This is a genomic window from Pseudomonas fildesensis (assembly GCF_001050345.1).
In the GTDB taxonomy this organism is placed as follows: Bacteria; Pseudomonadota; Gammaproteobacteria; order Pseudomonadales; family Pseudomonadaceae; genus Aquipseudomonas; species Aquipseudomonas fildesensis.
This window is the reverse complement of record NZ_LFMW01000002.1, coordinates 345,121-455,585: the sequence shown is the minus strand read 5'-3', so window position 1 is coordinate 455,585 and position 110,465 is coordinate 345,121. Positions and strand designations below refer to the sequence as shown.

115 protein-coding genes, 1 tRNA gene, 4 pseudogenes and 1 riboswitch (2 of these 121 only partly in view) are annotated in these 110,465 nt (G+C 59.2%); of the genes and pseudogenes, 51 read left to right on the top strand and 69 right to left on the bottom strand.

Going from position 1 to position 110,465, the window contains the following annotated elements; genetic code table 11:
• Both ACR52_RS05390 and ACR52_RS05385 read right to left on the bottom strand, forming a co-directional pair.
• Nucleotides 1-77, bottom strand: the beginning of a protein-coding gene (locus ACR52_RS05390; RefSeq protein ID WP_048721295.1) for a protealysin inhibitor emfourin. It extends 229 nt beyond the left edge of the window; only the first 77 of its 306 coding nucleotides appear in the window; it begins with the start codon at nt 75-77; its stop codon lies off the left edge, out of view.
• Between the two features lie 28 nt (nt 78-105).
• Entirely contained in the window at nt 106-1,167 is a 1,062-nt protein-coding gene (locus ACR52_RS05385; protein ID WP_048721292.1) for a M4 family metallopeptidase, read from the bottom strand.
• 133 nt (nt 1,168-1,300) lie between these two features.
• On the opposite strand from ACR52_RS05385, the gene ACR52_RS05380 reads away from it, so the two are divergent.
• From ACR52_RS05380 to ACR52_RS05365, 4 genes are all read left to right on the top strand, one after another.
• Complete coding sequence (locus ACR52_RS05380) at nt 1,301-2,230, top strand: DNA/RNA non-specific endonuclease (protein WP_048721289.1); 930 nt, start codon at nt 1,301-1,303, stop codon at nt 2,228-2,230.
• A gap of 146 nt (nt 2,231-2,376) precedes the next feature.
• Nucleotides 2,377-2,570: riboswitch (cobalamin riboswitch) on the top strand.
• 115 nt (nt 2,571-2,685) lie between these two features.
• Nucleotides 2,686-3,696: an ABC transporter substrate-binding protein gene (locus ACR52_RS05375; protein ID WP_048721286.1), complete on the top strand. Its 1,011-nt coding sequence runs from the start codon at nt 2,686-2,688 to the stop codon at nt 3,694-3,696.
• A gap of 8 nt (nt 3,697-3,704) precedes the next feature.
• A complete protein-coding gene (locus ACR52_RS05370) occupies nt 3,705-4,709 on the top strand; it encodes a FecCD family ABC transporter permease (protein WP_173439187.1) in 1,005 nt (334 codons plus the stop codon).
• Nucleotides 4,706-5,470: an ABC transporter ATP-binding protein gene (locus ACR52_RS05365; RefSeq protein WP_048721281.1), complete on the top strand. Its 765-nt coding sequence runs from the start codon at nt 4,706-4,708 to the stop codon at nt 5,468-5,470. The genes ACR52_RS05370 and ACR52_RS05365 overlap by 4 nt, the downstream gene beginning before the upstream one ends.
• Before the next feature lie 192 nt (nt 5,471-5,662).
• On the opposite strand, the gene ACR52_RS05360 is transcribed toward ACR52_RS05365, so the two are convergent.
• Nucleotides 5,663-5,992, bottom strand: a complete 330-nt coding sequence (locus ACR52_RS05360; protein WP_048721277.1) for a GNAT family N-acetyltransferase — start codon at nt 5,990-5,992, stop codon at nt 5,663-5,665.
• On the bottom strand, nt 5,989-6,213 hold the full coding sequence (locus ACR52_RS05355; protein WP_048721275.1) for a hypothetical protein: 225 nt from the start codon (nt 6,211-6,213) through the stop codon (nt 5,989-5,991). Before ACR52_RS05355 ends, ACR52_RS05360 begins: the two co-directional genes overlap by 4 nt.
• A 35-nt stretch (nt 6,214-6,248) precedes the next feature.
• On the opposite strand from ACR52_RS05355, the gene ACR52_RS05350 reads away from it, so the two are divergent.
• A complete protein-coding gene (locus ACR52_RS05350) occupies nt 6,249-6,683 on the top strand; it encodes a DUF6678 family protein (RefSeq protein WP_048721379.1) in 435 nt (144 codons plus the stop codon).
• Between the two features lie 9 nt (nt 6,684-6,692).
• On the opposite strand, the gene ACR52_RS05345 is transcribed toward ACR52_RS05350, so the two are convergent.
• The 3 genes from ACR52_RS05345 to ACR52_RS05335 all read right to left on the bottom strand — a co-directional run bounded on the left by ACR52_RS05345 (nt 6,693) and on the right by ACR52_RS05335 (nt 8,781).
• Complete coding sequence (locus ACR52_RS05345) at nt 6,693-7,616, bottom strand: alpha/beta hydrolase fold domain-containing protein (protein ID WP_048721273.1); 924 nt, start codon at nt 7,614-7,616, stop codon at nt 6,693-6,695.
• Nucleotides 7,616-8,056, bottom strand: a complete 441-nt coding sequence (tspO, locus tag ACR52_RS05340; RefSeq protein WP_048721270.1) for a tryptophan-rich sensory protein TspO — start codon at nt 8,054-8,056, stop codon at nt 7,616-7,618. Before tspO ends, ACR52_RS05345 begins: the two co-directional genes overlap by 1 nt.
• A gap of 170 nt (nt 8,057-8,226) precedes the next feature.
• Entirely contained in the window at nt 8,227-8,781 is a 555-nt protein-coding gene (locus tag ACR52_RS05335; protein WP_048721268.1) for a nucleotidyltransferase family protein, read from the bottom strand.
• Between the two features lie 456 nt (nt 8,782-9,237).
• Between ACR52_RS05335 and ACR52_RS05330 the strand changes: the two genes are divergently transcribed.
• Nucleotides 9,238-9,468, top strand: coding sequence for a DUF6124 family protein (locus tag ACR52_RS05330; RefSeq protein WP_048721265.1), 231 nt, complete (start codon nt 9,238-9,240; stop codon nt 9,466-9,468).
• Between the two features lie 3 nt (nt 9,469-9,471).
• On the opposite strand, the gene ACR52_RS05325 is transcribed toward ACR52_RS05330, so the two are convergent.
• From ACR52_RS05325 to ACR52_RS05315, 3 genes are all read right to left on the bottom strand, one after another.
• Complete coding sequence (locus ACR52_RS05325) at nt 9,472-9,705, bottom strand: hypothetical protein (protein WP_048721261.1); 234 nt, start codon at nt 9,703-9,705, stop codon at nt 9,472-9,474.
• Between the two features lie 180 nt (nt 9,706-9,885).
• Entirely contained in the window at nt 9,886-10,254 is a 369-nt protein-coding gene (locus tag ACR52_RS05320; protein ID WP_048721258.1) for a hypothetical protein, read from the bottom strand.
• Nucleotides 10,245-11,219, bottom strand: a complete 975-nt coding sequence (locus tag ACR52_RS05315) for a hypothetical protein (protein WP_048721256.1) — start codon at nt 11,217-11,219, stop codon at nt 10,245-10,247. Before ACR52_RS05315 ends, ACR52_RS05320 begins: the two co-directional genes overlap by 10 nt.
• A 317-nt stretch (nt 11,220-11,536) precedes the next feature.
• Here ACR52_RS05315 and ACR52_RS05310 point away from each other — a divergent pair, with 317 nt between their 5' ends.
• The 3 genes from ACR52_RS05310 (at nt 11,537) to ACR52_RS05300 (ending at nt 13,121) form a co-directional block, all read left to right on the top strand.
• The gene (locus ACR52_RS05310; RefSeq protein WP_048721254.1) at nt 11,537-11,893 is read left to right on the top strand and encodes a hypothetical protein; all 357 of its coding nucleotides are present in this window, start codon (nt 11,537-11,539) and stop codon (nt 11,891-11,893) included.
• 68 nt (nt 11,894-11,961) lie between these two features.
• The gene (locus tag ACR52_RS05305; RefSeq protein WP_048721251.1) at nt 11,962-12,417 is read left to right on the top strand and encodes a VOC family protein; all 456 of its coding nucleotides are present in this window, start codon (nt 11,962-11,964) and stop codon (nt 12,415-12,417) included.
• Between the two features lie 77 nt (nt 12,418-12,494).
• On the top strand, nt 12,495-13,121 hold the full coding sequence (locus ACR52_RS05300; protein ID WP_048721250.1) for a glutathione S-transferase family protein: 627 nt from the start codon (nt 12,495-12,497) through the stop codon (nt 13,119-13,121).
• Nucleotides 13,122-13,415: 294 nt separating this feature from the next.
• On the opposite strand, the gene ACR52_RS05295 is transcribed toward ACR52_RS05300, so the two are convergent.
• The 7 genes from ACR52_RS05295 to ACR52_RS05265 form a co-directional block, all read right to left on the bottom strand.
• Complete coding sequence (locus tag ACR52_RS05295; RefSeq protein ID WP_048721248.1) at nt 13,416-15,158, bottom strand: OPT family oligopeptide transporter; 1,743 nt, start codon at nt 15,156-15,158, stop codon at nt 13,416-13,418.
• A gap of 213 nt (nt 15,159-15,371) precedes the next feature.
• Nucleotides 15,372-16,064, bottom strand: a complete 693-nt coding sequence (locus ACR52_RS31670; RefSeq protein WP_408003332.1) for a methyl-accepting chemotaxis protein — start codon at nt 16,062-16,064, stop codon at nt 15,372-15,374.
• 1,601 nt (nt 16,065-17,665) lie between these two features.
• Complete coding sequence (locus tag ACR52_RS05285) at nt 17,666-17,974, bottom strand: DUF3144 domain-containing protein (protein WP_048721237.1); 309 nt, start codon at nt 17,972-17,974, stop codon at nt 17,666-17,668.
• Between the two features lie 44 nt (nt 17,975-18,018).
• Nucleotides 18,019-18,714 (bottom strand): tRNA (adenine(22)-N(1))-methyltransferase, encoded by a 696-nt coding sequence (locus tag ACR52_RS05280; RefSeq protein WP_048721234.1) that lies wholly within the window; start codon nt 18,712-18,714, stop codon nt 18,019-18,021.
• A gap of 37 nt (nt 18,715-18,751) precedes the next feature.
• Nucleotides 18,752-19,126, bottom strand: coding sequence for an addiction module antidote protein (locus ACR52_RS05275; RefSeq protein WP_048721231.1), 375 nt, complete (start codon nt 19,124-19,126; stop codon nt 18,752-18,754).
• A 1-nt stretch (nt 19,127) separates the two neighbouring features.
• On the bottom strand, nt 19,128-19,430 hold the full coding sequence (locus tag ACR52_RS05270) for a type II toxin-antitoxin system RelE/ParE family toxin (RefSeq protein ID WP_048721229.1): 303 nt from the start codon (nt 19,428-19,430) through the stop codon (nt 19,128-19,130).
• A gap of 138 nt (nt 19,431-19,568) precedes the next feature.
• On the bottom strand, nt 19,569-20,492 hold the full coding sequence (locus ACR52_RS05265; protein ID WP_048721227.1) for an ABC transporter substrate-binding protein: 924 nt from the start codon (nt 20,490-20,492) through the stop codon (nt 19,569-19,571).
• Between the two features lie 273 nt (nt 20,493-20,765).
• On the opposite strand from ACR52_RS05265, the gene ACR52_RS05260 reads away from it, so the two are divergent.
• Nucleotides 20,766-22,007, top strand: a complete 1,242-nt coding sequence (locus tag ACR52_RS05260; RefSeq protein WP_048721223.1) for an acyl-CoA dehydrogenase family protein — start codon at nt 20,766-20,768, stop codon at nt 22,005-22,007.
• 240 nt (nt 22,008-22,247) lie between these two features.
• Here ACR52_RS05260 and argE read toward each other — a convergent pair whose 3' ends face one another.
• The 7 genes from argE to ACR52_RS05225 all read right to left on the bottom strand — a co-directional run bounded on the left by argE (nt 22,248) and on the right by ACR52_RS05225 (nt 29,487).
• Nucleotides 22,248-23,396, bottom strand: coding sequence for an acetylornithine deacetylase (gene argE / locus ACR52_RS05255; RefSeq protein WP_048721219.1), 1,149 nt, complete (start codon nt 23,394-23,396; stop codon nt 22,248-22,250).
• Nucleotides 23,393-24,070, bottom strand: a complete 678-nt coding sequence (locus ACR52_RS05250) for a DUF1028 domain-containing protein (RefSeq protein WP_048721217.1) — start codon at nt 24,068-24,070, stop codon at nt 23,393-23,395. The genes argE and ACR52_RS05250 overlap by 4 nt, the downstream gene beginning before the upstream one ends.
• A gap of 13 nt (nt 24,071-24,083) precedes the next feature.
• Nucleotides 24,084-24,815 (bottom strand): class II aldolase and adducin N-terminal domain-containing protein, encoded by a 732-nt coding sequence (locus ACR52_RS05245; protein ID WP_048721214.1) that lies wholly within the window; start codon nt 24,813-24,815, stop codon nt 24,084-24,086.
• 54 nt (nt 24,816-24,869) lie between these two features.
• Nucleotides 24,870-25,700, bottom strand: a complete 831-nt coding sequence (locus tag ACR52_RS05240; protein ID WP_048721211.1) for an ABC transporter substrate-binding protein — start codon at nt 25,698-25,700, stop codon at nt 24,870-24,872.
• A gap of 29 nt (nt 25,701-25,729) precedes the next feature.
• On the bottom strand, nt 25,730-26,602 hold the full coding sequence (locus ACR52_RS05235) for a phytanoyl-CoA dioxygenase family protein (protein ID WP_048721209.1): 873 nt from the start codon (nt 26,600-26,602) through the stop codon (nt 25,730-25,732).
• Between the two features lie 27 nt (nt 26,603-26,629).
• Entirely contained in the window at nt 26,630-28,147 is a 1,518-nt protein-coding gene (locus ACR52_RS05230) for an amino acid ABC transporter permease/ATP-binding protein (protein WP_048721376.1), read from the bottom strand.
• Between the two features lie 365 nt (nt 28,148-28,512).
• Nucleotides 28,513-29,487, bottom strand: coding sequence for a LysR family transcriptional regulator (locus ACR52_RS05225; protein ID WP_048721206.1), 975 nt, complete (start codon nt 29,485-29,487; stop codon nt 28,513-28,515).
• A gap of 196 nt (nt 29,488-29,683) precedes the next feature.
• Here ACR52_RS05225 and ACR52_RS05220 point away from each other — a divergent pair, with 196 nt between their 5' ends.
• The 4 genes from ACR52_RS05220 (at nt 29,684) to ACR52_RS05205 (ending at nt 33,115) form a co-directional block, all read left to right on the top strand.
• Nucleotides 29,684-30,106 carry a RidA family protein gene (locus ACR52_RS05220; RefSeq protein WP_048721203.1) on the top strand — a complete coding sequence of 141 codons (423 nt, stop codon included), beginning with the start codon at nt 29,684-29,686 and terminating at the stop codon, nt 30,104-30,106.
• Entirely contained in the window at nt 30,103-31,083 is a 981-nt protein-coding gene (locus tag ACR52_RS05215) for an NAD(P)H-quinone oxidoreductase (RefSeq protein WP_048721200.1), read from the top strand. Before ACR52_RS05220 ends, ACR52_RS05215 begins: the two co-directional genes overlap by 4 nt.
• A 14-nt stretch (nt 31,084-31,097) precedes the next feature.
• Nucleotides 31,098-31,538, top strand: a complete 441-nt coding sequence (locus ACR52_RS05210; RefSeq protein ID WP_048721196.1) for a type II 3-dehydroquinate dehydratase — start codon at nt 31,098-31,100, stop codon at nt 31,536-31,538.
• A 326-nt stretch (nt 31,539-31,864) separates the two neighbouring features.
• Nucleotides 31,865-33,115 carry a flavin-containing monooxygenase gene (locus tag ACR52_RS05205; RefSeq protein WP_048721192.1) on the top strand — a complete coding sequence of 417 codons (1,251 nt, stop codon included), beginning with the start codon at nt 31,865-31,867 and terminating at the stop codon, nt 33,113-33,115.
• A 347-nt stretch (nt 33,116-33,462) separates the two neighbouring features.
• Here the strand turns inward: ACR52_RS05205 and ACR52_RS05200 are convergent, their stop codons facing one another.
• Nucleotides 33,463-34,728, bottom strand: coding sequence for a histidine-type phosphatase (locus tag ACR52_RS05200; RefSeq protein ID WP_048721190.1), 1,266 nt, complete (start codon nt 34,726-34,728; stop codon nt 33,463-33,465).
• 7 nt (nt 34,729-34,735) lie between these two features.
• A complete protein-coding gene (locus ACR52_RS29155) occupies nt 34,736-34,990 on the bottom strand; it encodes a TonB-dependent receptor (RefSeq protein WP_048721188.1) in 255 nt (84 codons plus the stop codon).
• A 185-nt stretch (nt 34,991-35,175) separates the two neighbouring features.
• On the opposite strand from ACR52_RS29155, the gene ACR52_RS05190 reads away from it, so the two are divergent.
• Nucleotides 35,176-35,598, top strand: coding sequence for a DUF7832 domain-containing protein (locus tag ACR52_RS05190; protein WP_048721186.1), 423 nt, complete (start codon nt 35,176-35,178; stop codon nt 35,596-35,598).
• A 290-nt stretch (nt 35,599-35,888) separates the two neighbouring features.
• Here ACR52_RS05190 and ACR52_RS05185 read toward each other — a convergent pair whose 3' ends face one another.
• Genes ACR52_RS05185 through ACR52_RS05175 form a run of 3 tightly spaced genes read right to left on the bottom strand, consistent with a single transcriptional unit; the run spans nt 35,889 to nt 38,026 of the window.
• Nucleotides 35,889-36,866 (bottom strand): saccharopine dehydrogenase family protein, encoded by a 978-nt coding sequence (locus ACR52_RS05185; RefSeq protein ID WP_048721183.1) that lies wholly within the window; start codon nt 36,864-36,866, stop codon nt 35,889-35,891.
• The gene (locus ACR52_RS05180; protein WP_048721180.1) at nt 36,863-37,264 is read right to left on the bottom strand and encodes a VOC family protein; all 402 of its coding nucleotides are present in this window, start codon (nt 37,262-37,264) and stop codon (nt 36,863-36,865) included. The genes ACR52_RS05185 and ACR52_RS05180 overlap by 4 nt, the downstream gene beginning before the upstream one ends.
• Nucleotides 37,265-37,282: 18 nt before the next feature.
• The gene (locus ACR52_RS05175) at nt 37,283-38,026 is read right to left on the bottom strand and encodes an SDR family NAD(P)-dependent oxidoreductase (RefSeq protein WP_043205680.1); all 744 of its coding nucleotides are present in this window, start codon (nt 38,024-38,026) and stop codon (nt 37,283-37,285) included.
• 136 nt (nt 38,027-38,162) lie between these two features.
• Here ACR52_RS05175 and ACR52_RS05170 point away from each other — a divergent pair, with 136 nt between their 5' ends.
• On the top strand, nt 38,163-39,059 hold the full coding sequence (locus tag ACR52_RS05170; RefSeq protein ID WP_048721374.1) for an AraC family transcriptional regulator: 897 nt from the start codon (nt 38,163-38,165) through the stop codon (nt 39,057-39,059).
• 236 nt (nt 39,060-39,295) lie between these two features.
• Here the strand turns inward: ACR52_RS05170 and ACR52_RS05165 are convergent, their stop codons facing one another.
• Genes ACR52_RS05165 through ACR52_RS05155 form a run of 3 tightly spaced genes read right to left on the bottom strand, consistent with a single transcriptional unit; the run spans nt 39,296 to nt 42,071 of the window.
• A complete protein-coding gene (locus tag ACR52_RS05165) occupies nt 39,296-39,979 on the bottom strand; it encodes an HAD hydrolase-like protein (RefSeq protein WP_048721175.1) in 684 nt (227 codons plus the stop codon).
• Nucleotides 39,980-40,010: 31 nt separating this feature from the next.
• Nucleotides 40,011-41,525, bottom strand: a complete 1,515-nt coding sequence (locus tag ACR52_RS05160; RefSeq protein ID WP_048721173.1) for an MFS transporter — start codon at nt 41,523-41,525, stop codon at nt 40,011-40,013.
• A gap of 57 nt (nt 41,526-41,582) precedes the next feature.
• On the bottom strand, nt 41,583-42,071 hold the full coding sequence (locus tag ACR52_RS05155) for a GlcG/HbpS family heme-binding protein (protein WP_053221236.1): 489 nt from the start codon (nt 42,069-42,071) through the stop codon (nt 41,583-41,585).
• 111 nt (nt 42,072-42,182) lie between these two features.
• On the opposite strand from ACR52_RS05155, the gene ACR52_RS05150 reads away from it, so the two are divergent.
• From ACR52_RS05150 to ACR52_RS05135, 4 genes are all read left to right on the top strand, one after another.
• Nucleotides 42,183-43,106, top strand: coding sequence for a LysR family transcriptional regulator (locus tag ACR52_RS05150; protein WP_048721171.1), 924 nt, complete (start codon nt 42,183-42,185; stop codon nt 43,104-43,106).
• 476 nt (nt 43,107-43,582) lie between these two features.
• Nucleotides 43,583-43,942, top strand: a complete 360-nt coding sequence (locus tag ACR52_RS05145; RefSeq protein ID WP_048721169.1) for a response regulator — start codon at nt 43,583-43,585, stop codon at nt 43,940-43,942.
• Nucleotides 43,942-44,553: a chemotaxis protein CheC gene (locus ACR52_RS05140; RefSeq protein WP_048721167.1), complete on the top strand. Its 612-nt coding sequence runs from the start codon at nt 43,942-43,944 to the stop codon at nt 44,551-44,553. Before ACR52_RS05145 ends, ACR52_RS05140 begins: the two co-directional genes overlap by 1 nt.
• 11 nt (nt 44,554-44,564) lie before the next feature.
• Nucleotides 44,565-45,893 (top strand): ATP-binding protein, encoded by a 1,329-nt coding sequence (locus ACR52_RS05135; protein ID WP_048721164.1) that lies wholly within the window; start codon nt 44,565-44,567, stop codon nt 45,891-45,893.
• A gap of 461 nt (nt 45,894-46,354) precedes the next feature.
• On the opposite strand, the gene ACR52_RS05130 is transcribed toward ACR52_RS05135, so the two are convergent.
• Nucleotides 46,355-47,296: an alpha/beta fold hydrolase gene (locus ACR52_RS05130; RefSeq protein ID WP_152687587.1), complete on the bottom strand. Its 942-nt coding sequence runs from the start codon at nt 47,294-47,296 to the stop codon at nt 46,355-46,357.
• A 93-nt stretch (nt 47,297-47,389) separates the two neighbouring features.
• On the opposite strand from ACR52_RS05130, the gene ACR52_RS05125 reads away from it, so the two are divergent.
• Nucleotides 47,390-47,974 carry a CGNR zinc finger domain-containing protein gene (locus tag ACR52_RS05125; protein WP_048721162.1) on the top strand — a complete coding sequence of 195 codons (585 nt, stop codon included), beginning with the start codon at nt 47,390-47,392 and terminating at the stop codon, nt 47,972-47,974.
• A 103-nt stretch (nt 47,975-48,077) separates the two neighbouring features.
• Here the strand turns inward: ACR52_RS05125 and ACR52_RS05120 are convergent, their stop codons facing one another.
• The 3 genes and pseudogenes from ACR52_RS05120 to ACR52_RS05110 form a co-directional block, all read right to left on the bottom strand.
• Complete coding sequence (locus ACR52_RS05120) at nt 48,078-48,320, bottom strand: hypothetical protein (protein ID WP_048721160.1); 243 nt, start codon at nt 48,318-48,320, stop codon at nt 48,078-48,080.
• Between the two features lie 12 nt (nt 48,321-48,332).
• Nucleotides 48,333-48,812 (bottom strand): hypothetical protein, encoded by a 480-nt coding sequence (locus tag ACR52_RS05115; protein ID WP_048721158.1) that lies wholly within the window; start codon nt 48,810-48,812, stop codon nt 48,333-48,335.
• Between the two features lie 124 nt (nt 48,813-48,936).
• A pseudogene (locus ACR52_RS05110) lies at nt 48,937-49,077 on the bottom strand (peptide-methionine (S)-S-oxide reductase); the annotation flags it as partial.
• Between the two features lie 209 nt (nt 49,078-49,286).
• Between ACR52_RS05110 and ACR52_RS05105 the strand changes: the two are divergent.
• The 7 genes from ACR52_RS05105 (at nt 49,287) to ACR52_RS05075 (ending at nt 55,204) form a co-directional block, all read left to right on the top strand.
• Nucleotides 49,287-49,643 carry a VOC family protein gene (locus ACR52_RS05105; RefSeq protein WP_048721154.1) on the top strand — a complete coding sequence of 119 codons (357 nt, stop codon included), beginning with the start codon at nt 49,287-49,289 and terminating at the stop codon, nt 49,641-49,643.
• Between the two features lie 53 nt (nt 49,644-49,696).
• Nucleotides 49,697-50,158 carry a hypothetical protein gene (locus ACR52_RS05100; protein ID WP_048721153.1) on the top strand — a complete coding sequence of 154 codons (462 nt, stop codon included), beginning with the start codon at nt 49,697-49,699 and terminating at the stop codon, nt 50,156-50,158.
• Between the two features lie 270 nt (nt 50,159-50,428).
• Nucleotides 50,429-50,947: a cysteine hydrolase family protein gene (locus ACR52_RS05095; protein WP_048721151.1), complete on the top strand. Its 519-nt coding sequence runs from the start codon at nt 50,429-50,431 to the stop codon at nt 50,945-50,947.
• Nucleotides 50,948-51,142: 195 nt separating this feature from the next.
• Nucleotides 51,143-52,189, top strand: a complete 1,047-nt coding sequence (locus ACR52_RS05090; protein WP_048721149.1) for an alpha/beta hydrolase family protein — start codon at nt 51,143-51,145, stop codon at nt 52,187-52,189.
• Between the two features lie 109 nt (nt 52,190-52,298).
• Nucleotides 52,299-52,886, top strand: a complete 588-nt coding sequence (locus ACR52_RS05085) for a hypothetical protein (protein ID WP_048721148.1) — start codon at nt 52,299-52,301, stop codon at nt 52,884-52,886.
• Nucleotides 52,887-53,036: 150 nt separating this feature from the next.
• Nucleotides 53,037-53,678, top strand: coding sequence for a hypothetical protein (locus tag ACR52_RS05080; protein WP_048721146.1), 642 nt, complete (start codon nt 53,037-53,039; stop codon nt 53,676-53,678).
• Between the two features lie 299 nt (nt 53,679-53,977).
• Nucleotides 53,978-55,204, top strand: a complete 1,227-nt coding sequence (locus ACR52_RS05075) for an MFS transporter (protein ID WP_048721144.1) — start codon at nt 53,978-53,980, stop codon at nt 55,202-55,204.
• Between the two features lie 210 nt (nt 55,205-55,414).
• Here the strand turns inward: ACR52_RS05075 and ACR52_RS05070 are convergent, their stop codons facing one another.
• The 4 genes and pseudogenes from ACR52_RS05070 to ACR52_RS05055 form a co-directional block, all read right to left on the bottom strand.
• On the bottom strand, nt 55,415-55,870 hold the full coding sequence (locus tag ACR52_RS05070; protein ID WP_048721142.1) for a methyltransferase family protein: 456 nt from the start codon (nt 55,868-55,870) through the stop codon (nt 55,415-55,417).
• Between the two features lie 304 nt (nt 55,871-56,174).
• Entirely contained in the window at nt 56,175-56,693 is a 519-nt protein-coding gene (locus tag ACR52_RS05065; RefSeq protein ID WP_048721140.1) for a hypothetical protein, read from the bottom strand.
• 224 nt (nt 56,694-56,917) lie between these two features.
• A complete protein-coding gene (gene msrA / locus ACR52_RS05060) occupies nt 56,918-57,424 on the bottom strand; it encodes a peptide-methionine (S)-S-oxide reductase MsrA (protein WP_048721138.1) in 507 nt (168 codons plus the stop codon).
• Between the two features lie 89 nt (nt 57,425-57,513).
• Nucleotides 57,514-58,404 (bottom strand): annotated as a pseudogene (locus tag ACR52_RS05055) (AraC family transcriptional regulator N-terminal domain-containing protein); the annotation flags it as partial.
• Between the two features lie 158 nt (nt 58,405-58,562).
• Here ACR52_RS05055 and ACR52_RS05050 point away from each other — a divergent pair.
• The 3 genes and pseudogenes from ACR52_RS05050 to ACR52_RS31155 form a co-directional block, all read left to right on the top strand.
• Nucleotides 58,563-59,321, top strand: a complete 759-nt coding sequence (locus tag ACR52_RS05050; RefSeq protein ID WP_048721136.1) for an SDR family NAD(P)-dependent oxidoreductase — start codon at nt 58,563-58,565, stop codon at nt 59,319-59,321.
• A 35-nt stretch (nt 59,322-59,356) separates the two neighbouring features.
• A complete protein-coding gene (locus tag ACR52_RS05045) occupies nt 59,357-59,743 on the top strand; it encodes a limonene-1,2-epoxide hydrolase family protein (RefSeq protein WP_048721135.1) in 387 nt (128 codons plus the stop codon).
• 87 nt (nt 59,744-59,830) lie between these two features.
• A pseudogene (locus ACR52_RS31155) lies at nt 59,831-60,026 on the top strand (DUF6124 family protein); the annotation flags it as partial.
• A 249-nt stretch (nt 60,027-60,275) separates the two neighbouring features.
• Here ACR52_RS31155 and ACR52_RS05040 read toward each other — a convergent pair.
• A complete protein-coding gene (locus tag ACR52_RS05040) occupies nt 60,276-60,836 on the bottom strand; it encodes a hypothetical protein (protein ID WP_082143101.1) in 561 nt (186 codons plus the stop codon).
• Between the two features lie 382 nt (nt 60,837-61,218).
• On the opposite strand from ACR52_RS05040, the gene ACR52_RS05035 reads away from it, so the two are divergent.
• Nucleotides 61,219-62,265 carry a hypothetical protein gene (locus tag ACR52_RS05035; protein WP_048721133.1) on the top strand — a complete coding sequence of 349 codons (1,047 nt, stop codon included), beginning with the start codon at nt 61,219-61,221 and terminating at the stop codon, nt 62,263-62,265.
• Nucleotides 62,266-62,606: 341 nt separating this feature from the next.
• On the opposite strand, the gene ACR52_RS30760 is transcribed toward ACR52_RS05035, so the two are convergent.
• Nucleotides 62,607-63,323 carry a hypothetical protein gene (locus ACR52_RS30760; RefSeq protein ID WP_048721131.1) on the bottom strand — a complete coding sequence of 239 codons (717 nt, stop codon included), beginning with the start codon at nt 63,321-63,323 and terminating at the stop codon, nt 62,607-62,609.
• Between the two features lie 249 nt (nt 63,324-63,572).
• On the opposite strand from ACR52_RS30760, the gene ACR52_RS05025 reads away from it, so the two are divergent.
• A complete protein-coding gene (locus tag ACR52_RS05025; protein ID WP_048721130.1) occupies nt 63,573-64,133 on the top strand; it encodes a hypothetical protein in 561 nt (186 codons plus the stop codon).
• A 348-nt stretch (nt 64,134-64,481) separates the two neighbouring features.
• A complete protein-coding gene (locus tag ACR52_RS05020; RefSeq protein WP_048721128.1) occupies nt 64,482-65,138 on the top strand; it encodes a hypothetical protein in 657 nt (218 codons plus the stop codon).
• Between the two features lie 135 nt (nt 65,139-65,273).
• On the opposite strand, the gene ACR52_RS31150 is transcribed toward ACR52_RS05020, so the two are convergent.
• The gene (locus tag ACR52_RS31150) at nt 65,274-65,717 is read right to left on the bottom strand and encodes a hypothetical protein (RefSeq protein ID WP_236692116.1); all 444 of its coding nucleotides are present in this window, start codon (nt 65,715-65,717) and stop codon (nt 65,274-65,276) included.
• A 559-nt stretch (nt 65,718-66,276) separates the two neighbouring features.
• On the opposite strand from ACR52_RS31150, the gene ACR52_RS29130 reads away from it, so the two are divergent.
• Both ACR52_RS29130 and ACR52_RS05015 read left to right on the top strand, forming a co-directional pair.
• A complete protein-coding gene (locus ACR52_RS29130; RefSeq protein ID WP_082143100.1) occupies nt 66,277-66,726 on the top strand; it encodes a hypothetical protein in 450 nt (149 codons plus the stop codon).
• A 69-nt stretch (nt 66,727-66,795) separates the two neighbouring features.
• The gene (locus tag ACR52_RS05015) at nt 66,796-67,611 is read left to right on the top strand and encodes a hypothetical protein (protein ID WP_048721126.1); all 816 of its coding nucleotides are present in this window, start codon (nt 66,796-66,798) and stop codon (nt 67,609-67,611) included.
• 543 nt (nt 67,612-68,154) lie between these two features.
• On the opposite strand, the gene ACR52_RS05005 is transcribed toward ACR52_RS05015, so the two are convergent.
• The gene (locus tag ACR52_RS05005; RefSeq protein ID WP_152687586.1) at nt 68,155-68,544 is read right to left on the bottom strand and encodes a hypothetical protein; all 390 of its coding nucleotides are present in this window, start codon (nt 68,542-68,544) and stop codon (nt 68,155-68,157) included.
• A gap of 408 nt (nt 68,545-68,952) precedes the next feature.
• Here ACR52_RS05005 and ACR52_RS05000 point away from each other — a divergent pair, with 408 nt between their 5' ends.
• Nucleotides 68,953-70,974: a methyl-accepting chemotaxis protein gene (locus tag ACR52_RS05000; protein WP_048721123.1), complete on the top strand. Its 2,022-nt coding sequence runs from the start codon at nt 68,953-68,955 to the stop codon at nt 70,972-70,974.
• A 110-nt stretch (nt 70,975-71,084) separates the two neighbouring features.
• On the opposite strand, the pseudogene ACR52_RS31665 reads toward ACR52_RS05000, so the two are convergent.
• Nucleotides 71,085-71,198: pseudogene (locus ACR52_RS31665) on the bottom strand (3-methyl-2-oxobutanoate hydroxymethyltransferase); the annotation flags it as partial.
• 184 nt (nt 71,199-71,382) lie between these two features.
• Between ACR52_RS31665 and ACR52_RS29120 the strand changes: the two are divergent.
• Nucleotides 71,383-71,544 carry a DUF2986 domain-containing protein gene (locus ACR52_RS29120; protein ID WP_082143099.1) on the top strand — a complete coding sequence of 54 codons (162 nt, stop codon included), beginning with the start codon at nt 71,383-71,385 and terminating at the stop codon, nt 71,542-71,544.
• Between the two features lie 13 nt (nt 71,545-71,557).
• On the opposite strand, the gene ACR52_RS04990 is transcribed toward ACR52_RS29120, so the two are convergent.
• Nucleotides 71,558-72,769: a YeeE/YedE family protein gene (locus tag ACR52_RS04990; RefSeq protein WP_048721119.1), complete on the bottom strand. Its 1,212-nt coding sequence runs from the start codon at nt 72,767-72,769 to the stop codon at nt 71,558-71,560.
• 167 nt (nt 72,770-72,936) lie between these two features.
• On the opposite strand from ACR52_RS04990, the gene ACR52_RS04985 reads away from it, so the two are divergent.
• The 3 genes from ACR52_RS04985 to ACR52_RS29115 are packed head-to-tail and all read left to right on the top strand — an operon-like array spanning nt 72,937 to nt 74,354.
• A complete protein-coding gene (locus ACR52_RS04985) occupies nt 72,937-73,212 on the top strand; it encodes a metal/formaldehyde-sensitive transcriptional repressor (RefSeq protein WP_048721117.1) in 276 nt (91 codons plus the stop codon).
• On the top strand, nt 73,209-74,141 hold the full coding sequence (gene dmeF, locus ACR52_RS04980; protein ID WP_048721115.1) for a CDF family Co(II)/Ni(II) efflux transporter DmeF: 933 nt from the start codon (nt 73,209-73,211) through the stop codon (nt 74,139-74,141). The genes ACR52_RS04985 and dmeF overlap by 4 nt, the downstream gene beginning before the upstream one ends.
• A gap of 33 nt (nt 74,142-74,174) precedes the next feature.
• On the top strand, nt 74,175-74,354 hold the full coding sequence (locus ACR52_RS29115) for a DUF1289 domain-containing protein (protein ID WP_082143098.1): 180 nt from the start codon (nt 74,175-74,177) through the stop codon (nt 74,352-74,354).
• Nucleotides 74,355-74,372: 18 nt separating this feature from the next.
• On the opposite strand, the gene ACR52_RS04975 is transcribed toward ACR52_RS29115, so the two are convergent.
• The 5 genes from ACR52_RS04975 to ACR52_RS04955 form a co-directional block, all read right to left on the bottom strand.
• Nucleotides 74,373-75,170 carry a DNA/RNA non-specific endonuclease gene (locus tag ACR52_RS04975; protein WP_048721113.1) on the bottom strand — a complete coding sequence of 266 codons (798 nt, stop codon included), beginning with the start codon at nt 75,168-75,170 and terminating at the stop codon, nt 74,373-74,375.
• A gap of 126 nt (nt 75,171-75,296) precedes the next feature.
• Nucleotides 75,297-76,316 (bottom strand): sensor histidine kinase, encoded by a 1,020-nt coding sequence (locus ACR52_RS04970; RefSeq protein WP_048721112.1) that lies wholly within the window; start codon nt 76,314-76,316, stop codon nt 75,297-75,299.
• Nucleotides 76,317-76,324: 8 nt separating this feature from the next.
• Nucleotides 76,325-77,785, bottom strand: a complete 1,461-nt coding sequence (locus ACR52_RS04965; protein ID WP_048721110.1) for an ATPase domain-containing protein — start codon at nt 77,783-77,785, stop codon at nt 76,325-76,327.
• Complete coding sequence (locus tag ACR52_RS04960; RefSeq protein WP_048721108.1) at nt 77,782-78,216, bottom strand: hypothetical protein; 435 nt, start codon at nt 78,214-78,216, stop codon at nt 77,782-77,784. The genes ACR52_RS04965 and ACR52_RS04960 overlap by 4 nt, the downstream gene beginning before the upstream one ends.
• Nucleotides 78,217-78,279: 63 nt before the next feature.
• Nucleotides 78,280-79,479, bottom strand: a complete 1,200-nt coding sequence (locus ACR52_RS04955; protein ID WP_048721106.1) for an MFS transporter — start codon at nt 79,477-79,479, stop codon at nt 78,280-78,282.
• Nucleotides 79,480-79,597: 118 nt separating this feature from the next.
• Between ACR52_RS04955 and ACR52_RS04950 the strand changes: the two genes are divergently transcribed.
• The gene (locus tag ACR52_RS04950) at nt 79,598-80,266 is read left to right on the top strand and encodes a TetR/AcrR family transcriptional regulator (protein WP_048721105.1); all 669 of its coding nucleotides are present in this window, start codon (nt 79,598-79,600) and stop codon (nt 80,264-80,266) included.
• A gap of 223 nt (nt 80,267-80,489) precedes the next feature.
• On the opposite strand, the gene ACR52_RS04945 is transcribed toward ACR52_RS04950, so the two are convergent.
• Both ACR52_RS04945 and ACR52_RS04940 read right to left on the bottom strand, forming a co-directional pair.
• Nucleotides 80,490-80,565, bottom strand: a tRNA-Asn gene (locus ACR52_RS04945).
• Nucleotides 80,566-80,606: 41 nt separating this feature from the next.
• Complete coding sequence (locus ACR52_RS04940; RefSeq protein ID WP_048721103.1) at nt 80,607-81,491, bottom strand: LysR family transcriptional regulator; 885 nt, start codon at nt 81,489-81,491, stop codon at nt 80,607-80,609.
• A 101-nt stretch (nt 81,492-81,592) separates the two neighbouring features.
• On the opposite strand from ACR52_RS04940, the gene lldD reads away from it, so the two are divergent.
• Both lldD and ACR52_RS04930 read left to right on the top strand, forming a co-directional pair.
• A complete protein-coding gene (gene lldD / locus ACR52_RS04935) occupies nt 81,593-82,735 on the top strand; it encodes an FMN-dependent L-lactate dehydrogenase LldD (protein WP_048721356.1) in 1,143 nt (380 codons plus the stop codon).
• A gap of 281 nt (nt 82,736-83,016) precedes the next feature.
• Nucleotides 83,017-83,943, top strand: a complete 927-nt coding sequence (locus tag ACR52_RS04930; RefSeq protein WP_048721101.1) for a GGDEF domain-containing protein — start codon at nt 83,017-83,019, stop codon at nt 83,941-83,943.
• Nucleotides 83,944-83,964: 21 nt separating this feature from the next.
• On the opposite strand, the gene ACR52_RS04925 is transcribed toward ACR52_RS04930, so the two are convergent.
• The 7 genes from ACR52_RS04925 to ACR52_RS04895 all read right to left on the bottom strand — a co-directional run bounded on the left by ACR52_RS04925 (nt 83,965) and on the right by ACR52_RS04895 (nt 91,678).
• Nucleotides 83,965-84,765: a TenA family transcriptional regulator gene (locus ACR52_RS04925; protein WP_048721099.1), complete on the bottom strand. Its 801-nt coding sequence runs from the start codon at nt 84,763-84,765 to the stop codon at nt 83,965-83,967.
• A gap of 45 nt (nt 84,766-84,810) precedes the next feature.
• Nucleotides 84,811-87,273, bottom strand: a complete 2,463-nt coding sequence (locus tag ACR52_RS04920; protein WP_048721098.1) for an EAL domain-containing protein — start codon at nt 87,271-87,273, stop codon at nt 84,811-84,813.
• A 71-nt stretch (nt 87,274-87,344) separates the two neighbouring features.
• Nucleotides 87,345-89,165 carry an ABC transporter ATP-binding protein gene (locus ACR52_RS04915; RefSeq protein ID WP_048721096.1) on the bottom strand — a complete coding sequence of 607 codons (1,821 nt, stop codon included), beginning with the start codon at nt 89,163-89,165 and terminating at the stop codon, nt 87,345-87,347.
• Nucleotides 89,158-89,793, bottom strand: a complete 636-nt coding sequence (locus tag ACR52_RS04910; protein ID WP_048721094.1) for a DsbA family protein — start codon at nt 89,791-89,793, stop codon at nt 89,158-89,160. The genes ACR52_RS04915 and ACR52_RS04910 overlap by 8 nt, the downstream gene beginning before the upstream one ends.
• A 3-nt stretch (nt 89,794-89,796) precedes the next feature.
• Nucleotides 89,797-90,738: an oxygen-dependent tRNA uridine(34) hydroxylase TrhO gene (gene trhO / locus ACR52_RS04905; protein ID WP_048721092.1), complete on the bottom strand. Its 942-nt coding sequence runs from the start codon at nt 90,736-90,738 to the stop codon at nt 89,797-89,799.
• Nucleotides 90,739-90,856: 118 nt separating this feature from the next.
• A complete protein-coding gene (locus ACR52_RS04900; RefSeq protein WP_048721090.1) occupies nt 90,857-91,153 on the bottom strand; it encodes a BolA family protein in 297 nt (98 codons plus the stop codon).
• Between the two features lie 6 nt (nt 91,154-91,159).
• Nucleotides 91,160-91,678: a DUF2059 domain-containing protein gene (locus tag ACR52_RS04895; RefSeq protein WP_003236690.1), complete on the bottom strand. Its 519-nt coding sequence runs from the start codon at nt 91,676-91,678 to the stop codon at nt 91,160-91,162.
• A 193-nt stretch (nt 91,679-91,871) separates the two neighbouring features.
• Here ACR52_RS04895 and ACR52_RS04890 point away from each other — a divergent pair, with 193 nt between their 5' ends.
• Entirely contained in the window at nt 91,872-93,248 is a 1,377-nt protein-coding gene (locus ACR52_RS04890; RefSeq protein WP_048721088.1) for a class II fumarate hydratase, read from the top strand.
• 89 nt (nt 93,249-93,337) lie between these two features.
• Here ACR52_RS04890 and ACR52_RS04885 read toward each other — a convergent pair whose 3' ends face one another.
• From ACR52_RS04885 to pap, 3 genes are all read right to left on the bottom strand, one after another.
• Nucleotides 93,338-94,294, bottom strand: a complete 957-nt coding sequence (locus tag ACR52_RS04885) for a DMT family transporter (RefSeq protein WP_048721086.1) — start codon at nt 94,292-94,294, stop codon at nt 93,338-93,340.
• Nucleotides 94,295-94,466: 172 nt separating this feature from the next.
• Nucleotides 94,467-95,651, bottom strand: a complete 1,185-nt coding sequence (locus ACR52_RS04880) for a thiolase family protein (protein ID WP_048721084.1) — start codon at nt 95,649-95,651, stop codon at nt 94,467-94,469.
• Nucleotides 95,652-95,969: 318 nt separating this feature from the next.
• A complete protein-coding gene (gene pap, locus ACR52_RS04875) occupies nt 95,970-97,481 on the bottom strand; it encodes a polyphosphate:AMP phosphotransferase (protein WP_048721082.1) in 1,512 nt (503 codons plus the stop codon).
• A 141-nt stretch (nt 97,482-97,622) separates the two neighbouring features.
• On the opposite strand from pap, the gene mnmC reads away from it, so the two are divergent.
• The 5 genes from mnmC (at nt 97,623) to ACR52_RS04850 (ending at nt 105,052) form a co-directional block, all read left to right on the top strand.
• A complete protein-coding gene (gene mnmC, locus ACR52_RS04870; protein WP_048721080.1) occupies nt 97,623-99,611 on the top strand; it encodes a bifunctional tRNA (5-methylaminomethyl-2-thiouridine)(34)-methyltransferase MnmD/FAD-dependent 5-carboxymethylaminomethyl-2-thiouridine(34) oxidoreductase MnmC in 1,989 nt (662 codons plus the stop codon).
• A gap of 324 nt (nt 99,612-99,935) precedes the next feature.
• Nucleotides 99,936-101,708, top strand: coding sequence for an N-acetylglutaminylglutamine amidotransferase (locus ACR52_RS04865; RefSeq protein ID WP_048721078.1), 1,773 nt, complete (start codon nt 99,936-99,938; stop codon nt 101,706-101,708).
• A gap of 3 nt (nt 101,709-101,711) precedes the next feature.
• A complete protein-coding gene (ngg, locus tag ACR52_RS04860) occupies nt 101,712-103,448 on the top strand; it encodes an N-acetylglutaminylglutamine synthetase (protein WP_048721077.1) in 1,737 nt (578 codons plus the stop codon).
• A gap of 123 nt (nt 103,449-103,571) precedes the next feature.
• On the top strand, nt 103,572-104,750 hold the full coding sequence (locus ACR52_RS04855) for an osmoprotectant NAGGN system M42 family peptidase (protein WP_048721075.1): 1,179 nt from the start codon (nt 103,572-103,574) through the stop codon (nt 104,748-104,750).
• 74 nt (nt 104,751-104,824) lie between these two features.
• Nucleotides 104,825-105,052, top strand: a complete 228-nt coding sequence (locus tag ACR52_RS04850; RefSeq protein ID WP_003236706.1) for a YheU family protein — start codon at nt 104,825-104,827, stop codon at nt 105,050-105,052.
• Between the two features lie 9 nt (nt 105,053-105,061).
• On the opposite strand, the gene csrA is transcribed toward ACR52_RS04850, so the two are convergent.
• Both csrA and ACR52_RS04840 read right to left on the bottom strand, forming a co-directional pair.
• Complete coding sequence (gene csrA / locus ACR52_RS04845) at nt 105,062-105,265, bottom strand: carbon storage regulator CsrA (protein WP_048721070.1); 204 nt, start codon at nt 105,263-105,265, stop codon at nt 105,062-105,064.
• Between the two features lie 145 nt (nt 105,266-105,410).
• On the bottom strand, nt 105,411-106,226 hold the full coding sequence (locus tag ACR52_RS04840) for an SDR family oxidoreductase (RefSeq protein WP_048721068.1): 816 nt from the start codon (nt 106,224-106,226) through the stop codon (nt 105,411-105,413).
• A 331-nt stretch (nt 106,227-106,557) separates the two neighbouring features.
• Between ACR52_RS04840 and ACR52_RS29110 the strand changes: the two genes are divergently transcribed.
• Nucleotides 106,558-106,710 carry a DUF3309 family protein gene (locus ACR52_RS29110; protein ID WP_010208879.1) on the top strand — a complete coding sequence of 51 codons (153 nt, stop codon included), beginning with the start codon at nt 106,558-106,560 and terminating at the stop codon, nt 106,708-106,710.
• Nucleotides 106,711-106,880: 170 nt separating this feature from the next.
• On the opposite strand, the gene ACR52_RS04830 is transcribed toward ACR52_RS29110, so the two are convergent.
• The 4 genes from ACR52_RS04830 to ACR52_RS04815 all read right to left on the bottom strand — a co-directional run.
• Nucleotides 106,881-108,968, bottom strand: a complete 2,088-nt coding sequence (locus ACR52_RS04830; RefSeq protein ID WP_048721065.1) for an LTA synthase family protein — start codon at nt 108,966-108,968, stop codon at nt 106,881-106,883.
• 347 nt (nt 108,969-109,315) lie between these two features.
• Complete coding sequence (locus ACR52_RS04825; RefSeq protein ID WP_003172956.1) at nt 109,316-109,507, bottom strand: PLDc N-terminal domain-containing protein; 192 nt, start codon at nt 109,505-109,507, stop codon at nt 109,316-109,318.
• Nucleotides 109,508-109,574: 67 nt separating this feature from the next.
• On the bottom strand, nt 109,575-110,105 hold the full coding sequence (locus ACR52_RS04820; RefSeq protein ID WP_048721062.1) for a hypothetical protein: 531 nt from the start codon (nt 110,103-110,105) through the stop codon (nt 109,575-109,577).
• Between the two features lie 41 nt (nt 110,106-110,146).
• Nucleotides 110,147-110,465, bottom strand: partial view of an ankyrin repeat domain-containing protein gene (locus tag ACR52_RS04815; RefSeq protein ID WP_048721061.1) — the 3' portion only. 197 nt of this gene lie beyond the right edge of the window; 319 of the gene's 516 nt are visible here — the last part of the coding sequence; its start codon lies beyond the right edge, outside the window; the stop codon is at nt 110,147-110,149.

Below are 110,465 nucleotides of genomic sequence, written 5' to 3'. Positions count from 1 at the left end.
TCCAGCTGCACTGTGCGAGGTTTGGCCAACCCCGGAAAAAACGCAGGTCCGCCGTTTTCCTTGATCGAAATTTGCATGGCTGTTCCTCACCGCCCAAGTGTGTTGTCACACATCAATGCCCACCGCTTGCCAGCCGTCCTTGACCGCCTTCTGCTCATCCTTGCCAGCGCCGTACAGGCGACCGGCGATATCGTAGGTGATGCGCGCGAACCGCAAAAACCCCGAGTTCGGTCGCAGCCGCGCATCGCGCAGCGCGTCATACCAGATGCGCCCCGCGCGCTCCCAGGCAAACCCGCCAATCTTCGTCGCCACCTGATAGAACGCATGGTTGGGAATGCCGGAATTGATATGCACCCCGCCATTGTCCTCATAGGTCTGTAGGAAGTCATCCATATGACCCGGCTGAGGGTCTTTGCCCAACAGCTTGTCATCAAACGCGGTGCCCGGCGCCTTCATCGAGCGCAGGGCCGTGCCTTTGATTTTTGGGGTGAACAACCCTGCGCCGATCAACCAATCCGCCTCTTGCGCCGTTTGTTGTAACGCGTATTGCTTGATCAGTGAACCGAACACGTCAGACAGCGATTCGTTCAGCGCGCCGGATTGATTGAAATACATCAGCTTGGCCTCGTCCTCAGTAACGCCGTGGGCCAGCTCATGGCCAATCACGTCGAGGGCTACGGTGAACCGGTTGAATAACTGCTGATCGCCATCACCAAACACCATCTGGGTCGAATTCCAGAACGCATTGTTGTAGTTCTGGCCGAAGTGAACGGTGGCATCCAGTGCCATGCCAGCATCATCGATGGAATTGCGGTCGAAGACCTGATCAAAAAAGTCGAACGTGGCGCCCAATCCGTCATAGGCCTCATCCACCGCAGCGTCACCACTGGCGGGCTGCCCTTCGCCACGGATCAGTTTGCCAGGCAGGCTATCGGTGCCTTCGGCGCTGTAGATCGAGCGCCGTTTTTCGGCGCCGATGGCCAGGGCCATGTGGGCGGGGCCTTTGGCAGGCACCGCAACCATGCGCAATGAGCGGAACGTGCTGTCTTTGGCGCGAGTGCGTAATGCGACGTCCCGTTGCGCTTTATCACCGTTGCGCGCGATCTGGTCGAGCATGTACGGCGGGATCAGGCAGAAAATCGGATTGCGATGCTGGCGAACACACATTGGCTGGCTCCATTTGGCATGAGGTCTACGTCCGGGTAACCGTTTCAGGATAGCCCTACCGGTACGGCCTGGCCCAAATTGTCATGAAGCTATGTTGCAGTAGTGTTTATTCAAAGACTGCGAGGAACCCCCCATGCCCGCACGCAAAGCCAGAATCGACCTTACGCACCGCCCACGGCTTGCTGATCTACGCCCATTGATCGCCGCCGCCCCCAGCCTCATGGAGGCCAGAGCGGCAACTGCGCGTATCACCGAGGCCAGGGATCTGCAGGACCGGCATGGCTATGCTGAAGATTTTCTCAACAGCTTCGTGGTGCCCTGGCCCACCGTGGATGCGGCGCTGGCGGGTGACGTACAGCCGCTCCGCCTGGACTACACGCATTTTTCGGTGACGATGTCGCACTCGAGGCGACTGGCGCTCTACGTCGGGGCCAATATCGACGGTGGGCTGCATGTGGATATTGTCCGCAGCAACGACGCTTGGGCGTATGACGGCCGCTTGCCCGTCAGCGCACAGGTGGGCGATGACCTCTATGCCAACAATGGTTTAGATCGCGGCCATCTGGTGCGCCGGCAAGACCCCAACTGGGGCGATGAAGCAAAAACCGCCAACGCCGATACCTTCCACTTCACCAACTGCGCACCGCAGATGAGCGGGTTCAACCAGAAGACCTGGCTGGAACTCGAGGACTACATTCTCGACAACACGCAACGCTGGAAGGCCCGGGCAACCGTGTTTACCGGCCCGGTACTCGCCGACGACGACCGTGTTTACCGGGGTGTTAAAATCCCCAAGGCGTTCTGGAAAGTGATCGCCTACCTCGGCGACGATGGCAAGCCCTCCGCCAGCGCCTACATGATTGACCAAAGCCGCGAGCTGGGTCAGCTCGACCTCATGTTCGGCCAGCTCAGAACCTACCAACGCAGTGTGATTCAGATCGAACAATTGACCGGCATTCGTTTCGCCAACCTCGCTGACTACGACGGGTTCAGTAACGAAGAGCGTGCCACGGGGACGCGGATTGAAGCGCTGATCCGAGGCCCCGAAGATATTCGTCTCTGACCCGAATGCCTTGCAGGAGCGCGCTGGCTCGCGAAAAAACCGGAAGACGTTGCGTCAAACCCGACAGCCGGCATTATCCTTGACGTTTTCGCGAGCAAGCACGCGCCTGTCTGGAGTGACGTCCAGCTCCCCCTCTCCAGCCCAATCGACTACCATACCGCGCCGGTTCCCAAACGGGACTAATAGGGAATTCGAAACGCCGCACGCGACGTCAATCGAAACTGCCCCCGCAACTGTAGGTGCTGAGCCTGCTCCACATTGCCACTGGACCACGTCCGGGAAGGCCGGAGCGTGGCGATGACGCATCAGTCAGGAGACCTGCCGGCCGAGTAACTCACTAACCGGCGGGGTGTCCGGGAAGGACAGCCTTGCCCTGCCGCGCTGGCAGCGTTCGAGGGTGTGTTTCCGAGCCGTACCTCCCCGGCTGTACATACGGTTCAAACGGAGACTGCCCCATGCTGGCACGCGTTACCGCCTTGATCACTGGCCTGGGCTTCTGTGCCCTGGCCCAGGCGACCCCCACTCAGTACCCGCTGACCGTCGAAAACTGCGGCAGCACCCTCACCTTCCTGCAAGCGCCTGCGCGCAGCGTGACCATCGGCCAGGCCGCCACCGAAATGCTGTATGCCTTGGGCGTGGGCGATAAGGTGGTCGGCACCTCTCTGTGGTTCAACAACGTGTTGCCGCAGTTCAAGGCGCAGAACGACACCATCGAGCGCCTGGCCAACAACGAGCCGAGTTTCGAAGCGGTCATCGCCAAGCGCCCGCAATTGGTCGCGGCGGAACTGGAGTGGGTGGTGGGTGCGCAAGGCGTGGTCGGCACCCGCGAGCAGTTTCACGATCTGAAAATCCCCACCTACCTGCTGCCCTCCGACTGCGAAGGCAAGGACAACCTGGTGGGCGCCGACGGCACGCGGCTGGAGCTGTTCCGCATCGACACGATCTATAAAAGCATCAGCCAACTGGCCGAGATTTTCGACGTGCAAGCGCGCGGCCAGCAACTGAACGACGAACTCAAGTCACGCCTGGCCAAGTCCGTCGCCACCGTGCAAAGCAAAGGCCTCAAGCAAGCCAGCGCGCTGGTGTGGTTCTCCAGCGCCGAGATCGCCAGCGATCCCTACGTCGCCGGCCACAAAGGCATTCCCGAATTCATGCTCGAAACCCTCGGCCTGCACAACGTGGTGCAGTCCGATGAAGAGTGGCCGGCCGTCGGCTGGGAAACCATCGCCAAGGCCAACCCGACCTTCCTGGTGATCGCGCGCATGGACCGCCGCCGCTACCCGGCCGACGACCATGAAAAGAAACTGGCCTTCCTGCGCAGCGACCCGGTGACCCGTAACATGGACGCGGTGAAAAACAACCGCATCATCATTCTCGATGCCCTGGCGCTGCAGGCCAGCATTCGCATGTTCGATGGCCTTGAACAACTGGCCACGGCCATCGACGGCTACGACCTGCGCCAATGACTAACAGCGTGATACGAACCCTACTCGCCCTGGCGCTGCTACTGGTCGCCGTGCTCGCCGGCGTGGCCATCGGCGAAACCGCCATCGAGCCACACGTGGTGTTGCAGGTGCTCGCCAATAAACTCTGGGCGGCCGGTTACGTGCTGGACCCGATCGATGAAGGCGTGGTGTGGAATTACCGCCTGACCCGCGCCCTGGTCGCCGCCGCCTGCGGTGCGGGGCTGGCAACTTGCGGGGTAATTTTGCAGTCGCTGCTGCGTAACCCCTTGGCCGACCCTTACCTGCTCGGCATCAGCGCCGGCGCCTCGACCGGCGCAGTCCTGGTGGTGTTGATGGGTGTCGGCGGCGGGCTGATTTCACTGTCGGCCGGCGCGTTTGTCGGGGCGATGGCGGCGTTTGCGCTGGTGATCTTGCTCGCGCGGGCCAGCGGTTCGTCCAGCGGCACCGGCCAGATCATCCTCGCCGGCATTGCCGGTTCGCAGCTGTTTAACGCCCTCACTGCGTTTCTGATCACCAAGTCGGCCAGCTCCGAGCAGGCGCGCGGCATCATGTTCTGGCTGCTCGGCAACCTCAGCGGCGTGCGCTGGCCTGCGGTATGGCTGGCCGTGCCGGTGGCGGTCGCGGGGTTGGCAGTGTGCCTGTGGCACCGGCGCGCACTGGATGCGTTTACCTTCGGCAGCGACTCGGCGGCGTCACTTGGCATCCCGGTGCGCCGTGTGCAATTTGTGTTGGTGGGCTGCGCGGCGCTGGTGACAGCGGTGATGGTGTCGATTGTCGGCTCCATCGGTTTTGTCGGCCTGGTGATCCCTCACGCCGTGCGCCTGTTGCTCGGCACTGGGCACTCGCGATTGCTGCCAGCCAGTGCATTGGGCGGCGCGCTGTTTTTGATCGCCGCCGATGTGCTGTCGCGCACGTTGATCAAAGGCCAGGTGATCCCGGTCGGCGTGGTGACCGCACTGGTCGGTGCGCCGGTGTTTGCGCTGATTTTGATCGGCCGGAGGAATGCGCGATGACAGTACTGAGTTGCACCGGCCTGGGCTTCAAGGTGCGTGAGGCCGAGTTGCTGCGCGATATCCACCTTGAGATTCAGTTGGGTGAAACCTTGGGGATTGTCGGGCCGAACGGCTCCGGCAAATCCACCTTGCTCAAACTGCTCGCCGGTTTGCGCACACCGGCCAGCGGCGAAGTACTGCTCGGCGGCAAGCGCTTGGGCCACCTGTCCCGCCGCGCCATCGCGCAGCAACTGGCGGTGGTGGAGCAGCAGGCCGACACGGACGACGCCATCCGCGTATTCGACGCAGTGGCCCTGGGCCGAACCCCGTGGCTGTCGGCGCTGAGCCCGTGGTCCAGCGACGACGACGCCATCGTGCGCCAGGCCCTGCAGGACGTCGATGCCACGCACCTGAGCACGCGCGCCTGGCGCAGCCTTTCCGGCGGCGAACGCCAACGCGTGCACATCGCCCGCGCCCTCGCGCAACGGCCGCAGATTCTGTTGCTGGATGAGCCGACCAATCACCTGGATATCCAGCATCAACTGGCGATTTTGAAAGGAGTGCAGGCGCTGCCGGTGACCACGTTGATCGCCCTGCATGACCTGAATCAAGCGCTGACCTGCGACCGCTTGGCCGTGCTGGATCGCGGACGATTGGTGGCGCTGGGCAAACCGCTGGAAGTGCTGACACCGCAGCGATTGCAGGAAACGTTCGGCGTGCAGGCGCATTACCTCACGGACCCGTTTGATGGGGCACAGATACTGCGGTTGCGCTCGGTGTAAGTGTGCCGGGTGGTTTTATTGTGGCGAGCGGGCTTCCTGTGGCGAGCGGGCTTGCCCCGCGTTGGGCTGCGGAGCAGCCCCAATAAGAACACCGCATTCCTCTGGGTAGAACTGGGTCGTATGGTTTCAGGGCTGCTTCGCAGCCCAACGCGGGGCAAGCCCGCTCGCCACAAAAGCCCGCAGGCCAGAGCGCTATAAATACCGCTTCATATGCGTCGTCTGCCACACCGGGTCCGCCTCAACATCCACCACCTCCACCGTCTTGCGGTCGTGGTAGTTCAACTGCGCAAAACGCGCGTCATAGGGCAGATAGCCGATGACGGCGACAATCTGGCCCTCGACACGAGCGATCAGAAACCGACCGTCACCGTGAAGGTAAATCGCCTCAAACTGTGCCAAATCCGCCGGCATGCCGGTTGCGCCGAGCTTGGGAAAAAGCTCGGCGCGCGCCTGCAGCACGAAGCTCAATACATCAGGGATGTCGGCGTCAGTGGCTGTCTGAATGATAGGCCGTTGATTCATACGAGCTTGATCTGGCTTATCCCCATCAACTCCGCCTGCTCCAGAATCTCCTCCGGCGCCGCATCCGCTGCGGGCATGATCAAACCATTCTCCGCATCTCCGAAATGCAGCGCCAGCAGGTGCATCGCTGCTTCATGCACAGGCAATTCAGGCTGGTTGAGTTCGAACGCGTGAGTGCGAGACTCGCCGTTAAAAAGATAGGTGACGGTATATTCGCGCATAGCGGAATCCTTGTGATGTGAGAGAAACGATGAATATGAGTGAACTACCAGGGCCCGGCGCTCGGCAGAGTGATAAAAACAGGAAGATTATCCAAGCCACCCTGGCGGCAAGAAATCTGGCAGGCGCGGCAAACAATACCAAGTGGAACGAACTGACCACCCACTTCCGCCAGCTCCCAGGTTGGAAGCCGTCCTATCGATCGAAATCCATCACAGGCCATATCTCGGAATGGGATGTAGAGTGGTTTTACCACTTGCCGTTTCCATTCGCTTACGTCGAATGGTTCGACATTGGAGTATGGGAAGCTGCGCCATCTTTGGGAGTGCTGCTCCCACACACATACATTGACCATAGCGAAGAAGTATCGAGGGTCATCGCGCAGATTGGGTTTGAGTTTGAATTGCAGGCTGACGTGCTGAGAATTTGGGGCTACCTACCAAAATCCTACGAAGACTTCCCGCCTGCATAGAGGGAATACTTACTGCCCTCCCTCTATGCGCTCAGTGATCCAGTGCCGACAATAAGCAAGCACACCTTCCGCCATCGCCACAGGGAAATGAATAAACCCATGGGCCGATTCGGGCAATAGGTGTGCCTGCGCCGCAGGCCATCGCTCGGCCATCTCCAGGGTGTCATCCTTCAGCGGGTCCAACTCGCCGACAAACATCAATGCCGGCGGCAACCCGGTTAAGTCGCCATACAGCGGTGACAATGGCGGTTGGCGACGCGCTTCGTCGTTCAGTCCAGGCGTCAACATAGCCAGCGCGTCGACCATTCCCGGGCCATCCAGCAGCAATGTCTCGGGGCCGGCGGATTGGACGCTTGGCGTCCCGGCCAGATCGTAAACGCCGTAATACAGCACCACACCGCTCACACGCTGGAGCAGCGCCGGCCATTGCTTCAGCGCCAGCAATGTCGCCGCCGCCAGATGCCCGCCCGCCGACTCGCCCACCACAATCACCGGCAGGTCGGCAAACTCTTCAGCGCTGAGCAGCCAACGCGCGGCGTTCAAGCAGTCTTCCATCAAGCCTTCAATCGGCGTGTCGATCGCCAGCCGATAGTCCACCGACACCACCACCACGTCGCACGCGTTGACCATGCCCAGGTTCAGTTCGTCATCCATTTGCGCGTTGCCAATCACCCAACCGCCACCGTGGATATCCAGCACCACACCCTTGGGCTCGCCGCTCGGCCGCAGGACGCGCAACGGCACGTTGTCCACAACCCTGCGTTCAGCCGGTGTGGCGCGCTTGATCGTTTGACTGACGCGCAACAACGCCTGAATCAAACGCGGCGTGATGCGGTTACGGATTTTAAAGCGTGGCAGCCACGCAAGCTTCTGATTGAAGCGGCGCATCTCGGCCAACTCCGGCTCGCTGACCAGCCAAGTTGTGTAGGCCATCAGCGATTATTCCGCAGGATCGAGAAATTCAACGCCGCCGCTACACACAGCCATGCCAGGTAAGGGAACAGGATCAACCCGGTGATCAGGTCCAGGCGCACGGCCAATACCACCATCGCCGCCACAGTGATCCACAGCAGCACAATAATTACCATCCCGGCCAGGAGACGGTGCGCGCCGAAAAACACCGGCGTCCACAGCGTATTCAACGCGATCTGCGCAGCCCACAATGCAAGTACCATCTGGCTACCTGGGATCAGGCTCAAGCGGTAACCGGCCCAGGCGAGCAGCAGGTAGATGATTGTCCAGGCCACCGGAAACAGCCAATTGGGTGGGGTGAAGCTGGGTTTTACGAGGGATTCGTACCAGGCACCGGGCTTGAAGATAATGCCGGTGCTGGCAGCGGCGGCGCAGGCGAGCAGGAAGATAAAGAAGATCATGTTCGGTCCTTGGCTAGTCATTTCATGCTTGGACGTGCAGCAAGCGGGTAAAAGTTCACCACCGATCAAATGTGCGAGCTGTCGAGCTTTAGCGAAGCTGCGATGGGATCACCGCGCAATACCCGCCAGCCCAAGGAGCCAGCATCGCAGCATGACTAAAGCTCGACAGCTCAAACAATCCTCAGCCAAGGCCAGCGCGCCTGATAACTCCTGGCCTTCTGCTCAAACAACTCCGGCTGCGCATGCAGTGGATTAATGCGCAGCACGCCCTGCTCCACATCATCCAACCCATACGGCGCATATATCTCGCCGGTCGCAATATCCAGCGCAATACACGTACCCGCCACCAGGTAACGATCCACCCCCTGACTGGCCGTGCGCAACTGCGGATAGGGACGGCCGAACCGCTGGCCGTACCAGAGGTGAACCCGCGCCTGGTTCTTGACCTCCACATTGACGCCCAAATCCTGGAACAGCTCATGCGCCGACCGAATCACCGCGTCCTCCGCCTCGTAGGACAAGTCGGTGTCGAAGTAAAAAACGTCGTAGTCCTTCACGCCATGAGCGGCAGGCAGATTCGCTTGATGATTCCACACCGCCTGGAACAGGCAACCCGCCGTGAGCATGCATTGGTCCACACCCAGGTCAGGCAGGCGTGCGGTGATTTCGGCGTTGATGGGGTTGGCCATGGCCAGCTTGAGCAGGGTTTCGACGGTCAATGTCATGTTTACTCCTTAATAGTCGTTCCGGCGTCAGGCGCAACTGTATCGCACCAACGATGACACTACCTCTCTGGAGCGAGGGGGACGCCTAGTCCTTGCTCGCGGAAAACGCGAACGATAACGCAGCGCCCCTAGGCAAAATCCGAATACCTCGCAGCACCTTGCTCCATTGCCTACGCTTGCGTCAGAATCCGCCGGCTTGTGCGCTGGGGTGGCCGTCTCTAAGGTGGCTCGGTCGCTGAATCTCTCGGTGATCGGGTTTAGTAGCCCACGGTTTAACCTAACAAGTGCACAAGCTTCATCTGTCAGACGTTCCTGTCTGTGCTTGATGGTGGCTGTGCGTAGGGCGCCCTCGGGCGCGCCGGTTTTGTTAGGTTCCACCGGTCTACTAACCTGCGTACAGCTACCGCCTTATCGTTTAGTAGCGATGAGGTTGTGGCACAAGCAAGGAACTTAACAATGGTTAAAGTCACACCTGCCCTTTTCAATGTCGTCACCGACGCCAGCAACGAAACCCTCATCACCAACAGCTACGAAACCTTCACCTCAGTCAGCACCCTGCTGCTCGACCTGTCCGAAGACCTCAACGGCAAACACCGCGACATCGCGCTGGCGATTCATCAACTGAGCGAACTGGGCGTCCTGCTAACGACCAAACTTCTCGACCGCGAAGCGCCCTGCTCCGGTTAAAGCCTAGCCCTTCAACTCACTAGCGCGATGACTCGCCGCGTCGTCGTAAGCCACATACAACGACTCGGCGATTTGGCTTTTGATGGCTTTGGCGGACTCAAGCCCCAACACAAAGCCTTCGGCCTTGCCGCCGGCGCGGTTGAGATCTTCATGGGTGGAAGCGCCAGTGATGGCGTCGAGGAGCTTGATGGCGTGAGGGCCTACGCCTTTGGGGAGGGAGATTTGGTCGATGGACATGACGATACCTTGAAAGAAAATGAACGGTAGCGCGTGGACCACTGCCGGGGGATGCCATGGTAGACCGGTTAGCACAGAAAGGGGCTGATTTCGGCCTTCATCAGCCACTGGCACTTGAACCGGTGCGGGCAGTGAAGCTGCGTACCCATTAGCTTCCAGCGGCTCATTAACCGCCGAAAACTAGCGCCCATATAGAACATAACTAACCCCCACCCACACAAACATTTGAATGACGAAGTAATCCGGCCAGGTCGCCCAACGTTTAAGGGAAACCGGAACGGAGGCAAGCTCTTCTGAGCTCACATCGCCTAAACGGATGTAACTTTTAGGAAATATCAGGAACAAACCAATCTGTCCCATACGCATAGCCTTATCCATTGGCCGTTTACCCGGCCAACGTCGCTTATTGAGCTGAACGATTTCATTTTTTTCAAAATACTTTTCGAGTTTTTCAAGCTTGAAATAGTGCGAATACAGCAGCAATGCCAAGCTAATGAAAAACTCAACGCGCACCAGTACTGTGATGAACTTGTAGCCTGCTATATCCATAGATCATCGCCCATATACAGTTCTTCACCCCACTGCGCGCCGCGGTCGCCAAAAAAAGCCCCCCCTGTGCCCCCGACCACAGCACCGCCAATTATTCCGCAGGAAAGCCTCCCTACTCCTTTGGTGGCAATCCCCAAAAACAGACGGCACATAGCAGGCCCAACCTTCCCCCCAATCGTCCCACCCAAATATGCCGCTCCAACCCCTCCCACCAATCGCCCGCCCTCCACAAACTGCGCCTTACGACACTCCTCCTCCCGGCCCACCGTACACGCCTCCTTCACCTGCAACCCGGCCGCCCCCACATCCAGCACCAGCCCGAAATAAGTCCCCTTGCGTAAATGCCGGCTGACACCCGCAATACCTTTAATACGCTCCGCATACCCCTTGATATCGCCCTTGTGCAAAAAGCTTTTGGTTGAAACCCCCAGAATCCACCTCAACGAGTGACTATTGCGCAACCCCGTGCCAAACCGGGCCGCGCCCTGAAGCTGGCTGTTCAATTGCGTCAACAACGCTTGTCGTTGCCGAAAAAACGCCTCTCGATCCACCGCGCCACTTTTGAGCCGAACATAGGCCTGCTCGATTTCTTCAAGTGTGTGTCGAACCTCATTCAGATGGGTACTCCAGGCAGACGTTGCGCTGCCGACACCCAACGAGCTGTAACCCAGTACGCTCTGGAGCAAATTATAGTCACTGACTATCAGGTCTCCGGCGTGTGGGTTGTCATCCAGTACGCGGCTGACCTGCTCGGCCTGGCTCATCAGCCAGGCTTCATCGGCGGTGCTTTCTTGAAGCGTGTTGCTCGGCACGATAACCATGTACCCCGGCGTTACAAAATGGCGGGGTAAGTGAGCGTTAAGCGCATCGAATTTCTGAGTCGCCAGGGGCGACGCACCGTTAAGCACCCATGCCCTTAGGCTGACGTAGTCAATGAGTCGTTGATTGATATAAGCCGTCGCCATGCCTGAATTCCAACATCAACAAAGAAGAAGTCGAAATATAAAGTCGGTTTTTTGTTAACGGGCAGGAAATGAAGGGGTCGAAATTCAATTTCAGAAAGAGGCCACAGCCAACCGGATCAAAGCCTACAGCAGTAACCCAAATCCCACGCCTAGAGGCCAAATCTCGAATCAAGCGCCCACTCTACTGTACTTTTTTCGGAGCATTCCCACTGTTGGATATGCAAAAGGCACTGGATTTGTCGATGAGGAAAAAACGGACAGATATATTTCCCCGCGCTTTAATACGCAGCCTCCTTTTCCCGTCTTCGAGAGCCCCCATGCCTCCAACCAAACGCGACAGCGCCCGCCTCGAACGTCGCCTGATCGCCACCCTGACCGAAGCCTGTGAAACCGCCAAAGCTGAAATCCCGGGCTTCGACTGGCTCACCCACACCGTCGACTACGCCGCCTTCCCCCACAGCCTTAGGGTGGTCTGGGTATTCGACACCCGCGCCAGCAAGGAGCTGGCCCTTGCAAACGGAAAAGACCAACGCATGCGTGAGCTGACCGCCGCTGCGTTGAGCGACGCCGAGGTGGACACGGTGCGATTGGACCGCTGCGTACGCTTCGACTCGGAAGAGGAATGCCACCTGCAGCACGGCGGTGATTGGGCGCTGCGCCTGCGCAAAGCGTAGGGAAAAACCCCATCGAATTCCGAGAATGCCGTGGTTAACATAGACGCCCTATCGGCAGGAGCCACCCCATGGAACTGAAATTCAGCCACGTCGACATTCTGGTCGAGAATCTTGAGGAGGCCTGCGATTACTACGCTCGGATACTCAAGGCCCGCATCTCCACAACCTTCGTTTGGGAACGCGGTGGACTGCATGTGCGCTACGCCGTCGCGCTGATGGGCCAGGAGCGTTTCATGCTGGTACAGCCGTTGGCGGGGAATCTCAGGGAACTCCTGGACACGTGTGGCGAGGGGATGATTTACCGGCATTGCTACTCGACACCGGACATCGAGGCGGCCTACGACGAATTGATCGCCAGCGGGGTTCAGCCGGAAGACGAAAACGGCAAACCGTTGGCGCGGGAGAACCTGCAAACACCGTCCGGGGGCCGCATTATTTGGCTGCCCAAGCGCTTTGGGCACTTTTCTATCGAGATACTGGAGGAGAAAGGGCTGGAGGCGTTTATCGAGGCGGCGTTTTCCTGAAAAATAATCAAGGGCACTCCCTGGCGGCGGCGTAGTCTCTACCAGAACATACCCCCTCTCGCCCAGCGGAGCCCCACATGATCATTGTCCACCACCTCAACAACTCGCGCTCGCAGCGCATTCTCTGGCTGCTCGAAGAGCTCGGCCTGCCTTACGAGATCAAACGCTACCAGCGCGACCCGAAAACCAACCTCGCACCGCCCGAGCTCAAGGCGATCAACGCACTGGGCAAATCTCCGGTGATCGAAGACGGCTCCCGCGTGGTGATCGAGTCCGCCGCGATTATCGACTACCTGATCCGCCGCCATGGTGAAGGCCGCCTTCAACCGGACCCGGCCACGGCCACCTTTGATGAGTACGTGCAATGGCTGCACTTCGCCGAAGGGTCGGCGATGTTGCCGCTGATGCTCAACCTGTACGTCGGGCGGCTGGGTGATGCCGGCGCGCCGCTGCATCCGCGGATTGAATCGGAGGTGGCCAATTACTTGGGTTATCTGAACGATGCGCTGGGGCGGACGCCGTATCTGGTGGGTGATGAATTAACGGGCGCGGATATCCAGATGAGCTTTATCGGTGAGATTGCCAAGGCGCAGGGCAAGTTGCAGGCATACCCGAACCTGGCGGCGTGGGTGCAGCGGTTCCAGGCTCGACCGGCGTATCGAAAGGCGCTGGAACAGGGCGGGGAGTATGCGTTTGCGAAGTGAGAAGGGATTGCCTCTGCCGGGTGAATGACTAGGCCGAAAACCAGCGGGGCCCTGTGGCGAGCAGGGTTGTTGTGGCGAGCGGGCTTGCCCCGCGTTGGGCTGCGCAGCAGCCCCAAAACCTGCCACCTCGGACTGCCTGAAAGAACTCGGCTGCAGCCACTGGGGCTGCTACGCAGCCCAACGCGGGGCAAGCCCGCTCGCCACAACAGGCTCGCCCGCCACAGAGAATGGTGCCGGCCATTAGCGAGAGGCGGCCTTTGGAAAGCGGTAGCCCAAGCGTGCGTGCGCCCGCCCTCACCCATTCCCCACCATCTGCCACAACGACGCCCCCACTCCGGTAATGCTCTCCCCCGCAATCAACCCCGCCGCTGCAGTAATCGCAAAGCGCTCAGTGAGACTGGGCCAGCGACAGCTCACCCACCACGTCAACACTGCGCCGAGCGCCATCATCAGCGACACCGAGGCTGGCAGCACGAAGGCCAGCCCCAACGCTGCTGCGCTGGGCAGGTACCGGGCGCGATGCGCAGGCAGCACGCTGTCGAGTATCCCCAGCAACACCCCGACCACGCCCGCGATACCAATCGCCCAGCGAATGCTCACCGACAATGAATCCAGCCCATGGGTCAAGGTTTGCGCCACGGCTTTCCAGGTAGCTACCGCCGGCGCCGGCCATTCTTCGGTGAGCAGCATGCTCTGTGGATCGGGGATCAGCGCCAAGTAGGCGAACACACCGACGATGCTGCCGACGAAAATCCCCAAAATCTGCGCGATCACCTGCTTGTGCGGCGTGGCGCCAATCGCCTTGCCCACCTTGAAGTCGTTCATCAAATCCGTGCATTGCCCGGCCGAGCCGCCGGCGGTATTGGCGCTCATCAGGTTGATCGGCACTTGCCCCGGCGCAACGATGCCAAAGCTCAGCTGGGACAGTTGCCCGATGGCGCCAATCGGCGGAATGCCGGTAGCGCCGACCACCCGCGCGGCCACGGCAGCCAGGCAGATCGCCACGGGAATGGTCAACAAGGCCATCCACAGGTTGATGCCAAATAGCAGCGCCTGCAGGCTGACCACCAGAATGATCGACAGCGCAAACCCGGCCGCCGGCCCCGGCTTTGGGATCGCCCAGGGTGTGTCGCCATCGGCCTTGGTCGACGCGTGCAAGGCCCACAAGCGAATCGCCAGCGAGGCCAGGGTCGAACACACCATCAGGCTCACGCCCGGCCACAGCAGCCATTCCACCAGCGCCGCGAATTGCGGGCCGCTGCTGTCAGCCGGCAATGTCACCAGCCCTTGCGCCAACAGCCACGGCCCCAGGCCGCCCCACGCGAGCAAGGCGCCGAGCAACAGGGTCAGGCCCACGCGAATGCCGATGATGCCGCCGAAGCCCAGCAACAACAGCGAAGGGTCGGCAGTGAAGGTCAGTCGCTCCAGTTGGGCGGTGGGCGACCAGCGCGGGAAGGCCCACATAAACGTATCCACCCACTTGACCAGCCCGGACAACAACGCAGCGCTAAGCAGTACCTTGAGGCGCGTCGCGGCTTCGCGGCCGTGGTTGTAGATGTGCAGCAGGGTTTCCAGGGTGGCCATGCCTTCGGGGAACTTCAGCGCCTTGTCATTGAGCAACGAGGGGCGCAGGTACCAGGCGATCCAGATCCCCAGGAAGCTCACCGAGAACACCCAGGCGATCATCGGCAGCGCGTCGAGCTGGTTGCCGGTCAGCAAGGTGTAGGCCGGGATCGGCGCGACCAGCCCACCAGAAATGATCGACGCGGCAGCGGAGGCGACGGTCTGGTTGATGTTGCTCTCGTGCAGCGTCCACGGCAGTTGCTCAGATGAACGCTTGGCCAGGCCTTGCCAGATGGCATAACCGACCAGCAGCGCGATGATCGACATGTTGAACGACCAGCCGATCTTCAACCCGGCGTACACGTTGGAAGGCGTCAGCAGGATACCGAGCACGATCCCGGTGATGACCGCGCGCAGGCTCAGTTCGCGCTCGACGGGAGCGCTCAGTGGGAGGGTTGACGAGGTGGAAGGCATGCAGATTCCTTTCGGCCAAGAAACGGTGCTACCTGACAAGTGAGCCCGGTATGGCTTGAAGGTTCAACACGACTGATGGCGTGGCCCACCCCACTGTAGGAGCGAGCTTGCTCGCGAAAAACGTCAACGGTGACGCGGGCATCCTGGATACATGCAGCGCTCTCGGGTTCTTCGCGAGCAAGCTCGCTCCTACCGTGGCGGTGGTCGTGGTGCTTAGCTCAGGCGGAATCGCGCGGTATTTTCACTCAACGCACGGCTGCCTCTGCTCAGGGTATCCGCCGCCTGATTCACCGCCCGCGCGCCATCGAGCAAGCGTCCGGCCGCCTGGTCCACCTGCTGGATATTGCCGCTGACTTCATCCGCCGTGGTCGCTTGCTCTTCCACCGCTGCCGCAATCTGCGCCAGGGTATCCGTCACGTTTTGTACGGCGCCGGCAATCTCGCCCAGCCGCGTGCCCAGCCCTGTGACGGACTCGGCATCGGTCAACGCCTGGTCGCACGCGGCGCCCATCAGCGCGACCGCCTGGCTGACTGTGGCGCGCAGGCTGTCGACGGTGCTGGCGATTTGCGCGGTGGAGGCCTGGGTGCGTTGCGACAGGCTGCGGACTTCATCGGCTACCACGGCAAAGCCCCTGCCCTGCTCACCTGCGCGCGCGGCTTCGATGGCGGCGTTGAGCGCCAGCAGGTTGGTTTGCTCGGCGATGCCGCGAATGGTGTCGACCACCGATTGAATCTGCTGGCCCTGCTGGCTCACTTGCTCCAGGGCATTGGCGGTGTCGGTCAAACGCTGATTAAGCTGCTGGATACTGGCCGTGGTGCGCTGGCTGTCGCGGCTGCTGTCTTCGGCGATGCGCCGGGTGTGCTGGGCGCTGCCGGAAGCTTGTTCGCAGCTTTTGGCGACGCCCATCGAGGTGGCGGCCAGTTGGGTGGCGGCGGCGGCGATCTGGCTGATCTGGTGCTGCTGGTCTTCGACTTCGCTGAGGGTGCTGCCCGATTGCGTATTGAGGGTGAGCACGGCTGAACCGAGCTGCTGGGTTTCGTGATTGACGCCGAGCAGGCTGGTGCGCAATTGCACCACCGCAACGTTGAGCGCCGTGCTGATCACCGCCAGTTCGTCGCGGCCTTCGACGGCCACTTCGACGCACAGGTTGCCGTCGCGCAGGGACTCGGCCAGCGTGGTGATGCCGCTGGCACTGCGGCGGATGGACTCTTGCAGGCACATGAACAAATAAAGCGCCGCCAACGCCAGCAGGCTGAACGTGGCCGCCACGGGGATAAATTGCTGCAGCGAACGATCGTGAAAATGGCTCAAGCGCGCATCCAGCGAGCCGAGCGACTGGTTGCGCAGTGCACCCAGGCTGCCGAGCATGGCGTCGACACTGCGTTCGAAACTGGCGGGGTCGAGCTTGATAGTGCCGCCGAACACGCCTTCATCGAGCACCTTGAGTTCGGTATCCAGCGTTTGCAGGCTGTTGTCGTACTGCGCGATCCAGGGTTCCAGGCCGGGGTATTGCTTGGCCTTGAGCGAAGCTGCGGCCTTGACCAGTTGGTCCCGCGCATCGCCAATACGGCCGCGCAGGTCACGCATCTGCAAGCGGCTTTGCAGGGTGAACTGCCCCGAGGCGATGGACGACTGGCCGACACTCGCCATACGGCCGATGCGTTCGATCAGGTCCGGCGTGTGCTGGCTGGAAATCTGCATCAGCAGGTAGGTTTCCAGCCAGGGGTCGAGGATCAGGCCGGTGTCCAGGGTGATCTGTTCACGCAGGGTTTGCATCGCGCTCAGCGCCTGGGTGAAGCGGTCGTAGCCGTCCGGCCACCAGCCGATGCCACGCAGGGATTGGACGTCCATACCCTTGACCGTCGCCTGCAACGCTTCGAAGCGCGTGAGGGTGCCGGCGCTGGCTTTCTGGGTTTTGAGCGCGTCGCCCAGGGCTTGCAGGCTTTGCAGGACGAGGGGGTTATTCGCATCCACCTTGTCCATCATCGCTTTGGCCGCAGGCGAGGGTTCACGTAGCAGGTCCACCGCTTTCCAGCGGGAGGCCAGGTTACGCTGGGCGGTCAATTGGCCATCCAGCGCGTCCAGGGCCAGCAGTTGGTTAACGCCGGACTTTTCGCTGGAAATCACCGCGAGTTTGTCGCGATAGTCCAGCCCGATCATCCACAGGCTCCCGGCCAGGGGCAGGATGAACAGAATGAACAGGATCTGGAATTTACGTGCGAAACCGAAACGTCCGAGCAGGCGGATACCGGGTGACAAGAGACTGCGCATGGCCGACTACTCTCCAAAACAACCCACGTGATGTGACGGTGGGCGAACGCTTGAAATGACTAACGGCAAAAAGCCATGTCATTGATTGAGAAGGCACTAGCAAGATACGGGCCGTTGGGATGAGGCCCGGAGGCAGGCGCTTCGGCGCTCAACAAATGGATTACCGTGCACGAAAATGGGGCGAAAGCACTCAGTGGTGCTGGAAACGTTGTAACCGCTCTTACCGCCCCTTTCGATCATTCGGCCGTTGGGGCAGCTTTTACCTGCATGTACTGGCTGAAATTGTTGATGTGATCGTCCAGATTATCCTCAAGCATCAGCCGGTACTGATCGGTGAAATACTTCAACAGCGCTTCACGGGCATCGGCCATTTCTGCGCCGGACTTGAAGCTGCGCGCGCTGGCCCAGGCATTGAAGCGCGTGGTACCGAACGTCATCGAGGCGCTGACCTGGCCGAGGTTTTCGAAGGTCTTGAGTTGCTCGTTCGACAGCTCGATATGGGCGTCTGCACGGTCGTAGAAAGCGTGGTCGGTGGCGTCTGCCATGGAGGGGTTCCTTGCTGAATCGTTGAATAAATGAACCATCAGGTTCAAGCCAATAACGCGTTGATCCACTGCGCCTGCTGAGCAATCTCTTGCACCTTGGCCTCGGGCAATGCCTGCCGCGCCTGCTCGAAACTGGCCAGGGTCTTGTGCTTCTGGTGCAGCATGCGCTGCCACTTGGCCAGAAATACTTGGCTGCGAGCCTGCATCTGCAGCGGGCCGAAGTACAGTTCCTCGCAGGTATACGTCACCGGCTCGCCGCGCTCGGCGACGATAATTTCGTAGTAGAAGCGGTTTTCCTGCAACAGCTCCTCGACCAGGATGCGGTAGCCGTTCTCCATCAGCCATTGGCGCAGCGGTTGCTCGCCGCCGTTGGGTTGCAGGATCAGGCGCTCGCAGCCGGTGAGGTGCACCTTGCCGCTGTCGAGGATGTCGCGGATCGTCTCACCGCCCATGCCGCACAGGCTGATCGCGGTAATTGCGTCTCCCGGCTCGATGGCTGCCAGGCCATCGGCCAGGCGCACGGTAATGTAAGCATCCAACTCGTTTTCGTGCACGGTGCGTTCGGCAGCATGAAAGGGCGTCAACGCCACCTCGCCCGCCACCGCCGCCGCAATCACGCCACGACGCATCAACGCCACCGGCAGGTAACCGTGATCAGAGCCAATATCCGCCAACCGCGCCCCGGCCGGCACATGCGCAGCCACGCGCTCCAGGCGCATGGACAATGTGTGTTCGTTCAACAGGGCTCCTTATCACTACGACATCTGGGTTTGCTGGCTACCGAGCGTTTTGCTCTCGGCGTTTTTTGAATGCAGTCGCTGCAATTGGCTGCACAGTCAGCTCTACTCCCAGCGCCAACATCAGCTTCTGGACAGTCTCATAGCGCGTTTTTGAACCACCTTTCAGCGTTTTATAAAGGCTCTCCCGATTAACCCCGGCCGCCTCGGCAACCTTGTTCACGCCCTGGGCCTTGGCGACTTCGGCAAGCGCTTTCATGAGTATCTGCGGGTCATGAGACTCCATACTCTGCGCCAGGTAAGCGCTGATGGTTTCCGGGCTATCCAGGAAGCGCGAAGCTTCATAGTCGCGGGTGCCGCTGGTATCAAGATCGAGGATTGGCATGTCCTCTGGTTTGAATTTCGATTCGCTCATTTCATTGACCTCTCAGGGCATCGAGGATCTCTTTTGCCCGCTTGATTCCTCTGTTCTGGTCAGTTTTATCACTCCCCCAAAGCATCAGGTAAGCAGTGATACCCGTACGTACGAAGTAAATTCTGTAGCCGGGCCCAACAAAAACACGCATTTCACTCAGGCCGTTCCCTACAGGCTCACAATCGCCAACGTTGTTTTCTTCAGCTCGGTAGAGTCGCGTCAGAACAGCTGTCTTACCCCAAATATCCCTCATACCGTCGAGCCATGTATCGAACTCGGGCGTCCTGTCGATCAAGTGGGTCACAGCATCACTTGTAGCCTATCGGCTACTTCCTGCCGATGCCAGTGAATTTTAGATTCAGGTAAGTACCGGATAAAAAACCCTAGCCCAGCACCCGCAGGATCAGCCGGTCAATTCTATTAGCGCTTATTTCTCCCGTGATCAAAGCGCACGATCAAACAACGGCGCCACGTCATACCGCTGCTTCAACATCTGCGCATCAAACAAAAAATCCGCCGTGGCCTGCGCTTCGCTGACAATTTTCGGCGAGATCGGCAGCACTTTGATCGCATCCCGCTTGAACCACACCTTGGCGATTTCCGGCGCCGACTGGTTGGCCTTCGACCACGCCTCGGCGTACTCATCGACGTGGCTGTTGCTCCAGGTGCGGGCGCGGGTGAGGCGTGCGATGAAGTCCTTGATGATCGCGCCTTTCTGCGCCAGGGCCGGTTCATACGCGACCAGGTAGGTCGGTGCGCTCATCAGGCCCTTGGCGTTGCGGATCAGCGTGCTGCCCTCTTTCTCCTGCAACGACACATAGGGTTCCCAGGTGCCGAAGGCGTCGATGTCACCCTGGGTCAGTGCCAGGCTGGCTTCGGCTGGCAGCAGGTACTTGAAGGTCACGCTGTTGCGCGGCACACCGGCTTCGTCCAGAGCCTTGTACGCCAGTTGCTGGCTCCACGAACCGTTCCAGATCGCCACCGTCTTGCCTTTGAGGTCGGCCACCGAATGGATGCCCTTGCGCGCCACAATACCGACGCCGTCGAGGCTGGTCTGGGTACTGGCGACCACCTTCACCGGCGCACCGTTGGCGGCGAGGCTGATCACGGGTGTATCGCCGACGATGCCCACGTCCAACGCGCCGCTGGCCACGGCCGAGGCCACCGGTGAGCCGGTGTTGAAACGCTTGAAATCGATTGTATACGGCAAGTCTTTCAACTCACCCGACAGCTCCAAAACGATGCGATTGGAGAAGAACTGGTCGCCCACCGTGAGGGTCAGCGGCTCCGCTGCCCACGCAGGTGCGCCGTGCAGCGTGAGCGAGGCCAGGCCCAGCAGGGAGAGCAGTGTTCGACGATTGATCATGAAAGGTACCCACAGAATAAATGGCTGACTCAACCATCTGGGGGCATGCAGTCTGGTCGTTCGAGAAGAGGTTTGTCGGTCACCGGGCACGGCGCACGTAGAAGCTAACGCAATAAGAAGCCGGCCATTAATACTGTTGAGCAATATGGATAGAACCGTCGTGCAGTTCGATAGCTATTTTTCGTATTAAAAACTTTGCCACCCCTGGGTTAGGGTGGCGTCACCAGACCACTGGGCCCCCGCACCTGAACCACTTTCTGCAAGGTCCATTGCATGTCGACTCCCGCTTTGAATATTTGGGGCGCCCCGCCCACTGCCCGCTACGAACAACTGGCCGCGCCGTTTCGTCCGCTCTTCGCGCAAATCCTCGCCCAAGCCGCCGAGGCGGACCAGTCGCGCGGCAGCCTGGCCAGCGTCATCCAGCAACTCAACGAACTGGGCCTGCCACGCTGGCGCCTGCCGAACGGGTATGGCGGCCACGACGCCACCTTGGTTGAACTGCTCACCCTGCTCACGGAATTATCGGCGGCCGACTCCAACATCACCCAGGCCCTGCGCGGGCATTTTGGATTTTGCGAGGACGTACTCAGCGCCAAGGACCTCGACTGGCGGGCCAAATGGCTCGACCGCCTCGGCCAGGGCGCCCTGCTCTCCCCCGGCAGCACCGAAGTCGGCACCCAGGCCCGTGGCGATTTCGAGACCCGTCTGCATCGCGACGAGGCCGGCGCCCTGCGCATCAGCGGTAAAAAGTTCTACACCACCGGCGCGCTCTACAGCGACCTGATCAACACCATCGCCACGGGCGAAGACGGCACGGTGTACAGCGTCGTCGTCGACCTCAAGGCCCCCGGCGTGCAAATCATCGATGACTGGAACGGCTTCGGCCAACGCCTCACCGCCAGCGGCACCTGCCTCTTCGACAACGCGCCCGTGCTGGACAACGACCTGCGCCCCACTCAACAGCGTTTTGGCCACGGGCAATCATTCTTCCAGCTCTACCACCTCAGTACCCTCGCCGGCATCGCCCGCCGCGCGGCATTAAGCGGCGCCGAAGAACTCAGCGCCCGCGCCAGAACCTTCACCACTGGCAACGCCGACACCGCTGCCCAGGACGTGCAACTGCTGCAAGTGATCGGCGAAGTGGCAAGCCAGGCCTATGCCGCCCAAGCCATTGCCCAACAAGCGGCGCAGCGCCTGGAATACACCGCGCACTACGTGATCACCCACGACCAGTCGCTGCATGACGACGACCCGCACGTTGCACTGGCAGAGCTGGAAGTGTGCCTGGCCGTCAACCCGGTGGTGGACGCAACGCTCGCCGCGACCACAGCACTGTTCGATGCCCTGGGCGCTAGCGCCACTGCCAGCAACAAGGCACTGGATCGGCTGTGGCGCAACGCGCGGACCCTGGCGAACCACAACCCGCGCGTGTACAAGTCGCGGATTGTCGGCAATTACCTGGTCAACGGAATTCTGCCGCCCGCGCAATGGCGCGTGGGGGTGGCAAAGGCCTGACGGCTGTCGCCCCCTGTGGCGAGCCTGTTTTTTGTGGCGAGCGGGCCTGCCCTAATGCCGATCAGTTAAGGGCGGGCACTGTACCTGTGGCGAGGGAGCTTGCTCCCGTTGGATTGCGTAGCAGTCCCATCTTTGGGGCCGCTTCGCGGCCCAACGGGAGCAAGCTCCCTCGCCACAGAAAGCCCGCTCACAACAACAACAACAACAACAACAACAACAACAACCTCCCTCACCACAGGTTCAGCATACAAATTCCAGCACCCGCTGCAGCATGCGGTCACAGGCGTCGAGCTGCTCCACGCTGATAAACTCATCCGGCCTGTGCCCCTGCTCCATGCTCCCCGGCCCGCACACCACCGTGGGAATCCCCGCTTGATCAAACAGCCCACCCTCAGTACCAAAGGCAACGGTGCCGTATTCCCGAGAGCCGCAAAACTGCGCAACCCACTCGGCAGCCTGGGTTTCCAGCGAAGTCGCCAAGCCCGGGTAGCTCGACAATTCGTTGAAGCTGATCGCGCACTGCGCACTCACCGCCTGCATCGCCGGCAGCAGCATCTGCTCTGCATAACCGCGCAACTGGTGCGCAACCTGCCACGGGTCCTGAGCCGGCAACGAACGCACTTCAAAATCAAACGTACAATTCTGCGGGACAATATTCAGCGCCTTACCCCCGTTGATCACCCCGGTCTGCACCGTGGAAAACGGCGGATCAAACCCTGCATTTAAATGCTGCGGCGCCTTGAGCTGTTCGCCAATCCGCACCAGTTCCCCTATCAACCGCGCTGCATATTCAATGGCATTCACCCCCGAAGGCGCATACGCCGAATGGCACGCCGCACCCTGCACTTCGCAGCGCATCGCCAATTTGCCTTTGTGCCCCAACACCGGCTTCAGCTCGGTGGGCTCGCCGATCACGCACAACAGCGGCTTGACCGGCTGCGCATGAAACCGCTCGATCAACGAGCGCACACCCAGGCACCCCACCTCTTCGTCATAGGACAGCGCAATATGCACCGGCATACGCAAAGGCGCCTCCACCAACGCCGGCACGCAGGCCAGCACACAGGCGATATAGCCCTTCATGTCCGCAGTGCCACGGCCGTACAACTTGCCGTCCTTTTCCGTCAGTTCGAACGGCGCCACGCTCCAGCGCTGGCCGTCCACCGGCACCACATCGGTGTGGCCCGAGAGCACAATGCCGGGCACGTCCGCCGGGCCGATGGTCGCCAGCAGGTTGGCCTTGCTCTTGTGTTCGTTGAACACCCATTCACAGGCAACACCGTGGCCCTGCAAATAAGTGCGCACGAAGTCGATCAACGCCAGGTTGGATTCGCGGCTGGTGGTGTCGAAGCGCACCAGTTGCGCGAGCAGGTCACGGCTGCTGCTCATCGGTCATCTCCCGACACCGCGTAGCCCGGTGCGATGTGCGGGTTGAGCGCACGGTCGATGTAATCCTGCAGTTGCCCGCGATAGGCCTGCCAGAGTTGGTCGAGTGCGCCAATCGGGTCTTCATCGGCCCAGTCCACGCGCAGATTGACGATGGGCCACAGCAGGTCATCGACCACCACAAGCGCCGCCGAATGCACCGGCCCCGCTTCGCCACCGTGGGCCTGGCCGGCGTGCATCGCCGCGAGCAGCCTGTCAGCCAGATGCCCGGAGGCCTGCTCGAACGCGCGCACCATCGCCTTGATCACACCCGCATTGGCCAACATATTCCCCGCCGCCACGCACTGCTCACCGCTCACCGCATCGTGAATACCGAGGGTCTGCGCGCCACTGAAATACGCGGTGCGGCCTTCATTATCAATCACCGTGACCTGTCGATACGCACTGTGCGGCTGACCGGCCACCACCTCGGCCAGCGCTTCGCTCGCCGCCATACCCTGCGCCAACAAGTCCAATACCTGCGGCCCCAGGCTCGGCAAGGTGATGTTCTGCGACGCCACCGCGCCCACGCCGGGACGTAGCCACGGGCAACGTGCGCCCACGGCAATACTCGACGAGCTGATAGCGATACCCAACTGGCCGGTTTCGGCACAGCGGGCGACAACGGAAAAGGTCATAGGGCTTCCTTCCTCAATCGAGCACCGACGCATCGGCCTCGATCATCAGTTGCTTCATCTCTTCAAAATGCTGCCGCGAAAAATCCGCAATACCTTCCCAGCCCCGCGCGGTTTTCTCCGCCACGTCGTCCGAGAGCACCCGCAGCGGCTGCCCGGTGGACCACGCCGTCACGAGGATCTGGCAGGAGCGCTCCAGGGTCCAGATATCGTCAAACGCCTCACCCATCGAGGGCGCCGTCACCATCACGCCATGGTTGCCCATCAGCAGGCGGCTCTTGCCGTCGAGCAGCCCCGCCAGGCGTGCGCCTTCGGCCTCGGTATCGGCCATGCCACCGTAGAGTTCGTCCACCGCCACGCGGTTGAAATAACGCGCGGTGTTCTGGTCAATCGGCGGGATGTGCGGCGTGGCCAGGCACGCCACCGCCGTGGTGTACACCGGGTGCAAGTGCAGCACCGCGCGGGTTTGCGGCAATAGGCGGTGGATCTGCCCGTGGATGGACCAGGCGGTGGCGTCCACATTCGGGTTGTCGGCACAGGCTGGGTCGTCGGCGTTCAGCAGCAACAGGTCACTGGCACGGATGCGCGAGAAGTGCTTCCACTTCGGGTTGAGCAAAAACTGTTTGCCATCGGCCGACACGGCCGCGCTGAAGTGATTGGCCACCGCTTCGTGCATGCCCAGGTGGGCGATGATGCGAAAGGTCGCCGCCAGGTCGATGCGCGTCTGTTCTTCGTGGGATAACGCCATGAATCGGTCTCCGCAAGGCGTGTGCCGCAGCCGTCTGCGGCAAACGCGACTGGCTTACTTCGGCATCAAGGCCGCGATGTCAGCGTCGGTTGGCGCCTGGAAGTTGTACTTCTTCAGCAGCGCTGCGTATTCCGGGGTGGCGCGGTATTTTTCCAGGCCTTCGAGCAAGGCGGTCTTCACGGCGTCATTGCCTTTCTTCACGCCGAAGCCGTTCAACACCGGGTAGATCAACGTGTCGGACGAAATCACCACGCGGTTGCCCAGCTTGTCGACCACGCCACGGGCCACGGCGGCGTCGGTGATTTGCGCCTCGACGGCGTGAGCCAACAGGGCCTGGGTGGTTTGCGGGTCGGTGCTGTACTCGCTGATCAGGATCGGCTTCAAGCCCTTGGCCACGCAGTATTCCGTGGACAGCTTGTTCATCTGCGCCAGCCACGAGGTGGCGCCCATGGAGCCGATCTTGTGGCCGCAGAATTCTTCCGGCGTCTTGGGCTGGAAGGTGCTGTCCTTGAGGGTCAGGATCGACTCGCCGCTTTTCAGGTAGGGGATCATGTCGATGACTTTGACCCGCTCCGCCGTGATGTACATCGACGAATTGGTCAGGTCAAAACGCCCGGCTTGCAGGCCGGTGATCAGGTTGGGAAAGCGTGTGTCGAGGGTCTCGACCTTGCGCCCCATGACCTTGCCCAGGCCGTCCATGAACTCGATATCAAAACCTGCGGGCTTGTTGTTATCCATGTATTCATATGGGAAGAACGTCAAATCGGAACCGGCGATGATCTTGCCTTCCTGCTGGAAAGCCGAAGCCGCCAACGAAGTCATCGCAACCGCTGCGCCCAGCAGGCACACGGCAAGAGGGCGAACACTTTTACGAAACGCTGTCATGGTCATTACCTGCAAGGTTTTTAAGGGGGTTAGGCAGTGGCGCAATCTTGTCCGGCCTGTTGCACGAAGAAGGACGCGCCACGGGGTTTCTGCGGCAAGCGCATGTGGTTGTCCGTGGAACGCACCAAGCCGCTTTCTTCACCGGCCACCAGCAGGCCGGCATGTGCGCTGGGCAACGGGTTTTCGCCGAATGGCAGCGCGTCTTCAGCGGCGTACACGCTGATGAAGAGGGTGCGCGGGAGTTCGGTCTCGTTAGGGCTGGAAGCATGCAAAAGACGCGTGTGCATAAAGCACACGGAGCCGGCCGGGCCGTAACAGGCGACCGGTTGCTGACAGTGTTCTTCGACGACGCTGTCGTCCACCGAACCGGTGAAACGCTGGTTCTGCCAGTGCGACCACAGCGGGCCTTTGTGGCTGCCGGGGATCACATTCAGCGGGCCGTTTTGCGGGGTCACTTCACTGACCATCAGCAAGGCGGTGACGATGTCATCGTTGCTGTGGGGCGTGAACAAAAAGTCCTGGTGCCACTTCACCTGGGTCGCGGTGTGCGGCAGTTTCGAGTTGATCTTGCTGTGATGAAAACGCGCACCACCGGCACCCACCAACTGCGCGGAAATCGCCGCCATGCGCGACTGCAACGCCACACGTTCATACGCCGGGGAAATCTCGGTGGGCGAACTCACGCGGCGCAGCGACGGGTGATCGGGGCGGTGATCGCCCTCCAGATCGAAGCGTTCGCGGCCATCCACGGTGGCGCCCCAGCCCTGGTCATGGCTGCGGCTCTCTTCTACCCACTGGTCGAAGTCGTGCTGCAGCGCGGCCACTTCGTCCATCGACAGCACGCCTTCCACCACCAGGTAGCCGTCGCGCTGGAACTGTTCGATTTGAGATTGCTCGATCATTTTATTGTTTCCTGAACGTTGAAGAGATCACGCCAGCGAGACGTCCTTGAGGAACGCCTCCACGCGTGGGTTCTGGCCGCTACGCAATACCTCGGGCGTGTCGTCGCAGACCACGCGCCCCTTCTCCATAAACACAATTCGATCGGAGACCTTGAAGGCGAAATTCATCTCGTGGGTGACGATCACCATGGTGATGCCCTCCCCGGCCAGGGCTTCGATGACTTGCAGCACTTCGTTGACTTTTTCCGGGTCGAGCGCCGAGGTGGGCTCATCGAACAGCATGATTTGCGGGCGCATCATCAGGGCGCGGGCGATGGCCACGCGTTGCTGTTGGCCGCCGGACAACTGGTGCGGATACTTCCAGGCGTGGTCGAGCATGCCCACCTTGTGCAGCAGCGCGTAGGCCTGTTGCTTGAGCTCATCGGTACGCCCCAGGCGATGGTATTTCGGCGCCATCAGCAGGTTGTCGAGCACGCTCAAATGCGGGAACAAGTTGAAGCTCTGGAACACCATGCCGATATTCAGGCGGTGCTCGGCGTGCTCCACGTATTGAGGTTTCTGCGCACCGACCTTGTTCAAGTGAATGAACGGCTGGCCGTTGATCGTGATCTCGCCGTTGTCCAGTTGCTCCAGGCCGTTGAGCAGGCGGATCAAGGTGGTCTTGCCCGAGCCGGACGGCCCGATCACCGACACCACTTCACCCGGCTGGATCTGCAGGTTGACCGAGCCCAACACCTCGATATCGTTGTAGGCCTTGTGCAGCCGCGTGGCGTGCAGCGCCGACGCCCCGGTGGTTGCCGGACGTTGCAGCGCAACCCGCTGTTGCGTGGCCAGGGCCAGCACCGCCGCATCCGGCACGCGGGACACATTGCGCTGGTTGACGTCGAGAAAGCGCTCCAGGCGTTTGAGCAGGAAGTCGAACACGGTGACGATAAACACGTAGAAGAACGCCACCGCCGCCATGGTTTCGATCACCAGGAAGTTCTGCGAATACAGGCGCTGGCCGACCATCAGGATTTCAGTCAGCGAGATCACCGACACCAGGGACGTGAGCTTGACGATGGAGATGTATTCGTTGGCCAGCGACGGCAGCGCCACCCGCAGCGCCTGGGGAATCACCACGCGCCACTGAGTACCAAAAAACTTCAAGCCCAACGCCCGTGCCGCCTCGCCCTGCCCTTTGGGAATCGACAGCAAACCGCCGCGATGGATCTCGGCGACATACGCCGTTTCGCAGATCACCAGCGCCAACAGGCCGGACCAGAACGGGTCCGCCAGCACCGCCGAAGTACCCGGCAGCGCTTGAGGCAGGTTGTAGATAAAGATCAGCAGCACCAGCAGCGGCAGACTGCGGAACAACCAGATATAGCCACGGGCGGGCACGCTGAGCAGACCATGCCTGGACTGTTTGGCCAGCGCCAGCAGAAAGCCCAGGCCAATGCTCAAGACCCACGTCAGGGTGCTGAGCTTGATCACCGTCCACGTCGCCCGCCAGAACTCGGCGTCGCCCAGCAAACCAAACATGTAATTCCAGTCGAATGTCATCGTCGCTGTGCCTTGCAAAAAAAAGAGGTTGATCTGCATCGATGGGATGAGAGTCGTGGGGAGAGGTGCTTGGGGTCAATTCGTAAAAGCCGGCCCAGTGGGTAGGTAGAACCTATGCAGCAGACGAACGTCCTGTGGAGCGCTGCATTTTCTGTGGCCAGCGGGCTCGTTGTGGCGAGCGGGCTTGCACCCGCGTTGGGCTGCGAAGCAGCCCCAGTAAGATAAATGCGGTGTGTCAGGTATACCGAGTCGTTAGGTTTTGGGGCCGCTTCGCAGCCCAACGCGGGCAAGCCCGCTCGCCACAAGAACCAGTACAGTGCACACCTCAACCCACAGCATCACGCACGCCAACTTTTGGTGCGATTTCAGCCAACCTCACTCAACACCCGCACCGCATGCGGATCAAAAAAGCTCGGCGGCGCCATCCCGGGGATGTACTGGTCAGACACAAACATCCGGCACCGCTCGGCAAACGCCGACACCACCCGCGACAACTGCGTATTGCTCGCCGTGGCATACCCCAGCTTCATCGGCCGATGCGCACCGGCCAACCGCAGGCGAATCACCCGCTTGCCATCCTGGGAGATGTTCGATTTGGGCCGCGCGTTCGCGAAGGAGTAGCCAATGCCATTGCCCACCATCGCGCGCACTGTTTCGAGGTTGGTCGAGCGCATGATGATGTTCGGCGTGGTGCCCGCCTGCATGAACAGGCTGAGGAAATAGTCGCGGCTCCAGGGCGTGTCGAGCAGCACCACCGGGTACGCCTCAAGGTCTTGCATGCTGACCGCCGACAGGCTGGCCAACGGGTGATACTCGCCGACCATCACATACGGCGGCAGGTGGGCCAGCGGTTGGAAGTCGATATCCGGGCTGGTCACCAGGTCATAGGTCAGGGCGATGTCCAGCTCGCCGCTGCGTAGTTTTTCCAACAATTCCTCGTGGTTGCCTTCGGCCTGAGTCAGCCGCACGCCGGGAAACGCACGGCCAAACCCAAACACCAGTTCGGGGGTGATCATTGGCGCCAGCGACTCCAGGCACCCCACCCGCAACGGCCCGCGCACGGTGTTCAACGACTCCGACGCGATGGTGTAGAGGTTGGTCATCTGCTCCAGAATCAGCTTGGCCTCTTGCATCACCTGGCGCCCGACGGCCGTCAGCGAAATACCCTGGGCGTGATGCCGGATAAACAGCTGTATCCCCAGCTCGGCCTCCATATGGGTGATGGCCGCCGAGATCGACGGCGACGACACATGAATGCGTTCAGCGGCCGCGCTGATACTGCCCGCCTCGCCCGACGCGACAAAATATTCCAGTTGGCGCTGAGTAATACGACTGAGCATCAGGCCTGTACCTCGGTAATGACTGTATGGGCACCGCGTTGCAGGGTTCATGCCGGGATGCGCGCGGGACCTGTGCCAGGCGATGACCTGCACGGGCTTCGGTTTTTCCTAAGCACTACCCCGCGCAAATGCTGGTTTCGTGATGGGAGGCGCGATGTGAAGCTGGCTGCATCCCGCTTCTGACGAGTCGTTCGCCATGCCCACCCACACCCGTATCCGCATGTTCAACACCAAACAGACCTACCCCAACCAGGCGCTGGACAACGACCTGTGCCAGGCCGTGCGCGCCGGCAACACCGTGTACGTACGCGGCCAGATCGGCACCGATTTCGACGGCAACCTGGTCGGCCTCGGCGACCCGCGCGCCCAGGCCGAACAAGCGATGAAAAACGTCAAGCAACTGCTTGAAGAGGCGGGGTCCGACCTGTCGCACATCGTCAAGACCACCACCTACCTGATCGACCCGCGCTACCGCGAGCCGGTGTACCAGGAGGTCGGCAAATGGCTCAAGGGCGTATTCCCGATCTCCACCGGGCTGGTGATTTCGGGCCTGGGCCAGCCGGAATGGCTGATGGAGATCGATGTGATCGCCGTCGTGCCGGACGATTGGACCGTATGAAGGCCGTGATTGCCCGTGAGCCCGGCGGGCCTGAGGTGCTGCAGTTAGTCGAGCGCCCGGTGCCGGGTTTGCAAGCCGGTGAAGTGCTGATCCGTGTCGCAGCTGCCGGGGTTAATCGCCCGGACTTGATGCAACGCAGCGGCGCGCCCACGCCCCCCGGTGTCACCGATGTACTGGGGCTGGAAGCAGCGGGCATTGTGGTCGAAGTGGGCCGCGAGGTGGACGAGTTTGCGGTAGGCGACCGCGTGATGGCCTTGCTCAATGGCGGAGGCTACGCCGAATACTGCGTGGCCCAGGCGGCGCATTGCCTGCCGGTGCCGGTGGGGTTGTCGCTGCAGAGTGCTGCCGGTATTCCCGAAGCGGCCTTCACGGTATGGCACAACCTGTTTGAACTGGGGCGCCTGCGCAGCGGCGACACGGTGCTGATCCACAGCGCCGCGAGTGGCGTCGGCAGCTTCGCCGTGCAGTGCGCGCATGCCGCCGGCGCGCGCGTGATCGCCACCGCCGGTGGCCCGCAGAAAGTCGCGATGCTGCAAGCGCTGGGCGTGTGGCGCGCGGTCGACCGGCACATCGAGGACTTCGTCGAGGTAGTGAATGACTGCACCGAAGGACGCGGCGTCGACGTGGTGCTGGATAACGTCGGCGGACCGTACGTGGCGCGCAACCTGGCGGCCATGGCGATGGGCGGGCGGCATGTGAGTTTGTCGTTCCTGCAAGGCGCGAACATCGAACTGGATTTACAGGTGTTGATGCGCAAAAACCTCAGCCTCACGTCCTCGACTCTGCGCCCCAAAAGTCACGCCGAAAAAGCCCGCTTGGCGGTATGCATCCGTTCACGTTTTTTGCCCTGGCTGGCCTCCGGCCTGGTCAGCCCGCAGATCCATGCGCAGTTGCCGCTTTCTCAAGCAGCCGATGCTCACCGGCTGCTGGAAGCCAATGCCAACGTCGGCAAAGTCCTGCTGACCGTCGCTGAATAACCTGGAGTGCCCCCATGCCCCACCGCGTGTTTTTCCTCAACGGGCCCAACGCCAACCTCTACGGGCTGGACAAGAGCGGCACCTACGGCAGCGAAAGCTTCGCCAGCATCGAAGCACGCTGCCAGCGCCACGCCGTTGAACTGGGCCTGAGCCTGGACTTTCGCCAGAGCAACCACGAAGGCGTGCTGGTGGACTGGATACAAGAAGCGCGGCTGAACGCCGACGCCATCGTGATCAACGCCGCCGGCCTGAGCTACAGCTCGGTGCCGATCCTCGACGCGCTGCTGGCCTTCGACGGCCCGATCATCGAAGCGCACATGAGCAACCTCTGGAAGCGCGAGAACTTCCGGCATCACTCCTACGTATCCAAGGCCGCCACCGGCGTGATCGCAGGCCTGGGGGCGCTGGGTTACCAACTGGCACTCACGGCCGTGGCCGATCTTCTCAAAACATAAATGTGTGGCGAGCGGGCTTGTTGTGGCGAGCGGGCTTCATGTGGCGAGCGGGCTTGCCCCGCGTTGGGGCGCGAAGCGGCCCTAATCCAGTCACCGCATTCTTTCAGCCAGAACTCATTGGCAGGTTTTGGGGCCGCTCCGCAGCCCAACGCGGGGCAAGCCCGCTCGCCACAACAGCCCCGCTCGCCACAGGAAACCGGTTCACCACAACAAGCTCATTCACCACAACAAGCCCGGCAACCACAGCAAACCCGCTCACCCCAAGAGATTTGCTTTCACCTCATTACTGCGTTCAAAAACGCCTAACTACTTTCCAGGAAACGCCCATGTCAGTAGAAACCATCAACACCCTGGTCGTCGGCGCAGGCCAGGCCGGCGTCGCCATGAGCGAGCACCTTTCCCTCATGGGCGTGCCGCACATCGTCCTGGAACGCCACCGCATCGCCGAACGCTGGCGCTCCGAACGCTGGGACTCCCTCGTCGCCAACGGCCCGGCCTGGCACGACCGCTTCCCCGGCCTCACATTCGAAGGCATCTCCCCCGAAGCCTTCCCCCCCAAGGAACGCATGGCCGACTACTTCGAAGCCTACGTCGACAAGTTGCAGGCCCCGGTACGCACCGGCGTCGAAGTGCACCAAGTGGAACGCCACGTGGGCCGCCCCGGCTTCAAAGTCACCACCTCGGCCGGCGTGTTTGAAGCCGCCAACGTGGTCGCCGCCACCGGCCCGTTCCAACACCCCTCCACCCCCAACATCGTCCCCACCACCGCACCCATTCACCAACTGCATTCCTGCGCCTACAAAAACCCCGGCCAACTGCCCGAAGGCGCCGTACTGGTTGTCGGCGCAGGTGCCTCCGGATCGCAAATCGCCGAAGAACTGCAAAAGGCCGGCAAAACCGTCTACCTCTCCGTCGGCGAACACTACCGCCCGCCCCGCGCCTACCGCGGCCGCGACTACTGCTGGTGGCTCGGCGCCCTGGGCCTGTGGGACGAAGTCAAAATCCAGCCGAAGAAAAAGCATGTGGCCTTTGCGGTCAGTGGCTACGAAGGCGGTAAGACTGTGGACTTCCGCCGCCTGGCGCACCAAGGCATCCACCTGGTGGGCGTCACCCAGGACTGGAACGACGGCGTCATGACCTTCCAACCGGGCCTGGCCGACAACGTGGCCGAAGGCGACCGCGCGTACTTCGACGTGCTGCGCGATGCAGACGCCTACATTGAGGCCAACGGCTTACCGTTCCCCCTGGAACCCACGGCCTGGGAACTGCTGCCCGACCCGGAATGCCTGGTCAACCCTATCCTGAGCCTGGATTTGGCTAAAGCTGGCGTGACCACCATCCTCTGGGCGACCGGTTTCAAGTTTGATTTCAGCTGGCTGCAAGTGGATGCGTTTGACGAAAAAGGCGAGCCGTTCCACAAGCGTGGGATATCGGCGCAGAGCGGCATTTACTTCCTGGGGTTGCCGAACCTGGTGAACCGCGCGTCATCGTTTATCTATGGGGTTTGGCACGATGCGAAGTACGTGGCGGACCATATTGTTTTGCAGAATGAGTACATGTCCTACAACAAGCCGTGAAACGAGGAAGTGCACGGCGACAGCGCCTTACTCCGTTGCCTACAGTTGCGTCAGAATCCGCCGGCTCGTGCGCTGGAGTGAGCGTCTCTAAGGTTGCCCGGTCGCTGAAAACTCAGTGATCGGGTTTAGTAGCCCGAGTGACAACATAAAGTGCATAAGCCTAATTTCTCAGATGTTCTTGTCTGTGCTTGATGGTGGCTGTGCGCAGGGCGCCCTCGGCGCGCCGGCTTTGTGTGTTTCCCCGGTCTACTAACCTGCGTACAGCCGCCACCCTCAGGGCAAACTTCTATGCAGTCATCAACCGGGGGGTTAGTTTCAGGGCACCACTAAAATTTCTACCGCCATGATCACGGGTTGTCGTAGTGCTGTACCTCAGTCGCAGACCGATCAATGCGCTTTTCCATCTCGGCAACAAACCCGTTCAATGGCATCAACCCTTCTCCCGCATACCCTGGGTACTGCACCTGATACGGCGGTGCATCGGACAAACTGCGTAATTGGTCCAGGCTCTGCGCCACATAGGCAACGCTGACAAACTGTGCGCCTGTGCGCTCGTTCGCCCAGCGTTCAAACACAATAGTGCCGCCCGGCGCTGCGTCATTCTCGGGGTATTCGGCGATTTTCCAGTCAAAGCCCAGCAGCGTGCGCAACTGCGCGATGTTGCTGTCGTGGCCCACGTACGCCAACCATTTGGTACCCGGCGGGCTGCCCACGGATGTCGGTTGCAGGGCAAGGAGGATTTGTCCGAGCAATTGCGAAGCACCCCGCTGGGCGATGTAAGGTACGTGATTGCTCAGCGCGTATTTGCCCGAACGCAAGGCCATCAAGCGCGATACGTCTGCGGCGGTGCGCCCTTCGCCAAACGCCACCTGGTCCAGTGGCAAGCCTTCGGCGTATTGCATGCGGAAGGTTTCGCTCATGGCCGCGCCCACACTCAACGGACCGCTGAGCTTGGTGACGCCTTCCTTCTCTTTCAGCGTCCAGGGTTGCTCGCTCAGGGTACAGGTCTTTTTCCCGCAGGGCGTCGGCACGCCTACCAATTGCTGCATGGCCAGCACCGGCGCGGCAAAGCGCTCGCGAGCTGCGTCGACGCTGCCACCCATGGCTGCCAGCATCGCCGCCTGGGTGCGCGCCGGGTCCAGTGGTGCCAGGCCGTTTTCGCCGCCGTGGAACAGCTGGTCTTCACTCTCACGCCCATGGTGTATTGCTACGTTGCAGCCCGGGAACATCCCCTTTACCAACGCCGCACTGGTGGCCTGGGTACGCGCTACCGGGCTGGACCACACGTAGGCATCCCCCGCCTGCGGGCACTGCCCCGCCTTGAACAGGCCGAGCGAATCCAGCGTGTGGCGTTGCCATTGGCCCAGCAGCACGGTGGCAGCGCGGCCATGGGCGGTCAACTGACCGTCGCGGGCACCAAACGCAGGCCAGGTCTTGGCCGACCAGCCTTGCAACTCGGCGGTATTGGTAGCCGGGCGGATACCGTGGCGCATCACCAGTACCACCTTGTCCAGGCGCAGGCCGGTGGTGTCCAGAGGCGCGGCCACCGATGGAAGCGCCAGGCACGCGCCCAGCGCCAAACCCGCATACTTCAACAAAGTCGATTTCATCATCACGGGCCTAGAAGTCATAGCGGGTATTGAGGCTTAAAGTACGTGGCGAACCCGGCTGCAGGTAGTTTTCCTGGTAGTAGGTCCAGTACTTTTTGTTGGCCAGGTTGGTGACGTTGGCACCCAAGGTCAGCGCACGACCATCGCCCAGACGCAGACGATAGCCGCCCCCGGCATCGAACAGGCTGTAGGCCGGCAGGGTATGCACGTTGCCCGAATCCACCGCCATTTCGCCGATGCGCTGGGCGCCGGTGTGCACGAACATCCCCCGCATCGTGGTAGGCCGAGTCCAGTGACATGACGCTACCTTCCACTGTCAGGTTCGGTGTGGCATCAACGCTGGCTATCAGCTCCAGGCCCTGATAGCGAAGTGAAAACAGACCTACCCTATCCCTGCGAGAACGTGATAAATCAAGCCCCTTTTCAACGCAAAACATCTCAAGGACGCCCATGAAGTACGATGATGCAAGCTGGCACCATGGCGGAGACTTTCCAGCAGGCCAACCACAGGAGCATGGCGGCACACACATAGCGCTTTTCATGAGATGGTGTTTTGTTAGAGGCTGGGCTGGCGACTTTCATGTCGAGGAAGAGCCTGAAGCCGTCGCCCACGTGATCAGCGGCGAACTCTCCGCCACCGAATTTCTCTTCAGGTATTGCGATGGCAAATTTACTGAGGAGGACTTGAACGACGCTGGGAATGCGATCGCACAGCACTATTACGGGAGCCGTGGCCTTTACCTTCACGACTACGCAGACCACTTTGGCAACTTGATGTACGTTGCCCCGGAGTCCGCGCACGATTTTGAGGAATTTTCCGCGATGCTGGATGCTCGGGTTAAGAGTGGCGTGCTGATTAAAGCAGAGGCCTAACCGCGCTTCTGGCCGAAAACATTCGTTTATCGGCTCGGCGCCGCACATCTCGCACTACCTGCCTGGCATCAGTGGAGTGTCCGCTTGGGGTCGATTGCAGCCCTTCATGAGATGCAGCGATCGGCCAGAAGCGGCAGGTCACCAATACGGAGGGGTATAAAAGCGCCTCGTAATTCAACCGAGCGTACTCACGGTTTTTTGGCCTGCCGTCTGCGTGCGATGCTGCGAGATTTAGTCCGCCCGCCTCCGCTACAGAGCGTACAGCGGCCATTTGAATCGCTAGCACCACGTTAGAAGTCGGTAATTATCGTCCCGGCAATGCTCTCGGCAAATCCATCTCCGAAGACCGTGGCCGGTGTCGCAAATCCCGGGCGCCGTTCACCGTTCAATACCCGGCGCGCAGCTTCCACCGCTGCCAATGGCGTATAGGAATAGCCGTTCACGGTTTCGATCACAGACGTTGCGGTTACTCCATCAGCGCCTATGACCTCAACCACTGCGCGGGCGCGATGCGCATCCCGTTGTTCTGCCGTGGGTCCGTCAGGCAGTTGCGACAGATCACCTTCTGGAAACGCATCGCCCGCGATATTCACATACATCGCGATATTAGGAATGCCCGTCGAATGCCAGCCTGTGACCAGGTCACCGAAAGAAAGCGGCACGCAAAGGACCGGCCCCTGACCAAAGTCAAAGTCCCGTGGCGTCGCATCGGGCGCCATAACCAATTCGCCGTCCACCCTTGCGAGTAGGCCTGCACCGATGATCTCACTAACGCTCATGGCCGACCCACGGGACATTGATCCTGGGACCTGAAGTGCGATGCTCATTGCAAGCGGCTTTTCAACGCGCCTAGCAACCTGCACCGCCAGCGAATCAGTGGGGACGACGTCCCAACCAACGCCTGGCAAAAGCATGACCTTATTGGCAGCGGCTTGAACGCCCAGCCTCTCAGCCAGCCGGTAAACGTTGATCTCGGCGGTGATGTCCAGATAGTCGACCCCAGACTTGATGCACGCGTTCATCAATGGCTCTGCTGTTTGCGCGAATGGCCCCGCGAAGTTTAGTAATACCGAGATGCCAGACAGATCAGTTTCGAGAACTGCGCCAGCATCGAACACTCGATATGGCACGTCCAACTGCGCTGCAAGGGTCGCAAGCTGCTGCTTGCTGCGCCCTGCGATTTCAAAATTCAGATCAAGCGCTTTTGCCCGCTTGGCCGCCATACGACCGGTGTAGCCCGTGGCTCCGTAGATCAGAAGTGTGCTCATTGGACGTGTTGCCATTTTTTATAGACGAATTCCAGGCTGTACCCATCCGGGTCCAGTACATTGGCTGCGTAGTAATCGGGGTCGTAGTGTAAGCGGGCGCCCGGCGCGCCATTATCGATGGCGCCGTGCGCTATGGCCGCGGCGTAGGCAGCATCAACTTCTACCTTGTTGTTCGCGACGAAACCAACGTGCACAGCCCGCCCTCCAGATACACCTTCACGCAACCAGAAAAACATTCGGCCATTGCTGCCAAAACCTTTCAGGTCTGGATGCCCCGGTGGGCCGTCCTTGCCGTCGTAGTCCAAACGCGCGGTGATGCCCAGCGGCTTCAGTACAGTCTCATAGAAACTGATAGAGCGTGCGATGTCGCTTACCGACAAAAAAATATGATCAAGCATGGTGTACCCCCCGTATGTTCAGATGTTGTAGCCGCCGGCGACTTCAATAGTCTGGGCATTGATCCAAGTGCCCTCTTCGGACAGCAGCATGGCAATAACCCGCGCAACATCTTCGGGCTCACCCACCCTTCCAAGCGCTGTTTGCGCCGCCAGCATCGCTTCGAACTCGTCGTTCAGCCCGCCACCCAGCTCAGTACGGATAGCACCCGGTGATACAGCATTGGCCCGTATGTACCGCTCACCAAACTCTTTGGCCATATAGCGGGTGAGCACTTCGAGCCCGCCCTTGAACGCGGCGTACGGTGCAACTCCGGCGGTGGCTACACGAGTAGTGGCGCTGGTCAGGTTGACGATACTGGCGCCTTCCGCCAGCAGCGGCAGCAATACCTGAGTGAGAAAAAACGGGCCTTTGAGATGCACTTTGAACAAGTCATCGAACTGCGCCTCGCTGACGGAGGCCAAAGGGTTGAACAAGCCATAGCCGGCGTTGTTGACCAGGCCACTCAGCGTTGTGGCATTCCACGTCTCCCGCAGAGCTACCACTACTGATTCGCGAAATGCCTCGAAACTGCCAACATCCGAGACATCGAGCTTGAGCGCTATGGCTTTCCCACCTGCGTCCTTAATGTGCTCCACAACCGAAGCCGCCGCCTGGGGGTTGGCGTTATAGGTCAGGATGACGCCCATACCTTTTTTGGCAATATGCTCGGCGGCACTGGCACCGATTCCGCGGCTGCCGCCTGTGATCACGATGACGCCCATATCTGTTTCCTCTGTGTGGAATGTGCGTCCAGAGTAATAATCAGCGCCTAGGGGGTCATATCCGTTCCTACTCTAAACATGCCTGTTTCTGCTTTTTGCTTGCACGAGGAGTCGTTATACCTTCAGCATGCTAATCATGGACAACCAACTCAAAGAACTTAGATCACTGGCGGCCGGCGCTGAAAACCGCCGAACCGAAACAGGCATCCCGCGCGTAGCCATGGTTCAGGGCAAGATCCCAGAACACCTGCTGGCGGCGGTCTATGACCCCATGATCAATCTGATTCTGCAAGGCAGCAAAAGCATGACGGTGGGTAACCGCACGCTTAGATATGATCCTGCGACCTACTTTGTCATGTCCATCGACCTACCAGCCGTGGGTTCAGTACATCCCGCCGCATCAGGCGAGCCGTATCTGGCAGTCAGTCTGACGCTTGATCCGGCAGTCCTGTCGACATTATTCGGTGACTTGCCCAAACCTGCCGTCCGCATGGAAAATAATCCCGGCTTTTCGGTGGCCTCGGTTACGACCGAGCTGATGGACGCTTGGATACGAATGCTCCGACTGATGGGCGATCCAGATGCCATCGCAGCTTTGGCCCCGGTTTACGAGCGGGAGATCATCTTCCGCGTCCTACAGGGGCCGCATGGGTGGATGCTCAGAGAGATCGCAGCGCCTGATACCGCAATGGCCCGCGTTAACATGGCTATTCAATGGATTCGCCGCGACTTTGCCAAGCCCATCGGCGTAGAACGTTTGGCAGAACGAGCATCGATGAGCGTCTCGGCATTTCATCGCCATTTCAAGGCTGTTACCAATTTGAGCCCTTTGCAGTATCAGAAGCGCGTGCGCTTGCTCCAGGCGCGAACACTGATGGTGGCAAATGCCAAGAGCGTCATGGCTGCGGCCTTCGAGGTTGGCTACGAAAGTGCCACGCAATTCAGTCGCGATTATGCTCGGGTGTTCGGGCTACCCCCTGCAAAAGATGCGGGGCGGATCCTCGGGGATACGAGAGACGCCAGGGTGACGTGAGCACTCAACTGAACCCTTCCGCGCAGTGCCGCACGGAGTCAATTGAAGCCAAATCAGTGAGCGGCAATTCTGGGACGAATATCGATGACGGAGTACTGTACCTGATCCACCCTTGTCCTCTCCTGAGGAGGAGGAATCCACCATGAACACCATTGGAAAACCTCTGACCTTGCTACCTGCTAAGAATCCGGAATTTAGTCGTCCGACGAGGACGGGAGTCGATCCTTAGCTGCCGCTCAGTGCCCGGGCAAGCCAACGATGTCGAGAATATCTCTGAATTTTTTGAGATTAACGGCTTTGCAATCGTCAGGCAGAGATTCATAGCCCCAACTGGCAAAAGCAAACGGTATTCCGTATCCGCGTGCGGCTTCAAAATCGTTCCTATTGTCTCCGATCATTATCTTGGGGAGCTTTCCGTAATCGGCACGCGCTACCAATGCACCCAGGTGTCTGGGGTCAGGCTTCTTAAAGGACACGGTATCCCCGCCACAGACCACATCCATAAATTTCAACAGGTTGGTTTGCTTGAGAATATCGATGGCAATCGATTCGTCCTTATTCGTACAGACAGATATTTGCCACCCCGCTTCTCGCAACGCGCTAAGGGTTTCAATTACCCCGTCATAAGGTTTTGTCATCGGATGGTCAGTGTGTTCGTAACGCGAGATGAAGGTATCAATCGCTTCTTCCATGTCATTTATTCCACGCAAGTAGAACGCTCGCCTGGCAAATGATCGCATTCCGTCACCGAGGAATAATGAAGTTTTTGCGACCAAAATTGGCTCAAGATTCCGCTCGATCAGAATTGCGTTCAGTTGCGCTGTCATGTCGTCCGCAGAGTCAACGAGAGTACCGTCAAGGTCAAAAATAATTGCGTCGGCCTGAACCGGGTGTGCAATTTTCAGTTCATTTATCGACATATATCTTTACTCAGGTTTTGCAGGGCTGTGGCTAGATGGCAGGGCTCTGGCTATGGCTTTTTTTGCTACGCATCAGCACATACACCGCACCGGATGCGAGTAGCGAGAACATAGCGGCAATCACAAATGCGCCCGCGAATCCCTGGCTGTAACTCTGCTGAGCGAGCCCATTCAGCGTTTTGGTTAAGTCGTGGGGATACATTGCGATAGCACGTTCGAAGTCGCCTGCCATCACGTATTCGGAAAATCCGGGTTTAGCAGACACTCCCGCGTCTATCAGCCTGCTTTCGACCGCCGATTTCACTCCGCTGGCGAGTACCGCTCCCAGCCCGGCGAAACCCAGCAATATGCCGGTGAATCTGGATGTGGTGCTGATGCCGGATGCCATTCCGGCGCGACTCCGAGGAACTGTGCCCATGATCGCCTTCTGGGTTTCGCCATTCAGCAATCCTCCACCAGTTCCCAAAATAGCCATGCCGGAAATCAGCAATAGTTCTCCCTGCTGAATGGCGGCGAACATCAGAATAAGGTTACCCAGTGCAACGATTAAGAGGCCCAGTGCCAGGATGCCCGCGCTCTCAAGGTAAGGCGAAAGTCGCCTACCTACTTGGGGGAAAATCAGCATCGCAATGGCAAATGGAAGCATGGCGATACCCGCTTGGAGTACTCCGTTGCCACGGCCATTTTGTAGAAAGAGCGGTAACAGCGATGCCATGACTTGAGCAGATGAGGCATAGGCTAGCATCGCGAGTACTGCGCCAACGAAGGGCCTGGCTGTGAACAATTCGAGATCAAGCATTGGGTGGGTACGACGTTTTTCGACCCAGACAAAGACTGCGAAAAACAGCAGGCCCCCGATCATGCTCACGAGGACAGGGATACTGGACCATCCATGACTGGGACCGGCTATGAGTGCCCATGTGGCACTGAACATCCCTAGCGCGAAAAGCGCAATTCCCGGGATGTCCAGAGTTCTCGGAATGGGGTCACGAGATTCATCCACCAGCGTCACGACCGCTGCCGCCAGCAATAAGCAGACCGGGATGTTGATATAGAAAGCCCAGCGCCACCCAAGTGAACTGCTGATCACTCCACCAATGAGCGGCGAGACAACCATTGTGAGTCCCATGATGCCGCCCCATATCGCCCATGCGTGGCTGCGCTCGTTTTCATCGTGAAAAGTGTGTCCGATGATTGCTAGGGCAGGAGCAAGCAGGAAAGCGGCTCCGACTCCCTGTACCGCTCGCGCCAGATAAAGGCCTGACGCTGAAGGCGCCAAACCACATGCCAGAGAAGAGACTGCAAAGAGCGCTATTCCGAACAGAAAGACGCGTCGTCGGCCATACCGGTCAGCGATGGAACCAGCCGGAAGCAGGAGGGCAGCGAAGCAGAGCACGTAGGTGCTTATGACCCACTCGACCTCTGCAAACGATGCCTGAAGATCCCTGGCAATGGTTGGCAAAACGATGCCTACGACGTTCGTATCTAGAACTGTCATGGCACAGCCCGCCGACGCGACAACCAGTATGGCCGCTTCTTTTCTCATGGAATGACAGTCTCTTCTGATAACGGGAGCGGTAACTGCACTTTTTGAAATGGGCGTTTATTTAAATGCAGCTAGCCCGGCTTGAGCGATCTCTTCATCGTGCTGTGGTGTGTCCGCAGATACCCCTACAGCCCCAACGGTGTGTCCGTTGATGATGATCGGAAAACCACCACGCATCAGCACAAAGCCTTGGGCGGTGATTGCGGCAGGTCGGGTGCCGTTGATGGCATCTTCTAGCGCGCCGCTGGGACGTCGGAACAGAGCGGCTGTACGAGCTTTTCCGGGAGCCAGTTCTACACCCGCAGGGACAGCGGCGTTGTCCATTCGAGCGAGGAGAATAGGCAAACCAGCACTATCGACAACTGCGATCACGCACGGCCAACCAGCCTTTTGCGCTTTTGTTTGCGCTGCTGTGAGGATCTGTTGAGCGGCGGCAAGCGTCAGAACTGGCTGGCTAGGCAAATCCGATGCTGCTGCTGGCAGAGAGAGCAGAGCAAGCGTTCCAGAAAGAGCCAAGGCAGTCGCGATGTGAGGAAGACGGAACATGGTGAACTCCTAATGCAGTGAGTCCAATGATTGGAACAGGGGGGATAATTCAGTACAACAAAGCTTTACGGCTTTATAATTCAGAAAAACTGAATACTAGGTCCCGCAGCCATGGACATTCGACATCTCCGCTCTTTCGTAACAGTGGCGGAAAATCTACATTTTTCACGCTCGGCCGAGCAACTGGGCGTTTCTGCCCCAACTCTCACTGCGCAGATTCAGGAAGTGGAGAGCTTGTTAGAAGCTCGGCTTTTTAATAGAACAAAGCGATCTGTCGCGCTCACGCCAGCTGGGGAAGCGTTTCTGACAGAAGCCCGCGCTACTCTCGAACAATTCGAGAGAGCTGTTAACGTGGGCCAACGTGCAGGCCGAGGCCAGGTTGGCCGAGTGGAAATCGGATACGTGGGGTCAGCCGCCTTTTTCGGGGTACTCCAGGACCAGGTCCAGCGCTTTCGCAATCAGTGGCCAGACGTCATGGTGAACACCAAGGAACTCCCTACCGAGCAGCTCACGGCACTTCTCGAGGACGGTCGGATTGACGTGGCCTTTGTACGGATGCCGGTGCATCTGCCCGACGCAATCTCCAGCCGTATTTTGGCCCGAGACCGATTCTGCGTTGCTTTGCCAGCGGACCATATCCTGGCAAAGACAGTTGATGACATTCGCCCGAGTGCGCTTGCTGGCGAGTTGTTTGTGCTACCTGAACAAGGGTTAGGGTTGCGTGAAGTAGCCAAGCGCGGGAGATTCGATCCATACATTGGTTCGGCTCCCGGAAGTCTGGTCGCAGTGCTGACACAGGTGGCACTGGGTGTGGGTATAGCAGTCATTCCCAGCGTTCTGATTCAAACTGTTCAACTGCCAAATGTGGTCTTTAGGGAGATAGCTGGGCCTCCCATTTTTTCAGAGGTGGGCGCTTTGTTTCGCCGCCATGAGAGGCTACCGATTGTGTGCAACCTGATTAGCCAGATCCTTGAGACCGATGAACGCGTGTGGAACGGCGATCCTCTGCGGAGTGCACAGAAAGAAATGCTCTGAAGGTTAAACTGAATCGCCCTAGATTCGTAGACACATTCGAGCGTCCGCTTGTCGCCGATTGCTGCCAGTCACGAAAAGCCGCTTCACGAAAGTCTTCCATTTTATCAGGCAGGTCATAGAGGCTCTGGCTTTGACAATTTTAAGCGCTTACTCCCACGCAGAGATGTGTTTCCGGTCTGCCTCTTTTTTGCGCCTGCGCGACGGGTATGAACTGCAATTCTTCTCGAGTAGGTCCCTCGGCATAATTACCGAAGATAATAGCTATTTCCATTTACATCTCAGGCCTGCCTGAAAACATGTACCGACCAACTTGTAGGGAAATCCCTACAAGGTTCGCAAATCACTAGAGCAATATCAGGATTTCCTGATGGCTCTTTGCTATGTGTCGCGCTAGAGTGATTAGAAGATTTAATAAAATCTTGGTTTCTCCGGCCTCGGCCTAGGCCGCAGGACACTTCATACCTGTGGAGTGCACCATGAAAGTTCTAATCGCCGATGACTCATCCATGTCCCGCAAGATGGTCTTGCGCTCCCTGCCTGAATCACTGACCGAAGATGTTCGCCAAGCCTGTAATGGTTCCGAGGTGATGGAGGCCTACCACGCCGGGCAGGTCGATCTGCTTTTTCTCGATCTCACCATGCCCGTCATGGACGGTTTCCAGACCCTGGAGGCGCTCAAGCGTGAAGACGCCAATGTGGTCGTCGTGGTGATCAGCGCAGACATCCAGCCCCTCGCCAGGCAACGCGTATTCGACCTGGGCGCTGCTGCATTCGTCGCCAAGCCGGTTACGGCAGAAGCCGTACTCAATGCTTTGCACGTCATAGGAGTGCTTTGATGGAAACCTTGGCCGAGCTCACCGAAGACCAACGTGACGCCCTGCAGGAACTGATGAATATCGCCATGGGACAGGCGGCCGAGCGACTGGCCCTGCTGACCAATACCATGGTGACGCTTTCGGTTCCTTTTATTCACCCGCTGATTCGGGAACAGAATAACCTGGCGATTCCGGAGCATCTGCGCCGAAGCTTCATGATCGTCACCCGCCAGTCTTTCCTGGGGGAGTTACGCGGAGAAGTGTTTGTGTGCTTTGGCTCCATGGGGGCAGATGAACTGGCCGAACTGCTGGGCTACAAGGGCGGCGGCCTGGCCCAGCAGGACGAGCTGATGCTTGATGTCACCAACATCCTGACCGGCGCCTGCATCAGCGGCCTGGCAAGACAGGTGGCGACTCAAGTGAGCTATGACGCGCCATCCATTCTCGTCCACAGGGAACAGGAAGCGAATGCACTTGATGAATTGAACCTGAATGAACACCTTGCGATGGTGTTGGAAATCCGTTTCGAAGTTCAGGCTCATCAATTCTCCTGTGACTTGTTGATCTGCATCACTGAACGTACAGCAGGCGTTGTCGTTCGGGCCATTGATCGTTTGCTGGACGAGCTTTGAAGGGACCTCTCATGACAGACAGCAAGGCAATCTCCCGAGAAACCCTTGAGTCGATGCTCAAGGCCATCAACATGGGCGTGCTGCTGGTCGACCAGGACTGCAAAGTGCTGTTCTCCAATCACTTTATGTCCATCAACAGTGGCCGCAGCGCTGAAGAACTTGTCGGCCGTACGCTGTTCGAAGCATTTCCGGAGCTGCCGGAGGTCTGGACCAGGCAGAAGATCAACAGCGTCATCACTCTGCAAAACTTTGCTTTCACTTCATGGCAGCAGCGGCCGCACCTGTTCAATTTCGAAAGCACCCGGCCCATCAGTGGCCAGGTCCGGCACATGTATCAAAACTGCACCTTCTTCCCCGTGCAAGATGCCGATGGCAGCAATCTTGGCGTGGGCCTGGCCATCAGCGATACGACCGATACCGCTGCCCGTCAACTCGAGCTGACGCACCTTAACCAGTTGCTGGAAGAAGAAAAGGCCGCCCAGGCGCTGCTTATCGCGCGGCTCGAAGATGCACAAGCGCAGTTGCTGCAGTCCGAAAAGATGGCGGCGATAGGTCAACTTGCTGCAGGCGTGGCCCACGAGATCAATAACCCGATCGGCTTTGTTTGCTCCAACGTCAACAGCCTGCGTCGTTACCTCGTGGACATCTTCGCGTTGCTCGAAGCTCATGAGCAGGCAACCGACGACAGACATGCCAATGCTCATCCCGAGCTTGCGGTCATGCGGGACAAGATGGATTACACCTTCATGCGTCAGGACATCGACGACCTGCTTGCCGAGTCGGCCGACGGTCTTGACCGGGTCACACGTATAGTCAAGGACCTGCGCGAGTTCTCCCACGTCGACAGTTATGAATGGCAGTTGGCCGATCTGCACAAGGGGCTCGATAGCACCCTCAACGTTATCTGGAACGAGATCAAGTTCAAGGCTCAGGTGATCAAGTGCTACGGCGATGTCGAGCCCATCGAATGCATGGGCTCACAGATCAATCAGGTTTTCCTGAACTTGCTCATCAATGCAAGCCATGCCGTGGGCGCCGACGGCGAAATCACTATCAGCAGTGGGAGGGAAGACGGCGGAGTGTTCGTTGAGATCGCCGACAACGGTCATGGCATCCCCCTTGAAATCCAGAACCGAATATTCGAACCGTTCTTCACAACCAAGCCGGTGGGCATGGGGTCAGGCCTTGGCCTGTCGTTATCGTATAGCATCATCGTCAAGCACCATGGAAGGCTCACCGTCGAAAGTGAGCCGGGTAGGGGAAGTTGCTTCCGGGCTTGGTTACCATTACGTCAGCCCCTGCATCAGGCCCTTTCTACTTCCGCCGCAGAAGGATGCTGATCATGGACGGTCCGACTCTGCTTCCGCTACATCAGCAAACCCTGGAATGATGACGAGTTGCAGCTCACCATTGATCAGGCTCTAGAAGTGCAGAGAGTACTTTGTGATCGTGAAAATCCCCAGGAACTCATTAGTGGATAGAACGAAATCCTGTGTAGTGGTCAACTTATTCCGGAAACTGCGTTAGGTTTTTTCTCAGCTAAAGCAGGCGGCAACCGGTGTTGGGCTGGTGTTGCAACCGAGCAGGACGTCGCGGGACGTTAGCTGATGCTGGCTCGCTTGCTGCCCTTCAACTGGCAGCAATTGGCCGAAGGTCGGCGGTCGCAAACGACTGCCTTCAGCCAAGAGCCGACATTACTATGACGAAAAGCTGACTTTCCAGCAGACCCACTGGCCAAGAACGCTATTGATAAATATGTTGGGTTGAGCGGTCAACTTGACCCACTTCTAAAGCCTCCCCGTTACCGAATGTTCTTGTCCAGGAATTCACGAATGACAGGAATGATTTCCTTGCCGTGGGTTTCGAGCGCGAAGTGGCCGGTGTCATAGAAGCGAATATCCGCCTTAGGCAGATCACGCTTCCAGGCCTCGGCCCCGGCCGGAAGGAAGAACGGGTCGTTCTTTCCCCAAACCGCCAGCAGCGGTGGCTGGTACTTGCGAAAGTACGCCTGGAAGGTCGGGTACATCGCTACGTTCGAGGCGTAATCCAAAACCAGGTCTAGCTGAATGTCCGCATTACCAGGCCGCGATATCTGAAGCCCTTCCAACGTGTAGCCATCTGGCGAAACCGAACGCTTGTCGGTAACCCCTTCAAGGTACTGCCACTTGATCGAGGCCGGTGTTGGGAAGTCTTTCAGGGCGTTCCGGTTTTGCTGCGTAGGTTCGTGCCAGTACTTTTGGATAGGCGCCCAACTATCGCCCAACCCTTCCTCATAGGCGTTGCCGTTCTGAGAAATAATGGCGGTCACCCGGTCAGGATGTGCGACAGCGAGTCGCCATCCCACGGGGGCGCCGTAGTCGTGAACCATAAGCGCGTACTTATCGAGCTTGAGCTGTTCGGTGAACTGGCCGATGGTCTTCGCCAATTGGGTGAAGGTGTAGGCGTACTCGCCCCTCGCTGGGGCTTCGGTGAAGCCAAACGCCGGCAGATCCGGCGCGATCACGTGATAGCGATCGGCTAGTTCGGGAATAAGTTCGCGGAACATAAACGATGAGGCTGCGAAGCCGTGAAGCAGCAGTACCGTGGGTGCGCTGGGGTTGCCTGCCTCACGATAGAAAACCTTCACATCACCCACCTGCTCGTAGCGGTAATGAACCACGCTGGTCGCATTGGCGGACTGCGCACCGCCAACCAGCAGAGAGACCGCGAGGCCAGCAGCTGCGATTGATTTGGAAGAGGTCATGACGATTTCCTTTGTAACCGTTAAATTTGATATTTGAAGGTTACGTAGCTTTTTGGTAACCTGTCAAACTTATTTTATTAGTTACAGAGCTATATGAATCCGACCAGCACTTCTTCCGGCGCACTCTTTCTGGCTGACAACCTTGCCCTCGATTTCATCAATAGTGAGTACGGTGTGGGTGACCTACGTCACGACTGCCTTACCGATGATCAAAGCGTCGCGAGCTGGCTCAAGATGGCAGGGCTGCTGCCTGAGAGCGCTGCCCCAAAGGTCCCGCGTGGACTGCTGGATGAAGCTCGCAAGCTTCGCGACTGTTCAAGGGCCTTGGTAAACGCCGCAATGAAAGGCGTTTCAGTCGATCTCACCTTGATCAATCAGATGCTTGAAGCGGGTCGCCCGGTGAGTAGGCTGGAATGGGATGGCGAAGCGCAGGAGTTCCGAGTCGGCGTTCATCAAAGGGACCGCAGCCCGGCAAGCCTGCTTTGGCCTGTGGCCGATTCCTTGGTGAGTCTGGTCACGAGCGAGAAGTTCGAATTTGTTCGCCAGTGTGAGGCGCATGATTGCATTCTGCTGTTTCATGACCTGAGTAAATCGCACCGCCGCCGCTGGTGCAGCATGTCGACCTGCGGCAACCGTATGAAAGTGGCGGCGTTTCGTTCCAGGCAGAAACCTGAATAGGGCAAGTACAACCTCCTGAGATCGTCTGCCCCCTATTTTTCTCATGGCCCTGGTTTTCAGGTCAGGGCTTAGGGGCGCTGAATGAGCGCAAACGCCTCCCCCTTCAGCCAACCCGCTCAAACCGCCGCCGCTTCAGGAACAACCCCACCCCCAGCGCAACGGCAAAGATCGACAGCAGCCCCAGATCAACCCCTAACAAGCGGGTTTGGCTTGCCGCAACGCAGCCGACCGCGCCACCCACCACCAGCAGCACCCCTAGCCACTTGCGAAGCAGATACGACTTGAGAAACCGATCGAGCAGAAAGAACAGCACCAGGGCAATGACCATTTGGATAATTTCGGACATGTGCTTCTCCAGTCAGGTCTTGATGATCAGTGTCGAGCCGGAGCGTTGCGGGCCGATACCGCCGTTGACCTGCGCCTCGATGCTGACCAGTACGTCGCCTGCATGATAGGTGGGCAAGATTTCATTGGCGTACATGCGTACACCGGCGCCTACAGGAACACCCACGTAGGGGGAGGCCACAGCAGAGGTGGCGCCAGCGAAGGCACTAGCGGCAAGGTTGGCGATCTTGGTGCGTTGGGCATTGAGGGCATCACCCTGCTGCCGGGTCAGCGGATTGGAGATGCCGATCATCATCACGCACGGCAGGCTCTTGGCCAACATCTTGTCGTACACCTCGACGACCTTGTTGTTGACCTCATAGTGGGCGCTTCTTGCCTCGCCAAAATGCAGCTCGCGCAGGCGCCCGCGTTCGCTGTCGGTGAGGGTGATCTGCGATACGTTGAAAACGATCCCGTGATTGCCCATGTATTGGAAAGTCTCTTCGAACTTCATCGCACGCATCCTTTCGAGCCAAAGACGGGGATTCTCTACAAGGAATGCATCGGATTCAAATCATTTCACCCTTGCCGGCAAAGTGTGTTGGCTGGACGCTTACGCTTTCTTGCCAAAGCAGCAAGTTGCGGTAGGTAGCACTCGGCAGATCGCCGCCGGTGTAGCCGACTCGCGTGTGCAGCACGCCAGGGTAGCGTCGCAACAGATCCTGCATGCCCCAGAAGCAACCGCCGGCGAGGATGGCGGTCTCGGCTTGGTTGGTCATGGTCTGCCCTTTTTCTCAATGGATACTGGAGTAGTTATCGGGCGGTGCTGGCCAATACCAAGGTTAAACAGCGGCCAGCTATCCGAAAGACGACGTAGCGTCGGGGGACTGACGAAGCGGTGTAGGCCCAAAATGCCATTTGCTCCAGCGCTATTCGCCCATCCGATCCGTTACAATCGCCGCCCTGAACATCAGCCAAGGAGGCCCCCATGAGCGTTCGCGGTAAAAACCTACAGATCGACAATATCGAATTCAACGTCAGCGACATCGCCCGCAGCAAAGCATTTTACGGCGGCGTATTCGGTTGGACATTCGTCGACTACGGCCCCACCTATACCGAATTCAGCGATGGCCGCCTCACCGGCGGTTTCACCACAGGCGAACCCGTTCGGCCGGGTGGCCCTCTCGTCATTTTGTATTGCGATGATCTCAACGAAGCGCAACAGCGGCTCAAGGCTGCGGGCGCGATTATCACGCGCGACACCTTTTCGTTCCCCGGTGGAAGCCGATTCCACTTCAAGGACCCGGATGGTTATGAACTGGCCGTCTGGACCGCTCAAGCCTAGTAGTTTGCTGGCCGATAACTAACGTTACGTTATTGCGAAGACCGAGTTAATAAATGAAAACAATCGCCCTACCCGCTTTTATCGCACTCCTGTGCCTGCACGGTTGTGCGGAGATGCCTGCCTATTCGAATGTCGCGGCCAGCGAAGTGACGGATGAGTCGCGCTACACGGTGGTGGAAACCGACACCTATGCGGGCAGGCCCCAGCGCCACTATGCGGACCTGCTGCCGGACCTGAACATCATCAAGGTCAACGACAAAAAGGTCGGGAACATCCCGTTGTCCACCTACTACTACAAGAATGATTCGCCCCAACGCGCCGTGCTGACGCCGGGCAAGTACACGATGCAATTGGAGTACCGGCTGCCTCGGCACTTCATGTTTGCGGATCTTGAGTTCGAGGGTAAGGCCGGCCAGAAGATCATCGCCCGCTCCAAGTACATTGGCCTCAACCGACTGGAAATATGGCTGGAAGATTCGGCGACCGGCGAAGTCGTCAGTAAGCGGGTGCGCTGACAGGAACAGAAAGGGATGAGGAAAACCTCACCCCCTTCACTGTTTCTATTGCGCCTGCCAAATCCTGTGTTGTCAGCTTGTAGCGATATTGCTAGTGTCGATCCATGACTAACTATTTCCTCACCTCGACCACGACCACCACGACCGCAGAATGCGGAGCGTGCGAGGTGTCGTAAGCGAATAGCAGACAAACCTCAAAGGCCCGCCAGCGATGGACAGGGCCTTTTTTATGCCCTTGTGTCGCTGGCTCAAACGCAAGGAGATGCACCCATGTACGCCCTGTTGATACTCGATGTCCAAGTCGGGCTTGTTCACGGACCGGAAAAACCATGGCGCTGTGAAGCGTTGTTGGAAACGGTGAATATCTTGCTGGACAAGGCACGCAGCGCAGGAGCGCCGATTTTTATAGCCCGCCACATCGGGCCCGCCGGGTCGCCTATCGAACCCGGCAGCCCACTGACGATGGTTGCGCAGGAATTGAAGCTGCTCGGTGGCGAAGTGGTGTTCGAAAAACGCCGGCCCAACGCCTTCGAAATGACCGACCTTGCGGGCAATTTGCGCGCTTGCGGCGCTACCGGTGTGGTGATCGCAGGGATGAAAACCCAATACTGCGTCGACAGTACCTGCCGTGCAGCACGTGACCTTGGCTTCGATGCGGTACTGGTCGCCGATGGCCACACCTGCACAGACACGCCCGTGATGAAAGCTGAAGACATTGTCGCTCACCACAATGCAACGCTTGACGGGCCGTTCTGCCAACTCGTTCTGACACAGGACTGGCGCTTCTAACAGCACCCGAAAACGCGGGAATACGCATGGCTTGCCATAGGCACTGGCTACCTGCGACATTCCCGCACGCGTGTGCAGTAACTGCAGTTACTGGGACGGATTTATTTAACCGCGACCGCCGAAGTCAGTTAACGCGGGCGCTAACCTCGCACGAAGCGGAATGATGGATCAATCAATTCAAGGACTATAAAAACAATGAAAACCGTATTCTCCACCCTGCTTCTACTCTGCCTGGCCGCACCCGTGCTGGCTGACAACAGCCCTATCGGCTTCCAGACCGCGACCCTGCCCGACGCGCAAAACGACCGCCCGCTGCAACTGGTCGTCTGGTACCCCGCCACAACCAACGCGAAACCTGAGTTGATCGCCGACGACATCGTGTTCGTCGGTGCCCTCGCCGTGCCCGACGCACCACCGGCGGCCGGCGAGCATCCCTTGGTCGTGCTCTCCCACGGTGACGGCGGTAACTGGGGCAAACAGGTGTGGCTGGCCAGCGCGCTGGCGCATCGGGGCTACATCGTGGCGGCGGTCAACCACCCCGGCACCACCAGCCGGGACCGCACCCCTAAAAACGCGGCGCAGTTATGGCAACGCCCCAAAGACTTGAGCCGGGCCATCGATGCGGTCATCGCCCAGCCGAAGTTGTTTGGCGCGGTCGCCACACAACGGATCGCAGTGATAGGCCACTCCCTCGGCGGCTGGACCGTCATGGAAACCGCCGGCGCGCGTTTCGACCCAGACTTGTTCACCCGCGACTGCAGCACCCACGCGGTGTTGGCCGGTTGCAAAGCCTACCTGCGGATGAACCCCACCGGCGTTCCAGACGGGAAGGCGAAACTGGCCGCCGACTTGAGCGACAAACGCGTGCGCGCCGTGGTGTCCCTGGACCTGGGCCTGTCACGCGGGATGACCGACGCCAGCCTGGCAGCGCTGCCGGTGCCGGCACTGGTGATTGCAGCAGGTGTGTCGGAGGAGGCGCTGCCAGCTGAGTTGGAGTCTGCCGATATGGCCCGGCGTTTGCCAAAAGCGTCGACGCAGTACTTGGAGATCGGCGACGCCAGCCACTTCAGCTTTATGTCGATCTGCAAACCGGGCGCGGTGAAATTGCTCGAAGCAGACGTGCCGGGCGACGGGATTATTTGTGGGGATGGGGAAGGCGAAGGGGCTCGGTCGCGTGAGGTGATTCATGGGCAGGTTGTGGGGTTGATCAGCGAGTTTCTGGCGAAGTCGTTTCGCAACTGAAGCAGGCACGAGACTCAACCCAACGTTGGATGCGCCTGGAAAACCTCGCGTATCATTCAAGGCCGCGCAAACGCTGAAACCACTTTTAATAAAGGAATAGACCCACGTGATGTCATGGAAACCCAAGGCCATTTTTGCGGCTGTCGCCCTCTCTACACTGCTTGTGGGATGCACCACGGGACGCTATGACGGCACCCGCCCGCCAGACCCGACCAAAGCCATCATCGTTGGCTCCATTACTGAAGGTTTCCTGACGCAACCCCATGGACTGATGGTGCATATCCGTAAAGTCGGCGAGCGGTACACCACCGTCCCGTTGGACACGATGAGTGCCGAAGACGATGAACCGTCGCCAAACCGGCTGGGGAATCTCTTCATGTACGAAGTGCCTGCGGGCAACTATGAAATCTACCAGTGGAACTACCGATATTACCGTGGCGAAACGCAGCCCCGGGCAAACCCGGTGATCTTCAGCGTGAAAGCGGGCGAGACCGCCTACATTGGCGACTTCGCCGCCAATGCCCTGACCTTCTGCCTGTCTAACGTCAACAACGCCGACACGACGGTGCCCGCCTTGAAGCGCAAGTACCCGGTGCTTGATGGCCGTACGGTGCAGAACCTGACAGACCGGACGAAGTTTGAACCGTGGCCGGATTCCGATGCGCGCGATCTCGGTAGGGGGCTTTGCAAGTTTTGAGGTAGGGCAGCGATGCTTAAGCGAAGAACGGGGGCAGACCACGATTCGGCGACTCGGATAAACGTGTTCTGACCCCGTTTTTTTTGCGCTATTTGAGTTCGAGTCGACTGAAATTGTCGAGTGAGTTTACTTTTGAACAGGGGGCCGGCGATGCAGGGAAAAGCGTTCGAAATAGTGCGATTAGATCAAGTCCACGAAATAGTTTCGCCCACTGTAGAGTCACTTTTACAGCCGCTAGGATTCGAGGTACAGGGCCCGCTGTCCTGGCTTCGTAGCGACGATGCTCCCATTCGCCAAATCTTTCGCCTTGAGCAGTGGAAAGGCGGCGCACTAGCGCCGTCATGGGCTCTGTCACTGGACTTCGTCCCTCATCTCTCCGGAAATGAAATCAAATGGCACAGGACGTCAAAATCAGCACGACCTGATCTGACTTTCGATGTGCGAGATCAGTCGTTTGATATCTCATATAGCTATGGACCTGATGCTATAGCGAGCAGCGCACCCAATATCCTCAGGGCTGCCATTCCCAAAGCTGAATCGTTCTGGAGCGAGGCTCGTTCGATAGCCGACCTGCCTGGTGCTTTCGAGAGGGTCAAGCAGCATCTGTCGACTGGTGGCCTGGGTTTCTACAACTACACACAACATCCTCTTGCATATGCCTTTGTATTGGCCGTGAACGGCAAGCCCGACGCAGCAGAGAAAGAGTTTCAACGTTATTCACTGCGCCTTTCAGAGGCGGCTCGAAAAAAGCTCCGCAAGCTATTCATCGATGCGGGTGGTCACGCGGGTTAGCCATGGGAAAATCTGTGTCCAACTCTTGCCGAGTCGGTTGAAAAACTCGCTATGGATTTAAATCTCAGCCGCGAGCTTTTCTGCCACAGGAGTGCGGTTCATGCCGGCCTCTTCAATATTTTCCAACTTAATGCTCGGACACGCGCCATGGGCCCAAGCGCGTCGCATCGATTGCACTGATGATTACTATCGAACGGCTCGCCTATTGGGTTGCCAACCCCCATTCCTATAATCGCCTCCCATTTCTCCCCCTCTCCCCCGCCTGGCTTCAGGCGACATTCCCCTTGGAACCCAACACCATGCCAAGCGCCAGCCACGCCCCTCGCGGCCTACCCGAACATAGTCAACAGAGTGTCAAACAGCAGTGGCTGGCGATTCTCTCGGTCGCCGTGGGTGCCTTCGCCCTGGTGACCAGTGAGTTTCTGCCGGTGGGTGTACTCAACGACGTCGCCAGCGACCTGGGCATCAGTGCCGGCCACGCCGGGCTGATGGTGACCCTGCCCGGCATCATGGCCGCCCTCGCCGCCCCCTTCCTGTCTGTCAGCATTGGCACCATGGACCGCCGTTACCTGCTGATCGGCCTGACGTTCATCATGATCATCGCCAACTCGGTCGTGGCCTTCGCCAGCGACTTCAGCCTGCTGCTGTTCGGCCGCGTACTACTGGGCATCAGTATCGGCGGTTTCTGGGCGACGGCCATCGCCCTCAGCAGCCGCTTGGCCCCCAAGGGCGTGGGCGTTGCCCAGGCCACGTCGATCATCATGGTGGGCGTGACCTTGGCCACCGTGCTGGGCGTACCCGTCGGCACCTGGCTCAGTGGCCTGATGGGCTGGCGCATGACCTTCCTGGTTACCGCGCTGCTGGGCATACCGGTGTTACTGGCGCAGGTGTTCCTGCTACCCCGGCTCAACCCGGAAAAGGCCATTCGCATCAGCGACCTGCCGGCCCTCTTTATCAACCCACAAGCGCGGGTCGGTTTGATCGCTGTGTTGCTGATCGGCCTGGCGCACTTTGCTGCCTACACGTATGTCGCGCCCTTCTTCAAATACAGTTCCGGCTTCGACGGGCCGACGATTGGCTCACTGCTGCTGCTCTTTGGCGTGGCTGGGGTAATGGGCAATATTTTTGCCGGTTTCGCCGCCAACCGCAGTGTTCGTCACACCCTGCTGCTGGTCGCGCTGATGATCGGCACCAGTACCGCCCTGTTCCCCTACTTCGCCACCGGCATGACCGGCGCCGCGATGCTGATCGCACTCTGGGGCTTCGCCTTCGGCGCCTTCCCGGCCTGCGCCAGTATCTGGATGTTTGTCGTCGCGCCCAAGGATGTCGAACGCGGCATGCCGCTGTTCGTCGCGTTGTTCCAGGTGATTATTGCCCTGGGCTCGTTCTTCGGCGGGCGGATCGTCGACCAGATGGGCAGCTCGGTGTTGTTAAGCCTGGCGACGGTGCTGGTGGGCTTCGGTTTTGTGACCGTGCTCGTGCTGGGGCGAAATGTCAGCAACAGCTTGGCGGCTCAGCCTTGCTAGCGCTGCGCTTCAACCTGGGAGCTTGGCAATACTGGGATTCGTAACGTTGTCACGATCCTTGAGGGCTTGGGGTACAAATTGACTGCTACGCCTGCGCGTCGGCGCATGACGCTTGATGAGTTGAAAACGACGAACGTTCATGAGTAAGCAGGGCCAAAAAGGCGCCATTGGGGAAGGGGCGCTAACAGCCAAAAACGGACGTTCCCCTCGCTATAGCCAACGTCTGACCTGGCTGCAGTATTGCGTGAACTCTCTCCCGAAAAGGCTGGCAAGGGCCCGCTCCTCCGGCCCGATCTGGAAGATATTCATGTACATAACGAAGCCCAGCACGCCTAGGAGTGCCGGGGGCCAGGCGAGGAAGATTGACCAGGCTATCAGGACTATGGCGAAGCCTAAGTACATGGGGTTGCGGGTATATCTGTAGACGCCCGAGCTAACCAGAGCCGAAGCCGTTTCAGGCTTCAGCGGGTTGACCGTGGTGCGGGCCTTGCGGAAGGACAGCACGCCGGCTAGACAAATAGCTACTCCTGCTAGCAACGCCACCAGCGCCAGGCTAGTGCGCCACTCGATAGTCAGCTCCAGGGCGCCGGGTAAGTGTCGAGCAGCGACCCACATCAACAGGCCGAACAGGGCAGCAACCAGCGGCGGAGGGATGCGGGTATCCATGATGAATTCCTATTAGATACGAACTTGCTACTAGAATGAGGGTTATAGCCACTATAGGGTCAAGCACCATGAGCACGATGGAGACTGCGGGGCAGGTCGCCCTGAGTTGCCTCAGACTTTGTCGACAGTTAGTGACTGCTCTTGGCCGACAGCTGACCTTTCAGCACAGTGCTCGGTCATCGGTGTCGTTGTCGTTGTCGTTGTCGTTGTCGTTGTCGTTGTCGTTGTCGTTGTCGTTGTCCGGGGAAGGCGTTATCCGCTCGAAATGGTTCAACCAACTCGCAGCGGATGCCGTGCGGTGTCTCTATTTAACGAACTTCAGGCATGCGAACCCAGTCTTGATTTGCAGCTGTTGAATGGGTTCGATGCTCTCCTGGTCGCCGACTTTCTTGATGACGCCTACGCCGCAGAAATGTTCGTCGTGGTTGAAGATCGGAAGAATGCCTGCCTTGGGCTTGCTCCAGGAGCCTTGGATTAAGGTATAGGTGGCGCCGTTCTGTGGCGTGAAGGAGAACGGTATCTGACAAACGCTGCTTCCTGAGAACTGCCCATAGGTCAGGATCAGCTCCTTATTCACGGCGACCCGAGATTCGATGTAGTCGCCGTTAGAGGGCAGGATGGTGTAACCCGCATAGCATCCATTGTCGCTGAACGTCATGGCATCCAGTCTCGCACCATTTCCAGCCTTGAGGCGAACCGTTGCGGAGGGTTCATCGGGGCCAGGAACGACATACTGCTTGCCCTGCAAAAACGAAGTGCAACCGCTAATTACCAACACGCCGGCCAGCAAGATACAGCGGCTGGACTTTTTATTGAGGTACATCCATCTCTCCCTGATTCCATTGGGTGCCCTGTCCATTCCGGGGCTTGGGACTGCCGAATAGCGGGCTGATGATAATGTATTCGGTGATGTATCAACGAGTATTCAGGGCATAGGTCTGGACAAGGATGCTCTTCGTTCCAGATCACATTTCCAGTGAACGAGTAAAGGGGGATTTATTCCCCCCGAATCGGATCTACTCCATTTTCCTCCGGCGCCCCCCACTCTCACGCACGCTTGGGCAGCTTCCAATTCGGCCGAACAAAGTGGCACGTATACCCATTAGGTATCCGCTCCAGATAATCCTGATGCTCCGGCTCCGCCTCCCAAAACGGCCCCGCCGGCTCAATCTCTGTCACCACACGCCCCGGCCACAACGTCGAAGCATCAACGTCCGCAGCCGTATCCTCGGCAACATCTCGCTGCTGCTCACTAAGATAATAAATCGCCGAACGATAACCAGGCCCAAGATCATTCCCCTGCCGATTAGGCGTACTCGGGTCATGGATCTGGAAAAAGAACTCAAGAATCTGCCGGTAAGTGATCACCGCCGGGTCAAACACGATCTCAATCGCTTCAGCATGGTTGCCATGGTTGCGGTAGGTGGCATTCGGCACATCGCCGCCGGTGTAGCCGACTCGCGTGTGCAGCACGCCGGGGTAGCGTCGCAACAGGTCTTGCATGCCCCAGAAGCAGCCGCCGGCCAGGATGGCGGTTTCGGTTTGGTTGGTCATGGTCTGTCCTTGCATTTAATGGAGACAGGGGTAGTTATGGGGTGATGTTGGCCAATACCAAGTTGAATCGAGGAAGAACGGGGGGTGGCCGTTGGACTAACAATCGCCTGCCGTATCTCAAGCACATCACGCGCCGGCGATGCACCAAATTGCCGTAGATACTCGCGGCTAAACTGTGACGCACTTTCATAACCAACAGCAAACGCCACATCAGACGCACGATGCTCGCCGGCCAGCAAAAGCTGGCGAGCTTCCTGCAATCTAAGCTGTTTCTGATAGCGGATGGGGCTGAGGCCTGTCATCGAAAGAAAGTGGCGATGCAGGCTTGCCCGGCTCATGCCGCTGGCCTTGCACAATGCATCGATACGCAGTTGGTCGGTGTAATTGTCCCGGATCCAGGCAACGGCCCGGCGGATGCTGGCCAGGGCGCCATCGGGTTGAGCAATCTGACGCAGCAATCGGCCCTGGGGGCCCAGCAGAAGACGATAGAGCAATTCCCGTTCGACCAAGGGGCCGAGAACCGGGATATCGGCAGGCGTGTCGAGCAATGACAATAAGCGCAGCAACGTATCGCGCAGCGAAGCGCTCATCGGGTTGATCGTGATGCCAATCCCTTTTTGTTCGCTCTCGCGAATCACAGGCATGGTCGCCGCCAGGTCCGCCAGTATGGCCGGGGCCAGCACCAGCGATACCGCCACGTAGGGCTCACCCCCTTCAGCATCAAGGATTTGTCCGCTCAAAGGCAGGTCCAGGGCGCTGATGAGATAGTGCTCACTGTCGTAGCTCAGGAGATTGTCGTTAATCGCGACGCGCTTGGAGCCTTGCAGGATGAAGCAGATCATCGAGCGATACAGGCATGGCGCCTTGTCCGTGGTGCCTTGCCCGACGCAGAGGTCTACACGCGGGATGCGTGTAGTCGTCAAACCCGGTGGCGCATGGCGCAGGGCTATTTCAAGATGCGGTGCAAGGTCGTTGTTCATGAGCCGATTATGCCGACGCCCCGTCATCACGCAAGACGATTGAGACAATCGGGCAATGAATTGAGCTTATTGGGCGTGGGTTATAAACCGATCACTGCCTATCTTGAGCGGGTCAAGAAAGCGCCGAAAGGCACGCCTAAACCTAGCTGAGATAACCCATGACCCACCCGATCGCACTCATCACAGGCGCCAGCCGTGGCCTTGGCCGCAACATGGCCGTTCACCTCGCCAAGCGCGGTGTCCACATCATCGGCACCTATCGCAGCGGCGCGGCAGAAGCCGAATCGCTGAAGCAGCAAATCGAGGCGCAGGGCGGCAAGATCGCGATGCTGCCGCTCGACATTACTGATACCGCCAGCTATGAGGCTTTTTCAAGCGCAGTGACTAAAACGTTGAAGACCAACTTCGGTCGCGAGCGCTTCGACTTTCTCGTCAACAATGCTGGCAATGGCCTCTTTGCGAACTTCGTTGACGCCACCGAAGAACAATTTGCCTCACTGGTCGCTACGCACCTGCGTGGTCCGATTTTCCTGACACAGAAGCTGCTGCCGCTGGTGGAAGACGGCGGCCGAATCCTTAACGTTTCCTCCGGTTTTGTGCGCTTTACTCTGCCGGGATACAGCGTTTACGCGGCAGTGAAAGCCGCCGTCGAGGTGCTGACCCGTTTCATGGCGGTTGAGCTGGGCTCGCGCCACATTCGGGTCAATGCGATTGCCCCCGGTGCTATCGCTACCGATTTCGGCGGCGGTGCGGTACGCGACAATAAAGATGTGAACGCCTATGTGGCACATGGCATCGCGCTGGGCCGTGTCGGTCTGCCGGATGATATAGGCGCTGCGGTTGCCGCCATCCTGTCCGATGACATGGCCTGGGCTAACGGGACGACATTTGACATTTCGGGCGGGCAGCTGCTTTAAGCGCAATTGCGCTGACTCCTTGAAAGGACACCGTCATGCCAACACCGATCGAGACTGTCAGCGCTTTTTTTGCCGCTTTTCCCGAAGACCATGGGAGAGTCGCCATACAGCGTTGGTTCACACCCAGCACCGTTTGGGTCAATGAAGGCGTCGCCATCACGACCGGTATCGACGAAGCGATTGCGCTCATTGATGCCCTTGAGAAAGCATCAGGCATCGCTACGGTACGTTTTGAAATGCTCGCCATCGCCGCAGACGGTAACAGCGTGCTCACCGAACGACTTGATAGGTTCGAACGCGCTGACGGCAGCGAGATCGGAGCAGCGAAGGTCATGGGCATACTTGAGCTTGAGGGCGATCACATCGTCGCGTGGAGAGACTACTTCAATGTCAACTTCGCTCAAAAGCTCTCCGATAGTTAATCTCAATATCGCAGCGGCTGCGCCTCGCGCTAAGCACGGCTTGCCATCAAGGCAGTAAAGGGGACAAGTAACGGGGCGGATTCATTTAGCTATGAAACCTTTTCCTCGGTTAACGCGTTGTTGCTTGACCTGTCGGATGAGCTGACGGGGAAGCAGCGGGATGTGGCGTAGGCGATTCACCCGTTGAGTGAGCTGGGGGGGGGGGTTGTTGGTGGATAAGTTGATGGCGCGGGAGGGTGCTGTAGCGGGCAGCGAACCTTCCACCCACTCAATAGATCGCTGAGTCTTTGTGACTCACTTTACGAAGACTCGGCGATTTTCCTTCGGAATAAATAAATAGATCAGTCCCCTTAATCCTGCAGCCTCAGCAGTGGCTGGGCAAACACGCTCCTCAAGTTGGCGGATAAATACGACGAAGTCGAAGCGCTACTGTGGGTGAGAACTCATTCGGCCGTCCACCACGTTGCTCGGAATTGCCGATGAAGCCAGCAGCGAAATGCTGATCGGCAACAGTTCCGAAGTCTTTTAGGCTTTATGTGTTTTCATCAGCGTCGATGAATTTCTTGCGATTTACCATCCAGGGTAGCGCCGGCTGGCTGCGTATTTTCTTGCAGCGGTTTTTTGTAAATTGGTAGGTCACAAGCTCAACGAAATGGCGGTTGCCTTTAACCACGTCGTAGGTGATAAGAAAATAAATCAAGGGGCTTTTAGCATCGATCCAGGTGTTCAACGTTTGGTCTAGAGCCTTTTGAATGTCCTCTACACGACTGTAGCCAATGAACGTCTGAAAGGCTGCCTGACCGGCCTTGCTATGCAGCTTTTTGATTTCATTGATGTCCGTATGGGCACGCTTCCACTCCCATTCCACGAAGGTCAAAATATCCTTTTCGGAGTACTGCACCACCGCATCGGTACGCCCGCCCGATTCGAAAAGCGCCCGTGCGCCCAGCAGGCTGGCACATTGCCGAATTACGAGGCCCATATGAATCGTCCAGTTGGCCCGGTTCGCCAGGCAGGCTGTTTCAGTAACGGGAAAATCCTTGTACCAGAGGTAGTTGAACAGCGTAACGAAGTCCCGTTCAATCCGTTTCATTATGGCTTCCATATGTCTAATGATTAGCTGTAATTAACGTTCCAGCCATGACCCCAAACGTCCTCAAGGTTTTCGTTAGAGATCCCTGAGCGCCTAGCGATAGTCGTCAATGTATCGGCACTACGCCGCTGACCTTTATCTTCACGCACTGCTGCCACTCCCTGTCGGCTGAGCGCTGTCAGTAAATAACCACTAGGCATCTGGGCCTTATTGGCCGGATTACTGATTTATTAAATGGGGGAGAACGTGAGGCGCTTGGGCTTAAGCGCAGCCCTGCTTGAAGTCTTAGCCGTACGTTTACCACACTGGATCGCGCGCCCGACGCCGAGTAGCCTATCGCTATAACGGAAAACCTCTTTACCCCCTGCATTTGGAATGCCTAATGGCCCTGCACGACGCAATTGCCCTTGAAATCCACGCCGGCGCGCTACCGCTACACTTCCGCGCTGCAGACCTTAAAACCATTGGCCGTAGGGTCTACTTAAGCCCCACCGACGCCAACGAACGCTATCGCGTGGGCCTAGACTTTTTCGCCGCCAACACAATCAATACGCAGCTGGCAAACCTTTGTGAGCACACCGGTTACTGGGCGCGCAACGGCCAAGTGGCGCGTTACCGGCGTGTGGCCGAGGGGTTGTATGAGTTGCTCGGCCTGGACGAAACGCAGGAGCTGACCGCTGAAGTCGAGCCGGCTACCGAGGCGCCCCTGGGTTGCCATAGCTTAAGCCCCTGGGAAGCGCGCTTTGCCTTCTACCTTGAATATGAACCCTTTCAAATCTACGATCGCCGCCGCCGGAAGGTATACCCAGCCCAGGCAGCTCAGGGACTGGATGCACGATTGAGCAGCTACTTCTGGCCCTCCCCGGGAGTGAATTTTGTAGCTACTGAGCAAGTTCTGCAGGGGTTTATTACTCAGGCTCGAGTGCTAAGTATTGACCTTGCCGGTAATGCCGACGCGGTGTTGGCGTTATTCGCGTCTATCTGTCAGTGGGGCGGGGTGCGCCTGCCCACACAGGATGCCGATGCGGTGGTCGCCAACCTGCAACGTGCAGCTAATCGCAACGCTCAGAACCCTGCTGCGATGAACAGTGCATGGACGAAGCTGTACGCCATGTTTTACCCAGACGACTTTGTGATCTATGACTCGCGTGTAGCCACCGCATTGGTGGCTATTGCTGAGGCCGTGTTCGATGACGTCGAGCTCGATTCCTTCAAGGCGCAGTATCCCAACCTAGGCCTGATTGCCGGGCGTGGCGGTAGTCGGCCACGAGCGACTCGTGCTGTATGGCGCAATGCATATATGTCATGGCCAGCGCAGCTCGATGCAAATCATCTTGTCGCGTCCATTGTGCAGGCGCTTAATACACGATCTGGCTTGGCCTACAGCGCCCGCCAATTGGAGGCTGTGCTGTTTATGGAAGGATATTGAGCGGCCGTTACACTCCAGGCGACGCCTATTTTGAAGAGCATTGCCACTCCTAAGCGTGACGACCGGCAGCGTTTGGCCGATTGCTGCCGTGCGCCAACGGCAGCTATCGGCCAGGAGCAGACATTCGAGACAGTCTACCTATGGGCCATTTTCGGAGCTTGTTGATGGGGCTGGGGGGCTCCCTTGTCTCATTCTCCAAGGTCCCTCTCTAGGAGCCCTCATACGCCAGTCGTCGCTTCGGCGTAGCTAGGCTGGCTGATAACGCCCTTTTTTCAGCGCAAAAAGGCCAGCGTGAAAGTGGCTGCACAAACAGCAGCCATCCTATACCAGGCCCGGTCGGCTTATTGCCCGGCCTGGCTGACAGGGGTAACGCTGCGGGTGTAATAATCGCCCGACGAGTCCTGGATGCAGTAATTCGGGGACATCGGTTTTTCCTCGCCGGCTTTCAACTCAACCACCTCATTGCGGCACGTTGTCTGGAGTGTTTGCGACTGGAATGCCTGCCGGACTTCATAGTCGGCGCCTGCGCGTGGCACGAAACTGACGGGCGCTGAAGAGCAACTGGACCCGGACGTGACGAACGCCACAAACACGATCAGCGGCTGCCCGGCCGGGACCACACGTTCATCGAAGTACCTGCGCGTCTCATCGATCTTCGCGCTGACCGGGGAGGCCGGCATGCCGATGACATTGTTCTGGTAGTCGGAAGGCCACATGCCGAAGATATCCGCGCTCTGACCGCTGGGCACGATACGCGAAGGATTCCATCCTTGCGGCCGCTCGCGGGCGGCCAGCGCTTTTCTGTAAGTGTCGTTGAAATACTGCTCGCAACTTTGGCCGGATACGAAACCTGCGTATGCCCCTTGCCCGCTGATCAGGCGGATGCGCGCCGTACTGGCGGGGTCGTACTTGGCCATCTCGGCCGGGTTCTGGACATCGGTTTTCTTGAAGGTGCAGCCCCCGATAGCCAACGGCACGATGAGCAACAACCCCAGGCGTGCGATGACAATGCCCAAGCCGGTATGAATTGATGAGCGCTTGCTGGCGTCCTGCTTCATTATTTTCTCCCTGTTAGTAGCGCAACCTTGGTGATGGCGGGGTTTGGGCAGGCGTTTGCCTTCAAAGTTCGCGGGTTCGCACTGGATTGGGGGCAAAGAAAGCATGACGGCGGCCTTTTCTCTCTCCCGAAGTGTCGCGCGTACAGTCTGCCCTGTTATGCTGATTCAGCTATCCGGCGTGTAGATAAGATGCTATACGGCATTAAGTGACAGGAATGTCGGCCAATTGATAGTTAGGGAAAACTGAGTATGCGTCGCTTAATAGCCAACGGATTTGTGTTTGTCAGCATTGCGATACTCTGTTCCGGCTGCACATCTTATTCGTCCCAGCCGACAATCAACAAACCCGTTGAACCCGAAACACAAGAAATCATCTCCAGCTTCAGTTACGCAATAAACTCCCCATGGAAAGACAGTCGCTTCGGCAAGGACGCATACGCAGCGACACTCAAAGTTATTCCCGATGCACAGGATACGGGCTCCAGCCTTGCCGCCCCGACCCTACCGGCATTAGAGATAAAGATCTCGGAGTTCTCATCTGGCGGCGCTTGCGGACAAGATTACTTGACGGGCCTGAGTCTGGGTTTGATCCCCAGTTGGTGTACGCGGACAAACCTTTTCAAGTTTGAATTTATATTGAATAAGGATCAGCGCTTTTGCAGGCAGAAAACCTACTCGATAAACGCCACGTCGTTTTCACATCTCACGATGATTCCGTTTGCACTATTCAATACGGACAATCAGCCATTGACGCTCTATCAGGCGGCGCTTAAAAATTTTCTTCGGATAGGTCAATGTGCGACGCGTTGAGAGGCATGTTAACAGGCTGTGTTTTGCGGCTACGAGGGGCTCATTCCAGGCGTTGGGACGTTCGAAATTTATCTCAGGTGAGCGGCAGCTTTTGGCCGAAAGCACCCTGTCATGGATGGCTGCTTTGGGTCGATTGCTGCTCATCGTGACAGGCAACTATTGGCCGATTGCTGCATCTCACGACAGGCGACAATCGGCCTACTGAGTTGAAAACAGTCGACTTTCGGTAACGTCCAGAGAGGGTTACAGATACCATTCTGATTACATTCAGTGGCGTGCTTCATGCCGTAAGCAAAGATTCTCAAGAATCTAGGCAGTTGGGGAGCCTGACGTACATAAAGGACTAACATGTTGCGCAAAGCTCACATCATTACCTTTCCTGCCCTAATCGCGACGGTGCTTTTACTGACCGGTTGCCCGCCTTCAGCTGAATTCACGCGGTGGAAACGCGCTTCGACCTCTGTTGAGGGTGTTAAGGCGGCTATGACGGAATGTGGCGACCCCGTTGGCAGTTCGATGACGCATTTGCCGATAAACGAGCAAGTGCTGCAATTCCAGTGTATGCAGCGTCATGGCTTTGTTCGCAAAGACGGTTTTGAATACTGTGAATTAATGAAAGACATGCCCGCCTGCGTTGAAGAGAGGCAGGGTCATCCTCTCACCTTGTCCCAGCTCGAAGCTTTACCGTTTGTCGAGGATGACGCATTTCACCCAATCAAGCCGAATTCAGGCCGGGATGAACGCATGCAAGTAACCTGGCGCAAGGCGGGAGCATCACCGCATTTCTCAGTCCAGGTAGCGAATGATAGTGAAGCCCTGCCGGTGATGTACGCATGTGGCTATGCCAAACCGCTAGGGTCAAATCTGGACGTTGCAAGCATCGGAGACACAGCCGAAGCGCAACGCTGCATGATTGATCACGGCTTTGAGCCAAAACACAAATCGACGCTGGTTTGCCTGATCTATCCACAAGTGACGGGCTGTTCGTCAACGACGCTGCGTTAACCTCTTGAATAAGTCACGAGGGAAGCTTGCCGACCGCTTTGATCATCCCAGATTGTGGTATGAGCTGATAATTGAACTTTGTACACGAACGCTCACTGATCGTCCCTAAAGGTTAATCGTCTCACGGTGATTTTTTCAGGATTGCCCAAGACCTGAAGAAGAACATTGTTTTTTTGAATTGATAATTGCTTCGCCGAAAATCCTTTCAAATTTCGTATGACTGAACTCCATGTTTGGCAGATTTATGTCGGCGCATAGCCCTGCTAAATAATCTGGGAGTCTAACGTGCTCGGCATAATCTTTTGTTCCATCCATATAAGGATAGGCAAACAAAAATTTCGGTCTGTTAGGGTCTTTCACTGCACCTGAATTCATACGAAATATGAGGAATGAAAAAGGAGCCAACGAGCTGATGGAGACTGCCCGCTCCTTCCAGGAAGTTGACGATAAACTGGAGACGCATTCGTGAGTAAAGTGGAGCACTACTCGGATAAAGTCATATGACGGCATGGCGAAATCAGAGCGTGCTTGGTTTCTTTTAGCCAGTGCCTGTGCTTCTTCTTCTTTTGAATACTTCATATTAGATTTGTTAGTTATATGAAAAATTATATCATTTATTTTTAAAATCATTCTCACACATTGGAAAGTGTTATTAGGCACGTCAGCGCTGGTGGGAGACCGAAGACATAGAAATCATTGGCTGAATCGTGCCAACGACCTCTGCGCATCGACAGGTGGTCATCTTTCTACCGAAACGAGCAGAGCATAGTGGTGCCGCCACAGGCAGTGGCGAAAATTAGTAACTCAACCTATGTACTATGACTATGGTGATAGCCGGTATCGGCAACCAGGACCACTGCGCAAGCTATTGAAATTGAAGGGTTGCAGGCTGGATATGTGTTAGTTCCTGCAGGTTGTGAAATCTTTATCCATCCGATGTGTCAAAAATAGCAACCCTTGGCTTAAAGAATTCTGGTTACCTGCCGCTATAGAGGTTGAGTCTTGCTGTCTTTTCTATACAAGACGAGGGAAAATGCTTTCGCGTCATGGATGTATGACCTAAAGCTACTATCCTTCTGCATCAATAAGGCACTTGTAGTTAAGGTGCTTACCGAAACGCGGAAGGACAAGAGTTATAGTGATTATCAAAATTAAAGGGATATTTATGAGATTCGCTAAACTGTTCGGGACAGTAACTCTATTCGCCTCTATGATTGCATCTGCCCAAGCAGGCACAATCGTCACCGTGAAGGTGAAGAACTCTACGACCGGTCCAGCCGCGTACACTTTCGAGTACTTTTCAGGGAGTGTAGCCCCCACCCCAAATACGATTCTGCCGTCTGCAACGACAACATTTGCCCTGACCAGTGTCGCGGATACGGTTTCAGGAATGCGGTTCGTCTATACTTCAGGTAATAAGAAATGTCGTTTTGCAGCAAGCCACCAAGTCAATCCAACGACTAAAGCCCCTAGCTGGACTAAAATGGGCACTGGCACTGGTTCCGATAACGCTACTTGCAATGCGAATATCACAGCAATTCAATCGGCGCCTCCCTATAACTACACTGTCGAATTTGAAATAAAATAATCCGACATTTGTATAGGAACCCTAGCTGAAGATAGCTCTCGAGCTATCTTCAGCGTATGGAGTATCACCATGGATATTTCGATTAAATCGTATCAAGCAAGTACACAGGCAAAGGTTTCTACACAAGAGAAGGTTCCTTCGTCCAACCCTGTAAATTTACCTTCAGGGGATGCCGCCATCAAGACGACGGAGACCGTCACAATCTCCGATTCTGCACGGGCACTGTACGCATTAAGTAACGCTGATGATAAACAAGCATCTATGTCCAATAGGGATTTAAAAGGACAATATGCAAAAGGTCAGAGCGATATGTACAATTTCGGGCAGCGGATTGCTGGCGGGAATCTTAATAGTGAGGATCTACTTCCCAAAACAGACGACCCTGCCCGTTTGGCGTTAGGTCAGCAGTCACTAGATTACGCAATTGGGCTTTCTAAACTCCCCCCCGAAAAACTTCCAAACCCATTTGAAGGTATGGCCCGAAACGGGCTAAGCAATATTGTTTATGATGATTCAGGAACCTATACGGATGCAGAACGATATGCCGCTTATGGGGAGCTTAGTAAGCAGGATGAAACATATTTTTCCAAGTTGTACGCCAATATAACGAACGGCGGTGACAACAGTGAAATCTTCAAAGGCATCATGGACTATTTCGATGATCTTCCAGGGGTCGAGAAAGCGGCATACCCTGATGGCTTTAGGGACAGTATAAAAAGTCTTTACCAAGAGCAGTTAGGACAATCGGGGCCGCTCGCCCTTCTCAGGCAATCGACTGAAAACGACTCTGATAAATTGTCACCGAGCTTCTTCAACAAGGAACAATCACCGGAGCAGATGTTACAGGCCGTCTTAGAAAAAGCGATTGCTCTTTCGACGGTCTGACCAGTCCAAAGCAACTAATGTGTCAGTGCACGGATTAATTAGGAACGTCAGCATGGTTCGAGAACGGTTGGACGATTGAACGGATCGAGGCAGAAGCGCAAAAATACCAATCCGAACTGGGTGGTTCCAAGACAGAAGAGGTGGGCTGATGTCCAAAAGTAATGGGTCAGTTTTCAATCAGCTCCAACTGGGAAATTGCACTCCACTTGACCACCCATTTGCATTCGACTTGATCAGTCGTTTGCATCGGACGTGACCAGGCATTTACATTGGACTTGACCACTCGCCTAGCGAATGATGGGAAGGCTACAACAGCGCTACGGGGGGCACTACCTGGGGTGTGCCATCAGCGATGCACATCCAACCCCATGTTCTGAGTGCCGACGTCTTTTTAAACTCCTCGACCAGATCGGCCGCAATTTCTATGTCCGTCCGCAACTCGTCACGCGGTCGATCTCGGCCATTGCGCCGCCCTGCCAGCTTCTGCATTAAGAATGCAGGTCGCCGCATCAATGTCATTCAAATCTGGGCCTCTGAAGCTTATCAGCCCTCAATCACAAGCACTGGTTTTTCATTGCAAATAATGTCTATCCACTCATCTGCGACAATGGCCAAATGAAAAATCGGATCATCTTTATAGATATCAAATGAATCATTATGTAGCCATGCTAAAAAATCTGAATTCTCGACTAAAAAGAATGAGGTTTCGATTTCCCAAGGAATCAGTTGCAACGAAACAAGCCTCATGCTTTCGTTTGCTATGCGTATCACGGTGGGAAGTTCAATGAAGTCTAAATAAAGTTTTCTGCCTGCACTTCCTGATTCTTTAAGATGAATGCGCATGCCGCTGTCATAGGTAATTCGTTCGAAGGTTACTCTACCTAAAGCAGGTAAGCCTAATGCACTCCATGGACGGAATATTTGTGTATTCACGTCAGCATCCTTTAGTCGTAACGTATCTTATCACTGGCTCATTTTCCGTCGGGTCGTTGTATTTCGATGGTTGGCCGACCGTCGCTGCTATTGGGATGAACAATAACTCGCCTACCGTCTTCTAAATTCCCTACACGTATACCGTTACCCTTGTCTCCCACATTTGAGGGATTTATGCAGTCAAAAATCTTTGTTGGCTTCATCGAAGCCGTCAGGTCTAAGCGACTGACAACAGAGCTGTCCAGTGACTGCTCCTGGCCGATAGCAGCCTGTCAATAATTGGGAACCTCCTGCAACCGCGTCCATCCGTCGCATCCCCCACCCTCCCCCTCCAGCCCCCACCCAACCTGCCGATAACCCTACTAACAGTATGCCTAACCCCCTGCCCCCCACTCGATCGAGTCCACCATGAACCCACTCTCCCTTCTAAAAAAAGCCCGGGCCGATCGTCAAGGCACTGCCACGCTCATTAGCACTGCCAGCGACCTGGACGCCGCACTCACTGCCCTGCGCATCACCCCCACCCTGATCACCGGCTTTATCTCGCCGCATCTGGACATCGACGCAATCGCCGCCAAGCTCAAACGCCGTTTCCCCCAATCCACCATCAGCCTCTGCACCACCTCCGGCGAGCTGTGCAATGCGCCCAATTCGCTGTATTGCGCCACGGGCGAGCGTTGGGACCGGATTGTGTTGCAGCTCTTCGACGACAGTGTGATCGCCTCGGCCGAGGTGGTGATGGTGCCGCTGGAGTGTGAGGACATTCGCAGTGGCGGCAAGCGTTTGGGGATGCAGGAGCGGATTGCCAAGTTGGTGAACAATATCAAGCGGGTGCAGGTGCACACGCCGATTGATCATCGCGATACGTTGGCGTATGTGGTGTTCGATGGGTTGTCGGCGTCGGAGTCGTTTTTTATGGAGGCGCTGTATGAGTCGGGGCGTTTTCCGTGTTTGTTCGTAGGCGGGTCGGCCGGCGGTAAGTCGGATTTCCAGAAGACGCTGATCCATGACGGCCAGCGCAGTTATCAGAACCATGCGCAGATTGTGTTCCTGAAGACGGCGGCCCATGTGCGATTTGGGGTGTTCAAGAGCCAGAACTTCAAGCCGGCGGATTTGACCTTCAGCGTGCTGACTGCCTCGGTGGAGGACCGCACGATTGACCAGGTGATCGACAGCGGCGGCAATATCAAGAGCATGGTGCAGGCGCTGTGCGATGCGTTCAGTTGCGCGCCCCAGGCGTTGGAGTCGAAGCTGGCGGATTACTCGTTCGCGATTCGCGTGGGCAGTGAGTTGTTTGTACGTTCCATCGCGCGTATCGACTATGAGCAGCAGATCGTGCAGCTGTTTTGCGACGTGGCGCCCGGCGAGGAGTTGGTGATGGTGCGGCGTACGCCGTTGCGGGAGGCGACGCGCCTGGACTATGAGCAGTTCTTGCGCGGCAAGGGCGGCCAACCGGTGGCGGGCATCCTCAATGACTGCATTTTGCGAAGGCTGAACAACGGCGCCGAGTTGGGCAGCATGACCGGCATTTTTGGTGATGTGCCGTTGGCGGGGTTTTCGACCTTTGGGGAGATTTTGGGCTTGAACCTGAACCAGACGCTGACGGCGATTTTCTTCTTTCGGGTGGCCAAGGGCGCGAGTTTCAGTGATGAGTACGTGGACAATTTCATCGCCCATTACGGCGAGTTCAAGGCATTTTTCCTACGGCGCCAGGTGAAGAAGCTGGCGGGGTTGAACCATGTGGTGGTCAAGCAGATTGCCGCGTTCAAGAACAATGACTTCACCGACACCCTGAATACCCGAGGTCTGGACCGCAATATCCTGCCAGTCTTCGAAGGCCTGGCCGACTTGGGCCTGGTGTTGGCCCAGGCCGAGCGTCAGCAGGAGGACATCGCTTCGCAGCTCAAGCATTACTCCGGTGAGCTGCATGCGTCGATGGATGAGCTGGTGGGCACGATTGGCCAGCAGAACAGCGTGTCTGCCCAGGCCGGGGCCACGGTGGAGGGGCTGTCCAGCCAGGCGGATGTCGCGGTGCAAGGGGCGCGCACCCTGGCCGGTTCGAGTTTGCGTATCCAGTCGATTGTGCAGGTGATCCAGCAGATCGCCGGGCAGACCAACTTGCTGGCGCTCAACGCCGCCATTGAAGCAGCGCGCGCGGGCGACCTTGGCCGGGGCTTTGCGGTGGTAGCGGACGAGGTACGCAAGCTGGCGGAAATCACCCGCAAGAATGCGGCGGAAATCGGCGTGGATATCGACTTGTTGTCCAGCGAGATCCAGCGCGTGGCCCAGCAGATTGAAGACCAATCCACCGGGGTGGGCGCGCTGCGCGAAATGCTCGATGCGCTGGAAGCGTCAAGCCGCGCGACCGAGGGGACGGCGCAGCGGACAAAGACGATTGCGGATACGTTGACGGGGCTTACACATGCGTAGGATGCCTATTGGGGCGGTTGGAGTAGATTGAGGCCAGCCCTTCGCAAGGCGAGCGTAAACGCCCCTCCCTGCGCCAGCTGGCCGAGCGCCTGGGCGTGTCGGTGTCGACGACCAAGTACGCCTGCGCGCTGCATGCTCAGGGTCGAGGCCCGGCCATAGCCGACCATGGCCGTCGAGTCGCCCACCAGAATGAAATCCACGAGCGGGTCGATCACCGTGGCGATGGAACGGGTGTGGATACTCATCATGTCTTCCCTATCGCGTTCAATACTCGGGGCTTGCAGGGCCCGAGTATCGGCGAAAGGAAAGGCGATTCAATGCACAGATCAGCGTTAAAAAGCGACCCAGGGAACGGCCGCAGTTTTTAAGCTGGTATCATCCGCGCATGCACAAACCGGATAAAACCACATGAATCGCCAGAAAAAACTAAAGCAACTATTCAAGGCCAAAGCCAAAAAGGCCAGCGCGAAACTGGCGCCGAAAAGTAAGGATAAATACATCAGCAAGGCGGATCGGGAAAAGCTGGCCCCCGAAGCGGCTCAGGAGCCGAGCTCTTCCCCGCAGAGCTGACGCGGAGGCGGTCTTAGCAACCGCTCAACGCCACCCGCGGCCGCTCACCCGCAAAGAAGAACGGCCGCAACCGCACGCCCACGCTGTTGCCGATAAACGCCGCCACCAACCACACCCAGCCATGCAGGCTGCCCGAGGCGATGCCGCTGAAGTACGCGCCGATGTTGCAGCCATAGGCCAGGCGCGAGCCGTAGCCGAGCAGCAGGCCGCCGATCACTGCGGCCACCAGCGAGCGCGCGGGGATGTTCAGGCTGGGGGCGAAACGCCCGGCCAGGCCTGCGGCCAACAGCGCGCCGAGGACGATGCCAATGTCCATGACGCTGGTGATGTCTTCCCACACCGGCGCGGCCAGGGCCTTGGCGTTGCCGGGCATTTGCCAGAACGCCCACGTGCTCACATCTACACCCAAACCGCTCACCGCCTTTGCACCCCAGAGCGCAAAGGCCGAGGTAATGCCCCACGGCCGTCCGGCCAGAGCCAGGGTCGCGTAGTTGAGCAAGGCCAGGCCAATCGCACCCCACACCAACGGCCATGGCCCGCGCAGGAAACGACGCAGGCCCTGGTGCTCGCTTTTCACGCCTTCTTCAAGCTGCCCATGCCGACCCTTTTCCAGGCGTACGGTCACCGCGGCAATGAGGCCGAACACGGCCAGGCTCAAGAGCAAGGCAGGTACTACGCCGAAGCTCTTGACGATGGAAACCGCCGGAAACGCCGGCAGTGCAAACCACCAGTCCACATGGTGCGTGGCGATCAACGAACCGCAGATAAAGAAGAACAGCGTCACCAGCATGCGCGCATTACCGCCGCCCACGGTGAATAAAGTGCCCGACGCACAACCGCCGCCCAACTGCATGCCGATGCCGAAAATAAACGCCCCGAACACCACCGACACCCCGGCCGGCGCCACCAGCCCGACCACCGGCTGACCAAACAATGTGCCCGCACCCAGCGCCGGGAAGAACAGCAGCACCGCCACCGCCAGCATCACCATTTGCGCACGCAGCCCGGCGCCACGCCGATCATTGATAAACACGCGCCAGGCCGAGGTGAAGCCGAAGGCGGCGTGATAGAGGGTCAAGCCCAGTGCGGCGCCGACCACCAGCAACAGCACTTGGCGTGAGCCGACGCTGTTTTGCAGGAACAGGGCGCCGAGCACCAGCAGTGCAAAAGCCACCAGTGGCGCGACGGGCTTGCGCGTCGGGGTCATGGAAAGAGAGGTGCTCATGAGGGTTCTCAGGTGGTTTGGATGGAGTGAGTGCCGAGGGTGCGCAGTATAAACCCAGGCGCCGGCCTTTGGACGAAGAAGGCCGAAGCGTCCATGAATCTGGATCATTGTATAGGGGGGGTGGGGTATGCCATGATCCGCCCCTTCATAGGTAGGGGGGGTATACCGTGGGCCATGTAGCGGCAAACAAAGACAGCCTGATCAAGCGCGTCAAACGCATCGCCGGGCAGATTCAGGCGGTTGAAAAAGCGCTGGAGTCGGACGCTGACTGCGCCAAGACCCTGCACCTGGTGGCCGCCACGCGCGGCGCCATCAACGGCTTGATGGAAGAAATCATCGAAGAGCACGCCAGGGCACACGTGGCCGACCCGTCACTCAGTGCGCAGGCCCGCAACAAAGGCGTCGAAGAGTTGCTTGAAGCCATTCGGCGCTACTCCAAATGAGCCTTATGAACAGCCATGCACACAGCCATGTGTTCTTGGGGGCTGCCCATGAAGAAAACGCCAAACGCACCCTGTGGGTGGTGATGCTGACCGTGGTGATGATGGTGGCGGAGATTACCGCCGGCGCCCTGACCGGCTCCATGGCGTTGCTGGCCGACGGTTTTCATATGGCCACCCATGCAGGTGCGTTGGGCATCGCGGCGGCGGCCTACGCCTACGCCAAGCGCCATGCGAACAGCCCTCGCTACAGCTTTGGCACCGGCAAGGTGGGTGACCTGGGCGGCTTTGCCTCGGCACTGATCCTGGCGCTGGTGGCCTTGGGCATTGGTGTCGAGTCGGTCCTGCGCCTGCTCCAGCCGACCGACGTGCAATTTGGTACGGCGACCCTGATCGCTATCGTCGGGCTGGTGGTGAATATCGTCAGCGCGCTGCTGCTGGGCCACGGTCATGACCATGGGCATGGGCATGGGCATGACGCTGATCACGACCATCGTCACCCTGGCCACGATAACAACCTCAGGTCAGCCTACGTGCATGTGCTCGCCGATGCGCTGACCTCCGTGCTGGCGATCGCCGCATTGCTGGCGGGTCGGTACCTGGGTTGGGTCTGGCTGGACCCGGTGATGGGCATCGTTGGCGCCATCGTGATTGCGCGATGGGCCTGGAGTTTGATGGGCGTGACCGCCGGCGTGCTGCTGGATCAGACCGACGAGCACGTTGCCGCCGAGATCCGTGAGTTGGTGGAGCAACCGGGCGATGCGACGATTACCGACCTGCACGTCTGGCAGGTCGGGCAGGTCGGGCCGGGCGTCCATGCGGCCATCGTGAGCGTTGTCGGTCAACCGACGGCAGATGCCGAGACCATTCGCGAGCGCCTCAAGCCGGTCCATGAAGTGAGCCACCTCACGATTGAGTTTCGTGCGGCGTAGCGGCGACCCTTTACTTCATCCCCAGGTGAAATCTTGGCTAAAGAAATCGAAAACCCGTGTGTCTCTACCTGCCAGTTGAGTGGCGAGTTGTGCGTCAGCTGTGGGCGGACCAAGGACGACATCCGTAAATGGAAACGGATGAAACGCCCAGAGAAAATGGCCGCCGCCCAGCGAGCGACAGCACGCTTGAAGGCGTTGAAAAAAGCCAAGTAACGCTGCTCAGCCCTTTATTTACATGCGCCCTACCGAGCCTGTCACCGGCAGATTGCCCAGCAACTTCAACCCGGTGCTCTTCACAAACGCGTCATAGTCCATCGGCCGTTGGATGCGGGTCTGCGCGTTGGGCAGCACATACGCCCAGGCACGCTTGGACGAGGTGTCGTAGACCAGCTTGAACAGCCGGGTCGGCACCCAGACTTTGTTCTTGCCAACGGTGCCGTAGCCCGAATCAAACAGCGGGCCGGTGAACACAAACACATCGCCGCCGGCGCGCTTGGCAAACTTGCGCACATCCGCCTCGACCTTGCTCCAGATCTTGCGGTTGTTGGTGGGGTCCTGGGGCACCATGTTCGACAGCGCGAAAGACTGCGCCATGGCATTGGCGTTCGGCGCATCGGCGGCGGGCGATTGATGGCCACGGTCGACGGCCGGACGCTGGCTGCGGTAGTCGCTCAACTCCGCGCGGCCGTTCCTGGGAATGCGCGGGTCGGCGTAGAACTGGTTAGTGCGTTCCTCGCCCTTGGCGTCTTTCAACAGGGCGGCATTCAGACGCTCGACCACTACCAGCGGCGTCTTGCTGGTTTGCGAGTACAGCACGGCGAAGTTGTCGGAACACAGTGCCAGCGGTTTCATACTGGCGGGCACGGTGGCGGTATTGATCGGCTTTGCGGCGGGGAACAGATCAGCGCAACCGTCAAACGAGGCACGTCGTTCTGTAGGGGTGTAGAGGTTCGTAAGACTGCGGGCTTGCACCCCGGTGGAGAGTAAAACAAGGGCTGACAGCCCCACTGCAATGTTGCGTAGGTACATGCTTTAGATCTTATGGTGAGGGTAAACGGACGACGGGCCCCGTTCATGAGGCCGACAAGCGCGCGACCACAGACGATCGCGCGGGGGCTATTGACCCGCATAAATCACTTTCGTGCGTTTGCCCCCTTAAACCGATAAGGGCAGCGTCACCACAAACTCACTGCCCTTGTCATGCCCTTCACTCATCCCCGTCACCGTGCCGCCGTGGGCCTCAACCAATTCGCGAACCACCGTCAAGCCAATGCCCAGGCCGGTCCCGTTGAAACCTATGGCGTGGGTGTCTTGCACATAAGGGTCGAAAATAAACGGCAGCGCTTTGGCGGTAACACCGATGCCATTGTCGGCAATACTGATGCGCAACACCTCGGCCGCCGCAGTGACAACCATCCTTATATTGCCGCCGGCAGGTGTGTACTTGGCCGCGTTTGCCAACAGGTTGTGAAGAATCTGCGCGAGCCGCCCAGCGTCACCGTTGAGGGTCAGGGTGCAGTCGGGAAGCTGTACATCGAATTGCTGATGACGCGCGATCATCACCGGGCTGCAGGCGTCGACAGCGGCATTCAGAATGCGCAGCATATCGACCTCGCTGCGGTTGATTCGCAGCTTGCCGGCGCTGGCGCGCGAGACATCCAGCAGGTCGTCGACCAGTTGGGAAATATGCTGGACCTGACCGTCGATCAGCTCACGCATGCGGGGTAGTTGGTCACTGGGCAGCCTCACCATGCGCTCCGCAATCAGGCTGATAGGGGTCAGCGGGTTGCGCAGCTCATGGGCCACCGTCGCAAGGATGCTTTTCTGCTCACCCAACGCACGTTCGGCGATCGCCTGGAGGTCCTGGGCGCTGAGCGCAGCGATGACCAGTTGCGCATTGGCCTCGCGCAGCTCCTGAAACAGCTGCTGTTCCTCCAGGCGCGGCGTTGCAACAGCGTCGGACTGCGCCAAGAGCATCGCCAGCACCAACTGTTGATTGGCCTCGATCAATTGCTCGACGTGCCGGGTATCTACCAAACGGCTGTTGGCGTCACTCAGTTGTTGCTGCAATGCGGCCAAAACGGCGCGCGCCTCAACGGTTTTCCGGCCGAGCAGGAAGAGTTCGTGGGCGGCACTGGCCACCTCACGTTCATCCCCTCCACCGCTTTTACTCATGGGTCAACTCAAACATTTTCATATCCTATGTGCTTCGTGGTTGGCCGACCACCGAGCAGCCCCTCCTGATCAGTGAGCATCTCGCCGATCTGCAGGCCATCGTCATTGATGTGATATTGACGCAGTTCATCGGAGTGGGCGCTGGCGCGCACTTTGACCACCGCCATGATTCGCAAGAGGCGGCTGCGCACTTCAATGTAGCGCTGGACGATGATCGCATCGGTCAGGAACGCTGTGCCGTAAGGGCTGAAGCGCAGGTCGGTGTAGCGATCTTCCAACTCTGAGGTCATCAATACGCTGACGCCCGCACGGGTCAACGCCGTGACCATGCGCGACAACGACTCACGAAAGTCCTCACGGAAGGTCGGCGCCAGGGCCAGCTCGAAGCCCGACAGCGAATCGATGACCACGCGAGTGGCGTTCAAACGGCTGATCTCGCTGAGCAGCAGTTGCACGACTTCGTCGATGGACAGGTCCGGCGCCCGGCTGTCCACCAGACCGACCTGCCCGGTTTCAATCAGCTTGGCCAATGTGGCGTTTTGCGAGTGGTTGGGCCGCGGTTCGAACACCGCAATAACGCCGGTTTCACCGTTGCGCGCGCCCTCGGCGAGGAAGGTCGCCGCCAGAATGCTTTTGCCCGAACCCGAGGGCCCTGCCACCAGCAAGGAATAGCCTCGGGGCAGCCCACCACCGAGCATTTCGTCAAGTTGTGGCACGCCCATTTTCAAGCGCTGGATGGGAAACACCGTGGGTGTCTCAACCGGGTTGAGCGCAGCGGGGGCAAAGACCTTGATGCCTGAGGTGGCGATACGGAAGGTGTGCAGCCCCGGCAAAGTCGGCTGGCCGCGCATCTTCATGATTTCCATTTTGCGCACCATCGAGTTGCGCTCGACGCTCTGGCGCAACCAGATCAACCCGTCTGCCACGGTGAAGATCGGGTTGGTGTCGGTTTCGGAGAAGTATTCACCAATCAGGAAGGTCGTCGCCTGCCAGGTGGTCATCAACATGCCCAATTCCTGGACAAACTGCGGCAGGTTGTTGTTAGGGTTGTGCTCTGTCTGGCTGGCCAGTACCACCGAGCGGAACGAGTCGACAAACACCAGCGACGGCGAATGAGTCTCCACTTCGCTGACGATGCGTCGCAGCACTTCATCCAGATTCCCGGCCAGGGTGTCATCGGCCAGGTTGATGTAGCGGATCGACTGGTTGATCGCGTTGTCGTCGAAAAAGTCGAACTGCTGCTGATAACGCAGCATCTTCAGCGGCGGCTCGCCGAGCACGGTAAAAAACAGCGCCGGGCGCTCAGGCGTTGCGAGGGCGAACATCATTTGATGCGCCAGCGTGGTCTTGCCACAGCCAGGCGGGCCGGCGATAAGGTTGAACGAAAACTCCGGCAAACCTCCGCCCAGCACCTCGTCCAGTCCTGGCACGCCGGTGGCCAGACGGTTGATTGTCACTTTGGTGCTCATGGAGAAATTTCCTGCGAAGGGGTGTCGCTCAAAGAAGGTTCCCACACGCCATGCAGCAAACGGGTAGTCAGCGAAGGTCCGATCAGTGTGGTCAGCAACTGGTAAAAAGTGCTCAGCAGCACTTCACCGAAAAACACTGCATCAGCTTCATTCTGCTCAAGCAATACGGATTTCAGGTCGGTCAGGTCCGACGTCGGCTGCACACAGTCGTAGGTGCCGGCCAGTCGGGAATGGGTCGTGGCGCTCAGAAGGAGGCTGCGGCGCGTCAACGCGACAACCCCCTGCTGGCCGATGATCGGCGTCAGTGCTGCGTCCATGTCCTGCAGTATCGAAATGATCGCCTCGGCGATGCTTGCAATGTCAGCGGTGGGACCAACACGGTGCGCCAGAGAAGCTACGATCTGGCGGCTCTCTTCGCTTAGCGTGGACATGACGGACTAATATCTGATGGATTGTGAGACTGATCGTACACCCTATGGCGACACGCCGAAGGTTTAATGGGCTATCCGTCGTTGCCCCGGCTTGAAACCGTGGGCACGTGCCGCCCACGCGGTCACCAACGCCACGCCGATCAAGCCCACCATCGCCCACGGAAACGCCGCCACACCCCAGCGATCCAGCAGCACTCCGCCCAGGACACCGCTGCCGGCAATCGCGCTGTTCCATGCCACCACGTTCAGCGACAACGCCACATCCGCGCCATCGCCTGCCGCATCTGCCAGCGCCGTCTGCAATAACGTCGCCGCACCGCCAAAACTCAGGCCCCACACTGCCACGCCGAGGTAGATCACCTCAGGCAGGTTGCCGAAAGACCCAAACCCCACGCAGACGGCCGCAAAGGTCGCCAAGCTCACGAGCACGGTCTTGCGCAGCAGTCGCTCGACCAGCCTGGCCGTTAGCCATATCCCGGCCAACGCGGCGATCCCGAACACCAACAGCACCAAATCGACACGATCCGCCAGCCCGGCCGATGCCACGAACGGGGCGATGTAGGTATAGAGAATGTTGTGCGCCAGCATCCAGCTGATCACCACCGCCAGCACCGGCCGCACGCCGGGCGTGGTCAGCACCTTGCGCAACGACAGGCGTTGATGCGCAGGCTGGGGCGCGTAGTCCGGGACTTTCACCAGCACCCAGGCAATCAGCACCAACGTGAGCGCCGACATGACGCCGAACGTGGTGCGCCAGCCGACCAGACCACCGAGCCAGGTGCCCAGCGGCACCCCCAGAGACAGCGCAATCGGCGTACCGACCATCGCCAGCGCCAGCGCCTTGCCCTGTTGGTGCGGCGCGACCATGCGCCGGGCGTAACCGGCCAGCAGGCTCCACGCCAGGCCCGCCGCCACACCGGCGAAGAAGCGCGCCACCAGGGTCACGCCGTAATGGGACGACAGTGCGGTGATCGAGTTGAACAGCAGGAACCCGACGATGGTCAGCAGCAACACGTTGCGCCGGCGCCAGCCACGGGTCGCGATCGTCATGGGGATCACCGCGAGCACCGAACCCAGCGCATACGCGGTGACCATCTGCCCGGCCATCGAGGGGGAAATCGCCAGGCCTTCGCTGATCAGCGGCAACAGGCCGGCGGGCAGGGTTTCGGTGACGATGCAGATGAAGCCGGTCATGGCCAGGGCGAGCAAGGCGCCGATGGGCAAGCGTTCGGAAGACGCGGATAAGCTGAGTGAGGGGGTCACGGTTAACTCCTGGGGCCACTTAAGTACTGATCGATATAAATGTTGCAGGCTGCCATGCACCGTTGTCAACGACTTATGTATCGACTAGTATTTATCTAATTCTCCAAGGAGTCTTCACATGGCGCAAATGGGCCGCCCCCGCACCTTCGACCGCGACGACGCTGTGGAACAGGCCATGCACCTGTTCTGGCAACACGGCTACGACGCCACTTCCCTGGCCCAGCTGAAAACCGGGCTGGGGGGCGGTATTTCCGCGCCGAGTTTTTACGCCGCGTTCGGCTCCAAGGAAGCGCTGTTCGACGAGTGCGTACAGCGCTATCTGACGACCTATGCCCAGGTCACCGAATGCCTGTGGGATGAAAGCCTGCCACCGCGCACGGCCATCGAAACCGCACTGCGCCAGTCGGCGCGCATGCAATGTGAAGACGGCCATCCGAAAGGCTGCATGGTCACACTGGGTGTGATGAGCGCACCGAGCCCGGAGAATGCGCGAGTGGCGAATGCGTTGACGCAATCGCGTATGCGTACGCGGGCAGGCATGGTGGCGTGTGTCGAGCGGGGTATCCGTGCCGGGCAGTTGCCGGACACGATTCACGCGGCGTCGATGGCGACAGTGTTTGACAGTTTCCTGCAGGGGGTTTCGATACTGGCACGGGATAATGTGGCGCGTGAAAACATCGATGCGGCCATCAGCCAGATCCTGCTGACGTGGGACCTTGCAGCAAAAAATCCACAAACGCGCACACCCGATGCGGCAGATAGCGCCCCAGGGGATACTGCAACGTAAACGACCGCGATCGGCCACCGTAAGGTTTCAACACTTCCACCAGGCTACCGCCGGCCAATCCTCGGCGGCGTTGCTCGAAAAAAGTCCGTCCGCAGTCGGTGGGCGAATGTTGTGGGGGCTCGGGATGCATGGATGCAGCCTGCTTAATAGGCGCTTGATTGATTTCAGCTCAGTCAAATCCAACGCAAAAAAAAGCCTGCATCGCTGCAGGCTTTTCTCTATCTGGCTCCACGACCTGGACTCGAACCAGGGACCCAATGATTAACAGTCATTTGCTCTACCAACTGAGCTATCGCGGAATGCGCCGTATGTTACTGATTGAAAAGGAGAAGTCAAGCTTTTACGCGGACTCTGCCATTTCCTGGGCCAGATCCAGCCAGGCGCGCGCCGCCGGTGGCAGGTGGGCGCTGGCGCGCCAGGCCAGGGCGATGTGCCAGTCGGTATGGGGTTCGTCCAGGGGGATCAGGGCGATGCCGGCGTGTTGGTGCTTATGCGCCAGCATGCGCGGCACGAAGGCGACGCCGAGCCCGGCCGAGACCAGGTCGACGATGAAGTCGATCTGGCCGCTGCGCGCGGTCACCTTGGGCGTCACGCCTTTGCGTTCGCAGGCGGCCATGATCATTGCGTTCAGGGCAAAGCCGGCTTCGAACAGAATGAACGGTGAATCCGCCAGGTCGGTGAAGTCGATTCGCTTGCGCCGGGCCAGTGGATGGCTGATGGGCAGCACGGCCATCAGCGGCTCTTTGCGCACCGGCTGGTAGTCGAAGCCTTCGTCGACCGGTAGCAACAGGGCCGCCAGGTCGACCTCGCCGGCTTCCAGGCACTCACGCAGTTTTTTGCTGCCGTACTCGGTGAGTTCGATATCAATTTCCGGGTAGCGGCTGCGGTAGGTGGCGAACATCGCCGCGAACAGCACGCCACACCCTACAGGCGGAAGGCCGATGCGCAGCCGGCCACGTTTGAGGCCGCGCAGGTCGTTGATCTCGGCGACGAGGTCGTGCTGTTCAGCGAGCAGCACCAGCGCGCGACGGTAGGCGATTTCGCCGGCGGCGGTCAGTTCGTTCCGGTGGCCAAGACGATTGAGCAGCAGCATGCCCAGTTCATCCTCCAGCGTCTTGACGGCCTTGCTCACGGTGGATTGGGTGAGGGACACCACTTCAGCCGCTTGGGAGAACCCTCCCTGGCGCACTACTTCGACGAAGACAAGCAGTGTTCTCAGGTTCATCAGTATTCCTTTTGCGACTGGATATCAGTGAAAAAAGTTGTTTTTATCATGACAGATATTTGCTTATGGTGGACGCACCCTGCCCCGTGGAGAAACTGTTGATGATCATCTCGTCCGCCGCCGATTACCGTGAAGCCGCCAGGCGCAAGCTGCCGCGTTTTCTGTTCGACTACATCGACGGGGGCGCCAACGCCGAACACACGATGCGCGCCAACGGCTCGGACCTGGCCGAGATCAGCCTGCGCCAGCGCATCCTGCGTAACGTCGACAACCTGAGTTTGAAGACCACCGTGTTCGGCCAGGAACTGGCGATGCCGGTCATCCTCAGCCCGGTCGGCCTGACCGGCATGTACGCGCGGCGCGGTGAAGTGCAAGCGGCCAAGGCGGCGGCGAACAAGGGCATTGCGTTTTGCCTGTCGACGGTGTCGGTGTGTTCGATAGAGGAAGTGGCGTCGCAGAGCCCGCAGTCGATCTGGTTCCAGCTCTATGTGCTCAAGGACCGTGGCTTTATGCGCAACGCCCTGGAGCGGGCTCAGGCTGCCGGCGTAACCACGCTGGTGTTCACCGTCGACATGCCCACACCGGGCGCACGTTACCGTGATGCGCACTCGGGCATGTCCGGGCCGTATGCCTCGGCGCGGCGGATGCTGCAAGCGGTCACCAAGCCGCAATGGGCGTTGGATGTCGGGCTGCTCGGCCGCCCCCACGACCTGGGCAATATCTCCAAATACCTCGGCAAACCCACCCACCTGGAAGATTACATCGGCTGGCTGGCGAACAACTTCGACCCGTCGATCAGTTGGAAAGACCTGGAGTGGATTCGCGAGTTCTGGAAGGGCCCGATGATCATCAAGGGCATCCTCGACCCGCAGGATGCCAAGGACGCCGTGAGCTTCGGCGCGGATGGCATCGTGGTGTCCAACCATGGCGGCCGCCAATTGGATGGCGTGCTGTCCACTGCCAAAGCGTTGCCGCCAATTGCCGAGGCAGTGGGCGATGACCTGACGGTGCTGGTGGACTCCGGCATTCGCTCCGGGCTGGACGTGGTGCGCATGCTCGCCCTCGGCGCCAAGGCGTGCTTGCTGGGACGCTCGGCCGCGTATGCATTGGCTGCCGATGGCAGACACGGGGTGGAGAACCTGCTGGATATCTTCGCCAAGGAAATGCGTGTCGCCATGACACTGACGGGGGTCACGTCGATTGAGCAGATTGACCACACCACGCTGGTTCAATCAGCCAAATAACTGACGCAACTCTTCAACGGCTGTTTTTATCTTTAAAAACAGCCGTTGATTTATAAGGACTTTTATTTAGTTAAACAAAGTGGCATGAATCTCGCTCTAACCCTTTCCAAGCAGGTTAAGCGATGACAAGACGTGCGGCAGTGCCCAGGGGTTATAACCCATGGCAAAGCGGTTTAGACTGTTTCCAATGTTTTACGGAACTGAAGGAACAGTAAGACGCTTGGCACTCGCCACTCTCATCGAGCCTGTAAGACAGCTAAGTGCTTAGAGGCCGATTGCTTATGAAAACACCAACCCAGACCCACGCAATTGACTTCGATACTGCCAAATTGCAACGCCTGGGCTTTGGTCAGCCATCCCTTCTCCCGCGCCGCCCTACGACGATCGCCGAACTTCGCCGGCAACTGGGCCTGCAACTGCAGACCAGCCTGGAACCGGAGCGCATCCTCGGCCTGTTCTTCCGCGAGATCCAACGCCTGGTTCCCCTTGACGCCTTGCTGTACCGCCACGAGGCCAGCGACTTGCGCCTGGAGTTTGGCCATCGTGGCCATCACTCGGTGAGCTACACCCTCAGCCACGAAGGCGAACATCTGGGTGAGCTGGTGTTCCGCCGCAACCAGCGCCTTACAGAAGAAGAACTGGGCCAGCTCGAATCCCTGCTGGCCACCCTGCTCTACCCGATGCGCAACGCCCTGCTCTACCGCGCCGCGACGCGCAGTGCACTGCGTGACCCTCTGACCGAAACCGGTAATCGCATTGCCATGGACCAGACCCTGCAACGGGAAATCGACATGGCGCGGCGGCATCTGAATCCGCTGTCCCTGCTGATGCTGGACATCGATCACTTCAAACGCATCAACGACACGCACGGCCACGCAGCCGGCGATAAGGTACTGCGCGCGGTCGCCGCGTCGATCAAAGGCCAGTTACGGAACGTGGACATGGTGTTTCGGTTTGGCGGGGAAGAGTTTCTGATCCTGCTGTCCAACACCGGCCGGGATGCGGCGGCGATGGTCGGCGAGCGCCTGCGCCAGGCGGCCCAGACCCAGGATTACTGGTCGGATGACACGCGGATAGAATTGACGGTGAGCCTGGGTTGCTCGACCTTGCTGGCTGCCGAGTCGGCCGAAAGCCTGTTGCGGCGGGCCGACAGCGCGCTGTACGTGGCCAAGCGCGAAGGCCGTAATCGCTTGGCAATGGCGGGGTAAAACCCCGCCATCACGTTTACATCACGCTTCGCTGGCGACGCGTACCTGGCGCTCACGCGCTACCACAGGCGCCTTCAGGTTCTCCAGGCGCATGCAGCTTTCCAGGAACAGGTACATGTAGTCGTAGCTCTTGCACACGGCCTGGCGCAGCTCTACCTGCAGGGCCTTGGTCGGGTTCATCCCGGCCAGGGTGCAGATGATTTCCAGGGCTTCCCAAGGGTGGGCATCGTCATACTGGGCGTGCATCTTCAGCCACTTCATTGCACGCTTGCGGTCTTCCTCGGGGAAAGCGGCCGCGTACACGCCGGTTGAGCACACCACCGCCGACCACTCCCCAGTCGCCCCCTCAATCGCATAGTTGGTCGCGGCAATCGCAACGATCAACGAATCCGCCGAACTGGTGTGCCAGCACCAATGACTCAGTGCGTGCAATTCCGGTGGTACGTTCTGCGCTTGCAACTCTTCGAGGCTGACGCCGTGGGCGCGGGCCCAATGTACCCAATAGTCGGCGTGGTTAAGCTCCACTCGAATATTGCGCATCAGCCAACGTCGCGCCATATCCTCCCCAGGGTGGCGGGCAAACTTGGTTTTGGTGAGGTTTTGTGCCATGTACAAGGCAAACTGTTCGACCACTGGCCAACCACCAATGAGGTAGTGACGCATGGTCTTCGCGCTGAGCGTGTTATCACGCATGCGCTGGTACAGTTCGTGCTCGACAACTCGGCGCTTGCTCTCACTACAGTCCTGGATCAGTTGTTGCGCCCAGGCGGGGTAACTCGAGGCTTCCATAAGCGGGCCGGTTCTATTGAAGGTGTCGATCACTGTAAGGCTCCTTTTTAAGTGTGATTGTACAGACCAACAAATGTTTCAGCGGAATGTGCCGGGCGCCTTGAATAACAGAGGCTGCGGCCGTACAGGTCGACACTGCAAGCTATCAAAGGTAAACAATTGCGGGCGTTCAATCAGGTAGCCCTGAGCGTAATCCACACCTATCTCAAGTAAAGCCTGTTCGATTTGCAGTGTTTCAACAAACTCGGCAATTGTGCGTTTACCCATGACGTGGCCGATGTGATTGATCACTTCGACCATGGCGCGGTTAATCGGGTCGTCCAGCATATCCTTTACGAAACTTCCATCGATCTTCAGGAAGTCTACAGGTAAATGTTTCAGATAAGCGAATGAGGACATTCCGGCACAAAAGTCATCGAGTGAAAAATAGCAACCTAAGGCTTTGAGTTCATTAATAAAGCGAATTGCACTACCCAAATTGGCAATAGCGCTTGTCTCAGTTATTTCAAAACAAATCATTTCCGGCGGAATGCTGTAAGCCTCGAATTTTTCACGTAAAAACCCGAGAAAATCTTCATCTCCAATAGTTATGCCTGACAGATTAATCGCACACATAGCCATGGGCCGGCCTGGACGCTCGTGCATACAACGAGCGATAAGCTTGAATACGTTTTCAACTACCCAACGATCCAGGGAAGTCATCAAGCCGTAACGTTCGGCCGCCGGAATAAAACTGTCGGGCAGAATGATTCGCCCTGCTTCATCGTGCAGGCGCAACAGGATTTCAACATGCCCGTTACCCGCGTCGGTCTGGCCCAGCGCGGTGATTTCCTGGGCGTACAGGCAGAAGCGGTTTTCTTCCAGGGCCATGTGCAAGCGCTGCACCCAAGCCATCTCGCCGAAACGCAGGGACAGCTCGGAGTCGTCGGCGTGGTAGACCTGCACGCGGTTACGACCTTTTTCCTTGGCCATGTAGCAGGCCATGTCGGCGGCCCGCAGCGACGTCTCCAGGGTCGTCGGCGCTTGTGAGATGTGCACCAGGCCGATGCTGACGGTGGTCATGAACGGCCGGCCCTTCCACACGAAATGCAGGCTTTGCACGGTATGGCGCAGGCTTTCGGCGATCTTTTCCGCCACCGGCGCCGGGCAGTTCTCCAGCAGGATGCCGAACTCGTCGCCCCCCAGGCGTGCCAGGGTGTCGCCCTCACGCAGGTCCGACTGCAGCAGCGCGCAGATATGCCGCAACAGCTCGTCGCCCGCCGCGTGCCCGCAGGTGTCGTTGACCAGCTTGAACTGGTCCAGGTCGAGGAACATCAACGCGTGCCGCCCGTCTTGCTGGCGCCCTACCTGTTGCAGCACTTGCTCCAGGCGGAACTCGAATTCGCGTCGGTTGGCCAGACCGGTCAAGGCGTCGTGTGTCGCCTGCCATGACAGGTTGGCGATGTATTGACGCTCCTGGGTCATGTCATGCAGCACCAGCACGGCGCCGCTGACCTTGCCGGAGCTGCGGATCGGCGCCCCCACCAGGGTGACCGAAACGGTGCTGCCGTCCAGGCGCTGAATCAATTTCGAATGTTCGCTGCCGCCGCTGAGTTGGCCCTTGATGATGTGTTCGATCAGGGTAAAACCGTCGGGCTGGGCGTTCTCATCCAACAAGTTGAACAGCGCGGCCAGTGGCAGGCCCTGGGCCTGGGCGGACGTCCAGTGGGTCAGCGCTTCGGCCGCCGGGTTCATGTAGGCAATTGCGCCATCCACATCGGTGGTGATGACCCCGTCGCCAATCGACTCCAGGGTGATCTGCGCCCGCTCTTTCTCCACTTGGAGGGCGTTGGCAAAGGCGTGCCGCTGGGTCAGCAACTTGCGCGTGCGTAACAACGCGAGGGCAATCAGCCCCAGGGCGGTGGCCAGGTTGGTGATCAGCAGCAACCGCAGGATAAACCGCGAGCCTTCACCCAGGGCATCGCTGAACGCCTTGGCGGGCGGGGTCACGCCGTCGTTGATGGCAAAGATATGCGCTTTCCATTGCCGCACCTCGTCGCTGCTGACCTGATCTGTGGTGATTGCGCGGTGCATCGCTTGAGCCAGGTCGTCCAGCTGAATCATGTAGCCATCGCCCACGGCCCACAGCTCGATGGCTTTTTCCAGGTAACTGAAATGACGAAAGTTGAGGTACAGCCAGATCAGGCTGGAAACGTCATCCGGGTGGTTGCCGCCTTTGAGGATGCCCTGGCGTGCCGCCGTGATGTTGGGCGTGGGGCTGTCCAGGGCGATACGCAGCTCATGCCCACCCTGGGGCACGGCAATGGCTTGCTGGTATTTGAGATAGGTGGCTTCGTCGTGATTATCGGCGTAAAGCGTCAGGTAATAGATGGCGTCTTTCTGGCCCTTGGACCACAAGCTTTCCCCGGCCACGTAGCCTCGTACCGCCGAGAGCATGTAGAGACTGACGCCGCCCAACAATGCCTGGAACAATACGACGGCGATAAAGGGCCAGACAATGCCCAGTAGCCTTGGCGTTCCGAGAGTCCGCTTCTGCTTCATGAAGTCCCTTACACATGCACTGCTGGATACGCACGCGAAAACCCGCTTCCGAAAGCTTAGCCTAGACTGAATCAGCGCACTTGTTGCAGGTGCCCGTAAAGTTTGGCGTACAGGCCGCCATCTGCAATCAGCTGCTGATGGTCGCCATCTTCGGCGATATGCCCACCATCAAACACCAACACCCGATCAGCCTGTTTCACCGCAGACAACCGGTGGGCGATAATCAGTGTAGTACGGCCACTGAGAAACCGCGCCAAGGCTTGGTGCAGGTTGTACTCGGTGGCGGCGTCCAGGGCCGAGGTGGCTTCATCGAGGATCACCACTTTGGGCTCGGCCAGTACCATGCGCGCAATCGCCAGGCGTTGGCGTTGCCCACCGGAAAATCGCACACCGGAGCGTCCCACTACACTGTCCAGGCCCATTGGCAGTGCCTTGACGGTAGCCTCCAGCTGGGCGATTTCCAGTGCCTGCCAGCACGCCTGGTCCGAGCGGGTGCGGCCCATGGTCAGGTTGGCGCGCACGGTGTCGTTGAACAGTGCCGGGTGTTGCAGCACCACTGCGACGTTCTCGCGAATGGTCTCCAGGCCGATTTCCTGCTGGGTTGCACCACCGAAGCGAATGCTGCCGGCTTGCGGCGTATAGAGCCCCAGCAGCAGTTGCACCAGGGTACTTTTGCCACCGCCGCTGGCGCCGACAATCGCAACCTTCTCACCGGGCGCAATGGTCAGGTTCAACTGGTCGAGCACCAGGTCTTCGCCGTAGCCAAAGTTGAGGCCGCGCACTTCGATACCGACCGTTTCGCGCCCGGTAAACGGGTCTTCGCCGCCGGCGTATTGCGGCTCATCGGCGCGGGCCAGCAGCTCGTTGATCCGCGTCAGCGCGCCACCCGCCGCGTAGTAGGCGTATTGCAGGTTCAGCAGTTGCTCCACCGGGCCAATCATGAACCACAGGTAGCTGAATACCGCGAGCATCTGGCCGATGGACAGGTCGGAAAACAACACCGTGAGCATCGCGGCCGCGCGGAAGATGTCGATGCCGAACTGGAACAGCAAACCACTGGCGCGGCTAGAGGCGTCAGTTTTCCATTGGGAGTGAATCGCAAAGTCACGCACTTCCTGGGCACGCATGCCCAGGCGCCCAAGGAAAAAGCCTTGGCGGTTGCCGGCACGGACTTCCTGGATGGCATCCAGGGTTTCGGTCAACGCCTGGGTGAAGCGCGAGGTGCTGTCGTTTTCCAGTTTTTTCAGGTGTTTGACGCGTTTGCCCAACTGCACCGTGGCGTAGATCACCAGCGGGTTGAACAGCAGGATCAGCAGCGCCAGTTGCCAATGCATCCACACCAGAATGGCCGAGGTGCCGACCAGCGTCAGCATGGCCACCAGGAATCGGCTGAGGGTTTCGCCGACAAATTTGTCCAGCGTATCCAGGTCGGTGACCAGGTGTGTGGTGACCGTGCCGCTGCCCAGGCTTTCGTATTCCCCCAGGGAAATGCGCTTAAGCCGCTCGATCAGCCGCACGCGGATGCGGTACACGATATCCTTGGCCAGCCGCGCAAACAGCCGCGCCTGCACCACGTTGAACACCAGCGCGCCGCAACGCAGGGTCAGGGTCACCAGCAGCATCAAGCCGATGTAACCGGCGGCTTTCTGCCAGCCCAGGGGCAGCGCGTGGTTCATGAACTTGAGCGCAGCATCGCCATGGCCGAGCAGCACTTCGTCCACCAACAAAGGTAAGAGCAGAGGGATGGGCACGCTGCACAGGGTCGCTAGCACGGCGACGCCATTGGCGATCCACAGGGATTTTTTATGACGCAGCGCCAGGCGGCGAATTTCCGCCCAGGTCAGTCGGTCTACGCGTTTTTGGGTCGGTTCAATGTCGGGTTGATCATGCACTGGTTGCTCGCTCCAACCATCGGGCGAGCAGAGGCGACAGCTCGGACAGCGGCTGGTAGCCGTTGGTCAGCAGGGCCAACTGGCCGTGGCGCTCGGCCAGCAAGGTCGGGAAACCGGCGATACCCAGGTCCTGTACCCAGGTGAAATCGGCAGCCGTCGCGGCATGTTGCTCGGCACGGTCAAAGGCGCCGGCAAACTCGATGCGCGGAATGCCCGCCTCCTCGGCCAACTCCACCAACACACTGGCGAGGGTCACGTCGCGGGCCTCGACATAAAACGCGTGCTGGATCAGCCCCAGCAGCGTCCAGGCGCAATCCGGCGCCAGGCTCCGGGCGGTGACGATGGCGCGGCACGCCGGCTCGGTGTCGTAGACAAAACCGTCAGGCAAGGCCCCGTCGCGGTTGAACGGCTGCCCGGTGGCGTCGGTGACCGCCTGCCAGTGCTCAAGAATGTAGCGCCGGGTCGACGGATCCAGCGCTGCGCCGCTGCCGGTGCGCAAACCGCCCACCACCAGGTGCAACTCCACACCGGCGGCCTGGGCCTGCTCTACCAACACCTTCGCCACCGGGGCAAAGCCCCAGCACCAGGAACACATCGGGTCCATTACATAGAGCAGGCGCGCGGACATGGGTCAGGCCTCGGAGGGGGTTTGCTTATAGTTGAAGCCAATCGGGTGCGGCATATTGCGGGCCTTGGCCAGCTCAATCTGCTTCTGCCGGTCGATCGCGCTGCGACGGGTTTTCTCCGGCAGCTTATCCCAGCAATGTGGACAACTGATGCCAGCCACATAGTGCTCGGATGCGCGGTCTTCCACACTGACCGGTGTGCGGCAGGCATGACATTGATCGTAGTCGCCTTCGCTCAAGTCGTGGCGCACGGTCACGCGATTATCGAAAACAAAGCAGTCGCCCTGCCATTTGGTTTCTGCCTGCGGCACCTCTTCGAGGTACTTCAGGATGCCACCCTTGAGGTGGTAGACCTCATCAAAGCCTTCGCTGAGCATGAAGCTGGAAGCCTTTTCGCAACGAATGCCGCCGGTGCAGAACATGGCGACTTTCTTGTGCTTGGCCGGGTCGAAGTTGGCTTTGATGTAGTCAGGAAATTCGCGAAAACTCGTGGTTTTCGGGTCGATCGCGCCTTCAAAGGTGCCGATCGAGACTTCGTAGTCGTTGCGCGTGTCGATCAACAGCACTTCCGGGTCGCTGATCAGCGCGTTCCAGTCCTGTGGATTGACGTAGGTGCCGACTTTTTTGTTCGGGTCGACGCCTTCGACGCCCAGGGTCACGATCTCTTTCTTGAGCTTGACCTTGGTGCGGTAGAACGGCTGGTCATCGCAGTACGACTCTTTGTGGTCGATGTCGACCATGCGCGGATCGTTCTTCAGCCAGGCCATCAGGCCATCAATGCCTTCGCGGCTTCCGGAAACGGTGCCGTTGATGCCTTCTTCGGCGATCAGCAAGGTGCCTTTGATGCCGTTGTCGACCATTGCCTGCAGCAATGGCTCGCGCAGGGCGACGTAATCTTCGAGAGTGACGAACTTATACAGTGCCGCCACGACGATCGGTTGAGTCATGGGTGTTCTCTCCAGGTGGCTACCCTCGTAAGGGGTGAACCGGATGCAAAAAAAACGCGCCGGCTAAGCGGCGCGTTGCGGATTCTAGCAAATGCGAGGGGTCAGAAACACCCGGTCATCAGCTATGCCCGCCGGCGCAGGTCGGCGAGGCCGGGGCTGCGTCGATTTTCGCCCATTCATCAGGCGTATAGGTATGCAGCGCCAGCGCATGAAACTCGCTCATCAGGTCACCCAGGGTGGCGTAGACCTTCTGGTGGCGCTTGACGCGGTTGAGTCCCTCGAACTGCTGGCTGACCAGCACGGCCTTGAAGTGGGTCTGCAACCCACGGCTGTGCATATGGCTTTCATCCAACACGCTCACGTGTTCCGGAGCCAGGGCGGCAAGCGCCGTTTCGATACGCTGTTGCATGATCATTCCTGCTTACTTCTTCTTGGCCGGTGCGGCGGCTTTAGGCGTCAGCTCGTTGGTCATGTCTTCCAACAGCTTGTTCACCACCGGCACGGCGCTTTCCAGCTTGGCCTGGGTCATCTGGGCCGATTGCTGGGTCAGTTGCGGCATTTTTTCCAGGACTTTCTTGCCCAGTGGCGACTGGTAGAAGGCAACCAGGTCCTTGAGTTCGGACTCGCTGAAGTTGGTGGTGTAGAGCTTGACCATGTCCGGTTTCAGCTTGGGCCAGCCGATGGCTTGGTCCAGGGCGGCGTTGGCCTTGGCCTGGTAGCTGTCCAGTACGGACTGCTTGGCGGCAGGAGCCTTGGTCTGTTCGAAACGCTGGGCGAACATTTGCTGCACTTGCATGTACACCGGGGTACCCAGCTTGTCAGCGTGGGCCAGGGTAAGGAAGGCTTCGGCACTGGCGTTGTGGCTGGCGGTATCGGCAAAAACCTGGCCGCTGGCGCAAACCAGAGCAACCGCGGTACAGATGGCACGAAGACGAGTCATCGAGTTTCCTTTTCTAGCAGGCGAGGTAAGACCCCAAGGGCGCCCATTCTGCGCCTAAAAAACCTCGAGGCTCAACCCCAGGCCTTGTAGGGACTGGTTTTGCGGGCCATGAATCCGATGAAGCGTGTTTTAGGGAACCCCCCAGGCCGATCACGGCCTAAACTGCGCAAACGAACCTGAAGGAGTGTGCCCGATGAGCCGTATAGAAACCGACAGCCTGGGAGACGTTCAAGTCCCGGATGACGCTTACTGGGGTGCGCAGACCCAACGCTCACTGGTGAATTTCGCCATCGGCGAGCAGCGCATGCCCCTGGCGGTACTGCACGCCCTGACACTGATCAAGAAGGCCGCCGCCCGGGTAAATAACCGCAACGGCGACCTGCCTGCCGATATCGCCCGCCTGATCGAACAGGCCGCCGACGAGGTGCTCGACGGTCAACATGACGACCAGTTCCCCCTGGTGGTGTGGCAGACCGGCAGCGGCACCCAGAGCAACATGAACGCCAACGAAGTGATCGCCGGCCGTGCCAACGAGCTGTCGGGCAAGCCCCGTGGCGGCAAGAGTCCGGTGCACCCCAACGATCACGTGAACCGCTCCCAGAGCTCCAATGACTGCTTTCCCACGGCCATGAGCATTGCGGCGGTGCAGGCGGTGAACCAGCAACTGTTGCCGGCGATCACTAACCTGTCCGGAGGGCTTGCGGAACTGTCGGCACGGCACGTGAAGCTGGTGAAGACCGGTCGCACTCACATGATGGACGCCACGCCGATCACTTTCGGCCAGGAACTTTCGGCGTTTATCGCCCAACTGGATTACGCCGAACGCGCGATCCGCAGCGCCCTGCCGCAGGTCTGCGAACTGGCCCAGGGTGGTACTGCCGTCGGCACCGGGCTCAATTCGCCCCACGGTTTTGGCGAGGCGATTGCGGCTGAACTGGCAGCATTGTCGGGCTTGCCGTTCGTAACTGCGCCCAACAAATTTGCCGCCCTCTCCGGCCATGAGCCGCTGGTGACCTTGCACGGCGCGCTGAAAACCCTGGCCGTGGTCCTGATGAAAATCGCCAATGACCTGCGCCTACTCGGCTCCGGCCCGCGTGCCGGGCTGGCGGAGGTCAAGTTGCCAGCCAACGAGCCGGGCAGCTCGATCATGCCTGGCAAGGTCAACCCTACCCAGTGCGAGGCGCTGTCGATGCTGGCCTGCCAGGTGCTGGGCAATGACGTGACCATCGGCATCGCCGCCAGCCAAGGGCATTTGCAGTTGAACGTTTACAAACCGGTGATCATCCACAACCTGCTGGAGTCGATCCGCTTGCTGGCCGATGGCTGCAACAACTTCCAGGAGCACTGTGTGGCAGGCCTTGAGCCGGACGCCGAGCAAATGGCCGCGCACCTGGAGCGCGGTCTGATGCTGGTGACTGCACTCAACCCGCACATCGGCTATGACAAGTCGGCGCAGATCGCCAAGAAGGCTTACGCCGAGGGCCTGACACTACGCCAGGCGGCGCTGGACCTGGGCTACCTCACTGACGAAGAGTTCGACCAGTGGGTACGCCCGGAAAACATGGTGTAGGAACGAGCTTGCGCGCGAAAAACCTGAGAGCGCAGTTGGGTTTCAGGTACCCGCGTCATCGTTAACGGCCTTCGCGAGCAAGCACGCGCCTACAAGGCCAAGCGTGCGCGCCGGGCCTTGAGCCCAGCAAGCAACGAGGGCGCCAAGGCCACGGTCGCCGAGCCCAGCACCACCACCAACGCCCCGGCATAGCCCAGGGCGTTGATTTCTTCGGCCTGCACAAAGTCAGGCCACAACCATGCCGCCAAGGCCACCGCTACAAAGGTCACCAGCGGCGTCAGCGCCAGGGTCGCACTGACCCGCGAGGCTTCCCAGTGAGCCAGGGCTTCGGCAAACGCGCCATAGGCCACCAGCGTGTTCATGCAGCAGGCCAGCAGCAGCCAGCCTTGCAGTGGGCTCAACTGCAACGCCTCCAGCGGATGTGCCCACGGTGTCAGCAGCACGGCACATGACAGGTAGATCACCATCATTACCTGCAGCGAATTCCACACCGTCAGCAATTGCTTCTGGCCCAGGGCGTAAAATACCCAGATGGTCGTGGCGAGCAGAATCGTCAGCACCCCGGCGGTATAGGTGCCCAGGGACGTGAGCATTTCGACCAGGCGCTGATTAAAGAACAGTCCGAAGCCGATTATCAGCACCACCAACCCCAGCCCCTGGCCCAGGCTGAAGCGCTCCTTGAACACAAACACACTGGCGACCATCAGGAAGATCGGCCCCATCTGCACCACCAACTGGGCAGTGCCAGGGCTGAGCATTTTGAGGCCGATCAGATACAACACGTAATTGCCCACCAGGCCGCAAACGGCCATGGCCACCAGCCAGCCACCCTTGGGCCCAAGCACTTTGCGGCTGGGCAGGCGCTTGGTCGCGGCGAGGTAGAGAAACAGGCAGGTGCCGGACACCGTCAGGCGAAACCAGGTGACGGTGACCGGGTCCATCACCTGCAGCACTTGTTTGAGTTTGACTGGGAGAATGCCCCAGAGCAGCGCGGTCAACAGGGTCAAGCCAAAGCCATAGACCCAGCGGCCGGAAGAGATGTGCATGCGTGCCCCAGGAGCCAGAGGAAGTGGAGCGGGCATTCTAGGGGCATGTAACCGGATAGGGCTATGACGCAATTCAAATGTGGGAGGGGGCTTGCTCCCGATGGCGGTGTATCAGTCACCTGATGTAGTGGCTGACACTGCTATCGGGAGCAAGCCCCCTCCCACATTTTGATTAGCGGACAGCTTCGAATAATCCGGTGGCGCCCATGCCGCCGCCCACGCACATAGTGACGATGCCATAGCGCAGATTGCGCCGCTGCAACTCACGCACCAGATGTCCCACTTGCCGCGAACCGGTCATGCCGAACGGGTGCCCGATGGAGATCGAACCACCACTGACGTTGTACCTGGCGTTGTCGATTTCCAGGCGGTTGCGCGCGTAAAGGCACTGCGAGGCAAACGCTTCGTTGAGTTCCCACAGGTCAATGTCCGCCACCTGCAAGCCCTTGGCCTTGAGCAACTTGGGCACCGAGAACACTGGGCCGATGCCCATCTCGTCCGGCTCGCAGCCGGCCACGGTAAAACCGCGAAAAAACGCCTTGGGCGTGAGCCCCAGTTCCAGGGCTTTTTCCAGGCTCATCACCAGGGTCATCGACGCGCCATCGGAGAGTTGCGAGGAGTTGCCCGCCGTCACCGAACCGTCTTCGGCAAACACCGGTTTAAGTCCCTGGAGGCTGGCCAGAGTGGTGTCCGGGCGGTTGCAGTCGTCGCGGTCAACCACGCCGTCGAGTATTTGCACCTCGCCAGTGTTCTTGTCTTCTACCTTGTACTTGACCGCCATCGGCACGATTTCATCGTTGAACAAACCGTCGGCCTGCGCCTGGGCGGTGCGCTGCTGGCTTTGCAGGGCATACAGGTCCTGTTCTTCGCGGCTGACGTTGTAGCGGCGGGCGACGATTTCGGCGGTCTGGCCCATGGGGAAGTAAATGCCCGGCACCTGTTCTTTAAGCAGCGGGTTGATCAGGTTGTCGGTGTTGACGCTTTTCATGGTCAGGCTGATGGACTCGACGCCACCGGCAACGATGATGTCGCTGCAGCCCGAGGCAATTTGGTTGGCGGCAATCGCAATTGCCTGCAGGCCCGACGAGCAAAAACGGTTGAGGGTCATGCCCGCCGTACCGGTACCCAATTGCGAGAGCACTGCCACATTGCGCCCGATGTTGTAGCCCTGGGCGCCTTCGTTGGAACCAGCGCCGACAATGCAGTCCTCCACCGTCGCCGGGTCGATGCCATTGCGGGTGAGCAATGCATTGACGCAATGAGCCGCCATGTCATCGGGACGGGTCTGGTTGAATTTGCCGCGAAAGGATTTGGCCAGGCCGGTTCGCACACTGTCGACGATCACTACTTCACGCATGGGCCACCTCGATCTTGTCGTTGTTGGGAGATGGATCGAGGATAGATCCAGCTACTTTCAATCGCGACGATCATTCACCTGGCGTATGCAAAAGCATTGTGTCGAACGCTGGATTTTGTGGTTAACGCGCTTCCTGTGGCGAGCGGGCTTGCCCCGCGTTGGGCTGCGGAGCAGCCCTATCAGGGAAACCGCGTTCTTTCAGGCAGAACTCATTGGCAGGTTTTGGGGCTGCTTCGCAGCCCAACGCGGGGCAAGCCCGCTCGCCACAACAAGCCCGCTCGCCACAGGGAGCCTGCGAGCCACAATGGTCACTGAGTGTTACTTCTTCTTTTTATCGTGCTTGTCAGACTTGTCGAACGCCTCTTCCAGCGCCAGGTTGATGGTACGCAGCACCTTGACCCGCGCCCAGCGCTTGTCATTGGCCTCCACCAGCGTCCACGGCGACACCTCGGTACTGGTGCGATCAACCATATCGCCCACGGCCGCCCGGTAGTCGTCCCACTTGTCGCGGTTGCGCCAGTCGTCTTCGGTGATCTTGAAGCGTTTGAACGGGATCGCCTCGCGGGCCTGGAAGCGTTCCAGTTGGGTCTGCTTGTCGATGGCCAGCCAGAACTTGACCACGATCACGCCCGCATCGCGCAACTGCTCTTCAAAGTCATTGATCTCGCCATAGGCGCGCATCCAGTCCGCCGGGGTGCAGAAGCCTTCAATGCGTTCCACCAGCACGCGGCCATACCACGAGCGGTCGAATACGGTGAACATGCCGCGCGCCGGGATCTTCTGCCAGAACCGCCACAAGTACGGCTGCGCGCGCTCGTCTTCGGTGGGCGCGGCGATCGGCACGATGTGGTACTGACGTGGGTCGAGGGCCGCTGCCACGCGGCGAATCGCGCCGCCCTTGCCCGCCGCGTCGTTGCCCTCAAACACCGTGACCAGGGCGTGCTTGCGCATACGCTTGTCGCGCATAAGGCCGGAGAACCGCGCCTGTTCGGTGATCAGCTGTTCTTCGTAATCGTCCTTGTCCAGGCTCAGGGTCATGTCGAGGCTGTTGAGCAGGCTCATCTGGTCCACTGCCGACGGCAGCGGCGCCGGGTTCATGCCGCTGGCTTTGCCTTTGGGCAGCTTCAGCGCGTTTTGCAGGCCGTCGAGCAGGATCTTGCCCACGGTCAGGCTGCGGTAGTTGCTGTCCACGCCTTCGATCACATGCCACGGCGCGTAGTCGCGGCTGGTGCGACGCAGCACCCGCTCGCCGAAATGCACAAACTTGTCGTAGGTCTTGGACTGCTGCCAGTCCAGCGGGCTGATGCGCCAGCTGTGCAGCGGGTCATCGGCCAGTGCCTTGAGCCGCGCCTTCATCTGCTTCTTGGACAGGTGGAACCAGAACTTGAAGATCAGCGCACCTTCGTCGCAGAACATTTTCTCCAGGCGTTCGGCACCGGCGATGGCTTGGTCGAGTCGCGCGTCCTTGATCTGCCCATGCACGCGGCCCTGCAGCATCTGGCTGTACCAGTTGCCGAAAAAGATCCCCATGCGGCCCTTCGCGGGCAACTGGCGCCAGTAGCGCCAGGCCGGCGGGCGGGCCAGTTCTTCGTCAGTCTGCTGGTCGAAGGTGCGCACTTCGATCAGGCGCGGGTCCATCCATTCATTGAGCAGCTTGACGGTCTCGCCCTTGCCGGCGCCTTCGATGCCATTGATCAGGATGATCACCGGGAAGCGTTTTTGCTGCTGCAGCTCGTACTGCGCTTCGAGCAAGGCTTCGCGCAGGGCCGGCACTTCGGCGTCGTAGGTGTCTTTGTCGATGGCGTGACCGATTTCGGCGGATTCGAACATGGGCAGCTCCGTTTCAGAATTCAGCAAGACTAGCGGATTGGGCAACGCCATGCGGGAGGAAATTCCACGCCGGCTTGCCATGGGTCAATTCAAAGTCCATTGATCAGCTAGAATGGCCCCCTTGCCGTTACCGAGCCGCCCATGAACCCCGTAATCCACGCCCAGCTCGACTGGGATGACCAAGGTCGCCCGCATTCACGGGTCTTCGACGATGTGTACTTCTCCGACAAGTCGGGCCTTGAAGAAACCCGCTATGTGTTCCTCGAACAGAACCGTTTGCAGGAGCGCTTTGCCGCCCTGCCCGTGGGCGGCAGGCTGGTGATTGGCGAGACCGGGTTCGGCACGGGGTTGAATTTTCTCTGCGCCTGGCAATTGTTCGAACAGCACGCAGTGGCGGGTACGCGGCTGCATTTCATCAGCGTGGAAAAGTACCCGCTGAGCCACGCAGACCTGCAGCGCGCCCTCGCCCTCTGGCCGGAACTCAAGCCGTTGGCCGATCAGTTGTTGGCGCAGTATTTTGCCATCCATCAGGGCTTCCAGCGCCTGATTCTGGATAACGGCCGCGTGACCCTGACCCTGCTGATCGGCGACGCCATGGAGCAGTTGCCGCAACTCGACGCCCAGGTCGATGCGTGGTTTCTCGATGGTTTTGCCCCGGCGAAAAATCCCGACATGTGGACCGCCGAGCTGTTCGCCGAACTGGCGCGGCTGGCCGCACCGGGGTCAACCATCAGCACCTTTACCAGCACCGGCTGGGTGCGCCGGCTGATCAACGCGGCCGGATTCAAAATGAAGCGCACGCCGGGCATCGGGCATAAATGGGAAATTCTGCGCGGCGAGTTTTTGGGCTGGCCGGCAGACACGCCAGCACCGGTGGCGAGCAAACCGTGGTTCGCCCGCCCCGCGTCCCTGAGCGGTGAACGCAGCGCCCTGGTGATCGGCGGCGGCCTGGCCGGTTGCACCACGGCGGCCAGCCTCGCCGCACGCGGCTGGAACGTTACGCTGCTGGAGCGCCATGCAGCACTGGCGCAGGAAGCCTCGGGTAATCCGCAAGGGGTGCTGTACCTCAAGCTGTCGGCTCACGGCACGGCCCTGTCGCAATTGATCCTCAGTGGTTTCGGGCACACCCGGCGCGTGTTGGAGCACCTGCAGCGGGGCGTCGACTGGGACGGCTGCGGGGTGCTGCAACTGGCTTTCAACGCCAAGGAGGCCGAGCGCCAGGCGCAGTTGGCTGCGGCGTTTTCGCCCGACCTGCTGCACCTGCTGGACCAGCCTCAGGCGCAATCGCGTGCCGGTGTGGCGCTGGCCCACGGCGGGCTGTTTTTCCCCGAGGGCGGCTGGGTGAATCCTCCCGCGCTGTGCCAGTGGCAGGCGACGCACCCGTTGATCAAGGTGCTCAACCACCAGGAAGCGCTGCACCTGCAACGGGTCGACGGCCTGTGGCAGGCCCATGCCGGCGATACCTTGCTGGCCAGCGCGAGTGTGGTGGTGCTGGCCGGCGCTGCCGAGATCAAGCGGTTCCCGTTCAGCAGCGACCTGCCCCTCAAGCGTATTCGCGGGCAGATCACCTGCCTGCCCCTCACGCCGCGCAGCGAAGCGTTGGCAACGGTCGTGTGCGCCGAGGGCTACATCGCCCCGCCCCGCTTGGGCGAACACACGCTGGGCGCCAGCTTCGACTTCAAGAGCGACGACTTGACGCCAACGGTGGCCGAGCATGTCGGCAACCTGGACATGTTGCGCGAGATCTCCACCGACTTGGCCGACCGCCTTGACGTCGACGCCCTCCCCATCGAGCGCCTTGAGGGGCGCGCCGCCTTTCGCTGCACCAGCCCCGACTACTTGCCGATTGTCGGCCCGCTGGCCGACCGCGACGCCTTCGACCAGGCCTATGCCGTGCTGCGCAAGGACGCGCGTCATGTACCAGACATTGCGTGCCCGTGGCTGCACGGGCTGTACATCAACAGCGGCCACGGCTCTCGAGGGTTGATCACCGCGCCGCTGTGCGCGGAGTTGCTCGCTGCCTGGCTGGACGACGAACCCTTGCCGCTGCCCCGAAGTGTGGCCGAAGCCTGCCACCCGAACCGGTTCGCCCTCCGTGCGCTGGTACGCAGCAACGCGCAGCCGTCGTAAGCCGCGCGGTTACGGCAGTGAACCACTGATTGCGTTGAGTCGTAAGGCTCAACAATAAGGCGAACACTTGCGTGAATTGACTCAAATACTTGGGCGTTTACGCGCCCAATCCGCGCAATACTCGCCTCTCTCCTCGCAATAAATACCGCCCTTTAACCCCAGGCCAGACCGCCCGCTGGGTGTCTTCCAATCAGGTAAGGCTCTTTGCCTTATAACAGATTGTTCTAAAACTCCCTGAATGTGACCGGGTCAGTTTCTGGGTACCCGCCGTTTTGGCGAGCGGTACTTCTATCCCTCCCCAACGGAAAAACCGGTAAGGAACTTATGTGCGGATTAGCTGGAGAGTTACGTTTCGATCACCAACCTGCCGACCTGGCAGCAGTGGAGCGAATCACCCATCACCTGGCACCACGCGGACCTGACGCGTGGGGCTTCCACGCCCAAGGGCCGATTGCCCTGGGCCACCGACGCCTGAAAATCATGGACCTGTCGGATGGCTCGGCCCAACCGATGGTCGACGCCCAACTGGGGCTGTCCCTGGCGTTCAACGGCGCGATCTACAACTTTCCGGAATTGCGTGAAGAGCTGGAAGCCCTGGGCTACGCCTTCTATTCCGGTGGCGACACCGAAGTGCTGCTCAAGGGTTATCACGCCTGGGGCGAAGCGTTGCTGCCCAAGCTCAATGGCATGTTCGCGTTCGCCATCTGGGAGCGGGACGCTAAGCGCCTGTTCATCGCACGTGACCGCCTCGGCGTGAAGCCGTTGTACCTGTCACGCACCGGCCAGCGTTTGCGCTTTGCTTCGGCTCTGCCGGCCCTGCTCAAGGGCGGCGATATCAACCCGATCCTCGATCCGGTAGCGCTCAATCACTACCTGAACTTCCATGCCGTGGTACCGGCACCGCGCACGTTGCTGGCGGGCATTGAAAAACTGCCGCCGGCCACCTGGATGCGCATCGACGCCGACGGCAAGACCGAGCAGAAAACCTGGTGGACCCTGCCCTACGGCCCACGTGAGGATGAGCAACACCTCACGCTGGAAGACTGGACCGACCGCGTGCTCGACAGCACCCGCGAAGCCGTGGCAATTCGTCAACGCGCTGCCGTGGATGTCGGTGTGCTGCTCTCCGGTGGTGTCGATTCGAGCATGCTCGTCGGCCTGCTGCGTGAAGTCGGCGTGCAAGACCTGTCGACCTTCTCCATCGGCTTTGAAGACGCCGGCGGCGAACGTGGCGATGAGTTCCAGTATTCGGACCTGATCGCCAAGCACTACGGCACCCGTCACCACCAATTGCGCATCGCCGAAAGCGAAATCATCGAGCAACTGCCCGCAGCGTTCCGCGCCATGAGCGAGCCGATGGTCAGCCATGACTGCATCGCTTTCTACCTGCTCTCGCGCGAAGTGGCCAAGCATTGCAAAGTAGTGCAGAGCGGCCAGGGCGCCGATGAGTTGTTCGCCGGTTACCACTGGTACCCGCAAGTGGACGGCGCAAGCGACCCGTACGCCGCGTACCGCGATGCATTTTTCGACCGCAGCTACGACGATTACGCCGCCACCGTCGCGCCGAAATGGCTGACCGCCAATGACGCTGCCGGTGACTTCGTGCGTGAGCATTTTGCGATGCCGGGCGCCGATGCGGCGGTGGACAAGGCCCTGCGCCTGGATAGCACCGTGATGCTGGTGGACGACCCGGTCAAACGCGTCGACAACATGACCATGGCCTGGGGCCTGGAAGCGCGAACGCCGTTTCTGGACTACCGCCTGGTGGAACTGTCGGCCCGTGTGCCGGGCAAATTCAAGCTGCCTGACGGCGGCAAGCAAGTGCTCAAGGAAGCGGCGCGCCGGGTGATCCCGAGCGAAGTCATCGACCGCAAGAAGGGCTACTTCCCGGTGCCGGGCCTCAAGCACTTACAAGGGGACACCTTGAACTGGGTGCGCGACCTGCTGCTGGACCCGAGCCAGGATCGCGGCCTGTTCAACCCGGCCATGCTCGACCGCCTGCTCACCGACCCGCAAGGCCAATTGACCCCGCTGCGCGGCTCCAAGCTATGGCAACTGGCGGCGCTGAACCTGTGGCTCAGCGAACAAGGAATCTGATTCATGAAACCTCTTGCCGCGGCATACAGCCAACGTTTGCTGAAGGGTCAGGCGCCAACCTACGAGCGCCTGCAAGCGCGCCTGGCCGAAGACGGCAGCCCGCTGGGCGCCGAGCCAATAGCGGTGCATTGCGGATGGGGCCGATTGCTGATCGGCCACACCTTTCCCGACCCGGCCAGCCTGGCCCAGGAACTGCTCAACGAGCAGGCCGGCGAGCGCGATATCGCGCTGTACGTGGCTGCGCCTCAACAGATCCTCGGGATTGATCCGCAGCAGCTGTTCCTCGACCCGTCCGACACCCTGCGCCTGTGGTTCAGCGACTATCGCCCCGCCACGCGGGTGTTTCGCGGTTTTCGCATTCGGCGGGTACAGACGGAGGCCGACTGGCAGGCCGTCAACCAGCTTTACCAGGGACGCGGCATGTTGCCCGTAGACGCCGAGCGCCTGACGCCCCGTCATCAAGGTGGCCCTGTGTACTGGCTGGCGGAGGACGAAGACAGCGGCGCGGTGATCGGCAGCGTGATGGGGCTCAACCATCAGAAAGCCTTTCACGACCCGGAAAACGGTTGCAGCCTGTGGTGCCTGGCAGTCGACCCGCAATGCACCCGCCCCGGCGTGGGCGAAGTGCTGGTGCGCCACTTGGTGGAGCATTTTATGAGCCGTGGCCTGAGCTACCTTGACCTGTCGGTGCTACACGATAACCGCCAGGCCAAGAGCCTCTACGCCAAGCTGGGTTTTCGGGCGTTGACCACCTTTGCGATCAAGCGCAAGAACGGCATCAACCAGCCGCTGTTTCTCGGCCCGGGCCCGCAGGCGGGGTTCAACCCTTATGCGCGGATCATCGTTGAAGAAGCCCATCGGCGCGGGATCGATGTGCAGGTGGACGATGCCGACGCCGGCCTGTTCACCCTCAGCCATGGCGGGCGTCGTGTGCGCTGCCGCGAGTCGTTGAGCGACCTGACCAGCGCGATCAGCATGACCCTGTGCCAGGACAAGAGCCTCACGCACAAGGTGCTCAAGGCCGCTGGCTTGAAACTGCCGTCGCAGCAATTGGCGGGTAATGCCGACGACAACCTGGAGTTCCTCGACGAACACCAGCGCATCGTGGTCAAGCCGCTGGATGGCGAGCAAGGCCAGGGCGTGGCGGTGGATCTGCAGAGCATCGAAGAGGTGCAACAGGCGATCGAAGCGGCGCGGCAGTTCGACAGCCGCGTGCTGCTGGAAAGCTTCCACGAAGGCCTGGACCTGCGCATTCTGGTGATCGGTTTTGAGGTAGTCGCTGCCGCTATTCGTCGCCCAGCCGAAGTGATCGGTGACGGTCAGTATTCCATCGGCGCCTTGATCGAGGCCCAGAGCCGGCGGCGCCAAGCGGCCACCGATGGCGAAAGCAAGATCCCACTGGATGCCGAAACCGAGCGCACCTTGAAAGCCGCTGGCTACGGCTACGACAGCATCCTGCCGCGTGGTGTGCAATTGGCCGTGCGCCGTACGGCCAACCTGCACACGGGCGGTTGCCTGGAAGACGTCACCGCCATCCTGCACCCGACCCTGGTGGACGCTGCCGTGCGCGCCGCCCGCGCCCTGGACATCCCGATGGTGGGCCTGGACCTGATGGTCCCCGCCGCCGACCAACCCGAGTACGTATTTATCGAAGCCAACGAACGCGCCGGCCTGGCCAATCATGAACCGCAACCCACTGCCGAAAAATTCATCGATTTGTTGTTTCCCCATAGTGGGTAGCTACTAGTCCCAAGCCGCAAGCTTCAAGCTAAAGCGAGACACTGATCGTTCCCACGCTCCGCGTGGGAACGATCGCCCAACTTGAAGCTTGTAGCTCAAAGCTTGCAACTAAAGGGAACCTTTATGACCATCCCCGAACCGGATCTCAACTACCTGCAAAAAGTGCTGCTGGAAATGCTCGCCATTCCCAGCCCCACCGGGTTTACCGACACCATCGTGCGCTACGTCGCCGAACGCCTGGAAGAGCTCGGCATCCCATTTGAAATGACCCGGCGCGGCACCATTCGCGCCACCCTCAAGGGCCAGAAAAACAGCCCTGACCGCGCCGTGTCGGCGCACCTGGACACCATCGGCGCTGCCGTGCGCGCGATCAAGGACAACGGCCGCTTGACCCTCGCCCCCGTGGGCTGCTGGTCGAGCCGTTTTGCCGAAGGCAGCCGTGTCAGCCTGTTCACCGACAACGGCGTGATCCGTGGCAGCGTGTTGCCGTTGATGGCCTCCGGGCACGCGTTCAACACCGCCGTGGATGAAATGCCGGTGAGCTGGGACCACGTGGAGCTGCGCCTGGACGCTTACTGCGCAACCCGCGCCGATTGCGATTCCCTGGGCATCGGCATCGGCGACTATGTGGCGTTTGACCCACTGCCCGAGTTCACCGAGAGCGGGCATATCAGCGCGCGTCACCTGGACGATAAAGCCGGTGTCGCCGCCCTGCTCGCCGCACTCAAGGCGATCATCGACAGCGGCGAACCGCTGCTGATCGACTGCCACCCGTTGTTCACCATTACCGAAGAAACCGGCAGTGGCGCAGCAGCCGCCCTGCCATGGGATGTCAGTGAATTCGTCGGCATCGACATCGCCCCGGTCGCACCCGGCCAACACTCCAGCGAACATGCGGTAAGCGTGGCGATGCAGGATTCCGGCGGGCCGTATGACTATCACCTGTCCCGCCACCTGCTGCGCCTGGCGTCGGATAACGACCTGCCGGTGCGCCGCGATCTGTTCCGGTATTACTTCAGCGATGCTCACTCTGCCGTGACCGCGGGCCACGACATTCGCACGGCCCTGCTGGCGTTTGGTTGCGATGCGACTCATGGGTATGAGCGCACGCATATCGACAGCCTGGCCGCACTGAGCCGCCTGTTGGGCGCGTATATCCTCAGCCCGCCGGTATTCGCCAGCGATGCGCAACCGGCCAAGGGTTCACTGGACCGGTTCAGCCATCAGATTGAGCACGAAACGCAGATGGAGAGCGACACACGCGTGCCGTCGGTGGACAGCCTGGTGGGCAACAAGTCCTGATACTGGCAACCCTGATACTGGCAACAAGGGTCCCGGCGCAGTAGCATCGCCGGGATCCATCACCTGAGGCTTGTATGCTGATTCCCTACGACGCACTTGAAGTCGACACCCTGACCCGCCTCATCGAAGACTTCGTCACCCGCGACGGCACCGACAACGGCGATGACACGCCCCTGGAAACCCGCGTACTGCGGGTGCGCCAGGCGCTGACCAAGGGCCAGGCGCTGATTGTGTTCGATCCTGACAGCGAGCAATGCCAATTGATGCTCAAGCACGATGTGCCCAAGCATCTGTTTGACTAATACCGTTGCTCAGGGATTAGGCACGGGGACTGGGTAGGTGGCGGCGCCTTGGTGCTCGAGGATTTTCTGATACACCTCGGCGCGGTGCACCTTGACGTCCAGCGGCGCGTCGATGCCGAATTTGATCTGGGTGCCGTTCAGTTCGAGAATGTGCAAGGCGATGTCATCGCCTATCGAGATGGTTTCGCCTACAGCGCGGCTTAAGACCAGCATGGCGGGTGTCCTTCTGGAGTGACAGGACCTCGACCATGCGTGATTGGGTAGTGAGGCAGCAATGGCTTGCGATGAAAACAGGCAGCACCTACACGGATAGGTAATTTACCTGACAGACCCGAGCACAAGTCGGCGCCTGACTCGGTCAGGCTTTGACCGTCTGCGCCTTGGCGCGCATCTTGTCGGCCATCATGGTCATCTCGTCATATAACAACTGCGGATTCTTCTGCTTCAACGCCCACGCCATCCGGCCCTGCTCATGGGGCAAAATCATGAACTCTCCTTGCGCCACCCGCTGGTAAATGTAATCGGCAATGTCCGCAGCCGAAATCGGCGAACTCTCCAGCAACTTGCCCACCTGCGCTTTCATCGCCGGGGTCGGCCCGCGAAACGAGTCCAGCAGGTTGGTCTGGAAAAACGACGGGCACACCACATGCACGCCCACTTGCTGCTGCTTGAGCTCCACCAGCAGACTCTCGGACAACGCCACCACGCCCGCCTTGGCCACGTTGTAGTTGCTCATGGCCGGCCCCTGCATCAGCGCCGCCATCGAGGCGATGTTGATGATGCGGCCCTTACTCTTTTCCAGCAGCGGCAGGAACGCCTTGCACCCCTTGACCACGCCCATCAAGTTGATTGCGATCTGCCAGTCCCAGTCTTCCAGGGACAACTCGGCGAAGAACCCACCCGAGGCTACACCGGCGTTGTTGACGATCACATCAATGCCACCCAGCTTCACCTCACAGGCCTGGGCGAAGGCCGTGAGCTGGCTGTAGTCGCGTACGTCACAGCGTTGGATAAAACCATCGCCACCCGCCTCGCGCACTTGTTTGAGGGTTTCCTGCAAGCCGGGCTCACTGACGTCCGACAAGGCCAACTGCCAACCCTCGCGGGCCCAGCGCAGAGCGATTTCACGACCCAGGCCGGACCCGGCGCCAGTGATCATCATGCGATTTTGCATAGGAAAGTAGCCTTGTGGTTCAACGAAGAAGTGATCGGCAGTGTAGCGAAGGTTTTTCCTACACCCACGCACCATCAGATTGATGAATGCCCCAGGCAAACCGTGGGCCCGGTCGGATGCCTGCGTATAGCCTAAGTTCAATCTTTTTCAACTAACCCAGAGTCATTGCGACGGCATTAAAAGAAATAAGCGCCACTGCAAAATGCTTTAAAAAAACAGGGAATTTTCTGCGAAGTGGCACAGTCGGAGTTGTTAGGGCGTCCGCATTTAAAATGACGGGCCTAACGTTAAACAACCAGTCCTTGCAGAAGGCCTATAAGGAAATAAAACTATGAGCCTCATTCTAATTATCATCCTGATACTCCTGCTGGTCGGCGGTCTGCCAGTATTCCCGCACTCGCGCAGCTGGGGTTATGGTCCGTCGGGTATCCTCGGTGTTGTACTGGTTGTTCTGCTGGTGCTGCTGTTGCTCGGCAAGATTTAAAGCTGCCGTTATGCAGGAGTGGGCTTGCCCGCGAGGGTCGTTGACGATGACGCGGTGTGTCTGATTTAACGGGTTGATCTTGAGATTTTCGCGAGCAAGCTCGCTCCTACAGTAGAAAAAAAAGCAAAAAAAGAGGCCTTCTAGAAGGCCTCTTTTTTATTGCCGGTCAATTAGTCCGGCTTACCGTCTACCACGCCTGCGGTGTTATCCAACAGACTCTTGGTGGCGGTCTGTAGGAACGACTCGAGTTTCTGCTTCAACGCAGCCTCGTCCGGCGATTCTGGAATGACTTTACCGGTCGGGTTAGCGCCCAGCTCGTATTCCCACAACTTCGGAGGCATTTCCTTAGGCAGTACCAGCACGCGGTCACCCGTGAGCAAGGCCACGGTCTGGTCGCTGCCCGACGGTTTGATCACGCCGAAGCCCTTGTCGCCTTCCGGCAGGTTCAGCAGGTCACGGCCCCAGCACTGGTGCAAGGTGTCGCCACCGAGACGGCCCATGATGGTCGGCACGATGTCGATCTGGGTGCCCACGGTGTGGTCACGCTCGCCGAACTTCTCCTGCATGCCCGGTGCGATCATCAGCATCGGCACGTTGAAGCGGCCCAGGTCCATCTCGGTGATCTGCTGCTCGTTGCCGAAACCGTGGTCACCCACGATCACGAACAGGGTTTCCTTGAAATACGGCTCCTTGCGGGCCTTTTCAAAGAACTGGCCCAGGGCCCAGTCGGAGTAGCGCATGGCGGTCAAATGCTCGTCGAGGCTGCCACGGCCAGTGACTTTATCCACCGGCAACGGGTTCGGCAGCGCGTACGGCGTGTGGTTGGACAGGGTTTGCAGCAGCGCGTAGAACGGCTTGCCGCCTTCACGGGCTTTCAACTCTTGCAGGCCACGGTTGAACATGTCCTGGTCGGACACACCCCAGGTCGGATCGGAGAACACCGGGTCGACGAAGTCGTTACGGCCGATGAAGTTGGTCATGCCCTGGTTGCTGAAGAAGCCCGACTGGTTGTCCCAGGCGAAGTCGCCGTTGTAGACGTACACGTCATCAAACTTGCGCGCACTGAGCAACTGCGGCAGGCCCGACAGCTTGTGGCTGCCTTCCGGGGTCTGCATCAGGTATTCGAAACCCGGCAGGTTCGGGAAGCAGGCCATGGTGGCAAACATACCCTGGTGGGTGTGGGTGCCGTTGGAGAAGAAACGGTCGAACAGCAGGCCTTCCTTGGACAGTTTGTCGAAGTATGGCGTGATGTTGCCTGGGCGACCCAATGCGCCCACCGAGTGACCGGCGAAGCTTTCCATCAGGATCACGACGACGTTCTTGATCGGCAGGGTTTTCTCGGCCGGCGGTGTGAAATCACGGCGCACGGCAGCGGTGTCGGCATCCACCAGTTTTTCCGACGGCAGCACCAGCATGTCGCGCACGGTCTGGGTGGCCAGAGGCTGCTCCAGCGTGGCTTTCCACACGTTGGTGCGATGCTCGGAGAAGCGTGCCTTGGCGGCACCGATCAACGACAGCGTGCCATTGAGGCCCAACTGGTTGGCGAAGTTCGAGTCGGTGGTGTAGACGTCACCCCAACGCAGCGGCGGGCCCTGGCGCAGGGTGCCACGGGCGGCGACGACAGCGATCAGCAGGCAGACCACGAACACCGCGATGCGCGAATACCACGGCGCCACCTGGCGGGTGCTGATGCTGCCGCCGCTGAACGGGCCGCGTGGGCGCGTCGCGCGGTCGGCGCCTTTGAAGGCAATGCTCAGGATCAGCGTGCCCACGGCCCAGGCCAGCAGGTAACGCACCACCGGGAAACCGTACCAGAGCATGCTCATCACGGTTTTCGGGTCTTCCTTCACGTACTGGAAGACCAGGCCGTTGAGGCGCTGGTGGAATTCGCGGTAGAAGTCCATCTCCATCAGGCCCAGGAACAGCGCGATGCTGGACGCAACGGTCAGCCAGAAACGGAAGAACCCGCGCGCCGCCATCGCCCGTACGCTGAACAATGCCAGCAGCAGGGGAATGAGCAGGTACACCACCAGGCGCAGGTCAAGGCGCAGGCCGTTGGCGAACGCTTCCAGGAAGGTCGAGGCCGGCGTGTCGAGGATCATCTCGCGGTTGTACACCAGCAGCGCCAGGCGCAGCAGGGAGAACATCACCATCATGACCAGTGCGCAAAGCAGCGTGTATGCCAGATGGGATTTGACGGTCGGTTGCAGCAGGCGATTAGAAGCTCGCTGCTGACTCAGGGCGTCCGGGTTTGCCATGTCGTTTCAGGACCCATTGGAAGTTTAAGTTGCGAAATAATGCAGTGGCGTCCGTCCCTCGCCCAGGCTGGCTGGGGTAGGCGGTTAACGCGGTGGCGCAAATGGTGCCCGATCAATGCGGGCAACGCCATTAATTACTGAACGTGTCCCGCTGCCCTGCCTTCAATGGCGCTTGAGATAGAGCCTTTGGCAGGAAAATAAAGCCGGCGAATTGTCTTGGATGGGATGTGAAAATTTTGTGCAGCGAATATTTCGATACATAAAACTCTGGAGCACGGCACCAGTTAATGTGGGAGGGGCTTGCGCCCTCCCACATTAACTGTGCCCTCGCCAAATTGAAGGGGCGGTCAAATCCGCACGTTGCCCCGAGGCCCGGCAATCGCCCAGATGATCAGGCCCAGCACTGGCAACAGCAGGATCAGCAGAATCCACAACACCTTGGCACCGGTGCTCGCACCGCTTTTGAACACGTTGATGATCGCCCAGATATCCAGCGCCAGGATGATCAACCCGATCAGACCATTAAAAGTAGAACCCATGGTGTTGCTCCTAAGTGAGGGCATGCCCTTGTAGGATAGTCAGCCTTGGCCTGGGTTCCGTTTTATTTCAGACGTGTACGGCGATGCGCAGGGCTTCGAGGGACGGTTCGCCCTTGATACCGACTTCTGCGCACAGTTCCAGCACGCGCGGCAGGTCATTGCCGTACACCAAAACGGCCTGGATCTCGTCATCCAGTGGCTGGCTGAAGTTCACCAGCACGTAGCCGCCGTCTTCCGGGCTCAGGGCGCTCATCTGGATCTGGATGCGATTGAGCGCGGTGAGGGCGTCAGTCTTGGCCAGTTGCTTGGGTTTAAGGTTGAACGCCACGCCGGGGCCGAACGAGGCAACGATTTGCGCAAACAGGTCGCCATAGGTGTCGGTCTGGAACAGCGCAGTATCCGGCAGGCTGCCTACGACGATCCACTCACCGAGTGGGATGGGGAAGGTGTCGTCGTAGTTGATGTCCGGATTGGCCGCCAGAAACGCCGCAGGGTCGGCGTAAGCCTGGGCAGCTTCCTCGGCGATGCGCGCCACCTCGTCATCGCCCATGACGCCGGCGCTGATTTTACTGATGAGTTCGACGAGGGCGGTTTTCATGGGGTGGTCCTGTGGCGGGCTGGTTTTCGAGGGCGCGTAGCCTACACCAGTTTCTGCAACAACGCCGCCGTATCCACCGCGCCCATGGTCTGCGCAGCACCCAGCGCCGTCACGCCCTGGGCATCGGTGGCCTTGGGATTGGCGCCTTTGCTGAGCAGGTACTCGACCATTTCAATGCGGTTGAACATCGCTGCCATCATCAGGGCGGTACGGCCATCAGAGGATGCACCTTCCACCGGCGCGCCGCCGTCGATCAGCGCCTTGACCACGGGCAGGTTGCCTTTGAACGCCGCGCCGGCAATCGGTAGCTGGTTCTTGTCATTGGCGATCTGCGGGTCGGCCTTGAATTCCAGCAGCACT

Excerpts from the sequence above, each read along its gene's own strand:
- ACR52_RS05200 (WP_048721190.1), bottom strand. The coding sequence starts at position 34,728 with ATGATGAAATCGACTTTGTTGAAGTATGCGGGTTTGGCGCTGGGCGCG.
- tspO (WP_048721270.1), bottom strand. The coding sequence starts at position 8,056 with ATGATCTTCTTTATCTTCCTGCTCGCCTGCGCCGCCGCTGCCAGCACC.
- ACR52_RS04940 (WP_048721103.1), bottom strand. The coding sequence starts at position 81,491 with ATGAACCTGAGAACACTGCTTGTCTTCGTCGAAGTAGTGCGCCAGGGA.
- ngg (WP_048721077.1), top strand. The coding sequence starts at position 101,712 with ATGAAACCTCTTGCCGCGGCATACAGCCAACGTTTGCTGAAGGGTCAG.
- ACR52_RS04895 (WP_003236690.1), bottom strand. The coding sequence starts at position 91,678 with ATGACTCGTCTTCGTGCCATCTGTACCGCGGTTGCTCTGGTTTGCGCC.
- ACR52_RS05165 (WP_048721175.1), bottom strand. The coding sequence starts at position 39,979 with ATGTCGATAAATGAACTGAAAATTGCACACCCGGTTCAGGCCGACGCA.
- ACR52_RS05285 (WP_048721237.1), bottom strand. The coding sequence starts at position 17,974 with ATGGCAGACGCCACCGACCACGCTTTCTACGACCGTGCAGACGCCCAT.
- ACR52_RS05235 (WP_048721209.1), bottom strand. The coding sequence starts at position 26,602 with ATGATCGAGCAATCTCAAATCGAACAGTTCCAGCGCGACGGCTACCTG.
- ACR52_RS05275 (WP_048721231.1), bottom strand. The coding sequence starts at position 19,126 with ATGAGCGAATCGAAATTCAAACCAGAGGACATGCCAATCCTCGATCTT.
- ACR52_RS30760 (WP_048721131.1), bottom strand. The coding sequence starts at position 63,323 with ATGAAGCAGGACGCCAGCAAGCGCTCATCAATTCATACCGGCTTGGGC.
- ACR52_RS05240 (WP_048721211.1), bottom strand. The coding sequence starts at position 25,700 with ATGACAGCGTTTCGTAAAAGTGTTCGCCCTCTTGCCGTGTGCCTGCTG.
- ACR52_RS05375 (WP_048721286.1), top strand. The coding sequence starts at position 2,686 with ATGCTGGCACGCGTTACCGCCTTGATCACTGGCCTGGGCTTCTGTGCC.
- ACR52_RS04825 (WP_003172956.1), bottom strand. The coding sequence starts at position 109,507 with ATGGGTTCTACTTTTAATGGTCTGATCGGGTTGATCATCCTGGCGCTG.
- ACR52_RS04880 (WP_048721084.1), bottom strand. The coding sequence starts at position 95,651 with ATGCGTGAAGTAGTGATCGTCGACAGTGTGCGAACCGGCCTGGCCAAA.
- ACR52_RS04830 (WP_048721065.1), bottom strand. The coding sequence starts at position 108,968 with ATGGCAAACCCGGACGCCCTGAGTCAGCAGCGAGCTTCTAATCGCCTG.
- ACR52_RS04930 (WP_048721101.1), top strand. The coding sequence starts at position 83,017 with ATGAAAACACCAACCCAGACCCACGCAATTGACTTCGATACTGCCAAA.
- ACR52_RS04855 (WP_048721075.1), top strand. The coding sequence starts at position 103,572 with ATGACCATCCCCGAACCGGATCTCAACTACCTGCAAAAAGTGCTGCTG.
- ACR52_RS05210 (WP_048721196.1), top strand. The coding sequence starts at position 31,098 with ATGCCCCACCGCGTGTTTTTCCTCAACGGGCCCAACGCCAACCTCTAC.
- ACR52_RS04865 (WP_048721078.1), top strand. The coding sequence starts at position 99,936 with ATGTGCGGATTAGCTGGAGAGTTACGTTTCGATCACCAACCTGCCGAC.
- ACR52_RS04950 (WP_048721105.1), top strand. The coding sequence starts at position 79,598 with ATGGCGCAAATGGGCCGCCCCCGCACCTTCGACCGCGACGACGCTGTG.
- ACR52_RS05160 (WP_048721173.1), bottom strand. The coding sequence starts at position 41,525 with ATGAGAAAAGAAGCGGCCATACTGGTTGTCGCGTCGGCGGGCTGTGCC.
- ACR52_RS05300 (WP_048721250.1), top strand. The coding sequence starts at position 12,495 with ATGATCATTGTCCACCACCTCAACAACTCGCGCTCGCAGCGCATTCTC.
- ACR52_RS05015 (WP_048721126.1), top strand. The coding sequence starts at position 66,796 with ATGGATATTTCGATTAAATCGTATCAAGCAAGTACACAGGCAAAGGTT.
- lldD (WP_048721356.1), top strand. The coding sequence starts at position 81,593 with ATGATCATCTCGTCCGCCGCCGATTACCGTGAAGCCGCCAGGCGCAAG.
- ACR52_RS04885 (WP_048721086.1), bottom strand. The coding sequence starts at position 94,294 with ATGCACATCTCTTCCGGCCGCTGGGTCTATGGCTTTGGCTTGACCCTG.
- pap (WP_048721082.1), bottom strand. The coding sequence starts at position 97,481 with ATGTTCGAATCCGCCGAAATCGGTCACGCCATCGACAAAGACACCTAC.
- ACR52_RS05355 (WP_048721275.1), bottom strand. The coding sequence starts at position 6,213 with ATGCGCGAATATACCGTCACCTATCTTTTTAACGGCGAGTCTCGCACT.
- ACR52_RS05175 (WP_043205680.1), bottom strand. The coding sequence starts at position 38,026 with ATGGGCGTCATCGTGATCACAGGCGGCAGCCGCGGAATCGGTGCCAGT.
- ACR52_RS05085 (WP_048721148.1), top strand. The coding sequence starts at position 52,299 with ATGTCATGGAAACCCAAGGCCATTTTTGCGGCTGTCGCCCTCTCTACA.
- ACR52_RS05265 (WP_048721227.1), bottom strand. The coding sequence starts at position 20,492 with ATGATCAATCGTCGAACACTGCTCTCCCTGCTGGGCCTGGCCTCGCTC.
- ACR52_RS04960 (WP_048721108.1), bottom strand. The coding sequence starts at position 78,216 with ATGTCCACGCTAAGCGAAGAGAGCCGCCAGATCGTAGCTTCTCTGGCG.
- ACR52_RS05260 (WP_048721223.1), top strand. The coding sequence starts at position 20,766 with ATGTCGACTCCCGCTTTGAATATTTGGGGCGCCCCGCCCACTGCCCGC.
- ACR52_RS05100 (WP_048721153.1), top strand. The coding sequence starts at position 49,697 with ATGAAAACAATCGCCCTACCCGCTTTTATCGCACTCCTGTGCCTGCAC.
- ACR52_RS04850 (WP_003236706.1), top strand. The coding sequence starts at position 104,825 with ATGCTGATTCCCTACGACGCACTTGAAGTCGACACCCTGACCCGCCTC.
- ACR52_RS05025 (WP_048721130.1), top strand. The coding sequence starts at position 63,573 with ATGCGTCGCTTAATAGCCAACGGATTTGTGTTTGTCAGCATTGCGATA.
- ACR52_RS05105 (WP_048721154.1), top strand. The coding sequence starts at position 49,287 with ATGAGCGTTCGCGGTAAAAACCTACAGATCGACAATATCGAATTCAAC.
- ACR52_RS05220 (WP_048721203.1), top strand. The coding sequence starts at position 29,684 with ATGCCCACCCACACCCGTATCCGCATGTTCAACACCAAACAGACCTAC.
- ACR52_RS05150 (WP_048721171.1), top strand. The coding sequence starts at position 42,183 with ATGGACATTCGACATCTCCGCTCTTTCGTAACAGTGGCGGAAAATCTA.
- ACR52_RS05205 (WP_048721192.1), top strand. The coding sequence starts at position 31,865 with ATGTCAGTAGAAACCATCAACACCCTGGTCGTCGGCGCAGGCCAGGCC.
- ACR52_RS05045 (WP_048721135.1), top strand. The coding sequence starts at position 59,357 with ATGCCAACACCGATCGAGACTGTCAGCGCTTTTTTTGCCGCTTTTCCC.
- ACR52_RS05360 (WP_048721277.1), bottom strand. The coding sequence starts at position 5,992 with ATGAATCAACGGCCTATCATTCAGACAGCCACTGACGCCGACATCCCT.
- ACR52_RS05065 (WP_048721140.1), bottom strand. The coding sequence starts at position 56,693 with ATGTACCTCAATAAAAAGTCCAGCCGCTGTATCTTGCTGGCCGGCGTG.
- ACR52_RS05250 (WP_048721217.1), bottom strand. The coding sequence starts at position 24,070 with ATGACCTTTTCCGTTGTCGCCCGCTGTGCCGAAACCGGCCAGTTGGGT.
- trhO (WP_048721092.1), bottom strand. The coding sequence starts at position 90,738 with ATGACTCAACCGATCGTCGTGGCGGCACTGTATAAGTTCGTCACTCTC.
- ACR52_RS05245 (WP_048721214.1), bottom strand. The coding sequence starts at position 24,815 with ATGGCGTTATCCCACGAAGAACAGACGCGCATCGACCTGGCGGCGACC.
- ACR52_RS05090 (WP_048721149.1), top strand. The coding sequence starts at position 51,143 with ATGAAAACCGTATTCTCCACCCTGCTTCTACTCTGCCTGGCCGCACCC.
- ACR52_RS29155 (WP_048721188.1), bottom strand. The coding sequence starts at position 34,990 with ATGTTCGTGCACACCGGCGCCCAGCGCATCGGCGAAATGGCGGTGGAT.
- ACR52_RS04910 (WP_048721094.1), bottom strand. The coding sequence starts at position 89,793 with ATGTCCGCGCGCCTGCTCTATGTAATGGACCCGATGTGTTCCTGGTGC.
- ACR52_RS04920 (WP_048721098.1), bottom strand. The coding sequence starts at position 87,273 with ATGAAGCAGAAGCGGACTCTCGGAACGCCAAGGCTACTGGGCATTGTC.
- ACR52_RS05185 (WP_048721183.1), bottom strand. The coding sequence starts at position 36,866 with ATGAGCACACTTCTGATCTACGGAGCCACGGGCTACACCGGTCGTATG.
- ACR52_RS05130 (WP_152687587.1), bottom strand. The coding sequence starts at position 47,296 with ATGACCTCTTCCAAATCAATCGCAGCTGCTGGCCTCGCGGTCTCTCTG.
- ACR52_RS05325 (WP_048721261.1), bottom strand. The coding sequence starts at position 9,705 with ATGTCCATCGACCAAATCTCCCTCCCCAAAGGCGTAGGCCCTCACGCC.
- ACR52_RS05320 (WP_048721258.1), bottom strand. The coding sequence starts at position 10,254 with ATGGATATAGCAGGCTACAAGTTCATCACAGTACTGGTGCGCGTTGAG.
- ACR52_RS04820 (WP_048721062.1), bottom strand. The coding sequence starts at position 110,105 with ATGAAAACCGCCCTCGTCGAACTCATCAGTAAAATCAGCGCCGGCGTC.
- ACR52_RS29110 (WP_010208879.1), top strand. The coding sequence starts at position 106,558 with ATGAGCCTCATTCTAATTATCATCCTGATACTCCTGCTGGTCGGCGGT.
- ACR52_RS05120 (WP_048721160.1), bottom strand. The coding sequence starts at position 48,320 with ATGTCCGAAATTATCCAAATGGTCATTGCCCTGGTGCTGTTCTTTCTG.
- ACR52_RS05115 (WP_048721158.1), bottom strand. The coding sequence starts at position 48,812 with ATGAAGTTCGAAGAGACTTTCCAATACATGGGCAATCACGGGATCGTT.
- csrA (WP_048721070.1), bottom strand. The coding sequence starts at position 105,265 with ATGCTGGTCTTAAGCCGCGCTGTAGGCGAAACCATCTCGATAGGCGAT.
- ACR52_RS05215 (WP_048721200.1), top strand. The coding sequence starts at position 30,103 with ATGAAGGCCGTGATTGCCCGTGAGCCCGGCGGGCCTGAGGTGCTGCAG.
- ACR52_RS04890 (WP_048721088.1), top strand. The coding sequence starts at position 91,872 with ATGAGCCGTATAGAAACCGACAGCCTGGGAGACGTTCAAGTCCCGGAT.
- ACR52_RS05095 (WP_048721151.1), top strand. The coding sequence starts at position 50,429 with ATGTACGCCCTGTTGATACTCGATGTCCAAGTCGGGCTTGTTCACGGA.
- ACR52_RS05345 (WP_048721273.1), bottom strand. The coding sequence starts at position 7,616 with ATGGCCTACACAACTTGGCTGGTCAGCGAGCCGGAGTTGGCCGAGATG.
- ACR52_RS05145 (WP_048721169.1), top strand. The coding sequence starts at position 43,583 with ATGAAAGTTCTAATCGCCGATGACTCATCCATGTCCCGCAAGATGGTC.
- ACR52_RS04840 (WP_048721068.1), bottom strand. The coding sequence starts at position 106,226 with ATGCAAAATCGCATGATGATCACTGGCGCCGGGTCCGGCCTGGGTCGT.
- mnmC (WP_048721080.1), top strand. The coding sequence starts at position 97,623 with ATGAACCCCGTAATCCACGCCCAGCTCGACTGGGATGACCAAGGTCGC.
- ACR52_RS05040 (WP_082143101.1), bottom strand. The coding sequence starts at position 60,836 with ATGAAACGGATTGAACGGGACTTCGTTACGCTGTTCAACTACCTCTGG.
- ACR52_RS05385 (WP_048721292.1), bottom strand. The coding sequence starts at position 1,167 with ATGTGTGTTCGCCAGCATCGCAATCCGATTTTCTGCCTGATCCCGCCG.
- ACR52_RS05315 (WP_048721256.1), bottom strand. The coding sequence starts at position 11,219 with ATGGCGACGGCTTATATCAATCAACGACTCATTGACTACGTCAGCCTA.
- ACR52_RS05330 (WP_048721265.1), top strand. The coding sequence starts at position 9,238 with ATGGTTAAAGTCACACCTGCCCTTTTCAATGTCGTCACCGACGCCAGC.
- argE (WP_048721219.1), bottom strand. The coding sequence starts at position 23,396 with ATGAGCAGCAGCCGTGACCTGCTCGCGCAACTGGTGCGCTTCGACACC.
- ACR52_RS05070 (WP_048721142.1), bottom strand. The coding sequence starts at position 55,870 with ATGGATACCCGCATCCCTCCGCCGCTGGTTGCTGCCCTGTTCGGCCTG.
- ACR52_RS31150 (WP_236692116.1), bottom strand. The coding sequence starts at position 65,717 with ATGAAGTATTCAAAAGAAGAAGAAGCACAGGCACTGGCTAAAAGAAAC.
- ACR52_RS05350 (WP_048721379.1), top strand. The coding sequence starts at position 6,249 with ATGAGTGAACTACCAGGGCCCGGCGCTCGGCAGAGTGATAAAAACAGG.
- ACR52_RS05365 (WP_048721281.1), top strand. The coding sequence starts at position 4,706 with ATGACAGTACTGAGTTGCACCGGCCTGGGCTTCAAGGTGCGTGAGGCC.
- ACR52_RS05050 (WP_048721136.1), top strand. The coding sequence starts at position 58,563 with ATGACCCACCCGATCGCACTCATCACAGGCGCCAGCCGTGGCCTTGGC.
- ACR52_RS05080 (WP_048721146.1), top strand. The coding sequence starts at position 53,037 with ATGCAGGGAAAAGCGTTCGAAATAGTGCGATTAGATCAAGTCCACGAA.
- ACR52_RS04990 (WP_048721119.1), bottom strand. The coding sequence starts at position 72,769 with ATGAGCACCTCTCTTTCCATGACCCCGACGCGCAAGCCCGTCGCGCCA.
- ACR52_RS04900 (WP_048721090.1), bottom strand. The coding sequence starts at position 91,153 with ATGATCATGCAACAGCGTATCGAAACGGCGCTTGCCGCCCTGGCTCCG.
- ACR52_RS05180 (WP_048721180.1), bottom strand. The coding sequence starts at position 37,264 with ATGCTTGATCATATTTTTTTGTCGGTAAGCGACATCGCACGCTCTATC.
- ACR52_RS05295 (WP_048721248.1), bottom strand. The coding sequence starts at position 15,158 with ATGCCTTCCACCTCGTCAACCCTCCCACTGAGCGCTCCCGTCGAGCGC.
- ACR52_RS05125 (WP_048721162.1), top strand. The coding sequence starts at position 47,390 with ATGAATCCGACCAGCACTTCTTCCGGCGCACTCTTTCTGGCTGACAAC.
- ACR52_RS05310 (WP_048721254.1), top strand. The coding sequence starts at position 11,537 with ATGCCTCCAACCAAACGCGACAGCGCCCGCCTCGAACGTCGCCTGATC.
- ACR52_RS05000 (WP_048721123.1), top strand. The coding sequence starts at position 68,953 with ATGAACCCACTCTCCCTTCTAAAAAAAGCCCGGGCCGATCGTCAAGGC.
- ACR52_RS05155 (WP_053221236.1), bottom strand. The coding sequence starts at position 42,071 with ATGTTCCGTCTTCCTCACATCGCGACTGCCTTGGCTCTTTCTGGAACG.
- dmeF (WP_048721115.1), top strand. The coding sequence starts at position 73,209 with ATGAGCCTTATGAACAGCCATGCACACAGCCATGTGTTCTTGGGGGCT.
- ACR52_RS05335 (WP_048721268.1), bottom strand. The coding sequence starts at position 8,781 with ATGACATTGACCGTCGAAACCCTGCTCAAGCTGGCCATGGCCAACCCC.
- ACR52_RS05170 (WP_048721374.1), top strand. The coding sequence starts at position 38,163 with ATGGACAACCAACTCAAAGAACTTAGATCACTGGCGGCCGGCGCTGAA.
- ACR52_RS05225 (WP_048721206.1), bottom strand. The coding sequence starts at position 29,487 with ATGCTCAGTCGTATTACTCAGCGCCAACTGGAATATTTTGTCGCGTCG.
- ACR52_RS31670 (WP_408003332.1), bottom strand. The coding sequence starts at position 16,064 with ATGGGCGTCGCCAAAAGCTGCGAACAAGCTTCCGGCAGCGCCCAGCAC.
- ACR52_RS05075 (WP_048721144.1), top strand. The coding sequence starts at position 53,978 with ATGCCAAGCGCCAGCCACGCCCCTCGCGGCCTACCCGAACATAGTCAA.
- ACR52_RS05190 (WP_048721186.1), top strand. The coding sequence starts at position 35,176 with ATGAAGTACGATGATGCAAGCTGGCACCATGGCGGAGACTTTCCAGCA.
- ACR52_RS05140 (WP_048721167.1), top strand. The coding sequence starts at position 43,942 with ATGGAAACCTTGGCCGAGCTCACCGAAGACCAACGTGACGCCCTGCAG.
- ACR52_RS05380 (WP_048721289.1), top strand. The coding sequence starts at position 1,301 with ATGCCCGCACGCAAAGCCAGAATCGACCTTACGCACCGCCCACGGCTT.
- ACR52_RS05305 (WP_048721251.1), top strand. The coding sequence starts at position 11,962 with ATGGAACTGAAATTCAGCCACGTCGACATTCTGGTCGAGAATCTTGAG.
- ACR52_RS05135 (WP_048721164.1), top strand. The coding sequence starts at position 44,565 with ATGACAGACAGCAAGGCAATCTCCCGAGAAACCCTTGAGTCGATGCTC.
- ACR52_RS04970 (WP_048721112.1), bottom strand. The coding sequence starts at position 76,316 with ATGAGTAAAAGCGGTGGAGGGGATGAACGTGAGGTGGCCAGTGCCGCC.
- ACR52_RS04975 (WP_048721113.1), bottom strand. The coding sequence starts at position 75,170 with ATGTACCTACGCAACATTGCAGTGGGGCTGTCAGCCCTTGTTTTACTC.
- ACR52_RS05230 (WP_048721376.1), bottom strand. The coding sequence starts at position 28,147 with ATGACATTCGACTGGAATTACATGTTTGGTTTGCTGGGCGACGCCGAG.
- msrA (WP_048721138.1), bottom strand. The coding sequence starts at position 57,424 with ATGACCAACCAAACCGAAACCGCCATCCTGGCCGGCGGCTGCTTCTGG.
- ACR52_RS04965 (WP_048721110.1), bottom strand. The coding sequence starts at position 77,785 with ATGAGCACCAAAGTGACAATCAACCGTCTGGCCACCGGCGTGCCAGGA.
- ACR52_RS05020 (WP_048721128.1), top strand. The coding sequence starts at position 64,482 with ATGTTGCGCAAAGCTCACATCATTACCTTTCCTGCCCTAATCGCGACG.
- ACR52_RS29120 (WP_082143099.1), top strand. The coding sequence starts at position 71,383 with ATGAATCGCCAGAAAAAACTAAAGCAACTATTCAAGGCCAAAGCCAAA.
- ACR52_RS05035 (WP_048721133.1), top strand. The coding sequence starts at position 61,219 with ATGGCCCTGCACGACGCAATTGCCCTTGAAATCCACGCCGGCGCGCTA.